Annotated in this window: 102 protein-coding genes and 2 pseudogenes (1 of these 104 only partly in view); 61 read left to right on the top strand and 43 right to left on the bottom strand. The window is 72.6% G+C overall.

The features are described from left to right. Both ACIQJT_RS25930 and ACIQJT_RS25925 read right to left on the bottom strand, forming a co-directional pair. Positions 1-108 carry the start of a CHASE3 domain-containing protein gene (locus tag ACIQJT_RS25930; RefSeq protein WP_402647261.1) on the bottom strand. Its footprint begins 1,503 nt before the window's first position, so only the first 108 of its 1,611 coding nucleotides appear in the window; its start codon is at positions 106-108; its stop codon lies off the left edge, out of view. A gap of 42 nt (positions 109-150) precedes the next feature. After that, positions 151-1,344: a PP2C family protein-serine/threonine phosphatase gene (locus ACIQJT_RS25925; protein WP_402647258.1), complete on the bottom strand. Its 1,194-nt coding sequence runs from the start codon at positions 1,342-1,344 to the stop codon at positions 151-153. Positions 1,345-1,898: 554 nt separating this feature from the next. Here ACIQJT_RS25925 and ACIQJT_RS25920 point away from each other — a divergent pair. Next, complete coding sequence (locus tag ACIQJT_RS25920) at positions 1,899-2,216, top strand: hypothetical protein (RefSeq protein WP_365460728.1); 318 nt, start codon at positions 1,899-1,901, stop codon at positions 2,214-2,216. A gap of 175 nt (positions 2,217-2,391) precedes the next feature. Next, entirely contained in the window at positions 2,392-3,300 is a 909-nt protein-coding gene (locus tag ACIQJT_RS25915) for a glycoside hydrolase family 16 protein (protein WP_402647255.1), read from the top strand. On the opposite strand, the gene ACIQJT_RS25910 is transcribed toward ACIQJT_RS25915, so the two are convergent. The 5 genes from ACIQJT_RS25910 to ACIQJT_RS25890 all read right to left on the bottom strand — a co-directional run bounded on the left by ACIQJT_RS25910 (position 3,263) and on the right by ACIQJT_RS25890 (position 6,993). After that, the gene (locus tag ACIQJT_RS25910; RefSeq protein ID WP_365460724.1) at positions 3,263-4,147 is read right to left on the bottom strand and encodes an LLM class flavin-dependent oxidoreductase; all 885 of its coding nucleotides are present in this window, start codon (positions 4,145-4,147) and stop codon (positions 3,263-3,265) included. The genes ACIQJT_RS25915 and ACIQJT_RS25910 overlap by 38 nt on opposite strands. Positions 4,148-4,656: 509 nt before the next feature. After that, positions 4,657-4,809, bottom strand: a complete 153-nt coding sequence (locus ACIQJT_RS25905) for a hypothetical protein (RefSeq protein WP_402647251.1) — start codon at positions 4,807-4,809, stop codon at positions 4,657-4,659. Positions 4,810-4,813: 4 nt separating this feature from the next. Further along, positions 4,814-5,833, bottom strand: coding sequence for an aldo/keto reductase (locus tag ACIQJT_RS25900; RefSeq protein ID WP_402647249.1), 1,020 nt, complete (start codon positions 5,831-5,833; stop codon positions 4,814-4,816). A 188-nt stretch (positions 5,834-6,021) separates the two neighbouring features. Then, positions 6,022-6,405: a tetratricopeptide repeat protein gene (locus ACIQJT_RS25895; protein WP_402647707.1), complete on the bottom strand. Its 384-nt coding sequence runs from the start codon at positions 6,403-6,405 to the stop codon at positions 6,022-6,024. Further along, positions 6,406-6,993: a hypothetical protein gene (locus ACIQJT_RS25890; RefSeq protein WP_402647246.1), complete on the bottom strand. Its 588-nt coding sequence runs from the start codon at positions 6,991-6,993 to the stop codon at positions 6,406-6,408. A 152-nt stretch (positions 6,994-7,145) separates the two neighbouring features. On the opposite strand from ACIQJT_RS25890, the gene ACIQJT_RS25885 reads away from it, so the two are divergent. From ACIQJT_RS25885 to ACIQJT_RS25875, 3 genes are all read left to right on the top strand, one after another. Next, positions 7,146-7,556 carry a carboxymuconolactone decarboxylase family protein gene (locus tag ACIQJT_RS25885; protein ID WP_402647243.1) on the top strand — a complete coding sequence of 137 codons (411 nt, stop codon included), beginning with the start codon at positions 7,146-7,148 and terminating at the stop codon, positions 7,554-7,556. 417 nt (positions 7,557-7,973) lie between these two features. After that, complete coding sequence (locus tag ACIQJT_RS25880) at positions 7,974-8,453, top strand: iron chaperone (RefSeq protein WP_402647240.1); 480 nt, start codon at positions 7,974-7,976, stop codon at positions 8,451-8,453. Positions 8,454-8,490: 37 nt separating this feature from the next. After that, positions 8,491-9,387, top strand: a complete 897-nt coding sequence (locus tag ACIQJT_RS25875; protein ID WP_402647237.1) for a PfkB family carbohydrate kinase — start codon at positions 8,491-8,493, stop codon at positions 9,385-9,387. An 86-nt stretch (positions 9,388-9,473) separates the two neighbouring features. On the opposite strand, the gene ACIQJT_RS25870 is transcribed toward ACIQJT_RS25875, so the two are convergent. Next, the gene (locus ACIQJT_RS25870) at positions 9,474-9,650 is read right to left on the bottom strand and encodes a hypothetical protein (RefSeq protein ID WP_086723861.1); all 177 of its coding nucleotides are present in this window, start codon (positions 9,648-9,650) and stop codon (positions 9,474-9,476) included. Between the two features lie 316 nt (positions 9,651-9,966). Here ACIQJT_RS25870 and ACIQJT_RS25865 point away from each other — a divergent pair, with 316 nt between their 5' ends. The 3 genes from ACIQJT_RS25865 to ACIQJT_RS25855 all read left to right on the top strand — a co-directional run bounded on the left by ACIQJT_RS25865 (position 9,967) and on the right by ACIQJT_RS25855 (position 18,288). Then, positions 9,967-15,165, top strand: coding sequence for a family 43 glycosylhydrolase (locus tag ACIQJT_RS25865; protein WP_402647234.1), 5,199 nt, complete (start codon positions 9,967-9,969; stop codon positions 15,163-15,165). Positions 15,166-15,373: 208 nt separating this feature from the next. Continuing rightward, positions 15,374-17,017, top strand: a complete 1,644-nt coding sequence (locus ACIQJT_RS25860) for a glycosyl hydrolase family 28-related protein (protein WP_402647231.1) — start codon at positions 15,374-15,376, stop codon at positions 17,015-17,017. Next, positions 17,014-18,288 carry an alginate lyase family protein gene (locus tag ACIQJT_RS25855; RefSeq protein ID WP_402647229.1) on the top strand — a complete coding sequence of 425 codons (1,275 nt, stop codon included), beginning with the start codon at positions 17,014-17,016 and terminating at the stop codon, positions 18,286-18,288. The genes ACIQJT_RS25860 and ACIQJT_RS25855 overlap by 4 nt, the downstream gene beginning before the upstream one ends. 9 nt (positions 18,289-18,297) lie before the next feature. Here the strand turns inward: ACIQJT_RS25855 and ACIQJT_RS25850 are convergent, their stop codons facing one another. Then, positions 18,298-19,515 carry a glycoside hydrolase family 88 protein gene (locus ACIQJT_RS25850; RefSeq protein WP_402647226.1) on the bottom strand — a complete coding sequence of 406 codons (1,218 nt, stop codon included), beginning with the start codon at positions 19,513-19,515 and terminating at the stop codon, positions 18,298-18,300. A 35-nt stretch (positions 19,516-19,550) separates the two neighbouring features. Here ACIQJT_RS25850 and ACIQJT_RS25845 point away from each other — a divergent pair, with 35 nt between their 5' ends. Next, complete coding sequence (locus ACIQJT_RS25845; protein WP_402647223.1) at positions 19,551-19,820, top strand: hypothetical protein; 270 nt, start codon at positions 19,551-19,553, stop codon at positions 19,818-19,820. 39 nt (positions 19,821-19,859) lie between these two features. On the opposite strand, the gene ACIQJT_RS25840 is transcribed toward ACIQJT_RS25845, so the two are convergent. Further along, a complete protein-coding gene (locus ACIQJT_RS25840) occupies positions 19,860-20,672 on the bottom strand; it encodes an SAM-dependent methyltransferase (protein ID WP_365460701.1) in 813 nt (270 codons plus the stop codon). 159 nt (positions 20,673-20,831) lie between these two features. Here ACIQJT_RS25840 and ACIQJT_RS25835 point away from each other — a divergent pair, with 159 nt between their 5' ends. After that, positions 20,832-22,139, top strand: coding sequence for a PP2C family protein-serine/threonine phosphatase (locus tag ACIQJT_RS25835; protein ID WP_402647219.1), 1,308 nt, complete (start codon positions 20,832-20,834; stop codon positions 22,137-22,139). A 1-nt stretch (position 22,140) separates the two neighbouring features. Here the strand turns inward: ACIQJT_RS25835 and ACIQJT_RS25830 are convergent, their stop codons facing one another. Beyond that, entirely contained in the window at positions 22,141-22,539 is a 399-nt protein-coding gene (locus ACIQJT_RS25830) for an ATP-binding protein (RefSeq protein ID WP_053848787.1), read from the bottom strand. A gap of 304 nt (positions 22,540-22,843) precedes the next feature. On the opposite strand from ACIQJT_RS25830, the gene ACIQJT_RS25825 reads away from it, so the two are divergent. The 3 genes from ACIQJT_RS25825 (at position 22,844) to ACIQJT_RS25815 (ending at position 24,861) form a co-directional block, all read left to right on the top strand. Beyond that, a complete protein-coding gene (locus ACIQJT_RS25825) occupies positions 22,844-23,719 on the top strand; it encodes a helix-turn-helix transcriptional regulator (RefSeq protein WP_365460697.1) in 876 nt (291 codons plus the stop codon). Continuing rightward, positions 23,716-23,967 (top strand): DUF397 domain-containing protein, encoded by a 252-nt coding sequence (locus tag ACIQJT_RS25820; RefSeq protein ID WP_020138266.1) that lies wholly within the window; start codon positions 23,716-23,718, stop codon positions 23,965-23,967. The genes ACIQJT_RS25825 and ACIQJT_RS25820 overlap by 4 nt, the downstream gene beginning before the upstream one ends. A 75-nt stretch (positions 23,968-24,042) precedes the next feature. Further along, on the top strand, positions 24,043-24,861 hold the full coding sequence (locus ACIQJT_RS25815; RefSeq protein ID WP_402647217.1) for an SAM-dependent methyltransferase: 819 nt from the start codon (positions 24,043-24,045) through the stop codon (positions 24,859-24,861). A 68-nt stretch (positions 24,862-24,929) separates the two neighbouring features. Here ACIQJT_RS25815 and ACIQJT_RS25810 read toward each other — a convergent pair whose 3' ends face one another. Further along, entirely contained in the window at positions 24,930-25,811 is an 882-nt protein-coding gene (locus ACIQJT_RS25810) for an NAD(P)-dependent oxidoreductase (RefSeq protein ID WP_402647214.1), read from the bottom strand. Positions 25,812-25,907: 96 nt separating this feature from the next. Here ACIQJT_RS25810 and ACIQJT_RS25805 point away from each other — a divergent pair, with 96 nt between their 5' ends. Then, the gene (locus ACIQJT_RS25805) at positions 25,908-26,243 is read left to right on the top strand and encodes a winged helix-turn-helix transcriptional regulator (RefSeq protein WP_402647211.1); all 336 of its coding nucleotides are present in this window, start codon (positions 25,908-25,910) and stop codon (positions 26,241-26,243) included. 43 nt (positions 26,244-26,286) lie between these two features. Then, the gene (locus tag ACIQJT_RS25800; protein WP_402647207.1) at positions 26,287-27,027 is read left to right on the top strand and encodes an SDR family NAD(P)-dependent oxidoreductase; all 741 of its coding nucleotides are present in this window, start codon (positions 26,287-26,289) and stop codon (positions 27,025-27,027) included. A gap of 51 nt (positions 27,028-27,078) precedes the next feature. On the opposite strand, the gene ACIQJT_RS25795 is transcribed toward ACIQJT_RS25800, so the two are convergent. The 3 genes from ACIQJT_RS25795 to ACIQJT_RS25785 are packed head-to-tail and all read right to left on the bottom strand — an operon-like array spanning position 27,079 to position 31,347. Further along, complete coding sequence (locus ACIQJT_RS25795) at positions 27,079-27,771, bottom strand: response regulator (protein ID WP_402647204.1); 693 nt, start codon at positions 27,769-27,771, stop codon at positions 27,079-27,081. After that, complete coding sequence (locus tag ACIQJT_RS25790) at positions 27,768-29,093, bottom strand: histidine kinase (RefSeq protein ID WP_365460685.1); 1,326 nt, start codon at positions 29,091-29,093, stop codon at positions 27,768-27,770. The genes ACIQJT_RS25795 and ACIQJT_RS25790 overlap by 4 nt, the downstream gene beginning before the upstream one ends. A 7-nt stretch (positions 29,094-29,100) precedes the next feature. Next, a complete protein-coding gene (locus ACIQJT_RS25785; protein WP_402647201.1) occupies positions 29,101-31,347 on the bottom strand; it encodes an MMPL family transporter in 2,247 nt (748 codons plus the stop codon). A 249-nt stretch (positions 31,348-31,596) separates the two neighbouring features. On the opposite strand from ACIQJT_RS25785, the gene ACIQJT_RS25780 reads away from it, so the two are divergent. The 4 genes from ACIQJT_RS25780 to ACIQJT_RS25765 all read left to right on the top strand — a co-directional run bounded on the left by ACIQJT_RS25780 (position 31,597) and on the right by ACIQJT_RS25765 (position 36,535). Further along, complete coding sequence (locus ACIQJT_RS25780; protein WP_402647199.1) at positions 31,597-32,298, top strand: GNAT family N-acetyltransferase; 702 nt, start codon at positions 31,597-31,599, stop codon at positions 32,296-32,298. Positions 32,299-32,480: 182 nt separating this feature from the next. After that, entirely contained in the window at positions 32,481-33,275 is a 795-nt protein-coding gene (locus ACIQJT_RS25775; protein ID WP_402647196.1) for a S1 family peptidase, read from the top strand. 581 nt (positions 33,276-33,856) lie between these two features. Beyond that, complete coding sequence (locus tag ACIQJT_RS25770) at positions 33,857-34,978, top strand: arabinogalactan endo-beta-1,4-galactanase (RefSeq protein ID WP_402647193.1); 1,122 nt, start codon at positions 33,857-33,859, stop codon at positions 34,976-34,978. 156 nt (positions 34,979-35,134) lie between these two features. After that, a complete protein-coding gene (locus ACIQJT_RS25765; protein WP_402647191.1) occupies positions 35,135-36,535 on the top strand; it encodes a cytochrome in 1,401 nt (466 codons plus the stop codon). A gap of 76 nt (positions 36,536-36,611) precedes the next feature. Here ACIQJT_RS25765 and ACIQJT_RS25760 read toward each other — a convergent pair whose 3' ends face one another. The 3 genes from ACIQJT_RS25760 to ACIQJT_RS25750 form a co-directional block, all read right to left on the bottom strand. Continuing rightward, a complete protein-coding gene (locus ACIQJT_RS25760) occupies positions 36,612-37,280 on the bottom strand; it encodes a YceI family protein (RefSeq protein ID WP_365465061.1) in 669 nt (222 codons plus the stop codon). Positions 37,281-37,388: 108 nt separating this feature from the next. Further along, the gene (locus ACIQJT_RS25755) at positions 37,389-38,981 is read right to left on the bottom strand and encodes a cation acetate symporter (protein WP_402647188.1); all 1,593 of its coding nucleotides are present in this window, start codon (positions 38,979-38,981) and stop codon (positions 37,389-37,391) included. Further along, on the bottom strand, positions 38,975-39,430 hold the full coding sequence (locus ACIQJT_RS25750; protein ID WP_402647186.1) for a DUF485 domain-containing protein: 456 nt from the start codon (positions 39,428-39,430) through the stop codon (positions 38,975-38,977). The genes ACIQJT_RS25755 and ACIQJT_RS25750 overlap by 7 nt, the downstream gene beginning before the upstream one ends. A 512-nt stretch (positions 39,431-39,942) precedes the next feature. Between ACIQJT_RS25750 and ACIQJT_RS25745 the strand changes: the two genes are divergently transcribed. The 6 genes from ACIQJT_RS25745 (at position 39,943) to ACIQJT_RS25720 (ending at position 50,184) form a co-directional block, all read left to right on the top strand. After that, a complete protein-coding gene (locus ACIQJT_RS25745; protein ID WP_402647183.1) occupies positions 39,943-41,484 on the top strand; it encodes an acyl-CoA carboxylase subunit beta in 1,542 nt (513 codons plus the stop codon). A 25-nt stretch (positions 41,485-41,509) separates the two neighbouring features. After that, positions 41,510-43,222, top strand: coding sequence for a fatty acyl-AMP ligase (locus tag ACIQJT_RS25740; RefSeq protein WP_402647181.1), 1,713 nt, complete (start codon positions 41,510-41,512; stop codon positions 43,220-43,222). After that, positions 43,219-47,166 (top strand): beta-ketoacyl synthase N-terminal-like domain-containing protein, encoded by a 3,948-nt coding sequence (locus ACIQJT_RS25735; RefSeq protein ID WP_402647179.1) that lies wholly within the window; start codon positions 43,219-43,221, stop codon positions 47,164-47,166. The genes ACIQJT_RS25740 and ACIQJT_RS25735 overlap by 4 nt, the downstream gene beginning before the upstream one ends. A 16-nt stretch (positions 47,167-47,182) precedes the next feature. Further along, on the top strand, positions 47,183-48,106 hold the full coding sequence (locus ACIQJT_RS25730; protein ID WP_402647176.1) for an alpha/beta hydrolase: 924 nt from the start codon (positions 47,183-47,185) through the stop codon (positions 48,104-48,106). A gap of 122 nt (positions 48,107-48,228) precedes the next feature. Further along, on the top strand, positions 48,229-49,461 hold the full coding sequence (locus tag ACIQJT_RS25725; protein ID WP_402647174.1) for a helix-turn-helix domain-containing protein: 1,233 nt from the start codon (positions 48,229-48,231) through the stop codon (positions 49,459-49,461). Between the two features lie 81 nt (positions 49,462-49,542). Continuing rightward, on the top strand, positions 49,543-50,184 hold the full coding sequence (locus ACIQJT_RS25720) for a cutinase family protein (protein WP_402647171.1): 642 nt from the start codon (positions 49,543-49,545) through the stop codon (positions 50,182-50,184). A gap of 64 nt (positions 50,185-50,248) precedes the next feature. Here ACIQJT_RS25720 and ACIQJT_RS25715 read toward each other — a convergent pair whose 3' ends face one another. Together ACIQJT_RS25715 and ACIQJT_RS25710 are read right to left on the bottom strand one after the other, a co-directional pair. Then, positions 50,249-51,961: a hypothetical protein gene (locus ACIQJT_RS25715; RefSeq protein ID WP_402647169.1), complete on the bottom strand. Its 1,713-nt coding sequence runs from the start codon at positions 51,959-51,961 to the stop codon at positions 50,249-50,251. Between the two features lie 95 nt (positions 51,962-52,056). After that, positions 52,057-53,016 (bottom strand): helix-turn-helix transcriptional regulator, encoded by a 960-nt coding sequence (locus ACIQJT_RS25710; RefSeq protein ID WP_402647166.1) that lies wholly within the window; start codon positions 53,014-53,016, stop codon positions 52,057-52,059. A gap of 205 nt (positions 53,017-53,221) precedes the next feature. Between ACIQJT_RS25710 and ACIQJT_RS25705 the strand changes: the two genes are divergently transcribed. Together ACIQJT_RS25705 and ACIQJT_RS25700 are read left to right on the top strand one after the other, a co-directional pair. Next, entirely contained in the window at positions 53,222-53,593 is a 372-nt protein-coding gene (locus ACIQJT_RS25705; RefSeq protein WP_402647164.1) for an ANTAR domain-containing protein, read from the top strand. A 207-nt stretch (positions 53,594-53,800) separates the two neighbouring features. Next, the gene (locus ACIQJT_RS25700) at positions 53,801-54,970 is read left to right on the top strand and encodes an alanine--tRNA ligase-related protein (RefSeq protein WP_402647162.1); all 1,170 of its coding nucleotides are present in this window, start codon (positions 53,801-53,803) and stop codon (positions 54,968-54,970) included. A 3-nt stretch (positions 54,971-54,973) separates the two neighbouring features. Here the strand turns inward: ACIQJT_RS25700 and ACIQJT_RS25695 are convergent, their stop codons facing one another. After that, positions 54,974-57,322 carry an FtsX-like permease family protein gene (locus ACIQJT_RS25695; RefSeq protein WP_402647159.1) on the bottom strand — a complete coding sequence of 783 codons (2,349 nt, stop codon included), beginning with the start codon at positions 57,320-57,322 and terminating at the stop codon, positions 54,974-54,976. After that, a complete protein-coding gene (locus tag ACIQJT_RS25690; RefSeq protein WP_402647156.1) occupies positions 57,319-58,011 on the bottom strand; it encodes an ABC transporter ATP-binding protein in 693 nt (230 codons plus the stop codon). Before ACIQJT_RS25690 ends, ACIQJT_RS25695 begins: the two co-directional genes overlap by 4 nt. A 218-nt stretch (positions 58,012-58,229) precedes the next feature. Here ACIQJT_RS25690 and ACIQJT_RS25685 point away from each other — a divergent pair, with 218 nt between their 5' ends. After that, on the top strand, positions 58,230-59,528 hold the full coding sequence (locus ACIQJT_RS25685; RefSeq protein ID WP_402647154.1) for a sensor histidine kinase: 1,299 nt from the start codon (positions 58,230-58,232) through the stop codon (positions 59,526-59,528). Continuing rightward, positions 59,513-60,229, top strand: a complete 717-nt coding sequence (locus tag ACIQJT_RS25680) for a response regulator (protein ID WP_402647151.1) — start codon at positions 59,513-59,515, stop codon at positions 60,227-60,229. The genes ACIQJT_RS25685 and ACIQJT_RS25680 overlap by 16 nt, the downstream gene beginning before the upstream one ends. Here ACIQJT_RS25680 and ACIQJT_RS25675 read toward each other — a convergent pair. Further along, positions 60,226-60,678: a flavodoxin family protein gene (locus ACIQJT_RS25675; protein WP_053849133.1), complete on the bottom strand. Its 453-nt coding sequence runs from the start codon at positions 60,676-60,678 to the stop codon at positions 60,226-60,228. The two genes, ACIQJT_RS25680 and ACIQJT_RS25675, sit on opposite strands and share 4 nt — an antisense overlap. A 99-nt stretch (positions 60,679-60,777) precedes the next feature. Between ACIQJT_RS25675 and ACIQJT_RS25670 the strand changes: the two genes are divergently transcribed. Further along, on the top strand, positions 60,778-61,419 hold the full coding sequence (locus ACIQJT_RS25670) for a class I SAM-dependent methyltransferase (RefSeq protein ID WP_402647147.1): 642 nt from the start codon (positions 60,778-60,780) through the stop codon (positions 61,417-61,419). A gap of 52 nt (positions 61,420-61,471) precedes the next feature. On the opposite strand, the gene ACIQJT_RS25665 is transcribed toward ACIQJT_RS25670, so the two are convergent. Together ACIQJT_RS25665 and ACIQJT_RS25660 are read right to left on the bottom strand one after the other, a co-directional pair. Then, the gene (locus ACIQJT_RS25665; protein WP_402647144.1) at positions 61,472-64,462 is read right to left on the bottom strand and encodes a glycosyl hydrolase; all 2,991 of its coding nucleotides are present in this window, start codon (positions 64,460-64,462) and stop codon (positions 61,472-61,474) included. 90 nt (positions 64,463-64,552) lie between these two features. Further along, positions 64,553-66,532 carry a BTAD domain-containing putative transcriptional regulator gene (locus ACIQJT_RS25660; protein WP_402647142.1) on the bottom strand — a complete coding sequence of 660 codons (1,980 nt, stop codon included), beginning with the start codon at positions 66,530-66,532 and terminating at the stop codon, positions 64,553-64,555. A 122-nt stretch (positions 66,533-66,654) separates the two neighbouring features. Here ACIQJT_RS25660 and ACIQJT_RS25655 point away from each other — a divergent pair, with 122 nt between their 5' ends. After that, entirely contained in the window at positions 66,655-67,539 is an 885-nt protein-coding gene (locus ACIQJT_RS25655; RefSeq protein WP_402647140.1) for an alpha/beta fold hydrolase, read from the top strand. A gap of 768 nt (positions 67,540-68,307) precedes the next feature. Here the strand turns inward: ACIQJT_RS25655 and ACIQJT_RS25650 are convergent. Continuing rightward, positions 68,308-68,889 carry a histidine phosphatase family protein gene (locus tag ACIQJT_RS25650; RefSeq protein ID WP_402647137.1) on the bottom strand — a complete coding sequence of 194 codons (582 nt, stop codon included), beginning with the start codon at positions 68,887-68,889 and terminating at the stop codon, positions 68,308-68,310. Between the two features lie 251 nt (positions 68,890-69,140). Here ACIQJT_RS25650 and ACIQJT_RS25645 point away from each other — a divergent pair, with 251 nt between their 5' ends. Then, positions 69,141-69,359 (top strand): CbtB-domain containing protein, encoded by a 219-nt coding sequence (locus ACIQJT_RS25645; protein ID WP_007379672.1) that lies wholly within the window; start codon positions 69,141-69,143, stop codon positions 69,357-69,359. Positions 69,360-69,375: 16 nt separating this feature from the next. After that, the gene (locus tag ACIQJT_RS25640; RefSeq protein WP_402647134.1) at positions 69,376-70,119 is read left to right on the top strand and encodes a CbtA family protein; all 744 of its coding nucleotides are present in this window, start codon (positions 69,376-69,378) and stop codon (positions 70,117-70,119) included. Positions 70,120-70,746: 627 nt separating this feature from the next. Here ACIQJT_RS25640 and ACIQJT_RS25635 read toward each other — a convergent pair. After that, entirely contained in the window at positions 70,747-70,983 is a 237-nt protein-coding gene (locus ACIQJT_RS25635; RefSeq protein ID WP_053849142.1) for a hypothetical protein, read from the bottom strand. Positions 70,984-71,232: 249 nt separating this feature from the next. Further along, complete coding sequence (locus ACIQJT_RS25630; RefSeq protein WP_402647131.1) at positions 71,233-72,816, bottom strand: helix-turn-helix domain-containing protein; 1,584 nt, start codon at positions 72,814-72,816, stop codon at positions 71,233-71,235. Between the two features lie 485 nt (positions 72,817-73,301). On the opposite strand from ACIQJT_RS25630, the gene ACIQJT_RS25625 reads away from it, so the two are divergent. From ACIQJT_RS25625 to ACIQJT_RS25610, 4 genes are all read left to right on the top strand, one after another. Further along, the gene (locus ACIQJT_RS25625; protein WP_365465137.1) at positions 73,302-73,922 is read left to right on the top strand and encodes an L-threonylcarbamoyladenylate synthase; all 621 of its coding nucleotides are present in this window, start codon (positions 73,302-73,304) and stop codon (positions 73,920-73,922) included. A 125-nt stretch (positions 73,923-74,047) separates the two neighbouring features. Further along, positions 74,048-74,803 carry a dienelactone hydrolase family protein gene (locus ACIQJT_RS25620; protein WP_402647126.1) on the top strand — a complete coding sequence of 252 codons (756 nt, stop codon included), beginning with the start codon at positions 74,048-74,050 and terminating at the stop codon, positions 74,801-74,803. 178 nt (positions 74,804-74,981) lie between these two features. Beyond that, complete coding sequence (locus ACIQJT_RS25615; RefSeq protein ID WP_402647124.1) at positions 74,982-76,361, top strand: DEAD/DEAH box helicase; 1,380 nt, start codon at positions 74,982-74,984, stop codon at positions 76,359-76,361. A 167-nt stretch (positions 76,362-76,528) separates the two neighbouring features. Continuing rightward, positions 76,529-77,344: an SAM-dependent methyltransferase gene (locus tag ACIQJT_RS25610; protein WP_402647121.1), complete on the top strand. Its 816-nt coding sequence runs from the start codon at positions 76,529-76,531 to the stop codon at positions 77,342-77,344. Positions 77,345-77,414: 70 nt separating this feature from the next. Here the strand turns inward: ACIQJT_RS25610 and ACIQJT_RS25605 are convergent, their stop codons facing one another. After that, positions 77,415-78,278, bottom strand: a complete 864-nt coding sequence (locus ACIQJT_RS25605; protein ID WP_365465148.1) for a helix-turn-helix transcriptional regulator — start codon at positions 78,276-78,278, stop codon at positions 77,415-77,417. Positions 78,279-78,417: 139 nt separating this feature from the next. Here ACIQJT_RS25605 and ACIQJT_RS25600 point away from each other — a divergent pair, with 139 nt between their 5' ends. The 6 genes from ACIQJT_RS25600 to ACIQJT_RS25575 all read left to right on the top strand — a co-directional run bounded on the left by ACIQJT_RS25600 (position 78,418) and on the right by ACIQJT_RS25575 (position 84,273). Continuing rightward, positions 78,418-78,633, top strand: a complete 216-nt coding sequence (locus ACIQJT_RS25600) for a 4-oxalocrotonate tautomerase family protein (protein ID WP_365465151.1) — start codon at positions 78,418-78,420, stop codon at positions 78,631-78,633. Between the two features lie 258 nt (positions 78,634-78,891). Continuing rightward, positions 78,892-79,584 carry a 2-phosphosulfolactate phosphatase gene (locus ACIQJT_RS25595; protein WP_365465154.1) on the top strand — a complete coding sequence of 231 codons (693 nt, stop codon included), beginning with the start codon at positions 78,892-78,894 and terminating at the stop codon, positions 79,582-79,584. Positions 79,585-79,651: 67 nt separating this feature from the next. Continuing rightward, entirely contained in the window at positions 79,652-80,422 is a 771-nt protein-coding gene (locus ACIQJT_RS25590) for an alpha/beta fold hydrolase (protein WP_402647117.1), read from the top strand. 257 nt (positions 80,423-80,679) lie between these two features. After that, a complete protein-coding gene (locus ACIQJT_RS25585; protein WP_402647115.1) occupies positions 80,680-81,588 on the top strand; it encodes an MHYT domain-containing protein in 909 nt (302 codons plus the stop codon). A 57-nt stretch (positions 81,589-81,645) separates the two neighbouring features. Beyond that, positions 81,646-83,190: a metallophosphoesterase family protein gene (locus ACIQJT_RS25580; RefSeq protein WP_402647112.1), complete on the top strand. Its 1,545-nt coding sequence runs from the start codon at positions 81,646-81,648 to the stop codon at positions 83,188-83,190. A gap of 54 nt (positions 83,191-83,244) precedes the next feature. Continuing rightward, positions 83,245-84,273, top strand: a complete 1,029-nt coding sequence (locus ACIQJT_RS25575; protein ID WP_365465166.1) for an LLM class flavin-dependent oxidoreductase — start codon at positions 83,245-83,247, stop codon at positions 84,271-84,273. A gap of 334 nt (positions 84,274-84,607) precedes the next feature. On the opposite strand, the gene ACIQJT_RS25570 is transcribed toward ACIQJT_RS25575, so the two are convergent. Continuing rightward, the gene (locus ACIQJT_RS25570) at positions 84,608-85,573 is read right to left on the bottom strand and encodes a TauD/TfdA dioxygenase family protein (protein WP_402647110.1); all 966 of its coding nucleotides are present in this window, start codon (positions 85,571-85,573) and stop codon (positions 84,608-84,610) included. 77 nt (positions 85,574-85,650) lie between these two features. On the opposite strand from ACIQJT_RS25570, the gene ACIQJT_RS25565 reads away from it, so the two are divergent. The 4 genes from ACIQJT_RS25565 (at position 85,651) to ACIQJT_RS25550 (ending at position 88,627) form a co-directional block, all read left to right on the top strand. Then, a complete protein-coding gene (locus tag ACIQJT_RS25565) occupies positions 85,651-86,277 on the top strand; it encodes a hypothetical protein (protein ID WP_402647107.1) in 627 nt (208 codons plus the stop codon). A 362-nt stretch (positions 86,278-86,639) separates the two neighbouring features. Continuing rightward, positions 86,640-87,470 (top strand): aldo/keto reductase, encoded by an 831-nt coding sequence (locus ACIQJT_RS25560; RefSeq protein WP_402647104.1) that lies wholly within the window; start codon positions 86,640-86,642, stop codon positions 87,468-87,470. Positions 87,471-87,511: 41 nt separating this feature from the next. After that, positions 87,512-88,093: a DNA polymerase ligase N-terminal domain-containing protein gene (locus ACIQJT_RS25555; protein ID WP_402647102.1), complete on the top strand. Its 582-nt coding sequence runs from the start codon at positions 87,512-87,514 to the stop codon at positions 88,091-88,093. A 99-nt stretch (positions 88,094-88,192) separates the two neighbouring features. Further along, the gene (locus tag ACIQJT_RS25550) at positions 88,193-88,627 is read left to right on the top strand and encodes a cupin domain-containing protein (RefSeq protein WP_365465182.1); all 435 of its coding nucleotides are present in this window, start codon (positions 88,193-88,195) and stop codon (positions 88,625-88,627) included. Positions 88,628-88,636: 9 nt separating this feature from the next. On the opposite strand, the gene ACIQJT_RS25545 is transcribed toward ACIQJT_RS25550, so the two are convergent. The 4 genes from ACIQJT_RS25545 to ACIQJT_RS25530 form a co-directional block, all read right to left on the bottom strand. Beyond that, positions 88,637-90,985: a SpoIIE family protein phosphatase gene (locus ACIQJT_RS25545; RefSeq protein ID WP_402647099.1), complete on the bottom strand. Its 2,349-nt coding sequence runs from the start codon at positions 90,983-90,985 to the stop codon at positions 88,637-88,639. A 64-nt stretch (positions 90,986-91,049) separates the two neighbouring features. After that, complete coding sequence (locus ACIQJT_RS25540) at positions 91,050-91,517, bottom strand: peroxiredoxin (protein ID WP_365465188.1); 468 nt, start codon at positions 91,515-91,517, stop codon at positions 91,050-91,052. Next, positions 91,514-91,891, bottom strand: coding sequence for a MauE/DoxX family redox-associated membrane protein (locus ACIQJT_RS25535; RefSeq protein WP_402647095.1), 378 nt, complete (start codon positions 91,889-91,891; stop codon positions 91,514-91,516). The genes ACIQJT_RS25540 and ACIQJT_RS25535 overlap by 4 nt, the downstream gene beginning before the upstream one ends. A 71-nt stretch (positions 91,892-91,962) precedes the next feature. Continuing rightward, on the bottom strand, positions 91,963-92,598 hold the full coding sequence (locus tag ACIQJT_RS25530; protein ID WP_402647092.1) for an AraC family ligand binding domain-containing protein: 636 nt from the start codon (positions 92,596-92,598) through the stop codon (positions 91,963-91,965). An 82-nt stretch (positions 92,599-92,680) separates the two neighbouring features. On the opposite strand from ACIQJT_RS25530, the gene ACIQJT_RS25525 reads away from it, so the two are divergent. Continuing rightward, positions 92,681-93,811: an MFS transporter gene (locus tag ACIQJT_RS25525; RefSeq protein WP_402647090.1), complete on the top strand. Its 1,131-nt coding sequence runs from the start codon at positions 92,681-92,683 to the stop codon at positions 93,809-93,811. Positions 93,812-93,852: 41 nt separating this feature from the next. Here ACIQJT_RS25525 and ACIQJT_RS25520 read toward each other — a convergent pair whose 3' ends face one another. After that, positions 93,853-94,506, bottom strand: a complete 654-nt coding sequence (locus tag ACIQJT_RS25520; protein WP_402647087.1) for a TetR/AcrR family transcriptional regulator — start codon at positions 94,504-94,506, stop codon at positions 93,853-93,855. Positions 94,507-94,732: 226 nt separating this feature from the next. Here ACIQJT_RS25520 and ACIQJT_RS25515 point away from each other — a divergent pair, with 226 nt between their 5' ends. Continuing rightward, entirely contained in the window at positions 94,733-96,214 is a 1,482-nt protein-coding gene (locus tag ACIQJT_RS25515) for an MFS transporter (protein ID WP_402647084.1), read from the top strand. A 451-nt stretch (positions 96,215-96,665) separates the two neighbouring features. Further along, positions 96,666-96,805, top strand: a pseudogene (locus tag ACIQJT_RS25510) (DNA-binding response regulator); the annotation flags it as partial. 69 nt (positions 96,806-96,874) lie between these two features. Here the strand turns inward: ACIQJT_RS25510 and ACIQJT_RS25505 are convergent. Then, positions 96,875-97,564: a TetR/AcrR family transcriptional regulator gene (locus ACIQJT_RS25505; RefSeq protein WP_402647082.1), complete on the bottom strand. Its 690-nt coding sequence runs from the start codon at positions 97,562-97,564 to the stop codon at positions 96,875-96,877. A 115-nt stretch (positions 97,565-97,679) separates the two neighbouring features. Between ACIQJT_RS25505 and ACIQJT_RS25500 the strand changes: the two genes are divergently transcribed. The 7 genes and pseudogenes from ACIQJT_RS25500 (at position 97,680) to hemC (ending at position 103,701) form a co-directional block, all read left to right on the top strand. Continuing rightward, entirely contained in the window at positions 97,680-98,429 is a 750-nt protein-coding gene (locus ACIQJT_RS25500; protein WP_402647079.1) for an SDR family oxidoreductase, read from the top strand. A 187-nt stretch (positions 98,430-98,616) separates the two neighbouring features. After that, a complete protein-coding gene (locus tag ACIQJT_RS25495; RefSeq protein ID WP_402647077.1) occupies positions 98,617-99,597 on the top strand; it encodes an ATP-dependent DNA ligase in 981 nt (326 codons plus the stop codon). Between the two features lie 186 nt (positions 99,598-99,783). Further along, positions 99,784-100,560 carry an NPP1 family protein gene (locus tag ACIQJT_RS25490; protein WP_365465212.1) on the top strand — a complete coding sequence of 259 codons (777 nt, stop codon included), beginning with the start codon at positions 99,784-99,786 and terminating at the stop codon, positions 100,558-100,560. Positions 100,561-100,661: 101 nt separating this feature from the next. Beyond that, positions 100,662-101,687, top strand: coding sequence for a questin oxidase family protein (locus ACIQJT_RS25485; protein ID WP_402647074.1), 1,026 nt, complete (start codon positions 100,662-100,664; stop codon positions 101,685-101,687). A gap of 55 nt (positions 101,688-101,742) precedes the next feature. Continuing rightward, positions 101,743-102,261: a hypothetical protein gene (locus tag ACIQJT_RS25480; protein ID WP_402647071.1), complete on the top strand. Its 519-nt coding sequence runs from the start codon at positions 101,743-101,745 to the stop codon at positions 102,259-102,261. Next, positions 102,258-102,724, top strand: a pseudogene (locus ACIQJT_RS25475) (GNAT family N-acetyltransferase). Before ACIQJT_RS25480 ends, ACIQJT_RS25475 begins: the two are co-directional and overlap by 4 nt. Before the next feature lie 41 nt (positions 102,725-102,765). Continuing rightward, the gene (hemC, locus tag ACIQJT_RS25470; RefSeq protein ID WP_402647068.1) at positions 102,766-103,701 is read left to right on the top strand and encodes a hydroxymethylbilane synthase; all 936 of its coding nucleotides are present in this window, start codon (positions 102,766-102,768) and stop codon (positions 103,699-103,701) included. Between the two features lie 12 nt (positions 103,702-103,713). On the opposite strand, the gene ACIQJT_RS25465 is transcribed toward hemC, so the two are convergent. From ACIQJT_RS25465 to ACIQJT_RS25450, 4 genes are all read right to left on the bottom strand, one after another. After that, on the bottom strand, positions 103,714-104,229 hold the full coding sequence (locus ACIQJT_RS25465) for a hypothetical protein (RefSeq protein WP_365465224.1): 516 nt from the start codon (positions 104,227-104,229) through the stop codon (positions 103,714-103,716). A 192-nt stretch (positions 104,230-104,421) separates the two neighbouring features. Then, positions 104,422-105,264 (bottom strand): ABC transporter permease, encoded by an 843-nt coding sequence (locus tag ACIQJT_RS25460; protein WP_365465227.1) that lies wholly within the window; start codon positions 105,262-105,264, stop codon positions 104,422-104,424. Next, positions 105,224-106,045, bottom strand: a complete 822-nt coding sequence (locus ACIQJT_RS25455) for an ABC transporter ATP-binding protein (protein WP_402647065.1) — start codon at positions 106,043-106,045, stop codon at positions 105,224-105,226. The genes ACIQJT_RS25460 and ACIQJT_RS25455 overlap by 41 nt, the downstream gene beginning before the upstream one ends. Further along, positions 106,042-106,497 carry a MarR family winged helix-turn-helix transcriptional regulator gene (locus ACIQJT_RS25450; protein WP_402647062.1) on the bottom strand — a complete coding sequence of 152 codons (456 nt, stop codon included), beginning with the start codon at positions 106,495-106,497 and terminating at the stop codon, positions 106,042-106,044. The genes ACIQJT_RS25455 and ACIQJT_RS25450 overlap by 4 nt, the downstream gene beginning before the upstream one ends. A 239-nt stretch (positions 106,498-106,736) precedes the next feature. Between ACIQJT_RS25450 and ACIQJT_RS25445 the strand changes: the two genes are divergently transcribed. Next, the gene (locus ACIQJT_RS25445) at positions 106,737-107,525 is read left to right on the top strand and encodes an RNA polymerase sigma factor SigF (protein ID WP_402647060.1); all 789 of its coding nucleotides are present in this window, start codon (positions 106,737-106,739) and stop codon (positions 107,523-107,525) included. Positions 107,526-107,541: 16 nt separating this feature from the next. On the opposite strand, the gene ACIQJT_RS25440 is transcribed toward ACIQJT_RS25445, so the two are convergent. Then, complete coding sequence (locus ACIQJT_RS25440) at positions 107,542-107,874, bottom strand: ANTAR domain-containing protein (protein WP_053848068.1); 333 nt, start codon at positions 107,872-107,874, stop codon at positions 107,542-107,544. A 169-nt stretch (positions 107,875-108,043) separates the two neighbouring features. Between ACIQJT_RS25440 and ACIQJT_RS25435 the strand changes: the two genes are divergently transcribed. Further along, positions 108,044-108,847 (top strand): VOC family protein, encoded by an 804-nt coding sequence (locus ACIQJT_RS25435; RefSeq protein WP_402647057.1) that lies wholly within the window; start codon positions 108,044-108,046, stop codon positions 108,845-108,847. A 183-nt stretch (positions 108,848-109,030) separates the two neighbouring features. Here the strand turns inward: ACIQJT_RS25435 and glgX are convergent, their stop codons facing one another. Then, positions 109,031-111,169: a glycogen debranching protein GlgX gene (glgX, locus tag ACIQJT_RS25430; protein WP_402647054.1), complete on the bottom strand. Its 2,139-nt coding sequence runs from the start codon at positions 111,167-111,169 to the stop codon at positions 109,031-109,033. A 2-nt stretch (positions 111,170-111,171) separates the two neighbouring features. Continuing rightward, entirely contained in the window at positions 111,172-111,666 is a 495-nt protein-coding gene (locus ACIQJT_RS25425) for a pep a2 (RefSeq protein ID WP_402647051.1), read from the bottom strand. Between the two features lie 297 nt (positions 111,667-111,963). Here ACIQJT_RS25425 and ACIQJT_RS25420 point away from each other — a divergent pair, with 297 nt between their 5' ends. Both ACIQJT_RS25420 and ACIQJT_RS25415 read left to right on the top strand, forming a co-directional pair. Continuing rightward, a complete protein-coding gene (locus tag ACIQJT_RS25420; protein ID WP_365465249.1) occupies positions 111,964-112,263 on the top strand; it encodes a DUF5133 domain-containing protein in 300 nt (99 codons plus the stop codon). Positions 112,264-112,338: 75 nt separating this feature from the next. Further along, the coding region (locus ACIQJT_RS25415; RefSeq protein WP_402647048.1) for a maltotransferase domain-containing protein at positions 112,339-112,962 on the top strand (624 nt) is incomplete at its 3' end.

The raw sequence follows: 112,962 nt of genomic DNA, 5'->3' as shown, positions 1-112,962 counted from the left end.
ACCGGCGCCGACCACGCTGCCGACCACCACCAGCAGCGTCATGACGGCCAGCAGCAGGTAGAACCACCCCTGCACCGTCAGCCGGCGCCCCCTGCGCACCGCGCCCATAACCCGTCTCACCTTGTGGTCCGACACCGTGCTCCCACTCACTCAGTTCCAGTTCAGGTGGACGACGGCCACATCGTCCGCCAGGCCGCCCCGCGCCTCGGCGAGGCTCTCGGCCCGCTCTATCAGCCGGTCCACGAAGGCCTCCGGCTCCAGGCCGGCCTCCTCCCGGGCGAGGGCCAGCAGGCCCTCCTCGCCGAGACGTTCCGTGCCACGGCTCACGTGCCCCTCGAAGAGGCCGTCGGTGAAGAGCACCACCGACGTGCCCGCCGGGACCGCCAGTTCCGCGGTCGGCCACCACGCGCCGCCGGGGACCATGCCCAGCGCCGGTCCGCCGGGCACCTCCACCCAGTCCACGTCCGTCCCGGTGCGCCGGAGCAGGCCGTGGTGCCCGGCGCGTACGACGTGGGCCCGCTGCTCCCCCGGGACGGCCGCCAGGCTCACCAGGGTCGCGAAGACCTCGTCGCGGGCCCGCTCGGCCATCAGCAGTTCCTCCAGGCGGGCCATCTGCTGGGCGCCGGTGATGCCGCTGAGGACGAGGGTGCGCCAGGCGATCCGCAGGGCGACTCCCAGGGCGGCTTCGTCCGGCCCGTGCCCGGAGACGTCCCCGATGAGGGCGTGGAGGGTGCCGTCGGCGCTCTGGACGATGTCGTAGAAGTCCCCGCCCAGCAGGGTCTGCGCGCGTCCGGGCCGGTAACGGGCCACGACCTGGACGCCTTCGGCGCGCAGGAGCGGGCGGGGCAGCAGGCCACGCTCCAGGCGGGCGTTCTCCTGTGCCTGGAGGGCGCCGGCCTGGAGGGCCACCGCCGCCCGCTCGGTCTGCTTGCGCTGGATCGCGTAGCGCACCGCCCGACCGAACAGCTCGGGCTCCACCCGGCCCTTGACCAAGTAGTCCTGTGCGCCGGCCGCGACCGCGGCGAGACCGGTCTGCTCCTCGGCGAGCCCGGTGAGGACCACGATGGCGACCTCTTCGGCCAGCCCCTTGACCAGGGAGACCGCCTCGAGTCCGTGGGCGTCCGGCAGGTGCAGGTCGAGCAGGACGCAGTCGGGGGTCTCGGTGGCGAGCACCTCGGCGGCCTCGGTCATCGACCGCACCCATCGCAGCCCCATCTTCACGGCGCCGTCGACGACGAGTTCCTCCACGAGCAACGCGTCACCGGGATCGTCCTCCACCAGGAGAACCGACGGCTCCCGGTGCTCCCACGCCGTCTCGGCACCGGCTGCCGTCGCCGACACCAATGCGGCAGCCTCAGTCCCCGAGATCACTCTCGTCCCGGCCTCCCCACTCCATGCATGTCGCCTGCCACCGGCCGTTGCCCAGGACAACGACGGGAACGCGGTCAGCGCGACGATCCGATCTTCACCCGCCGCCCACGGCCGTGGACTGCGCGTCCACCCGTGGGCCGGTGCTCAGGCGGTCCGGTGGCCGCCCCGGCAGTCCTGATCCTCGTGGCCGATGTCACTCCTCGGTCAGATCCTCGCGAGGTGCAGGGGGACGGGCGGGCGGGCGTCGGCACCACGCGGAGCGTGTCCGGGCCCGCTGCCGCCCCGTGCGGGGTCGGCCGCCTTCGGCCCTGCCGTAGCTGTGCCAGTCGTCACTGACGTCGTCATCGTCCGCCCATCCCGAGATTCCGGTGTTCTGGCCGCGCTTACCCCGGACCGGCGCGACCATGCCGGGAACGTTCCAGAAAACCACCCGGGACCACACGTCTCCTCCACAACCGGAGTCCTGCCGCCCCTCGGTTCCGATCGGTGTCACGGGGAACCGGGTAGGACGTCAGAAAGGAGTCCCCGTGACCACCTACGTCATCACCGTCCCCGGTACGTTCCTGCGGGAGGTGCCCGACAGCGTCCGCTCGGACATCGGACGGAGGCTGCGGCCTCAGGACCCCAGGAACACGGACCTCGGGGAGAGCGAGGAACTGAGCGTGCTGACCCTGGAGGACGACGGCATGTTCGCCGCCCGGGTCGAGGTGGAGGCCCCCGACCGCTTGCAGGCCGAGGCCGAAGCGGTACGGCTGGTCTCCCGGGCCCTGCGTGACAGCGGGCTGGCGGAGCAGGACGCCCCGTTGGGCCCCGCCGTCGTGACCGGCATCGACAGCGAGTTCTGAGGCCGGCGCCGAAGCGGGCCTTCCGGTTCGCGGCCCGTCCGGGGGATGGCGCCGTGGAAGGCGGCGGGCGAGGATGTTCCCTCGCGAAGTGCGGTCCGCTCCGCCGCGGTTCACGGCGTCTTCGGTGCCCGGCGCGGCAGGGCGGACGGCGTCCGCCGCCTGAAGGAGCCTCGGGATGGGTTCACACGCAGCGCCGCACCACCGCAAGCGCGTCCTGGTGACGGCCGCGAGCCTGCTGCTCGTCGGCGGCGGCCTCCTCGGCCTCCCCCGGGCCGACGGGGCCCCCGCCGCGGCCGACGCCTGCCGCAGCACTTCCACGCGCCTGCCCCGCGGTGACTGCGGGCCGTTCTGGCAGGTCCTCGCCGAGGACTTCAACGGCGACCGGGTGCCGCTGGGGTCGTTCAGCGACTGCGAGCACGACGTGGACACCTCCGCGGCCCACTGCGGCGGCCTGACGGGGAAGTACCGCGACAACTGGTGGGCATATCCCACGGGTTGGCCCGACACGGCCGTCAGCCGGGGGCGGGACGTGACGGGTGTCTACCACCCGGAGGACACCGTGAGCGTCGGCCCCGCAGCCGACGGTGACGGGCGGATGTCCATCCAGATGTGGCGGCCCGCGGACGGCGGCCCCGTGCACGCTGCCGCGCTGGTGCCGCGTGCGGTGATGGAGATGAAGTACGGCAAGTACAGCGCGCGCGTCAAGGTCACGAAAGTGGCTCCCGGCTACAAGTCCGCGTGGCTGCACTACGGCGGGGGCTGCGAGATGGACCACCCCGAGGGCGAGTGGACCGGCTCCCTCAGCTCCTTCCACCACCCCTGCGGCGGCGGTGAGCAGGGCTGGTTCCCGGGGAGCGACGACTGGACGCGATGGCACACGGTCTCCACCGAGTGGACGCCGGGTCACGTCCGGTTCTTCGTCGACGGCCGGCAGACCGGTCATGACACCCGTGGCGTGCCGGACCGGCCCCTGTCCTGGGTGCTCCAGAACGAGAGCGCCCTGGAGGGGCCGGGGGCGGCGCCGGGGAGCAGCGCGCAGCTCGACGTCACCTGGGTGGCGGCGTACGCGTACGGCTGGAAGTGACCGGTCGCAGCGAGGGGCCGACGAGTTCGTCGGCGACCCATTGGGCCACGTGGACGGGGTAGGGCGACGGCAGTCCGAGGACGATGTGGGTGAAGCCCGCGTCGGTCGCCTCCGTGATCGCCTCACGGGTGGCGCCCGGACGGTCGTAGGAGACCGGCAGGTGGATCGAGCGGGTGATCTCGGCGGGGTCGCGGCCGATCTCCGCGCAGTAGCGGTCCAGCAGGGCGCTGCGGCGGATCACGTCGTCGATGTCGCCGCCGGGGATGTTCCACAGGTCTGCGTGCCGGGCGACGATGCGCAGTGTCGCGGAGGAACGGCCTCCTATGAGGATCGGCGGGTGGGGGCGCTGGACGGGCTTGGGGTTGGCGAAGGCGCCCGAGAGGTGATGGTGGGTGCCGTGGTGGTCGAAGGGCCTCTCCTCGGTCCACAGGCGCCTGATGAGCCCGCAGGCCTCGGCGAGGCTCTCCACGGCGTGCGCGGAGTCGTGGAAGGGCAGGCCGTGGGCCTCGTACTCGCGCCTGGCCAGGGGATGGTCGGGTCGTGAGCCGACACCGATGCCGAAGTCGAGCCGGCCGCCGGAGACGATGTCGACGGTCGTGGCGATCTTGGCCAGCATCGCGGGCGGCCGGAAGCGGTTGCTGGTCACCATGACGCCAAGGCGCAGACGTCGGGTCTGGGCGGCCAGCGCGGAGAGCAGGGTCCACCCTTCGAGAGCCGGCCCGTCGGGGTCGCCGCCGATCGGCATGAGGTGGTCGAAGAGCCAGGCGTGCTCGATCACGGGCAGGGCGTCCGCCTCGCGCCAGACGCGCAGGACGTCGTGGTAGTCGACCTGCATGGGGGCGGTCATGATGCCGAAGGTGGGTGTGGATGCGGGTGGGGGGTGGGGTGACATGGGTGGTGGGTGCCTTTCAGGTCAGCGGCGGGGGTGGGAGGGCGTCGCGGTTTGCCGCGGTGCAGGTCGGTGCCAGGGAGTGCCTGGGACCTCGATCGCGTGGAGCACGGCTGTGACCAGCGGCGGGACGGCTTGCACGGGGGCCGTCCCCGGCGGAGCCGCCGAGGGGCCGGCCATGGAGGGATAGGTGAAGCGCGCTTCACCTGCGGGGATGGGAGAGGGCAGGGGGTGACCGGGTCGTCGAGGGCGGTCACGGTCACGACGGTGCCACGGGGGCGGGCAGGGGCGGTCCCTCCCAGCGGTCAGGGCAGGCGCAGCGGCGGGGCGAGGAGCGCTGGCGGGGTGTCGTGGATCTGCTGTCGGGCCGGTCGGGTCGGTGCCCGGGTTACCGGATCGTCGAACGCGTCGTGCACTGGCGCGACCGCAAGGTGTCCGGGGGCTTGGGGGCGCCCCTCCCCCAGCGGTCAGCGGCGGCGCAGGGACGGGTTCTGGAGCGCGGGCGGGGTGTCGTGGATCTCCTGTCGGGCCGGCCGGGTCAGTGCCCCGAGCTCGTCGATCGGGGCGAGCAGGGACACGGTGACGGCGGTGTCCGGAGGCCCCAGGGCCCCCTCCCCCAAGCCGTCAGCGGCGGCGCAGGGACGGGTCCAGAAGGGCGGGCGGAGTGTCGTGGTTCTCCTGCGGGGCCAAGTCGGTGCCAGGAGCGACGATCTCGTCGATCGCGTCCAGGACGTCGGCGCTCAGGACGGTGTCGGCTGCGGCGAGTTGAGCGTGCAGGTGGTCGAGCGTACGAGGGCCGACCAGGGCACTGGTGACACCGGGGTGTGCGGTCACGAAACCGAGCGCGAGCTGGATGAGGGTGAGGCCCGCCTCCTCGGCGACCACGTTCAGTCGCTCCACGGCGTCGAGCCTGACCCGGTTGGCCGGGACGGTCAGGTCGAACCGTTCGGGCAGGAACGCCGAGCGGTGGGTGGTGATGTCCCGGCCCGCGCGGACCGCGCCCGACAGCCAGCCCGAGGCGAGCGGGCTCCACACCAGCACGCCGAGGCCGTACTCCTGGGTGACGGGCAGGACATGGGCCTCGATGCCGCGCTGGAGAACGGAGTAGCTGGGCTGTTCGGTGACGTAGCGGCTCAACCGGTGCTCGCGGGCGGACCACTGGGCCTGCACGATGCGGTGGGCGGGGAGGGTGGAGGAGCCGAAGTAGCGGATCTTCCCGGCGCGTTGCAGGTCGGTCAGGGCCGACAGCGTCTCCTCGTCGCCGGTGTTCGGGTCCCAGCGGTGGATCTGGTACAGGTCGACGTGGTCGACGCCGAGCCGGCGCAGGCTCGCCTCCAGCTCGGTGACCAGCCAACGGCGCGAACTGCCACGGTGGTTGGGTTCGTCGCCCATGGGCAGGCCGGCCTTGGTGGCCAGCACGATGTCGTCGCGGCGACCCGCGATGGCCTTGCCGACCATCTCCTCCGACTCACCGTCGCCGTACATGTCGGCGGTGTCGATGACGTTGACGCCGGCCTCGAGAGCCGCGTCGACGATCGCGGTGGCCTCGTCCTGGGTGGTGCGTCCGATCCGGCCGAAGTTCATCGCGCCGAGCGCGAGGGAGCTGACCTGTACACCGGTGCGGCCCAAGGTGCGGTACTGCATGAGCGTCTTCCTCCAGGAGGTGGCGCCGTGTCTCGGGGCACGGCGGGGTTGCGGGGTCCGCTCCGTCGACAACGAAAAAACGGAACCTCGTTCCGTCAACAATACGGAACGCGGTTCCGCTTCTGCAAGGTGCGGTTCACCACGACGCCTCGCTGACGGCCCCCACGGCTCTCACGACTCCACGACTCTCACGGCTGAGGCCCGCCACGACCCTTCGGCGCCCCACGCCGGACGCCCGCCCAGGAGCCCGGCAGCACCGCCCGCCCCGCCGCCCGGTGCTCGTCCGCGGCCGTCGGGTCCGTGGCGTCTAGCACGGCCGCGATGCCCTCGTGGGCCTGGGCCTCCGCGTGGCGGTAGCCGAGCTTCGGGGCCAGCCCCAGGGCCTGGCGGTGGAGGCGCAGGGCCTGGTCGGGCAGGCCCGCGAGGCGGCAGGTCTCGCCGTAGGCGCTGAGGAAGTGGATCTTCCAGTGCTCCTCGAACAGCTCGTCCAGCAGCGCGAACGCCTGCTCGTGGCTCGCCAGCGCCTCCTCGTGGCGGCCCGTCTGGCGCAGGACGACGCCGAGGCAGTTCAGTCACCACGCCTCGTTGTGCTTGTGACCGTCCTCCCGGGCCAGCGCGAGCGCCCGGTGCAGGTGCGCCACGGCCGCGTCGGGGTCCTCGTGGGCGACGGCCACGCCCAGCGTGATCAGCGCCGTCAGGGTGGGCGGCCGCGTCCCGTCGGCATGCGGGATCTCCAGCGCCGTACGGGCCAACTGCGCGGCTTCGTCGCGGTGCCCGAGTTGCAGCAGCGCCCAGGCCTCGCACGCGGTCGCGTGTGCCGTGCCCATGGGGCAGTCGGCGTCCGCGTACAGCTTCCCGGCCAGCCGGAACAGGCCGAGCGGCTCCTCGACATGACCTTGGTCCCAGCTCAAGTACCCCCGCCGCATGGTCAGTTCGGCCTCCGCGCGCAGGTCACCCGCCCGCAGGACCAGCGGTGCCGCCGCCTCGTACGCGGCACCGGCCTCCGCCATGCGGCCCGCGTTGTACCGGGCGAAGCCCAAGTCGCTGTGAGCTTGCGCGAGTTGGAGGGGATCGTCGAGGCGTTGCGCGGCGGCCAGGGATCGTTCGAAGAGGCCGTTGAGCATGGTGGTGCCGCAGCGCCGCGCGAAGTACGCCCGCATGAAGCGCGGCAGTTCGCACAGATGGCGGTCGGCTCCGGCGTCCTCCGCCGCCTCGAACGCGGCCAGCAGGTTCAGGTACTCGGTGCCGAACCAGACGAGGGCCGCGATCTTGTCGTGGAATACAGAACCCCACCGTCGTACTGTCCGACGCGATGCAGCCCATCCAGCAGCTCATGAAGACCGTGCACTCCGGTGGGGTCGACGCGCAGACGCTGGAGCTGGTGCATCTGCGGGTCAGTCAGATCAACGGGTGCAGCGCGTGTGTCGACGGCGGTGCCCGGACGGCCCGCAAGACAGGGGTGAGCGAGGAGCGGCTGGCCACGGTCGCCGCGTGGCGGGAGGCCCCCTACTTTTCCGAGGAGGAGCGGGCGGCGCTCGCGCTGGCCGAGGCGGCGACCCGCCTCGCCGACCGTCCCGACGCGGTGGGCGACGAGGTGTGGGACACGGCCGCCACCTACTTCGACGAGAAGCAGCTCGCCGCGCTCGTCCTGATGGTGGGCGTCACGAACCTGTTCAACCGGCTCAACGCCACGACCCGGCAGATCGCCGGCGCCTGGGGGTGAACACCCCGGCCCGGGCCGCTTGCGCGAGACTGCGGACAGGGAGCAGGGGCGCGGGCCAATGGCCCGGGGGCCGGGGCCTAGTGGCCGGGGGCCAAGGGCCGGGGCAGCGGCAGGGAGCCAGGGGCCCGGGAGCCGGGGGGCCGGGGGGCCGGGGGGGCCGGGGCCGGGGAGCCGAGACCCGGGGCCAGGCACCAGGAGTCGGAGCCCGGGAGCCAAGGGTCGTAGCCCGGGAGCTAGGGGCCGGGGAGCCAAGGGTCGTACCCCGGGAGCCGGGGTACGGAGCCGGGAGCTAGGGGCCGGGGAGCCGGGGCCAGGAGCCGAGGCCCAGGGGCCAGGCCACAGGGGCCGATAACGCTGCCGCACCCCCACCACTCGATGAAGATGTATCCATCCGCTCGTGGACCAGGAGGAACCGTCATGAAGGACACCCAGAGGACCGCCCGGCGTGCGACCGCGGCCGCCAAGAGGACCGAGACGTTCACCGACGAGGAGCGCGCCGCGATGAAGGAGCGCGCCCAGGAGGTCAAGGCGTCGGCGCGGCGCGGCTCGCGTGCCGACAAGGCGGCGGAGGACGAGGCCGCCGTGGTCGCGAAGATCGCCGAGATGCAGGACACGGACCGGGTCATGGCCGAGCGGATCCACGCCGTCGTCAAGGCGAGCGCCCCGGACCTGGCGCCCAAGCTCTGGTACGGGATGCCCGCCTACGCCAAGGACGGCAAGGTCGTCTGCTTCTTCCAGAGTGCCCAGAAGTTCAACGCGCGGTACGCGACCTTCGGCTTCGACGACAAGGCGAACCTCGACGAGGGCACGATGTGGCCGACCGCCTTCGCGCTCACGAAGCTGACCGCGGCCGACGAGGAGCGGATCGGCGAGCTGCTGAAGAGGGCGGCGGGCTGAGACGCCGAGGGCCGCGAGCGGGAAGGGGTGACAGAGGGTGAAGCCGACGAACAGCCGACGTCCTGGAGGGCTGTTCGTCGGCCTGTGCACGCTCGACGTCGTCCAGCTCGTGGATCACGTACCGTGCGCCGACGGGAAGTTGACGGCTCGTCAGCAGGTGGTGGCGGCGGGCGGCCCGGCGGCGAACGCGGCCGTGACCTTCAGCCACCTGGGTGGCACGGCAAGGCTGCTGACCGGGATCGGCTCCCATCCGCTGGGAGTCGCAGCCGCGGCCGATCTGCGCGAACTGGGCGTGGAAATCTGGGACTTGGCGGCCGGCCGCGTCGCACCGCCCGCCGTGTCGTCCATCCTCGTCACCGAGTCGACCGGGGACCGTGCCGTCGCGTCGACCAACGCGAGCGGGCACCGGCTCACGCCACCGGACGACCTCGGCGCGCTGGTGGCCGCCTGCGACATCGTCGAGTTCGACGGCCACCACATGGAGCTGGCGACGGCGACCGCCGCCCTCGCCCGTGCCGCCGGCCGGCGGACCGTTCTGGACGGGGGCAGTTGGAAGGCCGGAACGGAGCGACTGCTGCCCCTGGTCGACGTGGCCGTCTGCTCGGACGCTTTCCGGCCGCCCGGCACCCGGACCCCGGCCGATGTCCTGCGGTTCCTCGCGGACCACGGGGTGGTGTGGTCGGCGGTCAGTCGCGGAGGGCAGCCCATCGAGTGGGCGGGCCCGGGCGGCGGAGGCTCCGTGGACGTACCCCCGGTCCGGGTCGCGGACACGCTGGGCGCGGGCGACGTGCTCCACGGGGCACTCGCCCATCACCTCGCCGCACAGGGGCCTTTGAGCCCTCGCTGCTTCGCGGAGGCCCTGCGCGCCGCGGCCGCGGTGGCCTCACGGGCGTGTGCCTCGTTCGGCACCCGGGCCTGGCTTAAGGGCCCGTGACACACATCCGGTTCCTCGGTCCGGTCGCGCCCGCACGCCGGAACGGGGCGGCCCCTCGCCGGAGGCCGCCCCGTTTCTGACAAGGCTCACGACCTGCGGCCCCGCACGTTCCACCCGCTGCCGATGCCGGCCAGGTGCAGCGCGAGCACCATCAGGCCGAGCAGCATGATGTTCGTCGACGTGAAGGTGTCATTGGTCGATATGTCCGCCGCGTTGATCAGAAAGGAGATGAAGAACAGGACCGCGGAGATGATGGCCAGCATGGGTGTCCATCCCTTCGGATGACTGTGGTCATTGACGCCCCGTGCCCCTCGAATGCCCCCAACTTGTCGGAGCATGCCGACCGTTGAGAAGGCGGAAGCCACGCGTTCGACTGGTCGGTCATCGTTCGAAACCTCTTGACGATGCCACGGGACCCGGCTGACACTCTCGCAACACGACGTCACACGGCCGAAACGGCAGGGTGCCCAAGGCCGAGGCCCCGCCACACCTCGCACCCCCCACGCTTCACGCCTCCACGCCTCCACGCCTCCACGCCTCCACGCCTCCACGCCTCCACGCCTCAGCAGGGAACCCCACATGACGTATCTCGCACGTCCGCGCGCCCGCGCGAGACGCCGGGCGGGCCGCTTCGCCGCTCTGACCACCGCGTCACTGCTCCTGGGCCTCGCCGCACCCCTGGTCCCCGCCCAGGCGGCGGGGACGGCCGACCTCACCGACGGACTGGCCCTCTGGTACAAGCTGGACGGCGCCTCCGGCACCACCGTCACCGACGCCTCCGGTCACGGCCGCGACGGCACGGTGAACGGCACCGCCGACTGGTCGGACCCCGCACGCGGGCTCGCCTTCAACGGCTCCGACACCTACATCGAGGTGCCGGACGACGTGATGAAGGGCATGGCCTCCATCACGGTCTCCACGGACGTGCTGATCGACTCCACCCAGAGCACGCCCTACTTCCTCTACGGCTTCGGCAACTCCAGCGGCGGCAACGGCAACGGATACCTCTTCGCCACCGGCAGCCCCCTGCGCACCTCGATCGCGAGCGGCAACTGGTCCACCGAGCAGACCACCAAGCCCTCCGACGCGCACAACCTCACGCGCGCGGTGTGGAAGCAGCTCACCTACACCCAGACCGGCACCACCGGTGTCCTGTACGAGGACGGCGTCGAGGTCGGCCGCAACACGGCGGTCACCCTCACACCCGGCTCCATCGGGTCCGGCACCACCACCGCCAACTACATCGGCAGGTCCGTGTACTCCGGCGACAAGCTCTTCAAGGGCCGCATCCGCGACTTCCGCGTATACGACCGGGCCCTCGCCGCCTCCGAGGTCGAGCAGCTCTCCCTCCCCGTCGCCGTCCAGGGCGTCGCCGACGACAGGGCCGCACTGAGCCTCGGCGACACCGGCGCGGTCACGGCCGATCTGGACCTGCCGAGGACCGGAGCGGCGGGCGGGTCCACCATCACCTGGGCCAGCGACAACACGGACGTGGTGAGCGGCGCCGGCAAGGTGACCCGCCCCGCCGCCGGTCAGCCGGAGGGCCACGCCACGCTCACGGCGACCCTCAAGAAGGGTCCGGTGACCGACACCAAGAGCTTCGAGGTCACGGTCCTGCCGGACTTCGACGACGAGTCGGCCGTCCGGCAGGCCGCCCGGGCGCTCGGCGTCCACAACCTCGACGACGTACGCGGCAATCTCACCCTCCCCACCGAGGGCGACCACGGCACCGCCGTCTCCTGGTCCTCCGCCGACGAGCAGGTCATCGGGGACGACGGCGTGGTCCACCGCCCCGCGCACGGTGCCGGCACCACCACCGTCGAGCTGACCGCCACGGTCACCAAGGGCGACGCGAAGGCCACCCGCGTCCTCACCGCGAAGGTCCCCGAACTCCCCGCGGACCAGGCCCTCAAGGGCTACATGTTCAGCTACTTCACCGGCGAGGGCACCTCGGACGGTGAGCAGCTCTACGCGGCGCTCAGCAAGGGCGACGACCCCCTGAAGTGGCGGGAGCTGAACGACGGCAAGCCAGTCCTGACCTCCACGCTCGGCGAGAAGGGCCTGCGGGACCCGTTCATCATCCGCTCCCCCGAGGGCGACAAGTTCTACCAGATCGCCACCGACCTGAGGATCTACGGCAACGGCGACTGGGACGCGTCCCAGCGCACCGGCAGCAAGTCCATCATGGTCTGGGAGTCCACCGACCTGGTGCACTGGACGAACCAGCGGCTGGTCAAGGTCTCCCCCGACAGCGCGGGCAACACCTGGGCGCCGGAAGCGTTCTACGACGCGGAACTGGGCGAGTACGTGGTCTTCTGGGCGTCGAAGCTGTACGACAACGACGCGCACTCGGGCGACACGTACAACCGCATGATGTACGCGACCACCCGCGACTTCTACACCTTCAGCGAGCCCAGGGTGTGGGTCGACCGCGGCTACTCGGTCATCGACTCCACGATGATCCAGCACGACGGCACCTACTACCGGCTGTCGAAGGACGAGCGGAACAACACCTCCTCCACGCCCAACAGCAAGTTCATCTTCGAGGAGAAGAGCGACTCGATCCTGGGATCGTGGACCCCGGTCGCCGAGGGCATCGGCAAGGGCGCGATGAGCGCCGCCGAGGGGCCGCTGGTCTTCAAGTCGAACACCGAGGACAAGTGGTACGCCTTCCTCGACGAGTTCGGCGGCCGCGGCTACCTCCCCTTCGAGACGACCGACCTCGACTCCGGCGACTGGACCCCGGTCGCCGACTACGACCTGCCGGCCAGGCCCCGCCACGGCACCGTGCTGCCGGTCACCCAGGCCGAGTACGACCGGCTGCTGCGGGCCTACCAGCCCGACCAACTCGTGCAGGGCGTCGAGGGCATCGAGGTGAAGACGCGGATCGGTCAGGCACCGGTTCTGCCGGCCACGGTGATCGCCACCTACGCCGACGGCATCAGGCGTCCCGTCGCCGTCACCTGGGAGGACGTCCCGGCGTCGCAGTACGCCCAGGCGGGCACCTTCCAGGTCACCGGCAGCCTGCCGGACGGCGCCGCGATCCCGGTCCGGGCCGAGGTCACGGTCTCCGAGGAGGGCCCCGACGTCCCGGTCGACCTGCTCTTGCACTACGGCTTCGACGAGTCGGGCGGCAGCATCGCGGTCGACTCCAGCGGCCACGGCCACCACGGCACCTATGCCGGTACGCCGGCCTTCGGCACCGGCGTGCGGGGCGGCTCCTTCGCGATGTCGGGAGACGCGACCGGATCGCCGTACGTCAGGATCCCGAACGGTGTGCTGAAGGGCGCCGACAGCGTGACGGTGTCGACCTTCGCCAAGTGGAAGGGCGGCAGCAGCTTCCAGTGGCTGTTCGGGCTCGGTCCGGACAGTGACAGGTATCTGTTCGCCACTCCCTCCAACGGCGGCAACAGCCTCTACTCGGCCATCACCAAGGCGAGTTGGTCGGCGGAGTCGAAGCTGACGGCCGGATCGCGGCTCACGCCCGGCGAGTGGCGGCACGTCACCGTCACCCTCGACGGGGCGACCGGCACGCTGGTCCTCTACGTCGACGGCGTCGAGGCGGCCCGTACGACGACCGGCGTCAAGCCGTCCGAGCTGTACGACGCGCACAAGGACTACAGCGGCTACATCGGCAGGTCCCTGTACTCGGCCGACCCGTACTTCGGCGGTGAGGTCGACGACTTCCGCGTCTACGGCCGGGCCCTCACGGCCGCGGAGGTCATGGAACTCAGCGGCAACACCGCGGGCATCGCCAAGGCCGCGCACCCGGAGCTGAAGGTCGACGCCCTCGTCGACAACGCGGCCGGCAAGGTCACTCTGCCGATGAAGGAGGGCACCGATCTCACCGCGCTGGCACCGGAGTTCACCCTCGCGCACGGGGCGGCGATCAGCCCCGCCTCCGGCAGCGTGCAGGACTTCAGCAAGCCGGTGACGTACGAGGTGACCGGGTCCGACGGCAAGAAGCGCACCTGGACGGTCTCGGCACTGATCATGAGGAGCCCGGTGCTGCCGGGCCTCAACGCCGACCCGAACATCGTGCGCTTCGGCGACACCTTCTACCTCTATCCGACGACCGACGGCTTCGAGGGCTGGAGCGGCACGCGGTTCACGGCGTACTCCTCCACCGACCTGGTCCACTGGAAGGACCACGGCGTCATCCTCGACCTCGGTCCCGACGTCTCGTGGGCGGACAGCAGGGCCTGGGCGCCGACGATCGCCGAGAAGGACGGGAAGTACTACTTCTACTTCTGCGCCGACGCCAACATCGGTGTCGCGGTGTCGGACTCGCCGACCGGTCCGTTCAAGGACGCGTTGGGTCAACCACTGGTGAAAGCGGGCCTGTTCAGCGGCCAGATGATCGACCCGGCCGTGTTCACCGACGACGACGGGCAGTCGTATCTCTACTGGGGCAACGGGCACGCGTACGTGGCACCCCTGAACGCCGACATGACCTCCGTCGACCTCACGAGGACGAAGGACATCACACCCAGCGGCTACAACGAGGGCTCGTTCGTCATCAAGCGGGCCGGCACCTACTACCTCATGTGGTCGGAGAACGACACCCGCGACGAGAACTACCGCGTCGCCTACGCCACCGGCCGCTCCCCCACCGGACCGTGGACCGAGCGGGGCGTGATCCTGGAGAAGGACCTCTCGCTCGGCATCAAGGGGACCGGGCACCACTCGGTCGTCCAGGTGCCGGACACCGACGACTGGTACATCGCCTACCACCGGTTCGCGGTCCCCGGCGGGGACGGCACCCACCGTGAAACCACCGTCGACAGGCTGGAGTTCGGCTCGGACGGTCTGATCAAGAAGGTCGTGCCCACCCTGACCGGCATCGACCCGGTGACCGTCGTCCGCGCCGGTCCGGACGGCAGCGGCAAGGAAGGCGACCCGATCGAGCTGAACGGCACGATCTCCGGTGCGGGCACGCCGAGTTGGACCGTCGAGGAGGGAGCGCCCTGCGCCTTCGCCGACGCCGGGGCCGCGAAGACCACGCTCACCTGCACCGACGACGGCACCTACACGGTCACCCTCACAGGGGGCCGCAGCAGGGACAGGGCGACGGTGACGGTGGCCAACGCGGCGCCCGCCCTGGTCTCGGCCGCGGGACCACGGTCCCCGCTGCCGGCAGGCGGGCGCGCGGTCGTCACCGCCGAGTTCACCGACCCGGGCGCGCGCGACACCCACACCTGCGTGGTCGACTGGAAGGACGGCAGCCCGCCGCGGTCCGGCACGGTCACCACCTCCGGCTGCCGCGCCGAGCACACCTACGCCGAGGCGGGCATCCGCCGTCCGGTGATCACGGTGACGGACGACGACGGCGCCTCGGACGGCAGGACGCTTCCCGAACTGATCGTCCACGACCGCTCCGCCGGTCCCGCGCTCGGTGCCGGTGTCCTCACCTCCCGGGCCGGCTCCTACCCCGCCGAGTCGGACCTGACGGGCAAGGCCGCGTTCTCCTTCGCCGCGGCCTACCTGCCCGGAGCGGTCGCGCCCGTCGGTCAGGTCTCCTTCGACTTCGGCAGGGCCGGGCTGAAGTTCCGTTCCACCGGCTCCGACTGGCTCGTGGTCAACGGCTCGCAGGCCGTGCACCAGGGCTCCGGCACGGTCAACGGCGGGAGCGGATACGGCTTCCGCCTCACCGCCACCGATGATCCGGACACCTTCCACCTCCGGATCTGGAAGAAGTCCGGCGGCGAGGTCGTCTACGACAACGCCACCGGCTCGAAGGTCACCGGGTTCATCTCCGTCGGCGGCAGCCGCCGCTAGTTCACCCCACCGGGCCCCGTCGACAAGCACCGTGTCGGCGGGGCTTCCCGTGTGCACTGTTTCAGGGACATCACCCAGCAATCCCTGCCCGACCTCTTTCGCGCGCCACGACCTCATGGCATTCTCACCGCTCGACGCACTCATGAACGATGTTCTCATCCATGAACACCCACGGGAAGGGTGATCCGCCATGAAGGACCCGAATGTCATGCGCATGAGTAGACGCTCCCTGCTGGGAGGCGCCGTCGCCGTCGCAGTGGGCGCCGGCCCGGCATCGGCGGTCGAGGCGGCACCGCTGTGGCGGGAGTTCCGCCGCACCCCCTTCACCCATCCGCAGATCCCGTACGTCGGCCGCGCCGGCTGCCACAGCGGAGCGGCACGCCTGCCACGCCGCCGAGTCGTCGCCGACGTACGCGACTTCGGAGCCGTGGCGGACGGGACGACCGACTCCGCCCCCGCGATCAACCGTGCCGTCGCCGCTGCCGGAAGGGCCGGCGGCGGCACGGTCACCATCCCGCCGGGCACGTTCCGCATCGACGACGTGATCCGCGTGGACCACTCGAACGTCGTCCTCAAGGGCGCCGGCAGCGGTCGTACGACCTTGTACGCGCCCAGGAACCTCACCGAGCTCATCGGGCCGTACGGCTCGCGCTACGGCGGGGACAAGTCGTCGTGGTCCTGGGCCGGCGGCCTCATCTGGCTTGCGCCCCGGGCCCGTTGGGAGTCGCTCGTCGCAGCGATCCGGACCAGGGCGTGGCCGTTCGAGGGGTGGACGGGCAACCGGCGCGACGAGTGGCGGCCGCTCACCGCGGTCGCCCCCGCACGGCAGGGCGCCTGGACGGTGACGGTCGCCGACGCCTCCTCGCTGCGTCCCGGCTCCCTGGTCCTCCTCCGCCTCTCGGACGACGCGGACCACACCCTCCTGGAGCACATGTGCGGCGGCGGTCCCGGGCCCGAGGCCTACTTCTGGGACGACAAGACGAAGCTGACGTCGTACGTGCCCTACGAGTGGCCCGTCCGCGTCACCCGCGTCCACGGCCGGAAGGTCACCCTGGAACGCCCCCTCCCGCTCGACCTGCGCCCCGAGTGGTCCCCGCAACTGACCACACACGTCCAGGAGTTGACCGGTTCGGGCGTCGAGGGCCTGACCCTGGAGGCGCCCGACGTCCCGCAGCAGCCGCACCTGCTCGACCGGGGCCACAACGGCGTCGTGCTCCAGTGCGCCTACGACTGCTGGGTGGACGACGTGACGGTCCGTCATGTCGACAACGGCTTCGGCCTGGTGGCCGCGTCCGCGTGCACCCTGCGCCGCACCCGCGTGGCGGGCCGCGGCTCCCACCACCCCTACTTCTGCCGCGAGGGCTCGCACGACAACCTCGTCGAGGACTTCACGATCGAGGAGCGCACCAGCCCCGCGCCCGCGGGCACCCAACTGCACGGCATCAACGTCGAGGGACTGTCGTCGTACAACGTCTGGTCGCGCGGCGACATGCGGATGGGCACCTTCGACAGCCACCGCGGCCTGCCCTTCGCCAACGTCCGCACCGACATCACCGTCGACAACAACGGCCGCCACGGCGGAGACGCCAGTGCGGGGCCCCTGTTCGGCGCCCGGTTCACCCACTGGAACATCCGCGTCACCAACGGCCGTGCGGGGCTGGTGCGGATCGACGGGCTGGCGCCGTACTCCGCGACCGTCGGGATCGACGAGGTCAGGGAGTTCGACCAGACCGACGTCCCGGACTTCACCGGCGACCTGCACACGCGCCTGGAGCTGTACGGCAGTCCGGGCGCGGTGCGCCCACGGAACCTGTACGAGGCCCAGCGCCGGCTGAACGGAGTGGACCGATGAGCGCGCGCCGCCGCCGGCCCCTCGTCCTGTTGACCGTTCTCGCCGCGTTTCTCGCCGCGTTCGCCACCGGGCTCAGCGCCCCTGCGTCGGCACGGACCGCGCCCCCGCACACCACCGTCCTGGACGGCATCCGGATGCAGCAGACAAAAGCCCGGCTCGATCGCGGTGACCGGCAACTCCGAGATGCTGTGCGGACGTTGACGGCCCGCGCCGACAAGTGGCTGGACCAGGGCCCCTGGACCGTCGTCGACAAGCCGCGCCCTGCTCCCGGCGGCGACGTCCACGACTACCTCAGCCAGGCCCCGTACTGGTGGCCCTCCCGGAGCCCCACCGCCGACAACCCGTGGGGCTGCCCGTACGTCCAGCGGGACGGCGAGCGCAACCCCGAGGTCGACTCCGGCACGGACCGCCAGGACGTCGAGAAGACCTTCGACTCCGCCTACGACCTCTCCCTCGCCTGGTACTACACCGGCGAGCAGCGGTACGCGCGCAAGGCCGGGCAGGTGCTGCGCACATGGTTCCTCGACCCGGCCACGCGCATGAACCCCAACCTGGACCACGCGCAGTTCATCCCGTGCAAGTACGACGGCCGGGCCATCGGCATCATCGACTTCTCCCAGTCGTACACCAGCGTCCTGGACGCGCTCGCCCTGCTGGACACCGGCGCTCCGGGATGGACCGGGAAGGACCGCACCGGCATGGCACGCTGGAACAGCGCCTTCCTCGACTGGCTCGTGGACAGCGACTTCGGCAAGCAGGAAAGCGCCGCCACCAACAACCACGGCACCTTCTACGACCTGTTGCTCGCCGGCCTGGCCCACGCGACCGGTGACCGGGCCCTGGCTCGCCGCACGGTCCTGGACGCCCGGAGCAGGCGCATCGCACCGCAGATCGCGGCCGACGGCAGCCAGCCCCAGGAGCTGACCCGCACCCGGAGCTGGCACTACTCCACCTTCGACCTGGTCGCCTACACCAGGCTCGCCGCCATCGGGCGACACGTCGGTGTCGATCTGTGGGCCTGGCAGGGGCCGGACGGGCAGAGCGTGTTCAAGGCCGTGGACTACCTGCTGCCCGCCGCGACCGGGGCGGCCGCGTGGCCGCATCCGGAGCTGGAGTTCCACCGGTACGCGGCGACCGACGTCGTGCACGCGGCCGCGGACGCGGGGGACGCGCAGGCGCGGAGGGCCGTTCCGTCGCTGGAGGCGCCGCCGGGTGGTGACCTGTGGGCGCTGCGTCCGGCGGCGGAACAGCTCGACTCCATCGCGGGGTGAGGGCCGCCGTCAGGGGGTCGTGGGCAGCATGGACAGGTCGATCGCCCGGTCGACGTCCTGCGGCAGCAGTACCCGCAGGATGCCCTCGAGCAGGTAGTAGTCGGCGTACGGCAGCGAGATCTCGATGCCGTCCTCGGCGGGCCGGTTACGGGTGCAGCGGGCGACGACCGCGTCCGCCCGGGCCGAGTTCCTGGTCAGGCAGGTCTCCGCCAGCGCGGTGAGCAGCCGTAGCGCCACGGTCCGGTACGCGCTCCTGCCACTGGCCGCGGCCAGGTCGAGCAGACCGCAGGCCAGGATGGCGCCGGCCGACGCGTCCTTGATGTCGTACGGCTGCTGCGGCGCCCGGTAGTCCCACACCGGGACGTGGTCCGGGCCGAGCGCCCGCACCGCGAAGTCGGCGAGTCTGCGGGCGGTGTCCAGGAACTGCGGGTCGCCGGTGCGCCGGTACATGGTGGTGAAGCCGTAGACGCCCCAGGCCTGGCCGCGCGACCAGCAGGAGGTGGGGCTGTAGCCCTGGACCGTGGCCGGGCCTACGGGGGCACCGCTGTCCGGGTCGAAGTCGTAGACGTGCGGGGTCGAGCCGTCGGGGCGCGGGAAGACCCGGCGGGCGGTCCTCGCGTGCTCCACGGCGATGTCCAGGTACGTGGACTCGCCCGTCTCGCGGCTCGCGAAGGCCAGCAGGTCGAGGTTCATCATCGTGTCGATGATGACGCGGCCCGCGTTGTTCGGATCGTCCAGCGCACCCCAGGCGCGCAGGAAGCGCCCGCGCGGGTTGTAGCGCCGGATGAGGGAGTCGGCCGCCTCCACGGCGCCCGCGCGCCAGCTGTCGTCCCCGGTCAGCCGCCAGGCGGTGACCCAGGACGGGTAGAAGAGGAAACCGAGGTCGTGGGTGCCGGTGTCGAAGCGGCGCGGGGCCAGCTTCCGCGCGGAGGCCAGAGCCAGGGTGCGGAAGTCGTCGTCCTTGCTGTACAGCCATGCCATCCACAGGGTGCCGGGCCAGAACCCGCCGACCCAGTCGCCGTTCTGCGAGTAGGTCCACTTCTCGAACTTCGTCCCGACGGGGAAGGCGGTCACGGTCGGCGCGACCGTGCGGAGCTTCTCGACGGCGTAGTCGGCGGCCTCGCGGAGGATGCGCAGGTTCGGTGCGGCCACGGCAGGGGCCGCGGCGCCGCCGGTCACCGCGACTCCGGTCGCCGTGGCCAACACGGTACGGCGGGAAACAGTCATGCTCGCGCCTCCAACTCGATTACAAGGCAAGGGAGTTGACCGAGCGTGACACAGCGGTGGCATGGCTGTACACCCACGTGAGCAATGTTCAAGAGTGTGAACAATGTGCGGCCGCAGGCGGCACCGGCAAACGCCTGGTCCTGCTCGACCGCTTCATCACGGACAACGGCGGCAGCCGACTGGACGCGGGCGAGATCAACACCCGCCGGTACATGCTGGATTGCGCCCACCGGGGTGGACGTGAGCGCGACCGTCCGGTCAGCTTCGTCGCCGTCGACCCCGCGACGATCGGGGACGTCCGCTGAACGTGCCGTCGGGACGCTGCCGTGCCGTCAGTGCCCCCGTCAGCCGCTCTTGCGGCCGACGCCCGCGTACACCCAGTACTCCGACGGGTTCTCCGGGACGTCCTCACCCTCGTCCGGGCGCCACAACGGGACGTGGACCAGGCCGGGTTCCGCCAGGTCGAACCCGGCGAACAGAGCCTGGATCTCGTCGTGGGTGCGGGCCGTGACGGGTGAGGTGGCCCGGGAGCGGTAGAGCTGGGTGACCGCGGCGGCCGTGTCGGGGCGGTGCTGGTTGGTGGCGTGGGACAGGGCCAGCCAGCTTCCCTCGGGCAGGGCGTCGCGGAAGGCGGCGACGATGCCGGCCGGGTTCTCCTCGGGTGTGACGAAGTGCAGGATCGCGACCATGAGCACGGCGACCGGCTGGTCGAAGTCGATCAGCTTGCGCACCTGCGGTGCGGACAGGACGTCGGCCGGCCGCCGGATGTCGGCGTCGACGATGTCGGCGCGCGGGTTGTCGGCGAGCAGGGTGGTGCTGTGGGCGACGGCCACCGGGTCCTTGTCGACGTAGACCACCCGGGACTCCGGATGCGCGGACTGGGCCACCTCGTGGACGTTGCCCTGCGTCGGGATCCCCGAGCCCAGGTCGATGAACTGGCGCACCCCGGCATCGGCCAGGAACCGGACGGCCCGGCCGAGGAAGGCGCGGTTGGCCCGGGCCAGCGCCCGCACCTGGGGGTCGATGGCCGTGACGGCCGCGACCGCCTCCCGGTCGATGGCGAAGTTGTGCTCCCCGCCCAGCAGGGCGTCGTACATCCGGGCTACGCTCGCCTTGTCCGGATCGGTCCCGGGCGGCAGAGCATCCCTGTCGGTCACCAGAACGTCCCTTCCCACCAAGCTACTTGACGCTCCATCATATAGTTGCCCTGCGAGCTTCGGCGATCCATCGCGCCGGGCGCCCGGACCCCCACCCGGAAAGGCATCACGACCCTGCGGAACAAACCGCACAGCCGCTCCGACGACACCCCCACCGTCATGCCCCAGCCCCGCCGCTCGGTCTTCTCCCCCGCCGCCGACGTCATCGGCTCCGAGCTCGACCTGGGACTGACCGGCAGCCATGTCGTGCACGCGCTGACGCCCGGCTTCTGCGACGCGGCGTCGCTGTACCTGCTGGAGCGGTGGCGCCGCGAGGAGACCACGTACGCCGGCGGGGACCCCGCCCAGGTCGAGGCGCGCCGGCTGGCCCTGCGCGTGGGCACGGACGCGCCCGAGTCGTGGGAACGCACCCTGCCGGTCGGCGAGGTGCTCGTCTTTCCCCGCGAGACGCCGTACGCCCGCGCGCTGGTCGACGGGCACGCCCAGTTGCTGGACGCGGTCGACGACCACACCGCCGAGCGGCTCGCCGCCTCCGCCGACGAGGACGCGCGCATCGGCGAACTCCTCAAGACCCGCTCCTTCCTCGTGGTGCCGCTGCGGCTGCGGGGCGGGGCGATCGGCTTCGTGGCCTGCTCCCGCGGACCGGACCGCGGGCCGTTCCTGACCGCCGAGGTCGCGGCGGTGGAGTCGCTGGCCGCGCGGGCCTCGGTCGCCCTGGACAACGCACGCCGCTACGAGCACGAGCGGCGCACCGCCCTGGCCATCCGCAACAGCCTGCTGCCGGGCACGATCCAGGAGGGCGCGGGCTGCCGCATCGCCCACGGCTCGCTGCCCGCCGGACAGGGCTCGATCATCGGCGGTGACTGGTTCGACGTGCTGAGACGGCCGGACGACCGGGTCAGCCTGATCGTCGGGGACGCCATGGGGCACGGCCCGGAGTCCGCCGTGGCGATGATCCAGCTGCGTACCGCCGTCCGCACGCTGGCCGGCCTCGACATCCCGGCGGCCGATCTCGTACGACGGCTCGACGCGCTCGCCAGCGACACCCCGGGCGCCTCCTTCGCGACCTGCATCTACGCCGAGTGGGACCCCCGGCACCGCACCTGCACCCTGGTGGGCGCCGGACATCCGCCCCCGCTGCTGCGCGGGCCGGACGGGCGCACCGCTCCGGTGACGCTGGCCGGTGCGGGCCTGCCGCTCGGCCTCGCCGCGGGCACCTACGAGCCGACCGTGCTGCACATCGACGACCCGGCGCTGCTCGTGCTCTACAGCGACGGCCTGGTCGAGTCCCGGGACGCCGACATAGACCACGAGATCGCCCGTCTCGCCCAGGCCCTCGACACGGCGGCCGTCGACCACGATCCGCTCCCCTCCCTGTGCCGGCGGCTGCTGCACGCCCCCTCCGATCCGGCCGGCGCGGACGACCGGACCCTTCTGCTCGCCGAACTCACTCCGTACAAGGACTAGTTCAGGCCATCAGGTTCGCCCAGACGGCGTTGCCGCCGGTGAGTCTCGACCGGTCCACCCCCCAGGTGTCGGCGAGTTCCTCCACCAGGAACAGTCCGCGTCCGCCCTCGTCGTCGAGGCCCGCCCGGCAGCGGCGGAGTGTGGGACCCGAACGGTCGTGGTCGTGCACCTCCAGCCGCAGGATGCCGTCGGTGACCAGTCCGATGCCGCACAGGATGCGGGCGCTGAGGGTGTGGCACACGGCGTTGGTGGCCAGTTCGGACAGCAGCAGGACGGCGTCCGAGCGCAGTTCGCCCGGCAGGCTCCAGGACTTGAGCCGGTTTCCGACGGAGCGGCGGGCGACCCCGACGCTGGAGCGGTGCGCGGGGAGTTCGATCCAGTGGGTTCGTTCCTGGTCCACGGCGTCTAACAACTGAGGGGACGAGGTCGTGTGGGGGGACACGGTGTTGGCCTTCCGTGGGGGCGGCGGCGCGGCCGGGCGAGACGCTTCGGGGGCAAGGGCTTGCCAACCTGCCCGAGGATAGGGGCGGTTGACGTCACTGTGCGCGCGTTCGGCGGCACGGTTCACACAAGTAACTATGCTCGCACCCAAGTTCAACCTGCAACCAGCTCCCTGATAATTTCAGAAAGCCGATATCCAACTGGTCGCGTCAGCAAGTCGCTGTCAGACTCGTGGCGGTGACAGCCCCTCAGGAGGTCAGGACGTGAGCGAAGGCCGTACGGGCACCGGTGGCACCAGTGCCCCCACCGTGCTGCGCATGATCCTGGGCCGGCGGTTGCAGGAGCGCCGGCAGGGCGCGGGGGCCTCGCTGGAGGACGCCGCCAAGGCGCTCCGGGTGACGTCCCTGACCATCCGCCGCCTGGAGAAGGCCGAGGTCGCCCTCAAGCCGCTCTATGTGGAGAAGCTGCTGGAGACCTACGGGGCCGACCGGCAGGAGATCGACGAGTTCGTCGTCCTCGCCGAGCGGGCCAACGAGCCCGGCTGGTGGCACACCTACCGGGACGTCCTGCCGAACTGGTTCAGCGCCTACGTCAGCCTGGAGGCCGGCGCCAGGACCTTGCGCACCTACGAACCCCACTACGTCACGGGGCTGTTGCAGACCCACGCCTACGCCCGCGGAGTCCTGCGCGGCGGTTTCCCCCACGAGGCCGACGAGGACCTCTCCCGGCGGGTGGACCTGCGGCTGCGCCGCCAGAGCCTGCTGGAGAGACCCGACGCGCCCACGCTGTGGGTGGTGATGGAAGAGGCCGTACTGCACCGGGTGGTCGGCGGCCCCGAGGTCATGCGGGAGCAGATCGAACGGCTCCTGGAGGTCTCGGAGCTGGAGCACGTCAGCGTCGACGTCGTGCCGTTCACGGCAGGCGCCCACGTGGGCGCGTGCGCCCCGTTCACCTACTTCCGCTTCGAGGAGCCGGAGCTGCCGGACATCGTCTACACCGAGGTCCTCTCCGGCGCGATGTACCTGGACCAGCGCTCCGACGTGGCGGCGCACCTGGAGGCGCACAACCGCATGTCCCTGCTGACCTCGGACGCGGACAGCAAGACACTCCTGAACCGCATGCGCAAGGAGTACTCATGACCAGCACCGACTGTCACGTCTACAACGGGATGCCGGCCGCCGAACTCGGCGAGCAGGGCTGGGAGTCCCCGTGGAGCGGACCCAACGGCGGCCAGTGCGTGCAGACCAAGCTCCTGGCCGACGGCCGGGTGGCGCTGCGGCAGTCGACCGACCCGGCCGGGCCCGCGCTGATCTACACCCCGCAGGAGATCGCCGCGTTCGTTGCGGGCGTCAAGCGGGGTCTCGCCGACCACCTCACGGCCGGCTGAACCACGACCCGAGCCGGACCTGCCCCGGCAGCGACCTGCCCGACACCCCCACGCACACCACCTGAAAGGGACAGGATGACCAACTCCCACGCCGCGCGGGAGATCGACACCAGCCGGCCGCACTCCGCCCGCATGTACGACTACTACCTCGGCGGCAAGGACCACTTCGACGTCGACAAGCAGGCGGCCGAGACCGTCGCGTCCACCTACCCCGGCATCTTCACGTGCGCCCGTGAGATCCGCTCCTTCATGCACCGGGCCACCCGGGTCCTGGCGCGGGAGTACGGCGTCCGCCAGTGGCTGGACATCGGCACCGGCATCCCCACCGAGCCGAACCTGCACCAGGTCGCGCAGTCCGTGGCGCCCGAGGCCCGGGTGGTCTACGCCGACAACGACCCCCTGGTGCTCAAGTACGCCGAGCGCCTGATGCGCAACACGCCCGAGGGCCGCACGGCGTACGTCCAGGGCGACTTCACCGACCCCGAGGCGATCCTCAGCTCCCCCGAACTGGCCAGGACCCTCGACCTGGACCGGCCCGTGGCCCTGTCTCTCAACGCCATCCTGCACTTCGTGCCGGACGACTGGGACCCGTACGGCATCGTCTCCCGCCTCATGGACGCCCTGCCGTCGGGCAGCGCGCTGGCCGTGAGCCACTGCACGGGCGACTTCGCCCCGGAGCTGTGGGAGAAGCTCGTCGGCATCTACGCCGCCGCCGGCACCCGGGCCCAGGTCCGCAGCCAGACGGAGGTCGCCCGCTTCTTCAAAGGGCTCGACCTGCTCGAGCCCGGCATCTCCCTGACCCACCGCTGGCGCCCCGACGACCCCCAGGGCACGGGCCCGGAGCTCACCGACGCCGAGGTCAGCGCGTGGGCCGGGGTGGGCATCAAGCCGTGACGCGGCGCCGGCCGCGCGGGAGCCGGGGTGCACCCGCACGGCCGGACGGCCCGGGCGGTCGGCGGCCGTCAGCGGATCAGCAGGTCGATCACACCCGTCAGGTCCTCCTCCCCGCTGCCCTCGGCCAGCCGACGGCGCATCAACGCGAAGTAGGGGCTGAGGAGTTCCGGGCTGACGCCCTGCTGCTCGGCGGTGCTCAGGAAGGTCGGCGTCCCGGCCACCTGCATGGCGAGGCTGGAGACGACACCCTGGGTGTAGTCGCCGCTCCGGAGCTGGTCGGCGGTCCGGTGCACGGCCGGGGTCATCGCGGCGAGCCAGTCGGCCAGCAGCGGGGCGAAGGACGCGGGGTCGATGTCCTCCTTGCGGATCAGGGCGAAGGCGTGTGCGGCTCCGGCGAACATGCCGTACATGGCGCTGAGCAGGGCCACGTCGTGCAGCGCCGCGAAGCCCGCGTCCCGGCCGACGTACACGGTGCCGGCCGGCACCCCCAGCGTCTCCCGGTGCCGGTCGAACAGGTCCTGGGAGCCGCTGTAGAGGACGTAGCCGCCCGCCTCCGGGACTCCGATCATCGGCGGGACGGCCATGATCCCGCCGTCCAGGTAGCGGGCGCCGCGCTCCTCGGCCCACGCCGCGCGGGCGCGGGCCTGGGCGGGGGTGCCCGTGGTGAGATTGACCAGGTCCCGGCCGGCCAGGTCGGTACCGGCCAGCGCCTCCTCGACCGAGGCGTCGTCCAACAGACAGACGACGACCAGGGAGTTCGCGGCGACGGCTTCGGCGGCGCTGTCCGCGACCTTCGCGCCCTCGTCGGCAAGTGGCGTGCTGCGGGCCGGAGTTCGGTTCCAGACGGTGAGGGGATGGCCGGCGGCCAGCCAGGCACGGGCCAGTGCGGTGCCCATCGCGCCGAGGCCCAGCAGGGAGGCGGAGGTCTTCTCGAGGGTGTTCTGTGTCATGCCGATCAGGCTGGTCACAGCCGGGTGGGTGATCAAGTACGCACTTCGGAGTGGGTGGTTACCCCGGGGTGAGCGAGCAGGTCGGAGGGGTGGGGCATGGCGACGCTGAACCGGCCCGGTGCGCCGGACGGACACATCTGCGGGATCGACACCGCGATGGAGGTGATCGGCGGCAAGTGGAAGGTGCTGATCCTCTGGGCGCTGCACGAGCAACCTTGCCGCCGCTTCGGCGAGCTGCGCCGGCTGCTTCCGGGGATCACCGAGAAGGTGCTCGCCTCCCATCTGCGCGAGCTGGAGTCGGACGGCGTGGTGCACCGCGTCTCCTACGACGAGGTGCCGCCCCGCGTCGAGTACTCGCTGACCGAGGACGGCGAACGCCTCAACGACGCGCTCCAGCCGCTGGCCGCCTGGGGACGCGGACGGTCGGCCTGACCCCAGGACGGTCCACGGGCGGGTCGTGACACGATCCACTGTCATGAACATCGAAGCGGGAGACCGGCCCGTCGCCCTGGTCACCGGGTCCACGTCGGGGATCGGCGAGGCCGTCGCACGGCGGCTCGCGGCGGACGGGACCCGGGTCGTCGTGCACTCGCGGCGCAGCGCGGAGGCCGGACGGGCGCTGGCGGAGGAGCTCGGCGGCCACTATCTCCAGGCGGATCTCGGCGTCGAGGAGGAGGCCCGGGAACTGGTCGGAAGGGCACTGGACCACTTCGGGCGGCTGGACGTGCTGGTGAACAACGCGGGCATCAGCTGGCCGATCCCGCACGCGGACCTCGCCGCGGCCACCGCGGAGGACTGGCGGCGGCTGCTGGAGGTCAACCTCATCGCGCCCTGGGTGCTGTGCACGGCGGCCCTCCCGGCGCTGCGGCGGTCCCCGGGAGGCGGCTGCATCGTCAACATCACCAGCCACGCCGGCGTACGGCCCAAGGGGTCCTCGGTGCCGTACGCGGCGAGCAAGGCGGCGCTGAACCACGTGACCCGGCTGCTCGCGGCCGCGCTCGGGCCCGATGTCCGGGTGAACGCGGTGGCCCCCGGCCTCGTTGACACGCCGATGACGAAGGACTGGGCGCAGGCGCACGAACTGTGGCGGGACCGCGCGCCGATGCGCCGCCCGGCCCGGCCCGCCGACGTGGCCGACCTGGTGGCGTCGGTGATCGGCAGCGGCTATCTGACCGGCGAGGTGATCGTGCTCGACGGTGGCCTGAACCTGACCTGAGCACCTGCTCGCGGGGTCACGCGATCCAGCCCGGTCAGGCAGCGTGCGGTACTACGGCCGGTGGTCGGTGCCGCCGCCGGGAGCGGCCTGGACCAGGCCCGTGCGGTAGGCGATGACGACGAGTTGGGCCCGGTCACGGGCGTCGAGTTTCGTCATGGCGCGCTGCACGTGGGCGCGGACGGTGAAGGGGCTGAGGAACATCCGCTCGGCGATCTCCTGGTTGGACAGGCCGGTCGCGACCAGGGCCACCATCTCGCGTTCGCGCGGGGTGAGCACGGCGAGCCGTTCCGGGTGGTGCGAGGGGACGTCCTCGGGTGTGGCGAGGAAGCGGGCGACCAGGGAGCGGGTCGCTGCGGGCGACAGCAGGGTGTCGCCGTCGGCGATCGTCCGTACGGCGGTGAGCAGGTCCTCGGCGCCGATGCCCTTGCCGATGAAGCCGCCGGCCCCGGCGCGAAGGGCTTGGGCGACGTACTCGTCGGTCTCGTACGTGGTCAGGATCAGGATGCGGCTGGCCCGCAGTTCGGGGTCCGCGCAGATCTGTGACGTGGCGGTGAGGCCGTCCACCTCGGGCATGCGGATGTCCATGACCACCACGTCCGGGCGCAGTTCCCGGGTGAGCCGCACCGCCTCCCGTCCGTCGGCGGCCTCACCGACCACGGTGATGTCGTCGGCGGAGTCGAGAAGCATCCGGAAGGCGCTGCGCAGCAGCGCCTGGTCGTCGGCGAGCAGCACCCTGAGCGTCACCGCGCCTCCTCCGTCCTTCCGTCGTCGCTGACCTCGTGGGGCGTCCGCCCCTGGACGGCCGTTGCCGCTTCTTCCGTGGGCGGGGTGTCCTTGGCGGGCGGGAGGGGCAGCCGGGCGGAGACGAGGAAGCCGCCTTCCGGGCGCCTGCCCGCGGAGAGGTGTCCCCCGACCGCGGTGGCGCGTTCCCGCATCCCGATCAGACCGTAGCCGGGCGACCGGTCGGCCACCGTGGACCCGGTCCGGCCGGCAGCCGCAGTGGACGCCGCCCCCGTCGTGCGGGCGCCTCCTCCGTCGTCGGCGACGGTGATCGTCAGCCAGTCATGGCTCCAGACGAGGCCCACCCGCGCGGTGCCGGTCCCTGCATGCTTGGTCACGTTGGTCAGGGCCTCCTGGAGGATGCGGTAGGCGGTGAGGTCCGCACCCGGCGGCAGCGGCCTGGCCGTGCCCTCCTCACCGACCGACACCTCCAGACCCGCACGGCGGAAGGATTCCAGGAGGGTGGGCAGCCGGGACAGCCCGGGCGCCGGTTCGGCGGGCGCGGCCGTGTCCCCGGACTGGCGGAGCAGCCCGACGGTGGCCCGCAGGTCGTCGAGGGCGTCGCTGGTGGTCGCGACGAGTTCGTGGAGGCTCTTGCGGGTCTGCTCCGGGCGGGTGTCGAAGAGGTGGGCGGCGACCGTGGCCTGCGCGTTGGCCAGGGTGATCTGATGGGCCACCAGGTCGTGCAGTTCCCGGGCGATGCGCACCCGTTCCTCGGCCACCCTGCGACGCGCCTCGCTGTCCCGGCTCTGCTCCGCCCGCAGGGCCCGCTCCTCCATGGCCGCCAGGTAGGCCCGCCGGTTCTGCACCGAGCGCCCCAGTACGCCGGCCACCAGAGGGAACGCCGCCACCGCACCCACCCTGCTCGCGTCCCGCCACGACAGGGCCCCGAACAAGGGGGTCGAGGCGGCCAGCAGCGCCGCGGAGATGAGCGCCACCGCGGTCACCGCGCGCCGTTCGGTGCGCGCGGTGAGCGAGTAGGAGTAGGCGGTGATCACGGCGGGGGCCGCGATGAGGGGGCTGAGCAGCAGGCCGAGGAACGGCCCCAGTACGGCGCTCCCGGTGGTGACCGCCATGGCCGTGCGGGGCGCCCGGTGCCGTACCGGAAGCACGGCACAGGACACCACGGCGACGAGATAGGCGGCGGCGGACGGCGGTGACAGCGTGCTGCCGTCTTCCTGCACGACTCCCCCGAACAGACAGATCGCGAACGCCGCCGCCGTGACCGCTCCCTCCCGCCACCGCCTGCCGCGTGGTCGCGGGCCACCGCCACCCGTGTGCGTCATGGCCGGCTCAGTCCCGGCCGACGGGAAGTCGCCGTACCCCGCCCTCGGGTCCGGCCGCTGAGGCCGCGGGGGCCGGGACGCGCCCGCTCAGTGCCTCACCCTCGATGTCCACGTTCGGCAGCACGCGGTTCAGGATACGGGGCAGCCACCAGGCCCGGCGGCCGAGCAGGGCCAGGACCGCGGGGGCGATCGCCATCCGGACCACGAAGGCGTCGAAGGCGACGGCGGCGGCCAGGCCGACTCCCATGGTCTGGATGGTCGGGTTGTGCATCCCGATGAACCCGGCGAACACGCTCACCATGATGATCGCCGCCGCTGCCACCACCCGTCCGCTGTGCCGGAACCCGTGGACGATGGCTTCGCCGGAGGACGCGCCGTGCACGTAGGCCTCCCGCACGCGGGTGAACAGGAAGACCTCGTAGTCCATGGCGAGGCCGAACACGATGCCGATGATGAGGATCGGCATCAGGGACATGACGGGTCCGGTCTGTTCGATGCCGATCAGGTCCGCCGCCCAGCCCCACTGGAAGACGGCGACGAGGACGCCGAAGGCCGCGCCCACCGACAGCAGGAAGCCGAGGGCCGCCTTGACCGGGACCAGGAACGAACGGAAGACCACCGTCAGCAGGAGCACCGCGAGACCGATGACCACGCTCAGATAGGGGACGAGGGCGTCGGACATGGCCTCGGAGATGTCGATGTTCAGCGCGGTGGTGCCGGTCACGAAGACGGCCGCGCCCGTGGTGGCCTCGACGCCCGGGACCGCGCCCCTGATCGCGTGCACCAGGTCCTTCGTCTCAGCGCTGTTCGGCGCGGTCCGCGGGACGGCGGTGAGTACGGCGGTGTCCTTCGCCCGGTCGAGCACCGGCTCGCCGACGGACGCCACCCCGTCCACCGACCCTACGGTCCGGGTGACCAGGTCCGTGGTGGACCGGGGGTCCTTGGCCTTCGACATGTCGACGACCACGGTCAACGGGCCGTTGAAGCCGGGGCCGAACCCTTCCGACAGCAGGTCGTAGGCGCGGCGCTGGGTGGTCTCCACCGACTTGGACTCGTCTCCGGGCAGCCCGAGTTCGAGGCTCAGCGCCGGCAGGGCCACCGCGCCGAGTCCGAGCCCGGCGACCATCAGCACGGCCACCGGCCGGCGCAGCACGAACCGCGCCCAGCGGGTGCCGAGCCCGGCCCGAGCGGTCGTGTCGGGCACCGGGGGCGTACCGCCGCGCCGACCCGCCTTCCGGACCGTGCGGGAGAGCACCCTGCGGCCGAAGAAGCCGAACAGCGCGGGGACCAGGGTCAGGGCGACGAGTACGGCGAGGGCCACGGCACCGGCGCCGCCCAGGCCCATCTTGGTGAGCTCGGGGATGCCGACGACCCCCAGGCCGACCAGGGCGATGACGACGGTCGCGCCGGCGAAGACCACCGCCGATCCGGCCGTGCCCACCGCCCGGCCGGCGGCCTCCTCCGGTTCGCTGCCCCGGGCCCGCTCGTCACGGAAGCGGGAGGTGATGAAGAGCGCGTAGTCGATGCCGACCGCCAGCCCCAGCATCAGGGTCAGGATGGCGACCGTGGACGTCAGGCCCAGCGGCACGGTCAGCGCGGAGACCAGGCCGAAGGCGATGGCCACGCCCACGAACGCGGTCAGCAGCGAGAGCCCGGCGGCGACCAGCGAGCCGAGGGCGAGGACCAGCACCACGGCCGCCACCGAAACGCCGATGAGCTCGGTCGTCCCGCCCAGCTCCTCCTCCGCGTCCAGGGCGGAGCCGCCGATCTCCACGGTCAGCCCCGCGTCCCGGGCCCGGTCGGCGGCGTCCTCGAGGGCGCTCTTCGTGGGCGCGGTCAGATCGACGGCGTCCGCGGTGTAGGTGATCGTGGAGTAGGCGATGGTGCCGTCCTCGCTGACGGCACCGGTCGTGTAGGGATCGGTGGCCGACTCCACCTGCCGGCCCTGGTCGAGCGTGTCCACGGCGTCCTCCACGGCCGCCTTGTTCGCCTCGGCCGTCACCCGCTGTCCGGCCGGGGCCCGGAACACCAGGCGGGCTTCGGCGCCTTGGGCGTTGCTCTGCGGGAAGCGCTCGTCCAGCAGGTCGAACGCCTGCTGCGACTCGGTACCGGGCATGGCGAGGTCCTCGTCCTCGCCGGCCGGCGCCAGGGCGGCCGCGGCGACGGCCAGCAGCAGGGCACCGAGCCACAGACCGCCCACGAGCCGGCGTCGCCGGAAGGCCCACCGTCCGATCCGGTAGAGATAAGTAGCCACCTGTCGATCACTCCAGACGCCGCTAGGCAAGGGAAACGTGCGGGATCCGCACGTCTGCAACCCTTCCTTCCGGCGCCCCGCCGGACATCGTCCTGCGTCGCCGACCCGCCCTGGTTCCCCCGGACCAGCCGCCCACGGGTCCTGGTGCGTACGCACCAGACGGCGCCGCGAGCCCGCGGGCGCGGCGAGTTCCAAGGGCGGCATAGCATTTCCGCGTAGCCGGCGTCGCTCCGAGAAAGGCACAGCACGATGACGAGCGGGGATGCGGCCGTACTCGACGATCCGGTGGGGTCGTCCCTGCGGGGGCGGCATACGGGCCTGGCCCGCCGGCACGGTCGTGCCGCCGCCTATCTGCCGGACGTCGCGACCTTCGCCGCCGTGTCCCCCGTTCCGCAGGCGGCGGACTGGGACGACCTGGCACGGCTGCTGGGCCCGGGTGCCTTCGCCGACCTGTTCAGCGGCGAGGGCACCCCGCCGCCGGACTGGGCGCCGGTTTTCACCCTCGAAGGACGTCAGATGATCCGGTCCGGCACCGGCCTCTTGGGCCTCTCCGACCCCGCCCGCACCGGTGTGGTGGAACTGGGCGAAGCCGACGTGCCCGAGATGCTCGACCTCGTCGAGCGGACCCGGCCGGGGCCGTTCCTGCCGCGCACCCATGAACTCGGCACCTACCTGGGCATCCGCGCCGGCGGCAGGCTCGTCGCCATGGCGGGCGAACGGCTCCGGCCGCCCGGCTGGGCCGAGATCAGCGCCGTCTGCACGGCCCCCGAGGCACGCGGACAGGGCCACGCCGCCCGCCTGCTGAACGTGCTCACCGCACGCATCCTGGCCCGCGGCGAACGCCCCTTCCTGCACGTGGCCGAGGAGAACACCGCCGCGATCGCGCTCTACGGACGGCTCGGCTTCGAGACCCGCAGGCATGTGACCTTCCGCGGCTTCCGCACGCCCTGAGGCTCACCGGGCTGACGGCCAGGGGCCCGTACACGGTCGTCCCCGCGCCGCCCCGGGCCTGCACCCGAAACGGATCACGGCGTCCCCGGCAACCGTTTCACCCTCACGGCTCGTCCTTCCCACCGACCTCATCACGCGGGCCGGTGCACGCCCCGCGCCGAGCACTTCAGGGGGAAACCACCATGCCGATCCGCGCTGCCAGAAAATTCCGTTCCGGAAGGCGCACGGCGGCCGTCGCCACCACCGCCGTGCTCGCCGCGGCCGCGCTCTGGTCCACCGCCGCGCCCGCCTCAGCCGTCAAGGGCGGCCGCCCGGCCACCACGGCGGCCCGGCCGTACGCCATGCTGATCGAGTTCGAGGGCAGCCAGTTCTGCGGCGGCACGCTCATCGCGCCCACCGAGGTGCTCACGGCCGCCCATTGCGTGCAGACCGCCGGCGACGTGTCCACGCTGACGGTCATCGGCGGCCGCACCCGGGTGGACGGCACCGACGGGACGGAGCGGCAGGTCACCTCGGCCCGGCTGGACTCGCGGTACGGCGGGCCCGGTACCGCCTACGACGCCGCGGTCCTGACCCTGGACGGGCCGATGCCGTACCGGACGATCCCGGTGGCCGGCCCCCGGGACGGCAAGCTGGTGGCCGACGGCCGCAGGGCCACCGTGCTCGGCTGGGGACGCACCGGGCCAGGCGTCAAGGGGACCGTTCTCAAGCAGACGAAGCTCGTCCTCTCACCCCTCCCCGACTGCCGGCCGTACACCGAGCCCGACACCGACCCCGCCGCGATGCTGTGCGGCATGCCGCGCCCCGGCACCACCGACAGCATCTGCCCCGGCGACTCCGGCGGACCGCTGATCAGCGGCGGCAAAGTGGTCGGCATCGTGTCGTCCGGCAACAAGTACTGCGACGAGCAGTACCCGGTGTCGGTGTTCGTCCGCGCGGACTCGGTCGCCGGGGATCTCGGCATCCCCACCCGCTGACGGCGACGTCGTCGCCCGCGGCCACGCCCGTACGACGCGGCCCCACTGACGGACGTTCAGGGTGCCTTGCTCCACGGCCCGTTGACGGGGACGGGGCACCCGGCTCCCGCCACGGCGGCGGCGATCGGGTCCGGGGTGCCGGCCGCCTGTACCCGGCGGCCGACGGGTACGACCTTCACCTCGCGCGGGGCCGCCCTCGTGGGCTGGGGCCTCGGCGAGGTCTCGCCGGTTCCGCAGTCCGCGGGGTCCAGCTGCTGGGGGAAGCCCTCGACCTGGTGACGGGCCGGGCGACCGCACAGGGCGCAGGGGCGCGGCTCGGACAGCGCGTCCTCGTCGAGGCCGGTCCCCTCCTAGGCGGCCGGCTTGGTCAGTGCCCCCTCCAGGAAGTACGCGTACTTCTCCCGCACTCGCCGCGTCCCGAGGGGAGGGCTGTGTACGTACACAGACGAACCCGCTCAGGAAGCACGGCTTCCACCTCACGAAATGCTGCGGACACATGTATTTACAGCTCTGAACTCACTCCCTACTGTGAACGTTCACGGAGTCTTATCCACATGGTCATGTCAGACAAGGAGGTCGGGATGACCGTCAAAGGTCCGCGTCGCCTGATGAGGGCCGCCATGCTCCTGGTGGCCCTCGCCCTGCCCGCATCCCTGCTCACCACGTCCACCAGCGCCTCCGCGGCCGGGACGCTCACCATGCGCGGCGCCGACGTGTCGACCGCCCAGCGCGCCCTCGACCTCGGTGCCAAGTACTACGACGCGAGCGGCACCGCCCGGGACCCGCTGGACATCCTCAAGGGCCTCGGCGTCAACTACGTCCGCCTGCGGGTCTGGAACAACCCGGCCAGCGGCTACAACAACAAGGCCAAGGTGCTGTCGTACGCGAAGCAGGTGAAGGCCAAGGGGCTGCAACTGCTGGTCGACTTCCACTACTCCGACACCTGGGCGGACCCGGGCAACCAGAACAAGCCCGCGGCGTGGGCCGGGCACACCATCAGCCAGTTGCAGACCGACGTCTACAACTACACGTACGACGTCTGCAACAGCCTCAAGTCGCAGGGCACCACCCCGGACAGCGTGCAGATCGGCAACGAGATCAACGTCGGCATGCTGTGGAACGAGGGCAAGGTCGTCAACAACGACTTCACCAACCTCAGTCTGCTGCTCAAGTCGGGCTACAACGCGACCAAGGCGTGCAACAGCGGCACCCGGGTCGTCATCCACACCGCGGACGCCGACAGCGACGCCAACGCCCGCTGGTTCTACGACGGCATCAAGGCCAAGGGCGTCAACTGGGACATCACCGGGCTGTCCTACTACTGCCCGTGGCACGGCACGATCGCCAACATGGGCAGCGTCGTGGCCGACATGAAGTCCCGGTACGGCAAGGACGTCGTCATCGCCGAGACGGCCTACCCGTTCACCTCGGCCGACGCCGACGGCACCGCCAACTCCATCACGACCGGCTGCTCGGGCTACCCGCTCACCTGGCAGGGCCAGGCGGACAACTTCACCGCCGTGCAGAACGCGGCCCGCAGCAACGGCGCGATCGGGGTCTTCTACTGGGAGCCCACCTGGTACGCGGTGACCGGCAACGGCTGGGACCCGGCCGACATCGCCAACAGCGGCAACGGCTGGGACAACATGGCCGTCTTCAACTGGACCGGCAAGGTGAACCCGAACGTCAAGTGGACCCCGTAGCAGCCGACTTGGGGCAGCGGCGGCACCGTCCCCGGGCGGTGCCGTTCGCCGTTGGCCGGCTTCCCGGAGCGCCGGGTCGGTAATCACCCCCCGCCATGGAGGCAGCGCGGGGGGTCACATTACCCTGGCGTAGCGCCTGAGCGAGGAAAGGAAGCCATGGGGGTTCAACTGAACAGTGGATCGGCGGCCGGCCACGAGTCGCTGGAGTCGATGAGCCTCGAACCGCTCATGACCCGCGACTACGAACGGGATCCGGCGATCGTGTACGAGCGGCTGCGCCGGGCGCACGGTCCGGTCGCGCCGGTCGACCTGCTGGGGGTCCCCGTCTGGCTCGTGCTGGGCTACGAGGAGGCGTACGAGGTCCTCCGCGACGACCACGCCTGGCCGAAGGGGCTGGAGAACTGGCGGGCGCGGCGGGAGGGGCGGCTGCCCGAGGACTGGCCGCTCGCGCCGTCGCTGGACGTCAACCATGTCCTGATCCAGGGCGGTGAGGGCTACCGCGGGCTGAAGGTGGCCTGGGACACCGCGCTACGGCCCTTCCAGGACCCCCGGCATCCGGTGGCCAAGCGGCTGAAGGCCCAGATCACCAGGGACGCCGACGAACTGATCTCACTGTTCACCCAGGGCGGCCGCACCGGCTGGGCGGACCTGTCCGCGCAGTTCTCCCGGCCGCTGCCGCTCATGGTCGCCAGTCATCTGCTCGGCTTCCCGGGCTCCCAGCACGACGACGCGCTGATGGACATGTGGCGGGTGCTGGACGCCGGACCGGACGCGGGGCCGGCCCTGGAGCGGCTGCTGGCCACGCTGTCGGAGCTCGGCGCCTCGAAGATGAAGGAGCCCGGCGACGACTTCCCCTCCTATCTGCTCGCCTCCCATCCCGGCCTGAGCGTCGAGGAGTTGTCGCGCGAGCTGATGATGCTGCTCGGGATGACCTCGGACCACGTCGGCATCCTGATCTCCAACACGGTCGTCGAGGTCATCACCGGGAACCTCCCCGCGAGCGCCAGCCTGTCGGCGGGTCTGATCAGGGAGACCATGAACCGGGTGGTGATGCAGAAGCCGCCGCTGATCAACTTCGTGCCCCGCTTCCCGGTGAAGGACATGCGGCTCGGCGACTACACCATCACGGCGGGCGATCCGGTGTGGGTGTCGGTCGGTGCCGCGCACGCCGACCCGGCCTTCGCGGGGAAGGTGTGCCCCGAGTCGACCATCAGCACGCGGGCCCATCTGTCCTGGGGCGCCGGTCCGCGGCAGTGCCCGGCCCGGGAGCTGGCCGGGGGCGCGGCGGCGATCGGAGTGAGCAGGCTCTTCGAGCGGCTGTCCGGGCTGGAGTTGTCGCTGCCGGTCGACCAACTGCCCTGGCGTTCCTCGCCGTTCATGCGCGGGCTGCGGTCGCTTCCGGTGCGGTACACGCTCTCGGGCACGCCCGCCCAGCCGGTGCCCCCGCTCCCGCCGCTGCCCGCCGCGGCCGGGGCCGGTCCGGCCGACGAGGCCGGCACCGTACGGCCGCGCTCCTCCCTGTGGCGTTATCTGGCCGGGCTGGTGCGCGGACGCTGACACCCCGCGCAACGGTGGAGCGGGCCACGGACTCGGATAAGTCCGTGGCCCGCTCCACGTGCGTGGCGGGTGCCGGTCAGCCGACCGGAGGGGTGCGGATCGCGGCGATGTCGAACTGGAGGCGTACCTTCTCGCTGACCATGGCACCGCCCTCGGCGAGCTTCGTGCTGTAGGTCAGGCCCCACTCGGAGCGGTTGATGGTGGTGGTCCCGTCGAACCCGGCCCGCTGGTAGCCGAAGGGGTCGGTGACATGGCCGATGTAGGTGAGTTCCAGGACCACCGGGCGGGTGGTCGCCTTGATGGTGAGGTCGCCGGTCATCCGGTACACGTCCGGACCGACGGGCTCCACGGCGGTGCTGACGAACCGCATGCGCGGGTAGGTCGAGGCGTCCAGGAAGTCCCTTCCCACCAGGTGGCCGTCGCGCTGCTCCACCCCGGTGTCGACGCTGCCGGTGGAGATGATGATCTCCGCCTTCGAACGGGACGGGTCGCGGCCGTCGAAGTACAGGCGGCTCTGGTACTCCGTGAACGCCCCGCGCACGGTGGTCACCATGGCGTGGCGTACGGAGAAGCCGATCCTGCTGTGTGCGGGGTCGATGGCCCATTCCCCGGTCAGGGCCGCCAGTCGCGGGTCGGAAAGGACGGCTGTGGCAGTGGCCGACGACCCGGTGGGGGGCTGGGAATCGTCGGCGGCTTCCGCGCGGTCCGTGCGACGGAACATGGTGCCACGGTTGAACAAGTTCATACATCACCTAATTACTGCACGGGAGTTGTCGCCGCAAGCCGTGCTCCGCTGTCGACGAAATATCCACGTGTTCGCCACACGGTTCCCCGAAAAGTCGGCGGAAATCGGCTAGTCGGCTCCGACGAGGGTGTGCACTTCGAAGTCCTCGTATGTCTCCTTTGCTTCGGGACGACTGAGCACCGAACCCAGCCAACCGAGGAGGAAGCCGGCCGGGATGGAGACGATTCCGGGATTCTGCAAGGGAAACCAGGCGAAATCGGCGTCCGGGTAGAGCGAGGCGGGGACGGAGGAGACGACCGGGGAGAAGACGACCAGGAGCACCGAGGTGAGCAGCCCCCCGCACAGACTCAGCAGAGCTCCCTGCGCGGTGAAGCGGTGCCAGAAGAGGGTGAAGACGAGGGTCGGCAGGAGGGCGGACGCGGCGATGGCGAAGGCGAGGAAGGCGAGGGTCGCGGAGTTGGCGCCCCAGGAGATCAGCGCGAGCAGCATGCCGAGCACGCCGATGACGGCCGCCGCGAGCCGGGCCACGGCCAGTTCCTCCGTCTGCGTGGCCCGGCCCTTGCGGATCACCTCCCCGTAGAGGTCGTGGGCGAGCGAGGAGGCGGCGGCCAGGGTGAGGCCCGCGGCGACCGCGAGGAGGGTGACGAAGGCGAGGCAGGACAGCAGGGCGGTCAGGACGGCGCCGCCGAGTTCGTGGGCCAGCAGCAGGACGGCCGCGTTCCCCGTGCGGTCGTTCTCCTCGATGGTGTCGCCGGTCAGCACCGCGGTGGCGCCGAGGCCGAGGACGCCGGCCGCCAGGCAGACGAAGCTGACCAGGCCCATAGCCCACACCACCGAGGTGCGCAGCACGTCGGCCGACTTCGGGGCGAGCAGGCGCATCATGACGTGCGGGAGGGCGGCGAGGCCGAGCACGATGGCCAACTGGAGGCTGAAGAAGTCGAGTTTGCTGGTGGTGCTGGCGCCGTAGCGCAGTCCGGGTTCCAGGAACCGCTCGCCCTGCCCGCTGTTGTCCGCGGCCGCGGCGAGCAGGTTCTCGAAGTTCCAGTCGAAGCGGTGCAGCACCATCACCACGGTCACGCTGACCCCGCAGATGAGCATGACCGCCTTGACGACCTGGATGAAGGTGGCGCCGGGCATGCCCCCGATGGCGGCGTAGACGATGACGACGGTGCCGATGACGACGACGCACAGGGTGCGGGTGGCCGTGCTGGGCTCACCCGTGAACTGAGTCAACAGGGCTACGCTGCCGACGAGTTGGGCCACCAGATAGAGGGTGGCGATGGCCAGCGTGCACAGGGCCAGGGCGAGGCGGACCGGTCGCTGCATGCGGGACAGGCGCAGCGCCAGGGTGTCGCCGAGGGTGAACCTGCCGGTGTTGCGCAGGGGTTCGGCGATCAGCAGCAGGACCATCATCCAGGCGACCGCGGTGCCGCACAGGTAGAGCAGTCCGTCGTAGCCGGTCAGGGCGACCAGTCCGGTGCTGCCGAGGAGGGTTGCGGCCGACAGATAGTCGCCGCACATGGCCAGCCCGTTGCGCAGCGGGGACATGGCCCGGTTGCCCAGGTAGAACTCCCCGATCTCGTCGCGCTGGGGTGCGGTCAGCAACGCGGTGAACAGGGTCACGACGACCACGGACAGGAAGAGCACGAGCGTCAGTTGGAGGCTGAGGCGGTCCACGACGGAGGCGCCGGTCGTCACCATGGGCGGAACTCCTCCTCACGGGGGGCCGTGCGCGCCTCGAAGGCCGCCCGTTCGCGTTCCGCGCTCGCCTGGTGGCGGACCAGACCGCGCAGCCCGCGGACCACGGGGGTGACGCGGGTGCGCATGTGCACGAGGTAGCGCCACACGATCAGGCCCATCAGCGCGAACTGGCCGAGGCCCAGCGCCAGTCCGACCGTGAGGTGGCCGCTGGCGGGGGTGTTCATCAGGCCGGGCGCGAAGCTGGACAGCAGGACGTACAGCAGGAAACCGCCGACGGCGACAGCTGTGGCCCGGACGCCGAAGCGCCGGTGGCGGCGGCGCAGCGACTGGTAGGCGGGCTGGCGGGACACCGAGGACCGGTGGGACACCGAGGGCCGCCGGGCCGGTCCGGGGCCCGCTTCGAAGGGGTTCGGCGGCCCGCCGAGCCCCGGGGTGGAGTGCCGTGACACATGCACCTTCTTTACTGCCGCGCCGGTCGTCGCTTCGAAGGCACGCCGGAGTCATGCATTGTGCGGACTGTGGGGGAATGGTGAATCTGGAATTCACGCGCTTCGAATTGCGCGCTTTACGACAAGCCTTGTCAGGCGGTCGGGCCGGGGAGTCGGGGGGTGGCGACGAGGCCAGGACCGGGATTGTTGCAGCGCCCCCGTTGAACTATCAACCGGGAGGTCGAACCGAATCGGAAAACTGACTCATTCACGTGGTTCGATTCACGCACACGGCTTCTCACGGCCTGCGAAAAGGCGGACCTCCGGAATAGGTCTGCACCTTCCCGCCGACCAGGTTGTCTCAAATGCAGCGCACAGGGCGTGCCCTCGCCGTGCACCTGCCCTTGTCACCGACGGAGCAAGGCCGGCCTCCCGGGACTCACCTCGCGCAAACAGAACGGCCCGGGGCTCGGCCCGCGCCGGGGGCGCTGCCATATTCGAAGGCCACTTCGGAGGTGGCTGTGACACTAGAGGTGACGACGACACGTCTGCCCGACCGCACCGCCGACCGCGTCCTCGCGCTCGAAGCCCGCCGGGCGCAGGCCGTGGCCGGGAACAGGCCGAGAAGACGCGGCAAGTTCGGCGCCCGGGAGCGGATCGACCTGCTGCTGGATTCCGGCTCGTTCACCGAGACCGGTCTGTTCGTGCGGGCCCGGCCCACCGGGGACGACGCCGACCGCCCGTACGGGGACGGTGTGATCACCGGCTACGGCACGGTCGACGGGCGGCCCGTCTGCGTCTTCTCGCAGGACTCCACGGTCTTCGGCGGCAGCATGGGCGAGGCCTTCGGCGAGAAGACCGTGGCGCTGATGGACCTCGCCCTCAGGACCGGCTGCCCGGTCATCGGCCTCAACGACGGCGGCGGCGCCCGCATCCAGGAAGGCGTCGTCTCCCTCGCCCTCTACGCCGAGCTGGTGCGCCGCAACGTCCAGGCGTCCGGGGTCGTCCCGCAGATCTCCGTCGTCCTCGGCCCGTGCGCCGGCGGGGCCGCCTACTCCCCCGCCATCACCGACTTCACCGTGATGGTGGACGGCGCCTCGCACATGTTCGTCACCGGGCCCGACGTCATCGAGGCGGTCACCGGGGAGCGCACCAGCGCCGAGGAACTGGGCGGCGCCCGCACCAGCAACTCCCTGAGCGGCAACGCCCACTTCCTCGCGGCCGACGAGATCGAGGCCCTGGACACCGTACGGGAGCTGCTGTCGTACCTGCCCGTCAACAACCTGGAGCGGCCGCCGCAGTACGCCCCGCTGCCGCCCCCCGCCGACGTGCCGCTCGACGAGATCGTGCCGGACCGGCTCGGGCAGGCCTACGACATGCGGGACATCCTGCGGGCGGTCGTCGACGACGGTGAACTCCTGGAGGTCCAGGAGCTGTTCGCGCCGAACATCATCTGTGCGCTGGCCCTCGTCGAGGGCACGTCCGTCGGTGTCGTCGCCAATCAGCCGCTGCACGCGGCCGGGGTGCTGGACATCGACGCCTCCGAGAAGGCCGCGCGGTTCGTGCGGTTCTGCGACGCGTTCGGCATTCCGCTGCTGACCTTCGCCGATGTGCCGGGCTATCTCTCCGGGGTGCGGCAGGAGCAGGCCGGGATCATCCGGCGCGGCGCCAAACTGCTGTACGCGTACGCCGAGGCGACCGTGCCGAAGGTGACGGTGGTGGTGCGCAAGGCGTACGGCGGCGGATACGCGGTGATGGGTTCCAAGCACCTGGGCGCCGACGTCAACCTAGCCTGGCCCACCGCCCGGATCGCGGTGATGGGCGCCGAGGGCGCGGTGGGCGTCCTGCACCGGCGTGAACTGGCCGCCTCCGACGAGCCCGAGGCGTTGCGGGCCCGTCTCGTGGACGCGTACGAGAACACCCACGGGACGCCCTATCCGGCCGCCGAGCGCGGCTACGTCGACGCCGTCATCGCCCCGCGCGACACCCGCGCCCACATCTGCCGTGCCCTGCGTGCGCTGCGCGGCAAGCGCGCCCCGATGCCGGAACGCCGGCACGGCAACATCCCGCTCTGACCTGCCCCGCGAGGAGACCTGCCCGATGGACATCCGCCGTCCCCCGCTCGCCCCCGCGTTCCGGAGTCTGCCGGAGTACGTGCACCACTGGGCCCGCACCACCCCGGACCGCCGGGCGTTCACCTTCGTCGACCACCCCGCCCCGCACTCCCGTGGTGTCCACCGCACCCTGACCTGGCGCCGGCTCGACGTGCGCGTACGGGCGGTGGCCGCCCGGCTCGCCGAGGAGGCCGAGCCGGGGGCACGGGTCGCGGTGCTGTGCCCCCAGGGTCTGGAGTACGTCACCGGGTTCCTCGGAGCGCTCGCGGCCGGCATGGTCGCCGTACCGATGTATCCGCCCGGCCTGCCCGGCCACGGTGACCGGCTGGCGGCCGTCCTGGCCGACGCGAGCCCCGCAGTGGTGCTGACGACAGGTCAGGTCCAGCAGGCGGCGCGGGACCTGTGCGAGGGAACGACCGCCCGGGTCGTCGCCGTGGACGGGGTGCCGGACGCCGCCGCGCGGGAACTCCCGCCCCCCGAAGGGGAGATCGCCTACCTCCAGTACACCTCCGGGTCGACGCGCACCCCGGCCGGGGTGGAGATCGGCCACGCCAACGTCGTCGCCAACGCCCGGCAGGCACTGGGCGCTTACGGGGCCGACGCCCAGCAGGTGACCTTTGTGGGCTGGCTGCCGCTCTACCACGACATGGGGCTCGTCCTCAGTGTCGCCGCCCCGGTCGTGCGCGGGCTGCTGTCGGTGCTCATGGACCCGGTCGCCTTCCTGCACGAACCCGCGCGCTGGCTGCGGCTGTTGTCCGCCCACCCGAGGGCGTTGAGCGCGGCGCCCAACTTCGCCTACGACTACTGCGCCTCGACGGTGACCGAGGACCAGAAGGCGGACCTGCGGCTGGACGGGGTCGTCGCGCTGATCAACGGCAGCGAACCGGTCCGGCCCACCACGGCCGAGCGGTTCCGGGCCGCGTTCGCCGGACAGGGGCTCTCGGCCACGACGCACTGCCCGTCGTACGGGCTCGCCGAGGCGACCGTCTTCGTCAGCGCCGCCCGGCCCGGGGAGCCGGTGCGGCGGTTCGCCCTCGACCGGGACGCGCTCGCCGAGGGCAAGGCGCTGCCCGCGCGGCCCGACGATCCCCGCGCCGTGCTGCTGGCGGGCTGCGGGACCCCGGTGGGCCAGGAGGTCTCCGTCGTCGACCCGGTCTCCGGCGCCCCTCTGTCCGAGGGCGAGGTCGGCGAGATACAGGTGCGCGGACCCAACGTGGGCCGCGGCTACTGGAACCGGGAGGAGCAGACCCGGCGCGTCTTCGGCACGGACGGCCGGCTGCGCACCGGTGACCTGGGGACGGTCCTGGAGGGGCAGTTGATCGTCACCGGCCGGCTGAAGGACCTCATCGTCGTCGACGGGCGCAACCACTATCCGCAGGACCTGGAGGCCACCGTCCAGGAGACGCACCCGGCGGTACGGCGCGACCGGCTCGCCGCGTTCGGGGTGGCCGGAGCCTGCGGTGAACGGGTCGTCGTGGTGGCCGAGCACGCGCGGACCACGAGCCTCGCGGAGATCGACGTACCCGCTCTGGTCCGGGACGTGCGGGCGGCCGTGTCCGGGCGGCACGGCGTGCGGCTCGCCGAGGTGCTGGTCGTCCCGCCGGGGACGGTGCCGCGGACGTCGAGCGGCAAGGTGTCGCGGGCGCTGACACGTGAGCGGTACCTGGCGGGTGCCTACGGGGCGGGCGGCGCCGCGTGAGGGCCGTGGACGCGGACGCGGTGCGCCGGCTGGTCGCGGAGCGGGTCGCCGGGTGGACCGGCACGGCCGTCGCGGACGTTCCGATGGACCGGCCGCTGGCGGACCTCGGCATGTCCTCGCGGGAGGCGGTCGTGCTGGCCGGGGACCTCTCCCGGGTCACCGGAGGGGAACTCCCGCCGACGCTGCTGTGGGAGGCGCCCACCGGGGAGGCGCTGGTGGCGCACCTGTGCCGTACACCGTCGGAGATCCCACCGCCCGTCCCGGCCACGGCGGCTCCCGCCGCGGAGCCCGTCGCCGTCGTCGGCCTCGGCTGCCGTCTGCCCGGCGGGGTGCACGGCCCCGTGGACTACTGGCGGCTGCTGACCGACGGCGTGGACGCGATCAGACGGGTCCCGGCGGACCGCTGGCGCGACTTCACCCCCTTTCCGCCCGAGGACGCGCCCCCGTACGGCGGTTACCTCGACGACATCGCCGGGTTCGACGCGGCCTTCTTCGGCATCACCCCGCGCGAAGCCGCCGTCATGGATCCGCAGCAGCGCATCCTGCTGGAGGTCGTCCACGAGACCCTCGCCCACGCCGCCGTCCCGGCCGCCTCCCTCGCGGGCACCGCGACCGGCGTCTTCGTCGGGGTCTCCGCCCCCGAGTACGGCTCCCTCACCGGCGCCGACCCGGCGGCCGTCGACCCCTGGGCCCCGGCGGGCGGCGCATTGAGCGTGACCGCGGGACGGCTGGCGTACGTGCTGGACACCCGTGGGCCGAGCATGGCCGTGGACACCGCCTGCTCCTCCTCGCTGGTCGCCGTGCACCACGCCTGCGTGAGCCTGCGCACCGGCGAGAGCGACACGGCGATCGCCGCGGGCGTCAACCTGCTGCTGTCCCCCGCCGTCTCCGTGGCGTTCCGGCGGGCGGGTGCCCTCGCCCCGGACGGACGGTGCAAACCGTTCGCGCCGGACGCCGACGGCATCGGACGCGGTGAGGGCTGCGCGGCCGTGCTCCTGAAGCGGCTGTCCGACGCCGAGCGGGACGGCGACCGGGTGCTCGCCGTCATCCGCGCCACGGCCGTCAACTCCGACGGCCGCTCCAACGGCCTCCTCGCCCCCAACCCGGCCGCCCAGCAGTCCCTGTTGGCCACCGCGTACACCCGGGCAGGACTCGCCCCCGCCCAGGTCGACCACGTGGAGGCGCACGGCACCGGCACCCCCCTCGGCGACCCCATCGAGGCGGGCGCGCTCGGCGCGGTGCTCGGCGCGGGCCGCGACCCCGACCAGCCGCTGCTGCTCGGCTCCGTGAAGTCGAACCTGGGACACCTGGAGGCCGCCGCGGGCATCGCCGGGCTGGTCAAGACCGTGCTGGCGCTGCACCACGACGTCGTCCCGCCGTCCCTGCACTGCGCCGAGGGCAGCGCCCTGGACGACGAACGGCTGCGCGTGGTCACCGAGGGCGAGCCCTGGCCGCGCTACGGCGGTACGGCCGTCGCCGGGGTCTCCGGGTTCGGGTTCGGCGGCACCAACGCGCATGCCGTGCTGGAGGAATGGCGGCCCGGCGTCCTGCCGCCGCGCCCGGCCGGGGAACCCGGCGCCCGTCTCCACGTCCTGTCCGACGTGGACGAGGAGCGGCTGCGGGACACCGCGGCCCGGCTCGCCGACTGGGTCCGGACCGCGGCCGCGCACCCGGCCGACGTGGCCCGCACCCTGGCGGGCAGGGCGGGTCGCGGCGCAGTGCGCGCGGCGGTCGTCGCCCGGGACCGGGACGAACTCGCGGACGGGCTGCGCGCGTTGGCACAGGGCCGCCCGCACGGCCGGGTGGTGACCGGTGAGCGCGATCTCGTAGGGCCCGGCCCGGTGTGGGTCTTCTCCGGGTACGGCAGCCAATGGGCCGGCATGGGACGCCGGTTGCTGGCCGAGGAGCCCGCCTTCGCCGCCGCCGTGGAGAAGCTCGACGCGGAGTGCGGACTGTCCCTGTCCGACCGGCTCGCGTCCGGGAGCGGGCTGGACCGGCTGGAGGTGGCCCAGCCGGTGCTGTTCGGTCTCCAGGTGGCGCTCGCCGAGCTGTGGCGCTCCTACGGCGTCGAACCCGCAGCCGTCATCGGCCACTCGCTGGGCGAGGTGGCCGCGGCGGTCTGCGCGGGCGCCCTGGACCCCGCGGAGGGCGCCCGGATCGTCTCCGTCAGGGCGGCGCTGCTCGGCCGGCTGAGGGGCGGGGCGATGGCGGTCGTCGACCTTGCCGACGGTGAACTCGACGTGATGGCACGGGACTTCCCCGGTGTACATGTCGCCGTCCACTCCTCGCCCGGGCAGAAGGTCGTCACCGGCGAGGAACCGGCGGTGGCGGGTCTGGTGCGGTGGCTGGAGGGGCAGGGGCGCACCGCACGGTCCATGCGGGTCGTCGGTGCGGGTCATTCGCCCCAAGTGGAGCCACTGCTAGGCGAGTTGACCGAGGCATTGGCCGACGTGGGCGGCAGGGCGCCCCGGGTGCCCGTGTACTCCACCGTCCTGGACGACCCGCGCGGCGACTGCGTCTTCGACGCCGCGCACTGGGCCGCGAACCTGCGTAGGCCCGTACGGCTGGACCGGGCCGTCGCCGCGGCCGCCGCCGACGGCCACACCGCCTTCGTGGAGATCTCCCCGCACCCGGTCCTGAGCCGTGCCGTCACCGAGAACGCGCCCGGCGCCCTCGCGATCGGCACACTGCGGCGGGACGCCGACGGATGCGCCGACTTCCTCACGCAGGTGGGCGCCCTGTACTGCGCGGGCGCGCGGCTGCCCCTGCCCGCCGGGCGGGTCGTCGACCTGCCCCTGCCGCGCTGGAGGCACGTGCGGCACTGGTGGACGGACGGACGCGGCGCCTCACCGGCCCGCACGCCCGCCTTGCCGCAGGCACCGGCCGAGGAGGCGCCGGCCGGGCAGGACACCTCCGTCGCCGCTCGCCTGTGCCACCACATCGCGGCCGTCACCGGGCACCCCGCCGGCCGGATCACCCCCGCCACCGAGCTGGCCGGTCTCGGGCTGGACTCGCTGATGGCGGTCCGCGTCCGCACCGCCCTGGAGCGGGAGTTCGGCGTCGGACTGCCGCTGCGCGACCTGCTGGGTGCCACCACGGTCCAGGAGGCGGCCGACCGGATCCGGACCGGCCCGGTGCGCCCGCTGCGCCTCACCGGCACCCGGCCGCCGCTCTTCCTCGTGCACGCGGCCGGCGGAACGACCGACGTCTACCGGACCCTCGCCGCACGCCTGGGCGACGACCGGCCCGTGTACGGACTCGAACGCCTGGAGGACGCCCTCACGGTGACCGGGAAGGCCCGCCGCTACGCCGAAGCCGTCATGGCCCTGAACCCCGACGGGCCCTGCCTGCTGGGCGGTTGGTCCTTCGGCGGGTTCGTCGCCCAGGAGACCGCACGGCACCTCACCGCCGCGGGCCGGGAGGTGGATCTCGTGGTCCTCATCGACTCCGTACGGCCCCTGTCCCGGCCCGGCCGCACGCCCGCCGACCGGCTCCGCGCCCACTTCGAGGGCTTCGCCCGTCACGTCCGGGACACCTACGGGGTCGCGCTGGACCTGCCGTACGACGACCTCGTCGCCATGGACGACGACGGCGAGCGCATCGACACCGTGCTGGATGTCCTGCGCGCGGCCGCCGACGTACCGCCCGCCGTCCTGGAGCACCAGCGCTCCTCCTACCTGGACCTGAGGATCGGCGAGGCCCACGCGCCGGGCCGCCACGACGGGCCGGTGGTCCTGTACCGGGCCACCGAACCCGCTCCGCACACCGTGCGCGACCCCGCCTACGAGCGCGACGACCCGGCCCTGGGCTGGGACGAGGTGTGCCCGCGCCTGACCGTCGTACCGGTCACGGGACACCATCTGTCGCTGCTCGACCCGCCGCACGTCGACGAGATCGCCGCCCATCTGGGGCGCGAGCTCGCCGCAGGGACCCGCCGAACGTGACCCGAGGAGAACCGCCATGCACCGACGCACCACCGGAGTGTCCCGACGCACCGTCACCAAGGCCGCGGCCGGCGCCGGTCTGGCCGCCCTGTTCGGCGCCGGGACCGCCTCCGCGCTCGGGTCACGCACCAGGGACGTGTCCGTGCCCTCCGCCGCCCTGGGCCGCAGCGCCCCGGTGCGGCTGATCCTGCCGTCCGGGTTCGAGGCGCAGCCCACCCGCACCTACCCGGTGCTGTACCTGCTGCACGGCGCCCACGACGACTACACGTCCTGGACCCGGGAGACGGACATCGAGGCGTTCACCGAGGGCCGGGACCTGATCGTGGCCATGCCCGACGCGGGCCCCACGGGCATCCCCACCGCCTGGCGCGGCGGGCCCGACTACGAGACCTTCCAGCTCAAGGAGGTCCATGCGCTGCTCACCCGCGACTACCGGGCCTCCGGAACACGGGTCGTCGCGGGGGTGTCCACCGGCGGCTACGGCGCGATGGCGCACGCGGCCCGCCACCCGGGCACCTTCACCGCCGCGGCCTCCTACAGCGGCATCCTCGACACCATGGCGCCGGGTGTGCCCGCCCTCGTGGACGCCATCGTGGCCCGCGAGAACCTGGCGCCCGCGTCCCTGTGGGGCAACCCCTTCCTGAACCTGCTCACCTGGCGCGACTTCAACCCGCGGGACAGGGCGACAGGGCTGCGCGGCACCGCCCTGTACGTCTCCTGCGGCAGCGGGCTCGCGGGCGGCACGGGCGACTGGCTGCCCGAGGCTCTGGAGAGCGCCCTGTGGCCGTCCGCGCACGGCTTCACCGACAAGCTGGCGCTGCTGCGCATCCCGGTCACCACGCACTTCTACGCGGGAGGCGGACATGACTGGGCCTACTGGAAGCGGGAGTTCACCGCCTCGTGGCCGATGCTCGCCCGTGGGCTGGGGGTGCCGGAGTGAAGTCGCTGCCGTCGGGGCACGGAACGCAACGCGGGGGCCGTCCGTCCAACACAGGACTCACCCCCCGCCCCACGGGCAACAGTCCGCGGGTGAGCCGCTTCCGGGTGAAAGGAGGGCCCGCCTTGGCCACCCCCGTGCCGCACGGTGCTCCGGAGAACCTCGGTGCCGCCCCGGTACCGCCCGATCTCGCCGACCTGCTGCGCTCCCGGCTGGAGGACGTCGCCGACGAGGTCGAGGAGGCGGTCCGCCGGCAAGTGCCGGAGTACGCGCGCCCGGCCGACGGGACCTACCGGGAGAACCTCAGAGCCGGTGTGGTGCAGGCGCTGACCCTGTTCGTCGACCACATCGCCGACCCGCGCGGCCGCGGGGACGCGATCGCGGCGACGTACTACGAACTCGGGCGCGGCGAGGCCCTGGAGGGGCGCAGTCTGGACGCCCTGCAGTGCGCGCTGCGGGTCGGGGGGCTGCACGCCTGGCGGCTGATGGGCCGTACGGCGGAGGAACTCGGCCTCGACTCCGCCGTGGTCACCACCCTGGGCGAGCTCGCCTTCCGCACGGTCCACGAGGTCGCGGAGGCGGCGGCGGCCGGGTACTCCGAGACCCGCGCGCACAACACCGACGAGCTGGAACGGCGGCGCAGACGCCTGCTGGGCCTGCTGCTCGACGAGGGGCCGGTCGCCGCGGCGGCGGTGCAGGACCTGGCGCACGGCGCCCGGTGGCCGGTGCCGAGGCAGGTCGCGGTCGTCGCGCTCGCGGCCACCCCGGACCAGCGGGAGGAGGACCGGCCGCTGGCCGCGGCGGGGGCGCTGGTGGACATGGAGTCGCGGCCGCCGCGGATGCTGATCCCCGACCCGGACGGCTCCGGGCGTTTCGGCGGGCGGGCCTTCAGCCTCGCACTGCGCGGGAGGCCGGCCGCGATCGGGCCCACGGTGCCGCTCGCCGAGGCCGCGCAGTCACTGCGCTGGGCCACCCGGGCGCTGGGGCTGATGGGTCGCGGGATCCTTCCCCGGCAGGGCGTGGTGCGCTGTGCGGACCACCTGTCGACCCTGCTGCTGCACAGCGACGAACCGATGCTCGACCAGCTCCGGGGGCGGGTCCTCGCTCCGCTCGGCACGGTGTCGGAGGGGCAACGGGAGCGGCTCGCCGAGACGCTGCTGGCCTGGCTGCTCAGCGGCAGCAATGTGCCCGACGTCGCCGCCCGCCTCCATGTGCATCCGCAGACCGTGCGTTATCGGCTGCGTCAGCTGGAGAAGGTTTTCGGGGACGCGCTGCACGATCCCGGTTCGCGTCTCGATCTCATCTTGGCACTCACCACCGCACAAAAAGACGAGGAATTCCTGAATTCCCGTCCATAACACCGGAGATGGTCCAGCGAATACGTTCGGGACATCCTTTCCACAGGCGTTTCACACGCCCCACCCTCAAAGGATCCCCCCATGCGTATTCGCTTGTGTCTGGCCGCGCTCTCGCTGGTCGGCGGGGCCTGCGTGGCCACCCTCCCGGCATCGCCGGCGGCTGCCGCGGCCTGCTCGGACATCGACGTCGTGGCCGCTCGCGGCACGTTCGAGCCCGGCGGCCTCGGACTGATCGTCGGCGACCCGGTCTACTCCGCACTGCAACGGAAAATCAGCGGCCGCAGCCTGAGCAGCTACAAGGTGAACTATCCCGCGGACCTCTCCCTCACCTCGGCCGCGCAGGGCAACGCGGATCTGGTGAACCACGTGACCAGCCAGGCGGCCGCCTGTCCGAACCAGCGCTTCGTTCTGGTCGGCTATTCGCAGGGCGCGAACGTCGTCGACAACTCCATCGGCATCAGCAGCGCGGGCGCGGTGGTCGGAAGTCCCATCGTGGCCACCATTCCCGCCGCACTGGAGTCACGGGTGGCCGCGGTGCTGCTGTTCGGCAACCCGATCCGGGCGATCGGCAAGAGCGTCACCGGCACGTACCAGAGCCGCACCGTCGATTTCTGTGCCAAGGGCGACCCCGTCTGCGAGGCGGGCGGGAACGACACGCTCGCCCACCTCGGCTACACGGCGAACGCCGACGCGGCGGCGACCTTCGCCGCGGGCAAGGTCTGAGCGGGTCGACCGCGCGGAGGGGCCCGGGAGGACAACTCCTCCCGGGCCCTTCCACGTGCGGAGGTCAGCGGGGCGAACGGGCGAACTCCGTCAGCGCGGTGGACACCGGCTCGGGCCGGCCGTTGTTCTGCACCGGCGCGGCCGTCAGCACGTCGAGGTGCTGGTAGCCGTCCGCGACCACGGGGTGCAGGCCGGCGGGGACCCGGCCGGCGAGCAGTCCGTCGCCGGCGAGGACCGTGAGCGTCGGGTTGGCGGTGAGCCCGTCCGGGTGCACGACGAGCCGCTTCACCTGCGGTGAGGTGGACAGTTCGAGGTCGGTGACGAGCTTGGTCGGGAAGTACTGCTCGGTGAAGTCCAGCGGTTGCGCGGCCATGCTGCGGGCCAGCTCCTGGATGTCGGTGACCTCCTTGCCGACGTCGGTGAACGGCGTCCCGTCCGACGACAGGTACCCGGGGTCGTCCGGATCGCCGACACGGTCGTAGGTGCGCCAGGTGTAGAGCGGACCGTGGGGCACGGCGGGAATGGCCTTGTACTCGGTGCCGAAGAGGCCGGGCTGCGACGAACTCCCGTTGGCCGCAGGGAAGTTCTTGTCGGTGACCGGTCCGCCGTCGAAGAAGCCGACGCTGCTCTGGAGGAAGGCGAGCGGTACGGACTGGTCGTCCATGAGGGCGCCCAGCACGGCTTGGGTGGTGAGCCGGAAGTCCTTCACGCCGGGTGAGCCGGTGAGGAAGGCGGCGATGTCCTTGGAGAACAGGAAGCGGTTGGTGGCCTCGATGTTGGTATTGGCGGGCAGATAGGACGGCAGGTCGGCCTCGCCGCCGGGGTCCTGCAGGGCGCCCACGCCCGCGATGGTGAGCAGGGTCATGGTCTCGGGGTTGAGCAGGACGGGCGCGGACAGCGAGCGCGGGAACAGTCCGCTGTCGAGTCCGGCCTGCACGACGCCGTAACCGAGGCCCACGTCGGGCAGGTCGGCGTCGTCCGGGATGCTGCCGCTCAGATCGCCGAGCGAGGTGGAGACGGTGGTGTCGAGGGCGAACCAGCCGGCGCACTGGTTGTGTCCGGCGTCGGCGGTGGTGGCCCGGTCGCCGTCGAAGTCGGCGGTGGCGAAGTAGCCGGTGACGACTCCGCCGAGGGAGTGGCCGCCGCACAGCACCTTGTCCTGGCGGACGCCCGGGTCGGGCAGTTCGGCGGTGAGCAGGTCGTACTCGTCGCGCACGGTCTGCTCGATGCCGAGCCTCGCCATCCATCCGAGCTCGTCGTTGCCGGCGAACCCGGCGAAGGTGCGGCCCTGGACCTGTTTGCCGCGGTAGTAGTAGTCGACGGCGGTGTGCTGGTCGCCGGAGGCGATGCCGGTGCGGTCCTCCAGGCAGTTGGAGCGCCGGTCCAGGGCCCAGAACTCGATGTGCCGGCCCTGCTCGGCGGCGCGGGCCACGGTGTTGCGGGCGACGCTGTCGAAGGCTCCCGCACCCTCCAGGATGCCCGGCTGGGCGATCAGGACCCGGTCGGCGGCGGCCGGTGCCGCGGGGCCGTCGGCGGACCGGTAGCGCAGGTACGACAGCCAGTCGCACGCCGCGGGCCGGGCGCCGAAGGACGCGGGCAGCGGGAGCTTCACCCGCACCAGGGTCTCGGTGACGCCGCCGCTCGTGGCCACGGCCGTCTCGGTTCTCGCGCTGTCTCCCTGGGCGGTCGGCGACGACACGGTGAACGCCCCGGTGGTCAGCAGCACCGCCAGCGCTGCGGTGCGCCACCTGTTTCCTCTGCTGCGACTCGTGTTCATGCGGGGACCGTAGGGCGGCGCGGGCCGCACCCTCCGGAGTTGCTCACAAGAACGCAGGAGCCGGTGGACGCTTTGTCACCAGCGGCGGAGAGGTCTCAGTCCTCGCGCAGGGTAAGGCGCGGTGAGCGGTCGTAGGTGTCCCGGTACAGGGTGGCGAAGCGGCCCGGGTGGTAGAAGCCCCAGCGGGCGGCGATGCCGGTGACCGTGGACCCGTTCTCGGGGTCGGCCGCCGCCAGCTCGTCGTGGGCGTGGGCCAGGCGGACCTGGCGGAGGTACGCGAGCGGGGTGGTGTCCAGGTGCCGGCGGAAGGCGTACTGGAGCGCGCGGACGCTGATGTGGGCCGCCTCGGCGATCTGGACGACCGTGAGGGGCCGGTCGGCGTGGTCGTCGATGTAGGCGAGGGCGCGGCGCAGGGCGGCGGGACGGGCGTCCTGGCGGTCGGGGCCGGTGGGGTCGGTGACCGCGGTGTTGGGGAAGGTGGCCAGGACGGCCGCGGCCAGATGCTGGGCGGCGGTGGAGGCCACCAGCGGCTGGTCGGCGACCGCGGCGTCCGCCAGGACGTGGTCCTGCACATAGCGGATGGTCGCCCGCAGCCGCTCGCCCGCGGCGGGGGTGAGCGGCCGGTGCCCGGTCAGCCGGACCGGTTCCGTACGCCGGGGGTCGGCGGTGGCCGCGACCTGGCCGAGCAGGTCCGGGTCCAGCATGGTGATGTTGTAGCGGGCCGCGTGGATGCGGCCGGCGTAGGACAGCTCCGGCGGGGCGAAGGACACCACGTCGCCGGGGCCGAAGGAGTCCGAGACCCCCTGGTACACGTGGTCCTCGATAGTGCCCTCGTGGACCACGCACAGGCAGATCCGGCCCAATGGCGTGACCGCGTAGCTCATGTCGAAGTCCAGGTCGAGCTCGTCGACGCTGACCGAGTCGATGGCGTTGCGGTGGATCCGCGCCCGGCTGCTGTCCGGGCTGCCGTTGCCGATGCGCATCTTCGCGTACGCCTGGCTGAGGAACTCCTCGGTACGGTCCAGATCGTCGCTGTCGAACGTCAGCGTCTCCATCGCGGCGACGGCCTCCTCTTGTCTTCTCCTCACTCGCACATACCCGCGAACGTCGCGAAGCTGCGGACCGGTTTCGTTTTCTGTCCTGGCAGGTCACAAGGTGTGCGTCCGCTGGCTCGTCACCTTTGGCACGGGCGGGCAGGCTGGACGGGGCGGCGACCGTCGGAGTCGCCGGGCGACAGGGGGAGAGGGCGACAGGCAGGGCATGACGCAACACGAAGAGCTGGCCGCGAAGGTCGAGGAACTACAGACGGAAGTCGCCCAGCTCCGGCAGGCCCTCGTCTCGCACGCCGTGGTCGACCAGGCCATCGGGGTCGTCGTCGCCCTCAGCGGTCTCCGCCCCGAGCACGGGTGGGAGGTCCTGAAGACCGTCTCCCAGCGCACCAACACCAAGCTGCGGGACGTGGCCCGGCATGTCGTGCGCTGGCCCGACGCGGGCAGCCTGCCCGCGGACATCCGCCGGGCGCTGCGGGTCGCGCTGCTCGAGGCGCACGCGGCGCACGGGGGCCGGCCGCTGGTGCGGCCGCCGCAGCGGCGCAGGGGCTACGACGGCGCCTTCTCCGGGAAAACCGAGTGACGGGCGGGGACGGCCGTGCGTACCGTTGAACGCATGGAGACCGTCAGCCGTACCACCCTCGCAGCCGCGCGAGCGACCAGCTCGCCGGCTGCCGACGCCTGACCTCCCCCTCTCCCCCGGCGGCCGGAAACGGACCGCCGGTGCGGGACTTTCCGTCGCGCTGTTCCCGTGGTCGTTTCCGGTCCCACGAGACCGAAGGACCACACCATGGACACCGACCGCACCCTCCGCGTCTTCACCGACTTCTACCGTGAGCGCGGGCACCACCTGATCACGGGCAGCACGCTGCTCCCCCCGCCCGGCGACCCGGTGCTGTTCACCACCTCGGGCATGCATCCGCTCACCCCTTACCTGGAGGGCCGCCCGCATCCGGGGGGCCGCCGCCTCGTCAACGTGCAGCGCTGTCTGCGGACGACCGATCTCGACGAGGTCGGCGACTCCACGCACCTGACGGTGTTCGAGATGCTCGGCTCGTGGTCGCTCGGCGACTACGGCCACCCGCAGAGCCTTCGTTGGGGCTACGAACTGCTCCGCGACGGTTTCGGCATCCCCCGCGACCGGCTCCACGTCACCGTCTTCGGCGGCGACGGGCAGGTGGGCCCCGACCTCGACTCCCTGCGCACCTGGGAGGAGCTGGAGATCCCCGTGGAGCTCACCGGGGAGGACAACTGGTGGTCCAACGGCCCGGTCGGCCCGTGCGGCCCGGACTCGGAGATCTTCGTGTGGACCGGCCGCACCCCGCCCCGGGGGACCCCCACCACCGATCCGCGCTGGGTGGAGATCTGGAACCACGTCGGCATGCGCTACCGGCGCCACCGGGACGGCTCGCTCCAGCCGCTGGAGCGCCCCGGCATCGACACCGGCATGGGCCTGGAACGCCTGGTCACCGTCCTCCAGGGCCGCGACTCGGTGTACGAGACCGATCTGTTCGAGCCCTGGACGCGGCTGCTGCCGCCCCTGTGGCCGCTCGACGTGCCGTCGCTGCGGCTGGTCTGCGACCACCTGCGCTCCGCCGTCGTCGTGATCGGCGACGGGGTGCGGCCGTCCCACACCGGCCGCGGATACGTCCTGCGCCGCCTGGTGCGCCGGCTGCTCACCACCCTGCGGCGCGACGATCCGTCCCGCACCCTCTCCGACCTGCCGGCCGAGCTCCTCCAGCACACGCTGGACCACTTCCGCACGGACCCGGGGACGGGTCCGGTGCGGGACGTGCTGCTGGAGGAGGAACGCCGGTTCGACAGGTTGTTGGAGCGCGGCCGGCGGCTGCTGTCCGGGCCGCGGTACCGGGGGCCGCTGAGCGAGGAGGACTACGACTACCTCCACGACACCCACGGCCTGCCCCGCGACGTGGTGCTGAGCCTGCGTGGGGAGGGGTGACGGCTACTCCGTGCGCAGTGCCGTCGCCGTCCGGGACCCCGCCGCCCACACCGCCGGGAGCAGTGCGCCGAGCAGGGCGATGACGAGTCCGGCCAGGCCCAGCAGGACCAGTTGGGGGGTGTCGTAGACATCGAGGACGGACCTGGGCAGTTCGGTGCCCGCCGCGTGTCCCATCACCGGGAGCACGAAACCGTGCAGCGCGTAGCCGGCGGGGACGCCGACGAGCCCGCCGAGCACGCCGATGCCGGCCACCGAGGCGAGGACGAGGCTCACGGTCTGCCGGGGCGACATGCCGAGCGCCTTGAACACGCCCAGGTCGTGGACGCGCTCGCGGGTGTCCAGGACGACGGAGTTGAGGACGCCCAGGCCCGCGACACAGACGAGCATCAGGGTCAGCAGGACGGCCATCGTGTTCAGGATGAACACGAAGTTGTCCTGCCGGGAAGGGGAGTTGACCCGGGCGTCGGCGCCGAGGGGCTCGACCCGCTCGGCGAGTTCCTCGGCGTACGCGGCCGCGGTGACACCCGGTTCCAGGTCGACGAGGAAGACCTGGGGCTTCGTCGCGGGGAAGTCGGCCTGGTCCACCTGGATCTCCAAGGGGTCGTCCGAGGTGCCGAAGGCCTCCCCGACGATCCTCAGGGCGACCGTCTCCTTGCCGACGGTCACGCGCACGGTGTCGCCGATCTCGGTGCCGGTGCTGTCGAGGAACCGGCCGGGCACCACGACCTGGCCGGCGCCGGTGAGCCAGTGCCCGGAGATCATGGCGTAGCCGCCACGCGCGGAGTCGCCCTGGTACAGGCGGGCCCGGACGGTTCCGGACACCCCGGCCACGGTGGCGTCCTGCTGGCCGAGCCCGTAGGAGGAGGCGGTGCCCGGCTGCGCCTTGATGGCGGCGCTCACCTTCGCCGGGTCGGCCGGCTCGGGCTCCGGGGTGCCCGGCGCCGGGACGTGCTCGCCGCCGGCGACGCCCGGACCGCCGGTGAACACGGTGACCGCGGAACGGTCCTCGGGGTCCTGCACCGCGCTGACCTCGTTCAGTGAGGAGGTGAGTCCGACGGCGAAGGTCGCCGCGATCGTGCCGAAGGCCACGGCGAGGAGCATGGCGAGGGCGCGGACCGGATGCGCGAAGGGACCGGCGAGGCCGTAGGTCACCGCTCGGGGCAGCGGCAGCCGGCCCGCCGCGCGGTACGCCCTCTGGCCTCGTCCGGTGCGTGGGGCCCTGCCGACGGCGATGGCCTCGACCGTGCGCAGCCTCCCGGCGCGCAGCGCGGGGACGAAGGCGGCGAGCCCGACGACCAGGAGCGCCCCGGCGGGGACCACGACGTCCACCCACCAGGCGACGGACAGGGAGGCGGTGCCGTACGCCTGCTCGGTGTCGTCGAGGAGCGGTACGGCCAGCAGGTTGCCGAGGACGACTCCGAGCGCGATGCCCGCGGTCGCCGGGACGAGGGCCTGGGCCAGGTAGGCGCGGACCACTTCGCGCGGGGTGAAGCCGATGGCCTTGAGGATCCCGATCCTGCGCAGGCCGGTGCCGACCGCGCCGCTGATCACGCTGCCGACGATGATCACCGACATGACGATGCCGAGGACCCCGAAGGCGACGAGGAACGGGATGGTGGGGGCGGCCCCCTGGTCGGCGGCACGCTTGGTGTCGAGGTAGGACTGGGTGCCGAGGAGCGCCCCGGACGGCACGGCGGCGAGGAGCTTCCTGCGGTCCGCGGCGATCTCGTCCTTCGAGCCCGCCGAGTCGAAGCGGTAGAGCATCTGGCTGCTGACCGGACCGTCCTTCGCGGCGAGTGCCCGCACCTGTGCGGGAGTCGCCCACGCGTCGGCGGTCCTGCTGGCGGACGTGGCGAAGCCGACGACTGTGAGCGTGGTGCCGGAGGCGGTCAGGGTGTCGCCCACCTGGAACGCGGGCCCCTGGTAGGCGGAGCCGAGGACGACTTCGCCCGTTCTTCTCGCCCACCGGCCGGCCGTGAGGTCGAGGTCGTCCACGGCGGCCCGCGGGCCGGTGCGGCCGACCAGGGTCATGGCCGGGGGCTGCCGGCCCGCGGAGTCGGCCGCCCGCAGGATCGTGGTGGGGTACGGTCCCGCGCTCGCCGTGACACCGGCCAGCTTCCCGGTGGCCGCGATCCGCGCGGCGCCGGCCTTGTCCGGGTCGAACTCGGCGGTGAGGTGGGCGCCGTTCTGCGCGGCGAAGGCGTGGTCGAAGGGCGCGTTCGAGACGACCATGAGGGAACCGGCGACCACGGCCGCCGCCACGGCCATCATCGTGGCGACGGCGACGGCGACGGTCTGCACCCGGCGCCGGCCCACCCCGGCGCGTACGACGCGGACGAGGGGGCCGGTCATCGCACGGCCTCCGTACGGGAGTCGAGGGCGACATGGCCGTCGACGAGGTGGACCGTGCGGCTCGCGCAGGCCTCGGCCAGGGCCGGGTCGTGCGTGACCAGCACGATGGTCTGTCCGCCGCGGTGCAGGTCGACGAGGAGTTCCCGGACGTCCTGGCCGGAGGCGCTGTCGAGGGCGCCGGTCGGTTCGTCGGCGAGCAGCAGCGCGGGCCGGTTCACCAACGCCCGTGCGACGGCGACGCGTTGGCGTTCGCCGCCGGAGAGTCGGCCGGGGTGGGCGCGGGCGTGCTTCTCGATGCCCAGGACCGCCATGAGCTCCTGGGCCCGTGCCTCGGTCCTGCGCCGGGAGGTCCCGGTGAGCTGGGCGGGAAGCCGGATGTTGTCGAGGACGGTGAGGTCGTCCAGGAGGTTGAAGAACTGGAAGACCATGCCGATCCGTTCACGGCGGAACCGGGCCAGGGCGTGCTCGCCGAGCCGGTCGACCCGCTGCCCGGCGACGGTCACGGTGCCCTCGGTCGGCTTGTCGAGGCCCGCGACGAGGTTCAGCAGCGTGGACTTGCCGCTGCCGGAAGGGCCGGTCACGGCGAGGGCCTCGCCCTCGGCGACGGAGAGGTCGAGCGGTCCGAGCGCGGGTGCGCCGGCCTGGTCGTAGCGCTTGGCCACGCCCTTCAGTTCGATCACTGCGGTCATGGGAGGTGCCCGTCCTGTCGGTCGTCGAGTCGTGTCCTTGCCGGCCTGGTGAAGGTAGGGAGGAACGGGCCCCGGGCGCGTCGGCCGCGGCACCGAGACGGGCCCCTCCGTGCGGAGGACCGGCGGGCGGGGTCATCCCTGCGAAGTACGCCCGGCGGAGGGGGCGTTGGTCGCGCGGGCGGACGCGCCGGGGCGCCGGGGGCGGCGAGAATGGGCGCATGGAGACGGAGTACCTGCGGGGATGGCGTCGGCAGGTGCGTCTCGCGCTGCGGCCGGAGGCGAGGGGCGCCGCGCTGTCACGGCGGTCGGTGTGGTTCGACGTGCTGCTGGCCGTGCTGCTGACGGTGGTCGCGCTGGTGGTGGCGTCGCGCTATCCCGGCGACGGGCCGGTGCGGATGTCGAGGTTCGAGAACGGCGTGCCGGTGCCGCCCGTGCCTCCCGAGATCCCGGGCGCGGGGATCGAGGACCCGGCCGCCGCACCGCCCTGGGTCCTGGTGGTGCTGTCGGCGCTGCCGCTGGCCGCGCGTCGGCGGTTTCCGCTGACCGTGTTCGCGGTGGTGCTCTGCGCGGGGCTGGCCATCGGCGACGACGCCTCCTGGATCAACGTCCTGACCTGCGTCATCGGCACGTACAGCGCGGTGATGCACAGCCGGCACCGGGTGGGGGCGATGGCCGGGCTGGTCGTCGCCGCCGTCCTCGCCGGTGTGGCCTTCCGGTCGACGCAGCCGGTGCTGCCGGGCTGGTCGAGTCCCGGGGTGGTGCTGCTGGTGGCGGGGGTGCTGGCCAGCGTGGTCCGCCTCGGGCGGCGGCGCCTCGCGACGAGCCGGGACCGGTTCGCCGCGCTGGAGCGGACGCACCAGGAGGCGACCCGCCGGGCCGTGGAGGAGGAACGGGCCCGGATCGCCGCGGAGTTGCACGACGTCGTGACCCACAATGTGAGCGTGATGGTCATCCAGGCGGGCGCCGCCCGCAAGGTCATGGACGTGGCTCCCGAGCGGTCCAAGGAGGCGCTGCTCGCGGTCGAGGCCGGGGGCCGGGCCGCGATGGCCGAACTCCGCCACGTGATGGGCCTGTTGGCCGCGCCGGACACCGGACGTGCGGACTCCCCCGCCGACGGCCTCGAACCGCAGCCGGGACTGGGGCGGTTGGACGCCCTGGTCGACCGGGTGCGGGCCGCCGGGACACCGGTCGGCGTGGCGGTCTCGCTGCCCCCTGAGCCGCTGCCGCCCGGTGTGGACCTCACGGCGTACCGGGTGGTCCAGGAGGCGCTGACCAACACCCTCAAGCACGCTCCCGGTGCCGAGGCCGTCGTCACCGTCGGCTGGTCGGACGACATGCTGGAGATCGAGGTCGTGGACACCGGCGCCGTCCGCGAGGGGGCGCCCGCGGACGGGAACGGCCGCGGGCTGATCGGCCTGCGCGAGCGTCTCGCGGTCTACGGCGGCGAGCTGACGGCGGGTCCGACCCCGGCCGGCGGTTTCCGCATCAGAGCGGAGGTGCCGTGGCGAACGGTGTGAACGAGGTGGGCGGCGACCGGCTGCGGGCCGTCATCGCCGACGACCAGGCCCTCGTACGGACGGGGTTCGGGATGATCCTCACCGCGGACGGCATCGAGGTGACGGCGGAGGCGGCGGACGGGGCGGAGGCGGTCGCCGCCGTCCGGCGGACCCGCCCCGACGTCGTCCTCATGGACATCCGGATGCCGGGCATGGACGGCATCGAGGCCACCCGGCGCGTCCTCGCCGAGGACACCGCGGGCGAGGTCCGCGTGATCATCCTGACCACGTACGACCTCGATCACTACGTCTACGCCGCGCTCACCGCCGGGGCCAGCGGTTTCCTCCTCAAGGACGTCACGCCCGAGCACCTGGTGGCCGCCGTACGGCTGGTGCGGTCGGGAGACGCCCTGCTGGCACCCGCGATCACCCGCCGGCTGATCGAGCGCTTCGCCCAGCGGGAGGAGGCGACTCCTTCGGCCGGCCTGCACCGGGACCTGTCCGGGCTCACCCCGCGCGAGCTGGAGGTGCTGCGGCTGCTGGCGACGGGGCTCAGCAACGCCGAGCTCGCGGAGCGGCTGTTCCTCAGCCCGACGACGGTGAAGACGCACATCGGGCGGATCCTGTCGAAGCTGGACCTGCGCGACCGCGTCCAGGCGGTCGTCCTGGCCTACGAGAGCGGCCTCGTCACCCCGGGCGGCGGCGCGGAGACCGCCCTCTAGGACATCAGCCCGGCCGCGACGGTGGCCCCCAGCTCCCAGCACGCCTCGATGTCGGCCTTGCCCGGCTCTCCGGTGACAGTCACCGGATCGGTGGCACGCCGCCAGCCGAGCCCCGTGGTGATCGACTCGATGCCGCGCAGGGCACCGGTGACGTCGTTGCCTCCGTGCACGTAGGCGCCGAACGGGCGGCCGCGCGTCTCGTCGAGGCACGGGTAGTAGACCTGGTCGAAGAAGTGCTTGAGGGCGCCGGACATGTAGCCGAGGTTGGCCGGGGTGCCGAGCAGGTAGCCGTCCGCCTCCAGCACGTCCGAAGCGGTGGCGGACAGGGCCGCGCGGCGCACCACGCGGACGTCCTCGATCTCCGGTGCCGTGGCCCCGGAGACGACGGCTTCGAACATCGCCTGGCAGTTGGGCGAGGGGGTGTGATGCACGATCAGCAAGGTGGCCACGGTCGAACCCTGCCCTGCCCCGGCTTTCGTCCGCAAGCCGGGGCAGGGCAGGGTGCCGCCGGGCTACGATGCCGGGAACCGCGAGGGGGGAGCTGAGTCGTGGCCGACCGAGGACAGCCGGCAGCCGTGGTCTTCGACGCACTGGGCCTGGAGTACGAGAAGGCGTTCGCCCGTTCCGAGGCCCACCTGGAGTCGTTGCAGTGGCTGCTCGGGAGGCTGGCTCCCGGGAGCCGGGTGCTGGACGTCGGCAGCGGCACCGGCCGGCCCACCGCGTCGACACTGGCCGCGGCGGGCCACGAGGTGCTGGGGGTGGACGTCTCCCCGGTCATGGTCGAGCTCGCCGCGCGGCAGGTGCCCGAGGCCACCTTCCGCCAGGCAGACATCCGCGAACTGCCACTGGTCCAGGGTTCGTTCGACGCGGTGTGCGTGTACTTCTCGCTGCTCCAGATGACCCGCGCCGAGCAGTCGGAGGTGCTGGGGCGGCTGGCGCGGGCCCTGCGGCCCGGTGGCTCCCTGGTCCTCGCGACCGTGCCGGCCGACGTGGAGGACCTGCCGATCGAGTTCATGGGCCAGGCCGTCCGGGCGACCAGCTTCGCCGCGCAGGACGTGGTGGCCGTAGCGCGCGCCGCGGGTCTGACGGTGGAGTCGGAGCGGCTCGTGGAGTTCACCCCGGACCACCCCGAGGGCGCCGCCGAACCGCACCTGTTCCTGTACTGCGCTCTTCCCCGGGGAGACGCCTGACTCGTCCCGGCCGGCACGGGACGAGTCGGCGCCCGCGACCTGCGCGGGCCGGTCAGCCCACGGCCACCTGCGCGTACGGCACCAGTCGCACCGGCCCCACGAGACCGTGGTCCTGGCGGGCGACCCCGCCGAACACGGCGGGCTGCTCGACCCTGAGCCGGTTGACGAGCGGGGTCGCCACCTCGACCTCGATGGTGTTGTCACCGCGCCGCAGGCAGGAGCCGAGGTCGACGACGGGGTGGAGCCGGTCGGCCGCGGGCAGCCGCCGCCCGTTGACGCTCACCCGGAACGTGTCGCTGACCTGCCCGAGCTCCAGCACGGCGCCGTGGGACGACGTCCAGTCGGCCGGCAGGGTGACCGTGGTGCGGTAGCGCCCGACGCCCGCCGAGTCGGCCAGTTCGGGGATCTGCGACCAGGGCCTGAGCGTGTCGAGCGTGAGGCTGCGCCGGACGTGCCCGGTGCGGGTGGCGTCCGGGCCCGGGTACCAGTCGTCGACCTCCAGTTCCCACCGGTCCGGGGTGATCGGCGCGGGCACGGCGGGCGTCCTGGTGGTGACGGTGCGGCCCTGGGACAGGCGGGTGGTCCAGGTACCGGCCGTGCGGGCGCGCACGGTCAGCCCGCGCTCGGTGAACAGCACCGCGTCGGCGTCGGTCGTCTCGGCGTGCGGGCTGCTGCCGTACCGGTCGCCGAACAGACCCGGCCGTCCCAGGGCGACGATCATCGTCTGGCCGGGCTGGAGGGTGACCCGCAGGGTGAAGTCGTCCCCGTCCTCGGTGTAGCGCGCGAGCCGGGTCGCCTCGCCCGTCCAGGGATCGAGGAGATACGGCACCGTCCGGCCGCCGCGGGTGCGGCGCAGGGTGACGTCGTGGTCGATCGCGGCCACGGGCGGCTTGACCGTCTCGGCGTGCTTGCCGTTGCAGAGGTAGTAGAAGTCCGCGTCGGCGGTGACCCGGTGGGCGTTGAGAAGCGTGGACGAGGTCGCGTACCGCACGTCTGCGCGCACGCCGAGCCCGGCGAGGGCGTCGCCGATCGCGGCCTTGTCGGTGACCCGGACGACATGGGGAAGGGCGAGCAGCCGGGCGACGAGGTCGCGCAGCCGGTCCGTCTCGCCCTGGTCCGGGACGCCGGGAGTGAGGGCCTGGTCGAAGGCGCCGAACAGGACCACGGGCAGCCCCGCCTCGGCGAGGGCGAGGATCTTGCGGGCGTCCTCGACGGCGAGGGTCGGGGTGGAGCCGTAGAAGAAGTCGCCCTCGACGAACAGTGCCTTGTAGGCGGGGCCGTCGGGGGCGAGCCGGCCGCCGGAGACCTTGGCGGAGGGCAGGTCGAGGAGGGGGCCGCTGAGGAACTGGTGGCTCCAGCCGAGCGGGACGCCGGTCGCCGTGAACCAGGAGGCGCCGATGCCGGTGGCGGTGTAGCCGGTCTGCCGGAACACGGCGACGTCCGCTCGCGCGGTACCGCTCTGGAGCACCTGGTGGACCCGGCCCAGATAGCCGGAGATGTCCTCGGCGTGCCGCCAGGTGGGCTGCCGCGGGCCCCAGGACTCGCCGTAACCGGCGGTGCCGTTGTACGGACTGAAGGCCGCGAAGCCGGGCCAGGCGACCCCGGGGGCGGTGGCGTAGGAGAAGCCGTGCACGACGGTCTGGTTGACGCCGGCCGCGTAGGCGCCGCCCATGGTGCGCAGGAAGCGGTCCCAAGTGGTGCTGTACGCGGAACCGTTGTAGGCGCCCGCCTCGCAGGACAGGACGGTCCGCCCGGCCATGTCCCGGCCGCCGGCCAGGCAGCGGTAGTCGTCCAGGTTCTTGAAGCCGAGCGACTCGCCCTCGGGGATGTCGAGGATCGCCGCCGAGGCGATGGCGTCCGTCTGGAGACCGTAGGGCTGCGAGCGCAGGGTCATGCCGAGGGTGTGCGCCCAGTCCCGCAGGGCCGTCAGGTGGTTGCGGTTGAACAGGCCGGAGACGGTCTCCCAGAAGTCGTGCCGGATCTGCCGGGTCAGCTGGGCCTCGAAGGCGAAGACCTGGTTGCCGTTGTCCAGGACGAGAGCGGGCAGGTACGGCAGCAGGGGCCGTCCGGTGTGCTTCTCGAAGGCCTCGGGCAGCAGGGGCGTCCAGGTCAGGCCGTCGGTCTCCAGCTCGACGGAGTCCTCGAAGAAGGAGCCGCCCGCGGCCCGCAGCAGGCTCCGCAGGGACGGGGGGAGGATGTGGTCCTGCCAGTAGGAGGTGACCGCGTCGGTGCCCTTGGGGCTGAAGTGGTCGACGGCGTAGGCGGCCGGGGCGGAGTGGGGGCCCGACTCGGGCTGCTGGCCGGAGCCGCGCGCCCAGTAGGAGACGATCACCCAGTCGCCGCCCGCGGGGGCCGTCCAGGTCAGTGTGGAGTCGGTGACGGTCGCGGTGAGGTCCTGGACGCTCGCGAGGTCGAGGCCGGTCTCCTTGCGGGTGGAGTAGGCGGGTTCGACGCGGGCGGCCTGCACGGCGAGGAGCCGCTGGCGGGTGACCCCTGAGGCCGGGGCGTGGACGGGCGGCGGGACGGGGCCCTGGTAGGTGCTTCCGCCGGTCACCGCGGCGCGGCCGTGGGCGAGTTCCTGGGCGGCGGCCTCGTCGTCGGGCGTGAGACCGGGGACGGCGACGGGCCAGCTGGGGCCCAGGGTGATGTCGACGGTGAGCCCTCTTCGCACCGCGCGGCGCAGCGCGGCCTCGACACCGTCCCGCCAGGGTCTGCTCCCCCAGCCGTGGTGCGCGGTGTCCAGGACCGACTTGTCCTTGATGCTGTGGTGGACGGCCGCGATCTCCACGCCGCCGAAGCCCGCGTCCGCGATCTGGTCGATCTCCCGGGCGATCTCGTCCGGGTCGACGAGGCCGTCCGGCCACCACCAGCGGAACCGCGGCCGCACGGACTTCACGGGAGCGGCGAACCAGTTGTCCGTCGTCGTCCCCGAGGCGGCGGCCGGGACCGCCGCTCCGAGCGCCGCGACGGCGCCTGCGGTCAGTCCGGCGGCCAGGACCGCGCGCCGGGACATTCCGCCGCGCTGCGGGATGGCTTCATGCATGGGGTGCCCCAAGGTGCTCTTGAACCAGTGCCATTGAATCGTTTCAATCGCTGTGAACGCCCGAACGCTAAGCCGGTGGTTCGACCGAGGTCAAGATGCGTGCACGGTGAAAGCGGCTGCCAGTGCGTCCAGATGGCCCGCCACAGGGCCCGCGGTGAGCACTCCGCTCGCGGCGCCCGCGAGTTCACCCCGGGCCGGTTCGAGCGCACTTCGGGCGCGCCGCATCAGCGCACGGTCGCCCACCTGGATCGCCGCACGGGCGAGCAGGCTCCACAGGGCCTCGTACAGCAGGTCACCGGGCGGTTCGGGAACACCGGCCAACAGGCGTACGGCGTCCCGGTCCTGCCCTTCGGCGAGCAGCAACAGAGGCCGCACGAACGGTTCGTAGGGACCCCAGTCGGTGTGCGGGTCGGCGGTGACGGGAAGCCCGTGGTGCAGCCGCAGGCACAGCAGGGCCAGGGGCAGCAGTCCGCGTTCCAGACCGGGCATGCCCGCGCCCGTCAGGGACTTGGCGGCCTGACGGTACGCGGCCTCCCCGCGGTGCGGGGGCTCCGTCGCCGCGGTGCGCAGCGCGCGGTACCACGTGGTGAAGACGGCGACCAGGGGCAGTTCGTGGCGTTCGGCGAGCGCGTCGGCGGCGGCCGCGTGCTCGTCGGCGGCCGCGAAGTCGGCGGTGGCGCTGTGGGCCTGCATCCGGATCAGCCGGCCGAGTACCTCGTAGGTGAACAGGCCGTGCCGGGCGGCGACTTCGGCGATCTCCGCGCCGATCCCGTCCCGCCGGGCGGAGAGTCCGGCCCGCTCGAAGGACTGCATGAACAGGCCGTTGAGGGCGAAGACGAGCAGGTTGGCGTCTTCGAGCCGCCGGGCGCTCGCCACGGCCTGGTGGGCGGCCTGGAGGGCGCGCGTCCCGTCCGGGAGGGTGCCGCGGGACTCCACCGCCACGGTGGCCAGGAGCCGTGTCCTCGCCGCCTCGTGCCCGCCCGGCGGCAGCAGGCGCAGGGTGCGTTCCGCCGCGCCCACCAGCCGGTCGGCCTGGTCCGGGTCGTCGGAGCGGGTCCAGACGGCGGGCACGTCGTAGACGCCGATGACCCGGGCCGTCAGCTGCGGGTCGCCGAGCTGCTCGGCCGCCGCCACGGCCGCGGCCCGGTGCCGCCGTGCCGCCTCCAGCCCGCCGCCCCCGGTGACGGCGAGGTCGCGCATGAGCACCGCGGTCGACTCCAGCCGGGTGCGGGCCCGCAGGGGCACCATGCTCTCGTACGACGCCGACGCCTCCGCCCAGACCTGTGCGGCCGCATCGGTGGGGCCCGGGTCCAGGTGGCCGGCGTGCCGCAGGATGTCCTGTTCGGTGCGGCTCAGCCGGGGGCCCGGCTCCACCCCGAGGTGCTCGCGCAGCAGCTCCCGGGCGCGCCGCAGGACGGACAGGGCGTCCGCCTGGCGGCCCGAGCGGTACAGGGCGACGGCGAGCAGCTGCCAGCCGTCCTCCCGCCAGGGGTGTTCGGCCACATGGGCGTCGAGGTCCGCGGCCGCGTCGGCGGCGGCACCGAGGGCGAGCTGGGCCTCGGCCCGGCGTTCCACGGCGGTCAGCCGGAGCCCGGCGAGCCGCGAGCGCTCCGCCCGGGCCCAGGTCTCCTCGGCGAAGTCGGCGTAGGCGGGGCCGCGCCACAGCTCCAGTGCCTCGGTAAGCCGGGGCGCCGCCTGTGCGGGAGGCAGGTCGGCCGCCGCGGCGACGGTGTGCTCGAACCGCCAGGCGTCGACGTGGGCGGGTTCGGTGCGCAGGGCGTAGCCGGGGCCCTCGGTGACGAGGAGGCGGGACGGGGTCCGGCGGGGCCGCTCGGGTTCCAGCGCGCGCCGCAGTCCGGCCACGAAGGTCCGGACGGCGCCGACCGCGTCCGCCGGCGGCTCCCCCGCCCACAGGTCCTCCACCAGACGGGAGACGGGGACGACCTTGCGGCGGGCGACGAGGAGGCGGGCCAGCACGGCACGGTGCCTCGGTCCCCGCAGGGCGATCGGCTCACCGCTCCCGTCCCAGGCGGCCACGGCCCCCAGGACCCCGAACTCGACCACGCGCACACACCTCAACGTACACGCGTTCATCCGTTGCTCATTCGCTCCCCGGACGCTGGGGGCATCGGCACCACCGACCCTTATGCCGATGCCGCCCCACCCGCCGCACCACCGAGGAGAGCCCCGCCGTGAAGCCCACCATCGCCGGATTCGAGTACCAGCGCGTCCCCGTCGCCGACGACGTGTCCCTTCAGGTGGCCGTGGGAGGGACCGGCACGCCCGTCGTCCTGCTGCACGGCTTCCCGCAGACCCACCTGATGTGGCGCCATGTCGCCGCGGACCTGGCCGCCGACCACACCGTGATCTGCCCCGACCTGCGCGGTTACGGCGACAGCGACAAGCCGCGCGAGGACGGCCCCGGCACCTACTCCAAGCGGACCATGGCCGACGACGTCGTCACCCTCGCGCGCGAACTGGGGCACCCCCGGTTCGCGCTGGCCGGGCACGACCGAGGCGCGCTGGTGGCCTTCCGCGCGGGCCTCGACCACCCGGACGCGGTCTCCCACCTGGCCTGTCTGGACGTCCTGCCGACGCTCGACATGTGGGACGCCCTGCACGGCACGTCGGCCGCGGTCGCCTTCCACCTCTACCTGATGGCCCAGCCGCCCGGTCTTCCCGAGCGGATGATCGCCGCGAGCGCGGACGCGTTCTTCGGGCACTTCCTCGACGTGTGGGCGAACCGGCCCGACGCGATCCCGCCGCGGGTCCGGGCCGAGTACCTGCGTGCCTGCCGCGAGGCGGTGCCGTCGATCGTCGCCGACTACCGCGCCTCCGCGGGCATCGACGTCGAGCACGACCGGGCAGACCGGGCCGCGGGGCACAGGCTGGGCATGCCGGTGACCGTGCTCCAGCAGGACTGGGGCGCCGCGCTCGGCTTCGAGGCCACCGCGCTGTGGGGTGCCTGGGCCGAGGACCTTCACCACACGACCGTCTCGTGCGGTCACTTCATGGCGGAGGAGGCCCCGGCGGACGTGGCGAAGGCCCTGCGGGAGCTCGTCCTGCGGCCCGCCTGATCCGCCCGTGGCTCGACGACCCCCTTGCCATGCCAGGTCGCTGTCCAAGTCCCTCGTCACGCTCACCGCACCGGCGGCGGTGAGCGGCGCCGCGGCGACACGGGACGAGCCGATCGCCGCGCACCGGGAGGATCACGGCGTCCGCGGCGAGGAGCACGCCACCGTGCGCCAGGCCCTCCCCCACCGGGCGGTCCCGCGGCGCATCCCGCCGAGGCCTCGGGGCTCGACCCAGCGACGGGCTGCTGGGGGCCGCCGCCGGGACGACTCTGGGCGAGCGGTTCCACGAGGTGCGGCCCGTGCCCGGTCTCGACGGCTGGTCCGGGGGGTGGGCGACTCGCCGGACCGGGTCGCCGACCGGCACGACCGGCGTTGGAGGTACCCGGCGGCGCTCCGGACACCGCCCGGACCAACTCCCGTACTTTCTGCGGTCGGTGTTCGGGGTGACCACCTTCCGGACGACGGCGAGTTCGACGGCGGGTTTCTCCTCCTGGCTCACCGATGAGCACGGGCCGGTGCGCAAACTCCTGGGACCCGCGCCGCACGCCGAGCTCCTCGCCTCCCATGTCACCGGGCCACGACGCGGCCTTCAACTCCCGCCTCACCTGGACGCCGGGCTTCGTACGCGACCGGGGAAAGATCGCCAGGGGCGGGATAGGCGGTGCCGTGGCCCGGTGGTCGCTGCACCACGGGCACGCCTCGCCTGTCCCGCCCGCCGGCTGGACGACCGCGCCCGGGCCGCTCGGGATCGCCGCGGCCCTCGGGTACGACTCACCGTGGTGGGCGTGGGCTAAGCGGCAGCTCGGCCATCCGGAGGTTCCAGCGCCCGGCGCGGCCCGTGAGCTCCACGGTGGACAGGGGCGGAACGTCGATCCGCCAGAACGCCTGCGGCGGTGCGCCCAGCGCGTGCACCACTGCGGCCCGCGCCACCGCCTGTTCGACCACCGCGAGCACCCGTCCCGCGTCGGACGGCAGCGCGTCCAGCCAGGCGGCCACCCGGTCGCAGAGCTGCGCCACGCTCTCGCCGCCGTGCGGCACCGCCTGCGGGTCCGTGAGCCAGCCGGCCAGCCCCGCCGGGTCGGCCGCCGCGACCTCGTCGAGGGTGCGGCCGTACCAGGAGCCCATGTCCAGGTCCCGCAGCGCCGGTTGGGGTGTGAAGGGCTCCCATCCGAGGGTCCGGGCCGTCTCGGTGCAGCGCCGCGAGGGTGCCGAACAGCGGGTGGCGGCACGCGGGAAGGCTCCGGCGAGCGCCCGCACCCGGTGCAGTGCCCGCTCGTCGAGGGGGGCGTCGGCGAAGCGGACGTCGCGTTCCGTGCGGGCGGCGGCGCACAGCAGGGTGAGCCGGACGGTCATGCGAGCCCTTTCGTCGAGTCGCCAAGGGTGGTTCATCGTAGGTGGCGTACGCCATGTTGGCCGAGGCCCGCATTGCCCCTACGATCTGGGACGACAAGGACGACGGCGCCACGGAAGTCCGGTGCAAGCCCGGCACGGTCGCGCCACTGTGTGCCGCCCCTCGGCCGACGAGATGGCGGTGAGTCAGACCCAACGCCGTCGTCGAGTGCTCCACACGATGCGGGACGCGTTGTTCCCGAGGAGGTCTCGCCATGGCGCAGTCCACTGCCGCCCCCACGCCCACCACCCCTGCCCTCACCCCGTTGCCGGTGCGGGCGCTCGTCCCCTGGGCCGTCTTCTTCGGCGTCCTGATGCTGGTCCTGCTGTACTTCGTCGGCGCCGAACAGGGCGCCACCGCACTCGTCTCCGGCGAGGGCGTCCACGAGTGGGTGCACGACGCACGCCACCTGCTCGGCTTCCCCTGCCACTGAGGCGGGGACCGTCATCATGAACTCCACAGTCGTACGCGCCCTGTTGGCGCGCGGCATGCTCGCCGGACTCGGCGCCGGCGTCCTGGCCTTCGTCTTCGCCTACCTGGTCGGGGAGGGTCCGGTGGACGCGGCCATCGCCTTCGAGGAGGCGGGCTCCCACCAGCACGGCGAGGAACTCGTCAGCCGTTCCGTGCAGTCGACGGCCGGACTCGCCACCGGCGTCCTCGTCTTCGGGGTCGCCATCGGCGGCATCATGGCGCTGGCGTTCTGCTTCGCGCTGGGCCGGGTAGGCCGGATCGGCGTACGGGCGACGGCGGGGCTCGCGGCGCTCGGCGGGTTCCTCACCGTCTACCTCGTGCCGACCCTCAAGTACCCGGCGAACCCGCCCGCGGTGGGTGACCCGGACAGCATCGACCAGCGCACCGCCCTGTTCGTCCTGATGATCGCGCTCAGCGTGCTCCTCGGGATCGGCGCGGTCCTGCTGGGCCGCAGGCTCGCTCCGGGCTGGGGCAACTGGAACGCCTCCACCGCGGCCGCCGTGGCCTTCGTCGCCGCGGTGGCGGTGGCGATGGTCGTCCTGCCCGCCGGGGACAACACCCCGAAGGGCTTCCCGGCCACCGACCTGTGGGAGTTCCGTCTGGCCTCCCTCGGCGTCCAGGCCGTGCTGTGGGCGGCGTTCGGGCTGCTGTTCGGCTTCCTGGCCGAGCGGGTCCTCGAACCGGGGCGGACCCGGAACAAGGTCTCCGCGCTCGTCGCCTGACGTGGTGGGTTCCGCCGGGGGCGCGCCCGGCGGAACCCACCACGTGGTCCTTCGACGGTTGCGGGACGTCGTGGTGCCGTGATGAGCTGCGGCCTTTTAGCCGACAGATGCGGGCGCCGGAGCCGTGCACCCGCACGAACCCGGCGTCCACCGGTCGTACGGGCCGCGCGTCCCGTGTGTCGGACCGGCCCGTCCGTCCCGAACCAGGCCGCCGTCGGCCCGTTCGGCGTTCCCTCCTCCGGCGCGCCCAACTCCCGCATGGACCAAGGCGGATCGCTGTAGATGTGCGAACACGCCGACGCCCACGAAGTCTTAGGCCGCGTCGCGATCATGGCGGGCTCGAAGTCGAAGAGCCCGCTCAGGCGCCACCCGACGGGGTCGACGAGGAGGTGCTGCCGCATCACCTCGGTGTGCAGCAGGGTCCGCCGCGGAGCGTGTCTCCTCGCGACAGTCCAGGAAGGCACCTCAGTCACCGGGTCCGAGGACGTCTTCGAGCGGGGCCGGGTCGAGTGGGTGCCGTGCGTCGAACGTCGGGACGGTAAGGCACCCGCGCCCCGGCGGCAACGCGTCTCCGGCACGACGGAAGGGCCGGACACCCGTCTGTCCGGCCCTTCCGCACCTACCGGGTCAGCCGCCGTTCAGGCGGGCGCGCAGGAGCTTCTTGCCGAGCTCGGCACCCTTTCGGCTGTCCGCCTGGGCCTTGCGGAACAGGTCGGCGACCTCCGTGTCCTTGGCGCGCTCCGCGTCCTGGATGTAGCTCTCCAGCCGCAGCGCGTTGCTCAGGCACGCCTCCACATACCAGATCAGGTTGTAGTCCTTGTCCGGCGTGCCGGTCGCGCCGCCGGTCTCCGTGCTGCTGGTCATTCCGGCCTCCTCCAGCGGTAGTCGTTCCGGAGCCGGACGAGTACCCGCCCTCCGCAGGTCAGTCCACCCGGGGACGAAAACACGCCAGCGGGCCGTCCCCTTGGGCCCCGGCCGGCTCGACAGCTGAGGAACGTCACGGGGGGCGCGACCGGTCCCCCGTTCCGGTCGTTCCCCCCGCGGTGGCTCGAACCTACGTGACCTGCGCACCCCTGTGAATCGCGTCGATGCCCGCTGTGCGCGGCACAGGGCTCACCCGTGCACAGGTGCGCCCGAATCGCCAGGATGGCCTGGATCGCCGGGATGATCAGGATGATCCGGATAACCCTGCTCGTCGCGGGGCAGGTCGGGGTGTGCGAGTTCGCCCGTCGCGAGATGTGCCAGGACGACCTCGTACAGGTCGCCGCCGGAGGCGAGCAGCCGGCGTTCGAGGACCGGCTCGGCGCTGCGGACGTGGTCGCGCACGGTCTGCGCGTGGACGGCCAGTGCCCGCGCGGCACGTTCCGCGTTGCCCCCCGCGGCGATCCAGCTCCGCAGGGTGCGGCGCAGGTCGCGGGCGTCGCTGTCCAGTCGCCCCAGCAGCTCCCGTGCCCAGGTCTCCAGCGCGGGTCCGGCCAGCAGGTCGTCCAGACGGGCGCGGGGCTGCCTGGTGCCGCCGTTCTCGTCCTGGCCGTCCGCGAGGCTGACCTGGGTGCTCAGGGCCAGATGGACGGTCGCGCGCACGGCCAGGTCGGTGAAGTCGGTGCGCAGCAGGGACTCGACGCGTTCCATCCGGGCGCGGACGGTGTTGCGGCTGACACCGAGGACCTTGGCGGCGCTCACAGCCGTGAACTCCAGGCCGAGGCGGGTGGTGGCGAGCAGCTCGGCGCGGGTGTGGTGCGGCAGCGCGTCCAGCGGGCGCAGCAGCCGGGCGGTCCACGCTCGCAGCGCGGCGGGGTCCATCAGTCGCTCGGGACGGTTGCGTTCGGCGTACAGAGCCGCCTTGTCCGGCCGAACGCGTGCCACGGCCAGAGCACTGACCGCCTGTCCGTAGGCGGTGGCGGTCCGGGCGAGGCTCTGCCGGGCGCTGCCGCCGAGCAGGGTGCCGGGAGTGCGGTCGACCAGCGAGCGCAGGGCCGCGCCCGCCGCCTCCCCGGTGGTCACGATGATCACGTGCCCGTCCATGGCCGGGCAGCGCACCACCAGGGCACGGTCGCCGGTCACGCCGAGGCACTCCTCGGCGAGCCGGTCGCGTTCCGCCGCGTCGCCCTCGAGGACGTAGACGCACGCCGTGTCGGTGTCGAGCAGACCGGGCCACAGTCCCGCCGCGACCCGGCGCGCCGAGACGGTGTCCTCGACCATGAGCAACTGGAGTATGGCCAGGCGCAGATCGGACGTGGCCCGCTTCAGGCGCCGCCCGGCCTCGGTCGTCTCGCGGGCGCGCAGCAGGAGTTCGAGGACCTGGACGGTGTGCGTGAGGATGTCGGAGGTGCGCCGGTCGAAGGGTTCCGGGCGGGCCACCGCGAGCACTCCCGCTCCGGCGGACGCCGGGTCCGGGTGCTCCACCCTGACCAGCCGCAGGTGGCTGCCCCCTTCCTCGGTGGCCGCCGAGGCGAGGCGTCCGGTGAGGATGCCGGCGACGAGGCTCTCGTCCAGTGGCATCGGGGTTCCGGCGACGAGGGTGCCGCTGTCGTCCTGGAGGACGGCCGTGCCGTGCACGGTCTCCGCGAGCCAGGCGACGACCTTGCGGACGTCCCGTCCCGTGGGCCGCAGATGGTCGAGGAGTTCCCGCGCCCATGTCGGGGTCTCGGCGTCCGCCGCCCGACCGCCACCGCGTCCGCCCCGCTGACCTGCCACGTCACCCTTCTCCTGGCCCTGCGCGTCCCCTGACGACACCGCTCGGGACGTTACCTCACGAGCGGCGGAAGGGCGCTTGTCGGTTGCGGTCGGGTGGGAGGGGCGGGCAGTGACGGAGAGGGTGGCCGGGCGGCGTCGTGGGGCTGCACGGAGACCCACGGGCGGTCGAGGGCCGACGACGGCCGGCCAGGTCCGCACCGTTGGGCTCTGCTGCTGCGGCGGGATGGTGCGCGGCCGTGCCGAGGAGTCGCCCGGGGAGGCGGGAGGCGGGGGCCATGTCGTGGGCCGTGACCGCGTGCCGCGTGCGTGGCCGATTCGCCGAGCCGCCACGGAGTGACTGCGTCGCGAGTGACCGTACGGCGAGTGACTGCACGGTGAGGTATCGGCCGGCGGGGTGCTCCACGCGACCGCGAGGCGGCGGGCCCGGCAGTCGACGTCACCCCCGCCTGCGGCACCGCCGTACGCCGACCGCATAAGCTCGACGGATGGCGAAGTACTTCGACGTGCACCCCGACAACCCGCAGCCCCGCACCATCTCCCAGATCGCCGAGAGCATCCGCTCGGACGCGCTGATCGCGTATCCGACGGACTCCTGCTACGCGCTCGGGTGCCGGCTGGGCAGCCGTGACGGCATCGACCGGATCCGGACCATCCGTCATCTGGACGACCGGCACCACTTCACCCTGGTCTGCCAGGACTTCGCGCAGCTCGGACAGTTCGTACGGGTCGACAAGGACGTGTTCCGCGCGATCAAGGCGTCGACGCCCGGCAGTTACACCTTCATCCTCCCGGCGACGAAGGAGGTGCCGCGCATGCTCCAGCACCCGAAGAAGAAGACGGTCGGCGTGCGCATCCCCGACCACGTCGTGACCCAGGCACTGCTCGCCGAGCTCGGGGAACCGCTGCTGTCGAGCACCCTGCTGCTGCCGGACGAGGAGGAGCCGATGACCCAGGGCTGGGAGATCAAGGACCGTCTGGACCATGTGCTGGACGGGGTCGTCGACTCCGGGGACTGCGGCACCGAGCCGACGACGGTGATCGACTTCTCCGGCGGCGAGGCGGAGATCGTGCGCTACGGCGCGGGTGACGCCAGCCGGTTCGAGTAAAGCGGCGCCCAAGTGGCGGGGGCCGCGACGGGCAAGTGGATGGTACGTGCAACCATGTGCTCCGGCCCGGTCCCGCCGGGCCGGCGACCTGCTCGCCGTCGCACGCGCAGAGAGGCACTCCCCCCATGACCTCCGTACAGGGAACCGCCGTCGACATCCCCACCGCGGACGGCGTCGCCGACGCCTATCTCGCCCACCCGGGCGACGGTGCGCCCCGGCCGGCCGTCCTGCTCTTCCAGGACGCGTTCGGGCTGCGCCCCCACCTCAGGTCGATGGCCGACCGGCTGGCCGGGGCGGGATACGCGGTCCTCGTACCCAACGTCTTCTACCGGCAGGGACGCGCGCCGGTCGTCGAGCTGCCCGAGTTCATCGACCCCGACGCGCGGCCGGAGATCTTCGACGCGGTCACTCCGCTCGTGCGGGCCCTGACACCGGAGCTCGCGATGCGGGACGCCGGGGCGTATCTGCGCTGGCTGGCCGACCGCCCCGAGGCGGCCGACGGTCCCGTAGCCCTCACCGGCTACTGCATGGGCGCACGGCTGTCGCTGCTGACCGCCGGCACCTATCCGGACCGGGTGGCCGCGGCGGCCGGCTTCCACGGCGGGCGCCTGGCGACCGACGCTCCGGACAGCCCGCACCTGGTGGCCGGGAACATCACCGCCGAGCTGTACTTCGGTCACGCCGACGACGACCCGTCGCTGCCCCCGGAGCAGATCGAGCGGCTTGCCGCCGTGCTCACCGAGGCCGGGGTCCGGCACCGCTGCGAGGTCTACGACGGTGCCCCGCACGGTTTCACCCAGGCCGACACCGCCTCGTACCACCCCGAGGCCGACGAGCGGCACTGGACGGCACTGCTGGACCTGCTCAAGCGCACGTTCTAGGCGGAGCCCGGTGAGGGTGGTGCGGCTCGGCGTGCAAGCGGTGCCGGGGCGGGACCGCGGCCCCCGGGCAAGCCGTCGAGACCAGGCCCTCCATCACTTTGTGTTACCGTCTAACCTTTGCGCGCTCATGACTTCCTGCCGGGCCTCCTCGGTACGTCCCTCTGCGGAAGGCTCTTTCATGAACCACCCCGACCAGCCCGGCCACCACGGCCCGGAGTCCCCCGCCTCGTTCGCCGATCTGGCGCTCCCGGCCGAGGTGCTGCGGACCCTCACCGAGCACGGGGTGCGCGAGCCCTTCCCGATCCAGGCGGCCACAGTGCCCGACGCCCTCGCGGGACGCGACGTCCTGGGGCGCGGGCGCACCGGATCGGGCAAGACGCTCGCGTTCGGTCTCCCGCTGCTGGTCCGGACGGCCGGGCGGCGCGCGGAGGCGAAGCAGCCCCTGGCACTGGTCCTGGTGCCCACCCGGGAGCTCGCACAGCAGGTCACCGAGGCCCTGGCACCGTACGCCGAGGCACTCCGGCTGCGGATGGCGGCGGTCGTCGGCGGGATGTCGATCGGCCGGCAGATCGCCGCACTGCGGGAGGGCGCCGAGGTCGTCGTCGCCACCCCCGGCCGGCTGCACGACCTCGTCGAGCGCAAGGCGTGCCGTCTGGGCCGGGTGCGGATCACCGTCCTCGACGAGGCCGACCAGATGTGCGACATGGGCTTCCTGCCGCAGGTCACGCAGGTGCTCGACCAGGTGGGGCCCGAGGGCCAGCGGATGCTGTTCTCGGCCACCCTGGACCGGGACGTCGACCACCTGGTCAGCAGCTACCTCCACGACCCCGTCGTCCACTCGGTGGACCCGTCCGCGGGTGCCGTCACGACGATGGACCACCACGTCCTGGTCGTCCACGGCCCCGACCGGTACGCCGTCACCACGGAGATCGCCGCCCGTGACGGCCGTGTGCTGCTGTTCCTGGACACCAAGCACGGTGTCGACCAGCTCACCCGGCACCTGCGGGCCGGCGGGGTGCAGGCCGCGGCCCTGCACAGCGGCAAGTCCCAGCCGCAGCGCACCCGCACCCTCGCCCAGTTCAAGGACGGGCAGGTCACCGCCCTGGTCGCCACCAACGTCGCGGCCCGTGGCCTGCACGTCGACGACCTGGACCTGGTGGTCAACGTGGACCCGCCCACCGACGCCAAGGACTATCTGCACCGCGCGGGCCGCACCGCGCGGGCGGGAGAGTCCGGCAGGGTCGTCACCCTGGTGCTGTCGGGCCAGCGCCGTGAGACGAGCCGTGTGCTGGCCGAGGCCGGTATCGAGCCGACGGTCACCAAGGTGCGCTCGGGCGAGGCGGAACTGAGCCGGATCACCGGCGCCAGGGCTCCGTCCGGTACGCCGCTCGACGGCGGGCCCGCCGCGTCCCGGCCCAAGAACACCAACGTTCCCTTCCGTGGGCTGGGCACCAGCAAGGACGCCTCCCGCGGCCCCGGCGGCAGGTCCCGGAAGGCCGGTGAGGCCCGCAAACTCGCCGAGGCCCGCCGGGCGGCCCAGGTGCGACGCGGCGGCTGAGCACCGCTGCCCGGCGTCGACGAGAGCCGTCCCGGCCGGCTCCGGTCCCGAACCGGCAAGCGGGCGAAGGACGGCTCCGGTCCCCGAACAGGCAGGCGCACGAAGGACGTTGGCGCATAGGTTGTGGCGTGACCGATCGACGCCAGGCCGAAGGACGGACCCGCCTCATGACCGATCCGGTGACGACGCCCGAGCCCACGGAACACCCGGAGATCGACACCTCGGTGCCGCACTCCGCGCGCATCTGGAACTACTGGCTCGGCGGCAGCGACAACCACCCCGTCGACAGGGCGGCCGGCGACGCCTACACCGCCGTCTTCCCCGGCATCGTCACGATCGCCCGCGGCAGCCGGGCCTTCCTGAGCCGCGCGATCACGTATCTGGTCGCCGAGGCGGGCATCCGGCAGTTCCTGGACGTCGGCACCGGCCTTCCCACCGCGCAGAACACCCACGAGGTCGCGCAGCGGCTCGCGCCCGACGCCCGGATCGTCCACGTCGACAACGACCCGATGGTCCTGGCCCACGCCCGCGCCCTGCTCACGTCCACCCCCGAGGGGGCCACCGCGTACCTCGACGCCGACGCGACGGACCCGGACCGGATCCTCGCGGGCGCCGCCCGCACCCTCGACCTGGGCCGGCCGGTCGCGGTCGTCCTCAGCAACATCCTCGGGCACATCGCCGACCACGAGCAGGCCCGCTCGATCGTCACCCACCTGATGGGCGCCCTCCCGCCGGGCAGTCACCTCTGCGTCAACGACGGCTCGCTCGGCGTCGACCCGGTCTTCGAACGGGCCCAGGCCAGCTACAACGACAGCGGCGCCGTCCCGTACGTACTGCGCACCGTCGAAGAGATCACCCGCTTCTTCGACGGGCTGGAACTGGTCGAACCCGGCGTCGTACCGGTCACGCGATGGCGTCCGGACCCCGGTTCGCCCGTCCCGGAGGTCGTCGCCGAGCACGGCGGGCTGGCTTGGAAGCCGTAGCGGCGAGCGCGGCGCCCGGAGCACGCGACCCCACGCGGAAGGTACCGGGGTCGTGCGCGGACCGCGCTGCCTAACGCAACGTGTTCTCGTCGTCCGTGGACATGTCCTGGGTGCCGATGACCGAGAGCAGTTCCAGCTGGGCGGCGGCCTCGGTGCCGGGCGGGGCGCTGAACCAGAGCAGACGCTGGCGTCCGTCCTCGCTGAACAGGGTGTGGCAGTCGACTGCGACGACTCCCAGCGCCGGGTGGACGATCCGCTTGTGGTCGACGCGCCGCAGCGCCACGTCGTGGGTGTCCCACAGGGCGCTGAACTCCGGGCTGCGCCGTTGCAGGTCGGCCACCATCGCGGCGACTTCCGTGTCGCGGCCGCGCCGGGCGGCGACGGCCCGCAGGTCGGCGACGAAGGCCCTGGAGTGCTGGGGATGGTCCTCGGCGGGATAGACGCCGCGGGAGGCGGGGTCGGTGAACCACCGGTGGACGAAGCTCCCGGCCGTGCCGCGGCGGGTGGGGGCGCGGCCGATCAGCGCGGCGGCCAGTTCGTTCTGCACGAGGGTCTCGTGCAGGTCGGTGATGATCTGCGCGGGTGTCGTGGTGAGCCGGTCCAGCAGACCGAGCAGGGCGGGCTGGGCATGGGCGTTCGGGCCCCGGGCCACCGTGGGGACGGGCCGGTCGGCGAGGTGGAACAGGTGGTCGCGCTCGTCGCCGCCCAGACGCAGCGCCCGGGCGAGCGCGGCCAGCACCTGCGCGGAGGGCTGGACGTCCCCTCCGCGTTCGAGTTCGGTGTAGTAGTCGGCCGACAGGCCGGCCAGTTGTGCGACCTCCTCGCGCCGCAGGCCAGGGACCCGGCGCCGCGGCCCCGTGGGCAGCCCGACGTCGGAGGGCCGTACGCGATCGCGCCGGGACCTCAGGAACGCGGCGAGCTCGGCAAGGTTCATCCCGCCATCATCACGCGGCACGCGGCGGCGGAGCCAGGGGACGCCGACCCCAGGGTGCGCGCAGCCCTGGCTGTGCCTGCCGCACCGGACGACCGTGGTGTGCGCACCGTTCACCCACCCCGCAGATGGAGCAGCACCCATGCCGTTCGCGAACTTCAAGGTCCCCGCCGGCACCCTCACCGAGGAGCAGAAGCAGCAGATCGTCACCCGCGCCACCGAGCTCTACGTCGACATCTACGGCGAGCGCGCCCGCGCCACCACCCTCGTCCTCGTCGAGGAGGTCACCGACGGCGGCTGGGGCATCGGCGGCCACGTACTCACCCTCGCCGAGCTCGAACGGACCGAGGGGAGTTGACTGCTCGACGGTGAGGGGATCGGTGGCCCGGCGAGGCCGGGTCCGCCCCACGGCGGAGACCTGACCGAGGCCGGCCACGGTCGGCTCCAGGGTCGTGGCGCCCGGGCGGCGACGCTCCCCCTGCGGCCCCGGTGGGAGACGGCCGCCGCACGGGCAGCGGTCCTGCACCGCGTGCGCGCCGGAGCGCCACCGGCTGCCTCGGCCCCGCCTCACCGTGCAGCCCTCCCCGGCACGGCTGGGCTGCTGCAATATGGGCCGATGCGCTCTCACTTCCTCGGGATTCCGGAGTTGACGGGGACTCCCGCCGTCGCCGTCGTCATCGACGTCCTCCGTGCGTTCACGGTGGCCGCCCACGCTTTCGCCGGTGGTGCCGAGAAGATCGTCCTGGCCTCCTCGGAGGACGAGGCCCTGGAGCTGAAGGCCCGGCAGCCGGGCTGGCTGGCCCTCAAGGACGGCGCGCCCGTGCCCGGGTTCGACGCGTACAACTCCCCGGCCCTGCTGGCGGATCACGACCTCGACGGCCGCACCGTCGTGCAGAAGACGACCTCGGGCACGGTCGGCGCCCTGGCGGTGGCCGACGCCGGGCTGCTGCTGTGCGCGAGTTTCGTCGTGGCCGGCGCCACCGCGCGGCTGCTGCGGGCACGCGGAGCGCGGGAGGTGACGTTCGTCGTCACCGGCGAGGAGGGACGCGCCGAGGAGGATCGCGCCTGCGCCGAGTACGTGGCGCGGCGCGTGGAGTCCGCCGAGGTGGACGCGGGACCGTATCTCCGTCGTGCGCGGGACTCGCGCTGGGCGGCCTCGCTGGAGCGGGGTGCGCGGGAGGGGCTGCCGGGTGTCCACCCGGACGACGTCCGCCTGTGCCTGGAGGCCGACCGGTTTCCGTTCGCCATGGCCGCGGCCCGCGAAGGCGCCCTCATGGTGCTGCGTCCGGTGCCCGCCCCACCCGGGTGACACCGCACCGATGACTTCCGCGGCCGCGCCGGGTCTCCCCCGCACCCGACTGCGCAGAACGGATGTGATGACCGTGCCGAACGGTTCCGCCCACGCCAAGGTCAACGGCCTGGAGATGTACTACGAGACCCATGGCACCGCCCCGGACGGAACCCGCCCGCTGGTGCTGCTGCACGGCGGTGGCCTCACCGTCGATCTGACCTTCTCCGCCTTACTCCCCGCCCTGGCCGCCGACCGGCGGGTCGTAGCCCCCGAACTGCAAGGACACGGCCGCACCGCCGACACCGGCCGTGCGCTGACGGTCCCGGGTCTGGCCTCGGACGTGGTGGCGCTGCTCGACGAACTCGGCATCGGACAGGCCGACTTACTCGGGTTCAGCCTCGGCGGGCTGACCGCGCTGGAGATCGCGGTGCGGCATCCGGAGCGCGTCGGACGGCTCGCGCTCGCCGCCACCATGTACACCCAGGAAGGGGTCCACGACGACGTCCGCGTCCCGGACTACGGCTCGCCCCGGCTGCCCAGCCAGGACGACTTCCGGCGCATGGCCGACGCCTACGCGGCCGTCGCGCCCCGCCCCGAGCACTTCCAGGACTTTCTCGCCAAGGTCTCGGCGGCCGCCCATGCCCCGCTGCCCTGGACCGCCGACGACCTGCGCGGGCTGCGGGCGCCCACCCTGCTGCTCCTCGGCGACAACGACTTCGTACGGGTGGAGCACGCGGCCGAGATGCAACGGCTGATCCCCGATGCGCGATTGGCCGTCCTGCCGGCCACCACGCACATGGCCCTCATGCAGCGGAGCTCCCTGCTGCTGCCGCTGCTGGGCGAGTTCTTCGCGTGACGCGGCTGCCGGCACCGGCGCCGGACCTTTCCCCGTCGAACGGCATCACCGATACCAGGGGATGCTGAAAAAGGGTCAACTTTCGCAGAACCGCGCCGCACTGGAGACCGCATGGCCGAAACTCGCCGCCATGTGACCAAAGTTCAACAGGGCGCCGCGGGAGTCCCGTGCTTACTTGAGGTAAGGCCTTGCTCAACCGGATCCCGAGCCGTAACCCTTCCTCCACAACCAGCCATGGCTCTGGGGGGAGTTGGCTTATGGAAGGCACGGTCGACGGGTTCCGCTACGGCGCGGTGACCCCGGTCGCCGCCTATCTCATGGCGTGCCTGGGAGGGGCTCTGGGGCTGCGCTGCATCGTGCGCACCCTGCTCAGCACCCAGTCGTGGAAGGCCGGCTGGCTGGCGCTCGGCGCCGCCTCGATCGGCTGCGGCATCTGGACGATGCACTTCATCGCCATGATGGGCTTCCGGGTGGTGGAGACCCGGGTCCGCTACGACGCCGGGCTCACGGTCCTCAGTCTCGCCGTGGCCATCGTCGTCGTGGGCGTCGGCGTCGGCGTCTTCATCGTCGGCTACCGGGGTGCCAGCACCCTCACCCTGTCCTTCGCGGGCGTGATCACCGGGCTCGGCGTGGCGGCCATGCACTACCTCGGCATGGCGGCACTGCACCTCGACGGGACGGTCCGGTACGACGCCGCCGTCGTCGCGCTGTCCGTGGTCATCGCGATCGTCGCCGCGACCGCCGCCCTGTGGGCGGCCGTCACGATCCGGGGCTTCCTGACCAGCCTCGGAGCCAGCCTGATCATGGGCATCGCCGTGACGGGGATGCACTACACGGGCATGTCGGCGGTCAGCGTCCATGTGCACGGCACGACCGGCGGCTCGTGGGCGGGAGACTCGCCCACCTCATTGCTGCTGCCCATGCTCCTGGGACCGGCGATCTTTCTGCTGCTGGCCGGAGTCGTGGTCATGTTCGACCCCCTCCTGGTGCTCGGCGAGGGCGACTGGAACCGCTCGTCCGCCTCGGCCTCGCGCACCGGGGCGTCGTCCCGCTCACTCCCGGACGACCGGGACGACGAGGACGGGAAGGACCAGGACGCCAGGGTGGTCCACGCCCGCGCACCGCAGGATCCGCAATGGGCCGCACCGCACAGCAGGCCCAGGTGAGACCCGATCCGGCACTCCCCTTCCCTGCCGGTCCTAGATCGTTGTTACGGTGCACCGGTGTCTGACTCCTCACGCGATACCGCCGAAGGCGCCGGCTGGGGCTCCGCCCAACTCGGCGAGTACAGGCGGTTGATGCCGCCCAAGGTCGAGAAGATCTCCTGGCTGGACCCGAAAACGCTGTGGGCGGCCCGCAACGGCGTGGTCGCCTCCTGGTTCGGGGACCCCACCGGCCGTACCCGGAGCCGCTGGGTGGCCCAGCGCGCGGCGGCCGGCGCACCCGCCGACAAGGTGATCCGGCGGGCGGACCCGGACCGGTTCTCGTTCATGGTGATCGGCGACACCGGCGAGGGCGACGACCCTCAGTACGCCGTCGTACCAGGCTTTCTGCGGATCAGTCAGGACACCCGGTTCGCGGTCGTCGCCAGTGATGTGATCTACCCGGTGGGCAGCGCGGACGACTACGCCACGAAGTTCTTCCGGCCCTACCGGGACTATCCGGCGCCGATCTACGCGATACCCGGCAACCACGACTGGTACGAGGACCTCGGCGCCTTCATGCGCGTCTTCTGCGACGACGCCCCGCCCCTGGACCCCGAGCCCGCGCCCCGCCCCCTGACCCGGGCCTGGCTGCGTTCCCTGCTGTGGCACCGGCCGCGCGCGAACGACGGCCAACTCCTGGACGAGGCACGCCGGTTGCGTGCGGCCCCGGCCCAGCGGGCCGTCCAACCGGGCCCGTACTGGGCGGTCGACGCCGGCCAAGTGCGGATCATCGGCATAGACACCGGGCTGCTCGGCACCCTCGACGCCGAACAGGGCGCCTGGCTGCGCGAGGTCTCCCGAGGCCCGCGTCCGAAGATCCTCATCACTGGTTCCCCGTTGTACGTGGACGGCGAGCACCACCCGTGCGCCATCGAGGGCGGCGGCACGGTCGACGACATCGTGCGCGATCCCGAGCACCACTACGTCGCGGCGATAGGCGGCGACATCCACAACTACCAGCGCTATCCGGTGGACGTGGACGGCCGGACCATCCAGTACGTCGTCTCGGGCGGCGGCGGCGCCTTCATGCACGCCACGCACACCATCCCGCACGTCTCCGTCGCGAACGTCACCGAGGAGGACTTCCGCTGCTACCCCCTGCGCGGCGACTCGCTGGCCTTCTACAGCAGGCTCTACGGACGCCGGCTGCGGCTGCGCCGCTTCTTCACCCTCACCGAGGCCGAGGCCACCGCGGTGATCGCCGAGCGGCTCGGCATCCCGCCCACCCGTCTGCCGGGCAAGCCGGCCCGCGTCACCCTGCGCACCCGCCTGGTGGCGAGCCTCCTCGGCGCGGGCGGCCGGCCCGACCGCACCTCGCGCTTCCGGCTCCCGGTGCGCAAGATCTACACGCAGCTGTTCTCGCCGAGTTCGGCGACGTACAGCCCGCCGTTCTTCAAGTGCTTCCTGCGGCTGGACGTCACCCCGGAGGAGGTGCGCCTGCGCTGCTTCGCGGCCACCGGCAACCTCGCCCAGGAGATCGACCCGCCGGTCGAGGACGAGGTGACCATTCCGCTGTCCCGCGCCACGCCCGAGGGATCCGACGACCGGGAACATCACGCGTGACAGCCGGGTTGGCACTGCTTGGTACTTGATACATCAAACAACCCGGAGGAGCCCGTGCCGCCGACCCCCCGCCCCCTGCGCCGACTGGGCTTCCTGACCATCGGCCTGTTCGACGAGACGGATCCGCGGCGCGGGCACGAGTCCACGCTGGAGATCATCGAGCTGGGTGAGCGGCTCGGCTTCGACAGCGCGTGGCTGCGCCACCGCCACCTCCAGTACGGCATCTCGTCCCCCGTCGCCGTCATGGCGGCGGCCTCCCAGCGCACCAGCCGCATCGAGCTGGGTACGGCCGTGATCCCGCTCGGCTGGGAGAACCCGCTGCGGCTGGCGGAGGACCTGGCGACCGTGGACATCCTGTCCGGGGGGCGGGTCAACCCCGGTGTGAGCGTGGGCCCGCCGATGCACTTCGACGACGTCAAGGAGGCGCTGTACCCGGACACCGCCGACGCCGAGGACTTCTCCTACGAGCGGGTGCGACGGCTCCTCGACTTCGTGCGCGGCGCACCGGCCAGCGACTTCAGCGGGGTGCGGGGGTTCGAGGTGTTCTCGGACCGGGTCCAGCCGCACTCCCCGGGTCTCGGCCGGCGTCTGTGGTACGGCGGCGGCAGTCTGAGCTCGGCGCGCTGGGCCGGTGAGCACGGCATGAACTTCCTGACCAGCAGCGTCGTCAAGGCGGAGGCTCCCGAGGGGCCGTACGACTTCGCGGAGATCCAGTTGTCGCACATCCGCGCCTTCCGCGCCGCGCATCCGGACGGGGAGGCGGCCCGGGTGTCCCAGGGCCTCGTCGTGATCCCGACCGACTCGGCGTCGGCCGAGCAGCGGGCGCGGTACGAGGAGTACGCGGCGAAGCGCACCCCTCGCACCGCCGTGCCGCAGGGTCCGGCGCGGCTCATGTTCGCGCCGGACATCGTCGGCACGTCGGAGCAGATCGCCGAACGCCTGCACGCGCACGCCGCGTTCCGCGAGGTGGACGAGGTGGCGTTCGCGCTGCCCTTCACCTTCGAGCACGAGGACTATGTGCAGATCCTCACCGACATGGCCACCAGGTTGGGCCCGGCGCTGGGGTGGACACCGGGCGCATAGGCGCCGGGGTTCACCGCCGGGTGCGAGGGCCGGGGTCGCGGCGGACAGCGGCGGCGGCGAGGCGGGGCCCCGGTCATCGCGATCACCGTCGCCGGAGACGGCCCCGACCCGAGGCCCGACTCCGTGACGGACTGCGCGGCGGCAGGGGGCCGCGGACGTGAATCCCTAGGTCTCCGAGCCCCGACGGCGCGGGCGGGCCGCCCGCGCCGGCCCCGACGACACGGCGGCCCTAGGCGCACCCGGCACGGACCGCACCCGCACCCGCACCCGCACCCGCACCCGCACCCGCACTAGAGCGAACCGCGTCACCGAACCCCCGGCCCGCCCCGCCCCCTCACCAGCGCCCCACCGCGCTCCCCGTGATCGCCTCCGACGGCTTGCCGTCCACCCCCACCGGCACGTCTCCCGCCAGCATCACCCGGTGCATGGTGCGGGGAAAGTCGAGGTGGGCGTTGTCGGCGGGGGCCAGGTGGATGGTGGCCCGGTTGTCCCAGAAGGCGACGCTTCCCGGCTCCCAGCGGAAGCGGACGGTGTACTCCGGCCGGACCGCCTGTTCGAGGAGCATGTCGAGGATCGCCCGGCTCTCGGCGCGGGAGAGGTCGGCGATCTGCTCGACGTAGTAGCCGTTGACGTAGAGGATCCGCTCCCCCGTCTCGGGGTGGACCCGCACGAGCGGGTGCAGGGAGGCGACCTGGTGGTCCAGCAGGTGCCGGACGTAGGCGTCGTCGCCCGGGCGGGGCTGGTAGCCGACGCCGAGCCGGTGCTCCGCCCGCAGTCCGTCGACGAACTCCCGCACCGGGCCGGAGAGCCCGGCGTAGGCGGCGGCGAGGTTGGACCACTGCGTGTCGCCCCCGTACGGCGGAACCGTCTCGGCGCGCAGGATCGTCGCCGCGGGCGGGTCGATCCGGGCCCCGTGGTCGCAGTGCCAGCCGCGCAGCAGGGTGTGCCGGCGGCGCCGCAGCCACTCCTCGTGCTCCATCCCGAACTTCCCGCCCAGCTCCAGCCGGTCGGCGGTCGTCTCGACCTCCGGGAAGTCCGCGGGTGAGGCGCTGCCCCGCTTGCGCAGCACGACGGGCTCGCCGAACCTCCGGGCGAAGGCGACGTGCCCGGGGTGGTCGAGCTTCTGTCCCCGGAAGAAGACCACCTTCCACCGCAGCACCGCGGCCCTGATCGCGGCGACCACCGTGTCGTTGAGGTCGTCCGACAGGTCGACGCCCGTGATCTCGGCACCGATGTGCCCGGCCACCGGGTTCACCTCGATGCCCGCGTCCCGTTCCGCCGTGCCCTTGTCCGTCGTCATGCGTGCTCCGTTGATCGCCGGCATCTGTCCGAGATCCGTGCCCCTCAGGACACGTCACCCATGGTTGACTGCCCAGCGTGGACACGCCCGCAACTCCCCAGGAGCCCGGTGCCTTCCTGCGGCGGCTGCCGACGGGCGAACGGCTGCCCCTGCCCGCCGACTCGGTGACCGCCTGGGACACCTTCCCCTTCGAAGGGGACTTCCGGGTCAAGCGGCTGCGGCCCCCCGTCCTGCCCGAGCCGGACCGGGCCGGCGAGGGCGGCCCCGAGGAGTGCCGCACCTGTCTCAAGCCGGTGACGCAGGCCCTGTGGGCCGACGACCACTGGCGCCTCGACGAGGTCGGCACCGAGTCCCGGCTCCCGGCCGTCGTGATGCTGCAACCGCGCGGCCACCACGACCTGTCCGACCTCCCGGCGGAGCGGGCGGCCGAGCTCGGCCCCCTCCTCCAACGGGTGGAGCGGGCGGTCCTCGCCCTCGACGGCGTCGCCCGCGTCCACGTCAACCGCTGGGGCGACGGCGCCGCCCACCTGCACTTCTGGCTCCTCGCCCGGCCCGCGGGGCTGGTGCAGCTGCGCGGCTCCTTCCTGCCGGTGTGGGAGGAACTCCTGCCGCCCGTGCCCGAGGAGGAGCGCCGCGAGGCCCACCGGCGGATCGCCTCCGCCCTGGCCGCGGACGGCGGCACCGCCCACGCCCTCTCACGCTGAACGCCCGTGTCACCACGCCCTCGACCGACGTGCGGTCCACGAGGATCGGCGGCCTCACCCGCACCCGCCGGTCGAGCAGCTCCGCGACCGCCGCGTCCTGCCTGGCCCCGCTCCCACCGCAGTCGGCAGTGAGGACGAGGTGGTCACCGCCCCGGGCCGTCTCCATGGCGCCGCGCGACAGCCGGCCGGCGAGGGGCGAGGAGACGATCCCGTCGTCGACCTGGGACGCCCGGGTCACGCCGACCGCTTCTCGTCCATGCCGTCCATGCCGTCCGCCGGCCTCGTCCCCGCCCGTCCGGTTGATCATTGCTCACCCCATCCGTGAGGCTGGGAGGACGACACACTCAAGGGAAGGTCCGGACGTGATCAGCATCCCGACACACACGCTCAACGACGGTACGGGGATCCCCGCCCTCGGCCTGGGCACCTGGCCGATGGACGACACCGAGGCGGAGCGGGCCGTCGCCGCCGCCCTGGAGAGCGGCTACCGGCTCGTCGACACCGCGACGAACTACCGCAACGAGACCGGGGTCGGCCGTGGTGTGGCCGCCTCCGGGGTGCCGCGCGAGGAGGTCCTCGTGACGACGAAGCTGCCCGGCCGGCACCACGGCTACGAGGAGACCCTGGCCTCCTTCGAGGAGTCCCGCGCCCGCCTCGGCCTGGAGTACGTGGACCTGTACCTGATCCACTGGCCGCTCCCCCGGGTCGACAAGTACGTCGACTCGTGGAAGGCCATGGTCAAACTCCGCGAGGACGGCCTCGTACGGTCCATCGGGGTCTCCAACTTCACCCCCGCCCACATCGAGCGGCTGGAGAAGGAGACCGGGATCCTGCCGTCCGTCAACCAGATCGAGCTGCACCCCTTGCTCCCGCAGGACGAGCTGCGCGCCTTCCACGCGGGCAAGGGCATCGTCACCGAGAGCTGGAGTCCGCTGGGCCGCGGCTCGGACCTCCTGGACGACCCGGCCGTCGCGGCCGCCGCCGAGGCGCACGGTGTCACGCCCGGCCAGGTGATCCTGCGCTGGCACGTCCAGCTCGGCGCTCTGCCGATCCCGAAGTCCGGCGACCCCGAGCGGCAGCGCACGAACCTCGACGTGTTCGGCTTCGAGCTCGGCGAGGCCGAGATGGCGGCGATCGGCGACCGTGAGCACCGGCGCCTGGGCGGGGACCCGGAGGTGCACGAGGAGTTCTGAGCAGCGGGCGGGGTACCCGGGACCGCCGGAAGGAGCCGCAGGTGAGCGATCGACTCAGGGACTACCACGGCAAGCGGGACTTCGGACGGACCCGGGAGCCGGCGGGGCGGCGGACCCGCACGGGTGCCGCGCCCCGGTTCGTCGTGCAGATCCATGACGCGAGCACGATGCACTTCGACTTCCGGCTCCAGGTCGGCGACGTGCTGAAGTCCTGGTCGGTCCCGAAGGGCCCCTCCGGCGTGCCCGAGGACAAGCGTCTCGCGCTGCCGACGGAGGACCATCCGCTGGAGTACGAGGACTTCGAGGGCGTGATCCCCGCGAGCGAGTACGGCGGCGGCACGGTGATCGTGTGGGACCGCGGCACGTACGAGCCGCTGAGCCACGACCGCAAGGGGCGTCCCGTCGATTTCGCGGAGTCCCTGGAGCGCGGGCACGCCACCTTCCGGCTGCACGGGGCGAAGCTGCGCGGCGCGTACGCGCTGACCCGCTTCCGTGCGGACAACTGGCTCCTGGTGAAGACCACCGAGGGAGGGGCGCGCGGCCACGGCACACCGGATCCGCGCCGGGCACGCTCGGTGCGGACCGGCCGGACGCTGGCTCAGGTCGCCGACGAGGAGACCTGAACCGGCGGATCCGCCGAACACCGCCCGACAGGCCTGTCCCGGCTCTATGTTCACAACGACACGTGATCGCTGAAGCACACGAGCCAGGAGGCCCTCCGTATGCGCATCGCGCTCCGTACCGCCCTGTCCGGCGCGGTCGTCGCCGCCACCGTCCTCACCGGCGGCACCGCACAGGCGACCCCGCCCGGCCCCGGAGTGACCGGCACGCTGATCGCCCAGAAGACCGTGGGCGGCACCGACTACGTGCTCCGGGAGATCACCGTCCCGCCGGGCCAGGCGACCGGCTGGCACTACCACGACGGCCTCGTCGTCGGGTACGTCAAGCAGGGCACCCTCAGCCACTACCACTCCGACTGCGCCAGTGACGGCACCTATCCGCAGGGCACCGTGGTCCGCGAGCCGGGCGGCCCCGGCGACGTCCACCTCGGCCGCAACGAGGGGGACGTCCCCCTGGTCCTGGAGGTGCTGTACGTCCTCCCGCACGGCTCGCCGTACTCGGAGGACGTGCCGAACCCCGGCTGCTCCTTCGAGTGACCGCGCCGCTCAGAACTCGGGTGCTTCCAGGGACTGTTCGGCCCAGATCGTCTTCCCGCTGCCGGTCTGCCTGCTCCCCCAGCGCAGGGTGAGCTGGGCGACCAGCAGCAGCCCGCGGCCGCCCTCGTCGAAGGCGTGGGCGCGCCGCAGGTGCGGGGAGGTGGAACTGCCGTCGGAGACCTCGCAGATGAGGGTGCGGTCCCGGATCAGCCGCAGCTGGATGGGCGGTTCGCCGTAGCGGATGGCGTTGGTGACCAGTTCGCTGACGACGAGTTCGGTGACGAAGGACGTCTCCTCCAGTCCCCAGGCGGCCAGTTGGTCGGTAGCGGCCTGCCGGGTCGCGGCCACGTGCGCGGGGTCGGGTTCGACGTCCCAGGTGGCGACCCGGTCCGCGCCGAGGGCCCGGGTGCGCGCGAGCAGCAGGGCCACGTCGTCGCCGGGTTCCTCGGGCAGCACGGCCTTCAGGACTGTGTCGCACAGGTCGTCGAGGGTGTCGGTCCTCGCGGTGAGCGCACGGCACAGTTCCTCGGTGGCGTGGTCGACGTCCCGGTCCCGGTCCTCCACGAGGCCGTCGGTGTAGAGGGCGACGACGGACCCCTCGGGCAGTTCGGTCTCCGTGGCCTCGAAGGGCAGTCCGCCGACGCCGAGCGGGGGCCCGGCGCTCAGCGGGACCAGGCGCGCGGTCCCGTCGGGCAGGACGACGGCGGGCGGCGGGTGGCCGGCGGCGGCCGTGGTGAGGCGGCGCGAGACCGGGTCGTAGACGGCGTAGAGGCAGGTGGCGCCGAGCTCGGCGACCTCCTCGTCGCGGTCGCCGGAGGCGAGGTGGGTGACCAGGTCGTCGAGGTGGGTGAGGAGTTCGTCGGGGGCCAGGTCGACGTCGGCGAGGGTGCGCACCGCCGTGCACAGACGGCCCATGGTCGCCGAGGACGGGATGCCGTGGCCGACGACGTCGCCGACGACGAGGGCGACGCGGCTGCCGGAGAGCGGGATGACGTCGAACCAGTCGCCGCCGATGCCGGCCAGGGAGCCGGAGGGCAGGTAGCGGTGGGCGACCTCGACGGCGGCCTGTCCGGGCAGGCCGCGCGGCAGGAGGCTGTTCTGGAGGGCCAGTGCGGTGGTGCGCTCCCGGGCGAAACGGCGGGCGTTGTCGATGCAGACGGCGGCCCGGCTGGCGACCTCCTCGCCGAGGACGGCGTCGTCGGCGCCGAAGTCGTCGGGATGGGCGATGCGGACGGCGACCGCGACGCCCAGGGTGGTGCCGCGGGCCTTGAGCGGCACGGCGAGCAGGGAGTGGGCTCCCTTGCGGTAGGAGCGGCCCGCGGGGGCGCGGGCGTTGCGTTCGGCGACCCAGCGCATGAAGTCGGGTTCGCCGGCCTGGCTGAGGGCGGCCCGGCCCTCCTTCACCGCTCGCGCGGGCGGCGAGGAGGCCAGGTAGATGTCCGTCTCGCCCAGGCGGACGGCGGCCTCGGGGGTGCCCTCGTGGGCGGAGCCGTGGGCGACGCGGCGCAGCACGATGTCGCCCTCCAGGACGGTGGGTGGTTCGTCCGCGCCGAGGACCCATTCGAGGAGGTCGACGCTGGCGAAGTCGGCGTAGCGCGGCACGAGGAGTTCGACGAGTTCCTCGGCGGTGCGCACCACGTCGAGGGTGGTGCCGATGGTGGCCGCGGCCTCGTTGAGCAGAGCCAGTCGCTGCCGGGCCCAGTACTGGTCGCTGCTGTCGAAGGCGGCCAGGGCGACGCCGGTCGGTTCGGTGGAGCCGTCCTCGTGCAGGGGCCACATCTCGCAGGTCCAGGCGTGCTCGTGGTTGAGGGCGGGCGCGCCGGTGAAGCTCTCGTAGCGGGCGGGTCTGCCGGTCTCGGCGACCTGGCGCAGGTTGGCGAGGAAGCCGCGGCTGTGCTCGGCCTCCTCGACGGTGTCCGGGAAGAAGCGGCCGATCAGGGCTTCCTCGGGGACTCCCATGACCCGGCAGGCCACGTCGTTGAGGCGCAGGTAGTGCTGGCGGGTGTCGAAGACCGACATCGACATCGAGGCCTGCTGGAAGGCCTGCCCGGCCAGGGTCGGCTCGGCGGTACCGGGGCGCCGGGCCGTGATCACGTATCCGGTCGGCGTGCCGTCGCCGCCCAGCACGGGGCAGGCGTCGAGGACGAGGGTGAGGAGGGAACCGTCGCGGTGCCGCAGTACGACGGTCCCCGTCAGCGCTGTCACGGCCGATCGCGGCGGGTCCTCGGCGAGCAGGTCCCGCGCGGCGCGCCCTACGACCTCCTCGGCCGTGTGTCCCGTCAGCCGCCGGGCATCCTCGCTCCACCCCGTCACGACGCCCGCGGCATCGGTGACCGCCGTAGCGGAGACGTGCTCCATATCGTCCAGGATGGTCCCATTGTCAGACCGCATCAACCGAAACGGGGCAACCGTGCCCCCTCCGTCACGTGCGGTGGGCGCGCAGGGCTTCGAGGGCGCGGTCGGCGTGGGTGTTCATGCGCAGTTCGCTGCGGACGACCTCCAGCACGGTGCGGTCCTCGGCGATGACGAAGGTGACGCGCTTGGTGGGTGCCAGGGAGAAGCCGCGCTTGACGCCGAACAGCTCGCGTATCGTGCCGTCGACGTCGGACAGGAGGGGCATGCCGAGGGTGTGGCGCCCGGCGAACTCCTGCTGGCGTTCGACGGTGTCTCCGCTGATGCCGACCGGCTGGGCGCCGACGGCGGCGAACTCCGCGGCCAGGTCGCGGAAGTGACACGCCTCCGCGGTGCAGCCGGCGGTCAGGGCGGCGGGGTAGAAGAAGAGGACGACCGGGCCGTCGGCGAGCAGGTCCGACAGCTTGCGGCGGGTGCCCGTCTCGTCCGGGAGCTCGAAGTCCTCGACGGTGTCGCCGGTCTCCAGCGCCTTGCTCATGCCCGGCCCCCGTTCTTGGCGATGCCACGTGCCCACAGGACGAGCGGCACCTGCAGCGGCAGCCGTCCGAGGGCCGCCGCCTTCTGGGGGGCGGGGCGGTGGCGCCAGTCGACGGCCATCTGGACGTTGGCGGGGAACACCCCGACGAAGAAGGCGGTGGCGGCGAGCGCGGCGGTCTGCCGGGTCTTCGGCACCGCCAGACCGGCGGCGAGCGCGAGTTCGACGGCGCCGCTCGCGTAGGTCCAGGTCCGGGGCTTGCCGGGCAGGGCCTTCGGGATGATCGCGTCGAACTGGCGCGGCGCGGCGAAGTGGGCGGCGCCCGCGGTGGCCAGCAGGCCGGCGAGCAGCAGGGGCGAACGTGAAGACCGTGGCACGGTTCCTCCTCCGGGGGGCTGCCGCGCACATTACTGGACGGTAGCGGCACCGCGTGCGGCGGCCTCCGTCCTCATGGGGAGCGGCGGTTGTGGGTGCCCGGGGTGTAGCCGAAGGAGCGGCGGAAGACGTCGATGAACGCGCTCGCGGAGGACCAGCCGCAGCGGCTGAGCGTGCGTTCCGAGGTGCCGGTCGCGGCGCCGAGGGCGGCGAGGGTGCGGGGGTCGGCGGGGTCGGTGTGGACGAGCGCGCAGACCGCGGCGAGCCGGGGATCGGTCGGCGTCGGCAGGCGCAGGGGCTGCCTCGGCGAGGCGCGCAGCTGGTCGCGGAGAACGGCGAGGAGGCGGTGGCGCTCGGGGCTGTCGTCGGCGGGGTCGCGGGTGTAGGCGCGGATCAGCTCGCGCAGGAGGGGACCCACGGCGAGCACGGTCGGGGCGTCCAGGCCGAGCGGGTTGTCGTCGGCGGGCAGACCGACCAGATGCAGGTCGAGGTGTCCGTGGGCGCGGTGGGAGTGGACGGTGCCGGCGGGGACCCAGATGGCGCGGGTGCCGGGTGCGAACCAGGTGCCGGTGTCGGTGGTGACCGCGAGGACGCCGGAGCCCGCGTAGACGATCTGGTGGTCGTCGTGCCGGTGGGCGTCGATGCGTGCGCCCGCGGCGAGGTGCTGGGCGCGGGTGGGCGCCGTCGGGGTGTGGCGGATGTTCGGCACAACTGGGCAGATTATCGGAAGCGGGCCGGCAGGCTGCCGCGCGAGGCTCGGTGCCGCGCCCAAGAACCGTTCCCTCGCGCTGATGTCGCTCGGTCACGCCTGTGTGGACGTGTATCAGGGGGCCGTGGCCGCCCTGGTGCCGTTCTTCGTCGCCGAGCGGGCCTGGTCCTACGCCGCCGCTTCGGGTGTCGTGCTGGCCGCCTCCTTGCTGTCGTCCGTGGTGCAGCCGTTGTTCGGCGCGCTCACCGACCGCCGGGCGATGCCGTGGCTGCTTCCGATGAGCGCGCTGACGGCGGGGGCGGGGGTCGCGCTGAGCGGGGTCATGGGCTCCTATCCGCTCACCCTGGCGGCGGTCGCCGTGTCCGGCGCCGGGGTCGCGGCCTATCACCCGGAGGCCGCCAGGGTGGCGCGGGCCGTCGCGTCCGGCGGCAACAGGGGGATGGGCTGGTTCTCGCTCGGCGGGAACGTCGGCTTCGCGCTGGCCCCGCCGCTGGTCGCCGCCGTGATCGCCGCCGGAGGCCTGGCCGCCTCTCCCCTGCTGGCCGTTCCGGCCGTGCTGGGCGCGGCACTGTGCGCGACGGCGGTGCGCGCGGCGCGGTCGCTGCCGGTGGCGGGAGCGGTCGGCGGTGGTGGCGGACGGGACGACTGGCCGTCGTTCCTGCGGCTCTCGGGCGCGGTGGTCTGCCGGTCGGTCGTGTTCGTCGGGCTGAGCGCGTTCGTGTCGCTGTACGTCCGCGAGCATGTCGGCGGCGGGGACGTGGCCGGTACGGCGGCGCTGGGCGTGCTGTACGCGGGCGGTGCCGTGGGCACGGTCCTCGGGGGCCGGCTCGCCGACCGGTACGGGCGCCTCGCGGTGGTGCGCGGGGCGTACGTCCTGACGGTGCTCGCCGTGGCCGGGGTGGTGCTCGTCCCGGGTCCGGCGGTGTTCGCTTTCGTCGCCCTGACCTCGGCCGGCCTGTACGTGCCGTTCTCCCTGCACGTCACCCTCGGCCAGGACTACCTGCCCGGGCGGGTGGGCACGGCGAGCGGCGTCACGCTGGGCCTGACGGTGAGCGTCGGCGGGCTGGCCGCCCCGGTGCTGGGCGCGCTGGCCGACGCCACGTCGCTGCGGACCGCGCTGGTGCCGTTGATCGTCCTGCCCGCGCTGGGCGCTCTGCTGCTGCGCGGCCTGCGCGAACCCATGCCCACCGAGCCGCTGGTCCCGGCGCGCTGAGCCTGGGCCGGGCCGGAATCCGGAAGCTGACGGGATCCTCTTCAGGGGCTGGTGGGAGTGACCGGGGCCGTCCACAGGGCGACCACGGCGTCCCCGAGGCCGGTCGCGGCGTCGTGCCAGTTGGCGCGGGGGGTCGGGGTGTTCTCGGCGAGGGCCCGCTCGCGGTCCGCGGCCATGTGCACGATCAGATGGCGGGCCATCTCGGCGCGCTCGGCCCGTACCTCGGCGGGCAGCTCGGGCAGACATCGGTACAGGCCCTCGACGATCTCCCGCAGCGAGGGCGACGCCATGGACTCCTCGACCATGATCTGCTGGAGCACCGGGTCGGTCATGACCTGGGCGCAGAACCGCGCGAACCAGGTGGGGCTGCCCAGCTCCGCGAGATGTTCGGGCACGGGCCGGACCAGGCAGTCCACCCAGTCGCGTACGTCGGTGGAGCCGCGGGCCCCGGCGAGCAGCCGGGCGCGGATCGCCTCGATGCGGACGTGGTGCTTGCGGGCGATCGCCCGGACCAGGTCGGCCTTGGTTCCGAAGTGGTAGCCGACCGCGGTGTTGTTGCCCTGCCCCGCGGCCTCGCCGACCTGCCGGTTGGACACCGCGAGGACACCACGCTCGGCGAAGAGCCGCTCGGCCGCGGTCAGGATCAGCTCCCGGGTCGCGTGGACCTGCTCCTCGCGCACCGTCCTGCCCGCCATGCTCACCACCGCACCGGGACTTGGCCGCCTCCCTCCGACGGCCAGCCCCTCGAGCCGCCGAGGCCCGCCTACACCGCGACGGGTTCCAGTGCCGGAAGCCTACGCAACGCTCGCCCGGCTCCCGCAGCCGACGTACGGCCAGGACAGGCCGACCGTTAAGCTAAGTCAGTCACCTGACTTAAATCGGCCGGGTCCGGCCCGTTCCCCTGCTCTGGAGGCCCTTTTCATGTCCGACGCTCTCGCCGGAACCGCCGACGCGGGTGCCGTGGCCCCGCCGCGGCCGAACACCGTGGTGGCGGTGCTGGCCTTTGCCGGAATCGTCGTCTCGCTGATGCAGACCCTGGTCATCCCGATCGTGCCGGAGCTGCCCAGGCTGCTCGACGCCCCGGCCTCGGACACCGCGTGGGCGGTCACTGCCACCCTGCTCGCGGCGGCGGTCGCCACCCCGGTCGTCGGGCGGCTCGGCGACATGTTCGGCAAGCGCCGGATGCTGCTGGTCAGCGTGGTGATGCTGGTGGCCGGGTCGGTGGTCTGCGCACTCAGCGACGCCCTCGTCCCGATGATCGTCGGCCGCGCCCTGCAGGGCCTGTCCTCCGGGGTGATCCCGCTCGGCATCAGCATCATGCGCGACGAACTGCCCGCCGAGCGCCTCTCCGGGGCGACCGCGCTGATGAGCGCCTCCCTCGGCGTGGGCGGCGCGCTGGGACTGCCGACGGCCGCGCTGATCGCGGACAACTTCGACTGGCACGTCCTGTTCTGGGCCTCGGCCGCGATGGGAGCCCTCGCCCTCGTCCTGGTCCTGGCGCTCGTGCCCGAGTCCCGAGTGCGCACCGGCGGCCACTTCGACGCGGTCGGCGCGGTCGGCATGGCCGCCGGCCTGGTCTGTCTGCTGCTGGCCGTCTCCAAGGGCGCCGACTGGGGCTGGGCGAGCGGCACCACGCTCGGTCTGTTCGCCGCGGCCCTGATCATCCTGCCGGCCTGGGGCTTGTTCGAACTGCGCAGCGCTCAGCCGCTGGTCGACCTGCGTACCACCGCCCGCCGCCAGGTGCTGTTCACCAACCTCGCCTCGATCGCGATCGGCTTCTCGATGTTCGCGATGTCGCTGGTGCTGCCGCAGCTCCTCCAGCTCCCCGCCTCGACGGGCTACGGCCTGGACAGGTCCCTGCTGACCGCCGGCCTGGTCATGGCGCCGTCCGGTCTGGTGATGATGGCCCTGGCGCCGGTCTCCGCGGCCGTCTCCAAGGCGAAGGGCCCCAAGGTCACGTTGATGACCGGCGCGCTGATCGTCGCCGCGGGCTACGGGCTGAACATCGTGCTGATGTCCGAGGTCTGGCACCTGGTGCTGGTGTCCTGCGTGATCGGCGCCGGCATCGGGTTCACGTACGGCTCGATGCCGGCCCTCATCATGGGCGCCGTGCCCGCCTCGGAGACGGCGGCAGCCAACAGCCTCAACACCCTGATGCGGTCCGTCGGCACGTCGACGGCGAGCGCCATCGCCGGTGTCGTACTGGCCCGGATGACGATCGACCTGGGCGGCTACGCGCTGCCGTCCGAGAACGGTTTCAAGACCGTCATGGCGATCGGCGCGGGTGCCGCGCTCCTCGCGTTCGCTCTCGCCTCCTTCATCCCGCGCCCGCGGGCCGCTGCTCCGGCGGGGATCCCCGCACCGGCCGCGCAGACGTCGGCCGGAACCGCCTCCGGACACTGACGTCCCGCCTGACGGCCGTCCCGTCCTGCCCGGGAAGGATGCACCCCTGGTGCGTACTGCGTTCTCAGTAGGCGCGATCACCGGCCGTGGTACGACGACGGGCGCACCGGAGTCGGGAAGACTGGCGGTCGGACCGTGGACAGGGCACGGGACACGGGCCGCAGCGCGGACGGGTGGACGACGGATCGCCCGTACGCCGGCCGGGTCGTGGCGGTCGAGACCCGCGGGCCTCGGCCATCATGGTTCCACGACGACCGGAGAGCCCATGAGCATCCCCTTGCGGCGCTACGCCGACGACCACGTCCGTACGGTCGTCGCCATGACGGCCGGGCTGCGGCTGCCCGGGCTCACGTACGGCGAGGACCGCCCCGGCCCCGACGGGCCGGTCCCGGAGGGGCACCCCGGACTCCCCCTCCGACCCGCCGCCCCGGAACGCCAGGAACGGACCAGCATCCGCACGGTGCCGGCCGGTGACTCCCTGCTCTCCCCGGCGCCACCCGCACCCTGATCACCCGCTTCCTCGCGGCACCGGGACTCGGCACCCGGCTGGCGGCCGCCGACGACCTGACCGGCCTCACCACCCGGGACCGCGCCCAGCCGTGGTGATGGCCTACCAGCCGGGCGTGGTGCAGCCGCTGCCGCCCGAGGAACGCCGACCCCTCAGCTCCCGGAGAGTTCCTCCAGCCACTGCTGGAGCAGGGCCGACTCCGCCGTCGTGAGCGTCGGCGGCAGGTCGGCACGCAGCCGGGCCGCGAGGGTCGCGGCCGCGACGGGCACCGAGCCGTCCTCCCGCGCCGCCTCGGTGTCGGCGGGCCGGGTCACCGAGTCCAGCACCGCGTCGCGCAGCCGAGGCGAGAACCTCGGGTCCGCGTACTGCTCGGGTCTGGTCAGCATCGACAGGGCGGCCCCGACATTGGCGGACATGATCATCTGCGTGGCCAGCGCGGGAGACACCGTCAGCCGCCCCTGGGCCGCGCAGCGTTCGAGGATGCCGTGCAGCAGGTCGTGCGCCTCCTGGGCCGCCGCCGGGGGCACGGTCAGCTCGGGCGAGTACATCAGGCGGTAGTGGCTGGGATGCTCCAGGGCGAAGCGCATGTGGTTGTCCCACCCGCGCTTCAGGTCCTCGACCGGATCCGCGCTCGGCCGGGCCGCCCGCTTGGACGCCAGGTACTGCTCGAAGCCCCGGTCGACGACGGCGGCCAGCAGGCCGGCCTTGTCGCCGAAGAGCCGGTAGAGCATCGGCGCGCCCACCCCGGCCTTCTCGCACACCGCGCGCGTGGAGACATCGGCGGCCGACGCCCCGGCCAGCAGCTCGGTGGCCGCCTCCAGGATCTTTTCCCTCGCATCCATGTCCCCACGGTACGCCATTCGTAGCATTGATACGAATCGGGAGTTACCGTTGCTACGCTTCAGTGGTATCGTCGATACGAGTCAGTCGTAGCATCGCTAACAGAGGACGGCAGTCATGACCACTCAGCCCCGGACGGAACAGCGCGTCGCGATCGTCACCGGCGGTTCGCGCGGCATCGGACGGCAGATCGCCGAGCAGCTCGCCGCCGACGGCTTCGCGGTCGTCGTCGGGTACGCGGGCAACCAGGCCGCCGCCGACGAGGCCGTGCGCGCCATCGGGGAAGCCGGCGGCACCGCCTACGCCGCCCGCGCCGACGTCGCCGACGAGACCGAGGTCGCCGCCCTGTTCGACCAGGCGGAGGCCACGTACGGCGGTGTCGACGCGGTGGTCCACTCCGCGGGCAGGATGCCCCTGTCCCCGGTCGCGGAGCTCGACCTCGGCGAGCTCGACTCCCTGTACCGCACCAACATCCGGGGCACCTTCGTCGTCGACCAGCAGGCCGCACGCCGGCTGCGGCCCGGCGGCGCGCTCGTCAACCTCTCCAGCTCGGTCGTCGGCCTCGCCTTCCCCGGGTACGGCGCCTATGCGGCCAGCAAGGGCGCCGTCGAGGCGGTGACCCTGATCCTCGCCCGCGAGCTCCGCGGCCGTGACGTGACCGTCAACGCCGTGGCCCCCGGCCCGACGGCGACCGACCTCTTCCTCGACGGCAAGGACGAGGAGACCGTCGCCCGCCTCGCCGCACAGCCTCCGCTGGAGCGCCTCGGGACGCCGGAGGACATCGCCCACGTCGTGTCGTTCCTGGTGAGCCCGGCGGGCCACTGGGTCAACGGCCAGGTGCTGCGCGCCAACGGCGGCATCATCTGACCGCGAGCGTGGAGCTTCACCCCGGAGGTTCCGGCTCACCGTTGCGGACGCACGCCAGGTCCGACCGGCGGCCCGGGGCGCCGAGACCCGCACCGGCAGGGCCGGGAGGACCCCGGGGCGGCGCCCGTTCAGGGGAAACCGGTCCGCGGGACGCGTGGCGGCCGGTGCCCGCGTCGACAACTCACCCGTGACCCTGCCGCTGATCCCGCCCATGCTCGCCACCCCCGGCACCCTGCCGCCCCCCGCGCAGGACGCGCGCTGGGCGTACGAGACCAAGCAGGACGGCCAGCGGGCGGTCGTCTACCTCCCGGGGAACGGCGACCTGGTGCTGCGCGCCCGGTCCGGGGAGGACATCACCGGCGCCTATCCCGAACTGCGGCCGCTGGGCGCCGCGCTCGGCGCCACACCCGCGGTGCTGGACGGGGAGATCCTGGCACTGGACGAACAGGGCCGCGCGGACTTCCAGTTGCTGCAACCGCGCATGCAGTTGGCCCACGCCCCCGGCCGAGCCGCACGCCGGGCGGCCGAAGCCCCCGTACACCTCGTGATCTTCGACCTGATGCATCTGGGGCGGCGCTCCCTCGTCACCCTCCCCTACACGCGACGCCGGGCGCGACTGGACGAACTGGGGCTCGCCGGACCCCACTGGTCCACCCCCTCCGCCCTCGTCGGCCACGGCGAACAGGCCCTGCGCGCCACCCGTGAACACGGCCTGGAGGGCCTGGTCTGCAAGCGGCTCGACTCGCTGTACGAACCGGGGGTGCGCTCCCGCGCCTGGATCAAGATCCGCAACATGCGCAGCGAGGACGTCGTCGTGGGCGGCTGGCTGCCCGGCAAGGGCCGGCTCACGGGCCTGCCGGGCGCGGTGCTGGTCGGACAACGGGGCGCGGGACGGCTGCGGTACGTCGGCAGTGTGGGCACCGGGTGGAGCGAGACGGAACGCACGGAGCTCGCCGCGCTGTTGGCCGCCGCGGCGACGGACGCGTGCCCCTTCGATCCCGTGCCGCGCGTCCCGGGCGCGCGCTGGGTGCTGCCCCGGCTGGTGGGCGAGGTCCGCTACAGCACCCGTACCCGGGCGGGGTTGCTGCGTCAGCCGTCCTGGCTGCGGCTGCGGCCTGACCTGGCGCCGGAGGACTCCTCGGCCGACCTCCCCGACCCGCCCGCCTGATCAGGGACGTCGGGCTCACCCGGGACGTCGGGCTCACCCAGGATGTCGGGCTCACCCAGGATGTTGGGTTCACCGTAACCGGAGCGACGCCTTCAGCCTCTTGGCGCGGACATGAAAAGCCGGGAAGCTGAACTCCCCAGTAACCCCACAGCCGTTGGGCTGCGCCCGGACCACGAGGAGGACGCAGTGGCGTCACCGTCGTTCAAGAAGCACCGCACGAGATGGCTCACCGGCCTGGCCGGCGCCGCCGCACTCGTCGTCGCCTTCCCCTCCGCCGCCTTCGCCGCTCCGCCCAAGGCACTGCCCGCCAACGCCGAGAGCGCCGAGTACACCTACCAGCCGGCCTTCGACTACGACACGGACGGCTGCTACCCGACACCGGCCATCGGCCCCGACGGCACCGTCAACGGCGGCCTCAAGCCGACGGGTTCGCTCAGCGGCGACTGCCATGACGCCGCCGATCTGGACAACACCAACACGTACTCTCGCTACAAGTGCAACAACGGCTGGTGCGCCTACCTGTACGGCCTGTACTTCGAGAAGGACCAGGCGCTGGCGAACAGCAGCATCGGCGGCCACCGGCACGACTGGGAACACGTCGTGATCTGGGTGCAGAACGGCTCGGTCCAGTACGTCTCGACGTCCAACCACGGCTCGTTCACCGTCAGTGCCGCCTCCGGGGTCCGCTTCGACGGCACGCACGCGAAGATCGTCTACCACAAGGACGGCATCAGCACCCACTGCTTCCGGCTGGCCAACTCGAACGACGAGCCGCCGGAGAACGCCAAGGGCACCTGGCAGTACCCGCCGCTGGTCGGCTGGAACGGCTACCCGTCGGGGCTGCGCGACAAGCTGAGCGCGTACGACTTCGGCAGCGCCAACTTCGGCCTCAAGGACGCCAACTTCGCCGCGCACCTGTCGTCGGCGAAGCCGTCGGGGATCCCCTTCGACCCCAACGCCTGACCCGGTGACACGATCGGGCGCGGGACCTAGGTCCCCCGCGCCCGCGGATTCCGCCCCGCGCCCGATCCCCGCCGCCCCACCCCCCGCATAGCGTCCTGTCCATGGACACGACCGACACGAGCGACACGAGCGGGCACCTCGAAGAGGCCCTGGACCGCGTCCACGCGGCCGGCCCGGAGCGGGAGGGCTGGCTGAGCAACCACGCCCCCATGGTGGTCGAGGCGCTCGCCGCGCACGGACAGGCCGGCTCGGTGCACCGGTGGCTGGACCTGTACCGGGACAAGCTGGAGGACTTCCCCGACCGCACCGCTCCCGTCACGGACGACAACTGGCCTTCGGCACTGGGCGATCCGCGTCGGATCGCGGACTGGACCGACTACTTCGCCCGCAGGCTCGCCGAGCGCCCCTGGACGGACGTCCTCGCCGAGTGGTGGCCGCGCCTGCTGCCGGGCATGTACGGCGGCGCCACGCACACCGTCATCCGGGCCGGCCACGCCGTCCGCGCCCTGCGGGCCCACGAGAACGCGCCCCGGCTCACCGAACTCGCGCACGCGCTGGGGTACTGGGCGGCACGGCACCAGCCCGTGCCCGGGCTCGCGGAGCTGCCGGGCACCACGGCCGCCGCGGACGCCCTGGACGCCGTACCCGCCATCGAACCGGGTCACCTGGGGTTCCGCGACCGTCTGGCCGCCGTACGCCGGCTGCCCGTGTGGGCGCGCGACGTCACCGACCCGGACACCGCGAAGGAGCGGCTCACCGAGCTCGTGCGCGCCGCGACCCACCGCTACGCCACCCACGGCCACGGTGAGCCGACCATGCTCGTGCACGCGGCCACGGCCCCCAACGCCGTGCTGCGGACCCTGGACTCCCTCCCCCGCGACCAGTGGGTGCCGAGCCTGCACGCGGCCTGGACCGCGTCGGCGGCGGTCACGGCGATGTACGCGCCGGCGGCACCCGTCGTCTACTCCCCTCCCGCGCGCCTGACCGCCGAGGAGGTCGTGGAACGCGCCCTCGCCCACGGCGACGAACACGTCATCAAGCTCACCGACACGGCCCTGGACTTCGGCGACGAACAGGCCCTCGGGGCCGCCCTGCGCTCGGCCGAACTCAGCGAACCGCTCGTCTGAGGCCGGCCCGGCCATCGTGTCGCGCCGGACCGGCTCCGCACCGGATGATGACCGGATGGATCTTCACGAGGAACTGCCCGCCGCCGTCGCCGCCGAGGCCCTGCTCGCCCTCGCCGACGGCCACCACGTCCGTGCCGTAAGGCCGTTGGGCACCAGGGAGGCCGCCGGGCACCTGGTGAAGGTGTACGGGCTGGAGGCGCCCGGCCGTACGGTGACCGACGTGGACGCCGAGGCCGGGCTGCGGATCGCCGCCCGTCATCTCGGACTCGGCCCGCTGCGGGGCTCCCTCGGGCTCGCCGTCCTGATCGTGCACGCGGGCGGCGACGGCGACTACGTCCTGGTCCAGAGCTGGATCGAGGGGCACATGGCGGACCTGGCGATCTTCAACGGCCCGGCGGGCGAGCCCGAAGCGCTGCGGCCCGGCCGGGCGGGACTGGCGCCCTGCGTGTGGGAGGCCGCCGTCCTCGCGCACGAGCGGGACGCGTACTCCCGGCACGTCCTCGACGGCACCGGGTCGCTCGCCGGGCGGCTCACGGCCTGGGCCGCGGACACGGCCGCGGGTGACGTCCGATGAGCGACACCCCCCTCGTCCGGCACGCCGAGCGCGCCGACCTGCCCGCGGTCGCCGAACTCGCCGCCCGGCACGCGGAGTACGAGCGCGCGGCGCCGCCCCCGCGGGACCTGCCCGACCGGCTGGCCGCGCTCCTCTTCGGCACACCCGCGCCCCGCCTGCGCTGCCTGGTGGCCGCACTCCCGACGGGGAACTCGCCGGCTACGCCACCTGCGCTCCCGAACTGTCCACCTGGCGGGGCCGCGAGTACCTGCACATGGACTGTCTGTTCCTGCTCCCCGGGCACCGCGGAACGGGACTCGGCGTGCTGCTCATGGACGCGGTGACCGCCGAGGCCCGCGCGCTGGGGCTCGACGAGGTGCAGTGGCAGACACCGGCCTGGAACGACGGGGCGATGCGGTTCTACGACCGGTTGGGCGCCCGCGCCGGGCAGAAGATCCGGTACTCACTACCCGTCAACCCCTGAGCGTCAAACACGGAACCGCCGCAGGGTCTATCGTGTCCCGCATGTCCCTCCCGGAACTTGTCCGTGTCGTCTCCCGTGACTCGCCGATGGCGCTGGCCCAAGTGGAGCGTGTCAGAAACGAGTTGGCAGCCCTCTACCCCGGCGTGCGCACCGAGGTCGTGCCGGTGAAGACCACCGGTGACAAGTGGATGGGCGACCTGTCCAAGGTCGAGGGCAAGGGCGCCTTCACCAAGGAGGTCGACGCCGCGCTGCTGGCCGGCGAGGCGGATCTCGCGGTGCACTGCGTGAAGGACGTGCCCGCCGACCGGCCGCTTCCCGCGGGCACCACGTTCGCGGCGTTCCTCAAGCGCGACGACATCCGCGACGCCCTGATCCACCCGGGCGGCCTGACCCTGGACGAACTTCCCGAGGGAACCCGCATCGGCACCTCCTCGGTGCGCCGCGTGGCCCAGCTCGCCGCCACCCACCCGCACCTGCAGTGCGTGCCGTTCCGCGGCAACGCCAACCGGCGGCTGGCCAAGCTGGAGGCGGGCGAGGCGGACGCGCTGCTGCTCGCGGTCTCCGGCCTGGAGCGCATCGGCCGCGAGGACGTGATCAGCGAGATCCTCTCCCCCGAGACGATGATGCCGCCGATCGGCGCGGGCATCCTCGCCCTCCAGTGCAGGGAGGGCGACACCGAGCTGATCGACGCGGTCAGCGCGCTCGGTGATCCGAACACGTTCCGGGAGGCGACCGCCGAGCGGATGTTCCTGCACGTCCTCCAGGGCCACTGCAACAGCCCGATCGCGGGGTACGCGCGCGTGGACCACGGCGGCGAACTGTCCCTGCGGGCCTGTGTGTTCACCGCGGACGGCAAGACGCGCCTGAACGCCCACGAGTGGGCGGGCAGGCTGGATCCGGCCACGCTGGGCACCTCGGTCGCCGTGGCACTGCTGCGTCAGGGTGCCCGCGAGATCATCGACGGCATCCCGCACTGAACCCGCGCGGGATCAGGCGGTGCCCTCCTCGGCCTGGTCCCGCAGGAAGTTGCTGACCTGGCAGGCCAGGCCCTCGCGGCCCGCGCCCACGTGCGCGGCGCCCTCGTCGAGTCCGATGCCGCCCGCCCACAGCCGGCGGTCGGCCCACTCGTCGTCGACCCGCAACTGGATCTGCACGTCGATCTGGCCGAGGCTCGCCTCGGGGCCGGCCGCGAACAGCACTGCGGTGGCGCGGCGCAGCGGGTAGACGTCGAAGCCCTCGATGAACTGCGAGTTGCGCCAGTCGATGAAGGCGCTCTCGCCGTCGGGCCCGATCCGCACGTCGATCTGACCGTCTTCCAGGTGGACGGTCGGATGCCGGTCGCCACGGTTCTCGACGGTCACCCGGACGCTGAAATACGTGAGCCCTTCGGCGGCGTCGTCGCGTCCGCGCGGCGGCTCGGCCGCCTCCAGACGGTGGACGCGGACACGCAGACCGGCATGCTCGTCGTACTCCTGCCAGTCCCCGACCACGTTCGGCTCGTACACAGTGCACCTCTTCGACCTCAGAGAGCTGCTTCCTATCTGTGTGCTCAATGCACTGTCAAATGAGCAGAATGCGCTGTGGCCAGGGAATTCACCCCCTTTGATCACTGATCAAGCCGTGCGCAGGAAGAATCCGCCGATCGGCCGGAAAAACCCTTCCGCGGGCGTGCCGCACATCACGTTGCCCGTCCATGATCAACGGGCCAGGCGGCCGAGGAGCGAGGAGGCCGCGGTGATGCCGAGTACGGCGGCCACGGCCAGCACCCCGAAGTCGAGCGCGAGACGGGCGGGCGTGCCGAGGAGGAGGCCGCGCAGGGCGTCGACCTCGTAGCTGAGCGGGTTGACCTTGCTGACGGCCTGGAGCCAGCCCGGCATGACGGACAGCGGGTACAGGGCGTTGGAGCCGAAGAAGAGCGGCATGGTGATGGCCTGCCCGATGCCCATGAGCCGGTCCCGGCTGAGGACGATGCCTGCGATGGTCATCGACAGGCAGGAGAAGAACGCCGAGCCGAGGACCACGATCGCGCCGACGCCGAGGAGCCTGAGCGGGTTCCAGGTCAGGGACACCCCGAGCAGGGCGGCGATGACGATGACGACGACGGCCTGGATCAGCGACTTCACCCCGGCCGCGAAAGCCTTGCCGGTGGTCAGCGCCGAGCGCGGGGTGGGGGTGACCAGGAGTTTGTTGAGGATGCCCGCGTCCCGCTCCCAGATGATCTGGATGCCGTAGAAGATCGCGATGAACATGGCCGACTGGGCGATGATGCCGGGGGCCAGGTAGTCGATGTAGGGGATGCCCCGGGTGGGGATCGCCTTGATGCGGGTGAAGGTCTGGCCGAAGATCAGCAGCCACAGGGCGGGCTGAACGGCGCGGGTGTAGAGCTCGGTGCGGTCGTGGCGGAGTTTCTGGATCTCGACGGCGCACATCGCCACGACCCGGGCGGGCAGCAGCCGCCAGCCCGCGCGGGGCTCCGGCGGCTTCAGCAGCAGACCGATGTCAGCCGACGCGGTTCGCGGTGCGGCGGGTGCTTCGGACATCGCGGAAATCGCCTCCCTCGTCCTCGAGTCCGCTGCCGGCGACGTCACGGAAGACGTCCTCCAGGGTCGGCAGGGTGTCGGTGCCCCGCTTCTCGGCCAGTGACCGCCTGAGTTCGGCGGGGGTGCCGAGGGCGCGGACGCGGCCACGGTGCATGAGACCGACCCGGTCGCAGTACTGGTCGGCCTCGTCCATGTAGTGGGTGGTCACGAGGACGGTCATGCCGGTCGCCTCGCGTACGGCGCTGATGTGCTCCCAGACGCCGGTGCGGGCGATCGGGTCGAGGCCGATGGTCGGCTCGTCGAGGATCAGCAGCCGGGGCGCGCTGACCAGGGCCTGGGCGAGCTCCAGCCGTCGGACCATGCCGCCGGAGTAGGTGCCGGCGAGCCGGTCGGCGGCGTCGGTGAGGTCGACGGCGGCCAGGGCCTGGGCGACCCGCTCGGAGCGTTCCTTTCGGGCCACGTCGAAGACACGGGCGAAGAGGGTGACGTTCTCGCGGCCGGTCAGGTTGGCGTCCGCCGACAGCTGCTGGGGGACGTAGCCGAGCAGCCGGCGTACGGCCATCGGCTCGTCCGCGGTGTCGCGGCCGAAGACGTGGACCATGCCGGCGGGCACGGGCAGCAGGGTGGTGACGCAGCGGATGGCGGTGGTCTTGCCGGCTCCGTTGGGCCCGAGGAGTCCGAAGACCTCGCCCTCCTCGACGGTCAGATCCAGCCCGTCCACGGCTCTGGTGTCACCGAAGGCGTAGGTCAGCCCGGTGCAGTCGACAGCTCCGGATGTCATGTCCGCTCGGCCTCCTCGTGCAGATCGACGGCGAGCGCGCGCAGGGCCGGGAGCGCGGCGCGCAGGGCCTCCTGGTCGGCCGCGTCCAGCCGGGCGACGTGCCGGGTCACGAGCGCGACCCGCCGCTGCTTCCAGTCCCTGAGCCGCGTCTCGGCCTTCTCGGTGAGCAGCAGCCGGACCGCGCGCCGGTCGGCGGGGTCGGTCTCGCGGACCAGATGGCCCTCCTTGACCAACTGGTTGACCAGGGTCGAGACGGAGTTCCCGGCCAGGAACAGTTCCTTGGCCGCGTCGGAGACCCGGATGCCGGGCCGCGACTCGACCAGGCGGAGCAGTTCGACCTCGGCGCCGCGCAATCGCGGCACGGTCAGCCCGGCGCGCAGCCTGCGTCGGAGCAGTCGCTGGACGCCGACGAGCGCGTCGGCCAGCTCCTCGGGGAAGGTCTCTTCGTCCACCCGGGCGACATTACCTCTGAGTCAGAGCCATCTCGCCCAAGAGCTGGTCAAGGCATACGGGATGATTGGCGTTTTTGTTTCATTTCACCCCCGAGCGGGAATCCACTCAGCAGTGCTTCGGACAGGAGGCACGTCCGTGGGTGTCCCGTCGAGCGGGCCCCGGATGTCTTTCCCAGTGTCCGAGCGCGTGGCTCCCACGGTGTCTGTCCACCCAGCACCCGCTCAGGGAGGTGCGCGGCATGTCCGTCGCCACCAGAACGAAGCCGCATCCGCACGACGACGCCCCCGACACCTACGAGGCGTTCGAGCGCCTGTCCCGCCTGCCCGAGGGCCCGGAGCGCAAGGCCCTCCGGGACGAGCTCGTGGAACTGTGGCTGCCCATGGCCGAGCGGATCGCCGTCCGCTTCCGGGGCCGCGGGGAGTCCCTCGAGGACCTCTACCAGGTGGCCGCCCTCGGGCTCGTCAAGGCCGTCGACCACTACGACCCGGCACGCGGCAGCGCCTTCGAGGCGTACGCGGTGCCGACGGTGACCGGCGAGATCAAGCGGCACTTCCGCGACCACATGTGGACGCTGCACGTGCCGCGCCGGGTGCAGGACCTGCGCAACCGGGTCCGGCAGGCGTCGAAGGAGCTCGCGCAGACCCCCGGCCGGGCGCCCACCGTCGCCGAGATCGCCGCGCAGGCGCATCTGACCGAGGACGAGGTGCGCACGGGTGCGGAGGCGCTGGAGTGCTTCTCGGCGCTGTCACTGGAGGCGGAGATGCCCGGCACGGACGGCTACGCCCTGGGCGACGCGCTCGGCGGCCCCGACCCCGGCTACGACGTGGTCGTCGACCGCGTGGCCGTCGGGCCCCGCCTCAAGGCGCTGCCGGAGCGCGAGCGGACCATCCTCTACCTGCGCTTCTTCCGGGGCATGACCCAGAGCGGCATAGCCGAGGAACTCGGCATCTCGCAGATGCACGTCTCCCGGCTGCTCAGCACGTGCTTCGCGCAGCTGCGCGAGGAGGTCCTGGCCGACGACCGCTGAGCCCCCGGGGGCGGGGTCACTCGGGCGACGCCCCCGGAATCTGCGTCGGACCGTACCGGTCGAGAGCCTCCTCCAGCTCCACGCGGATCTCCCGGGGGATCTCACCGGACCGCCCCCAGATGAGGATCAGCTCCGCGACGTTGCGCAGCTTGATGTTGGTGTGCTGGGAGACGTCCTTCAGTACGGCCCAGCCCTCGTCCGGGGTGATCCTGCCGAGCGCGACGACCATGCCGATGGCCTGGTCCACGACCGCGTGGGAGGCGACCGCCTCCTTGAGCTGGCCGATCTCCTCCTGGAGGGCGAAGATCCGGTCGGACTCGTCGGCTGGTTCGTTCGGTACGACTGGCACGTGTCCATCCTGTCACTCGGAGGGGTCCGCGCCACCGGGCACGGGCGAACGGGCCACCGTTTCGGCGGCGCCCCCGGGGTACTCGGCAGGCGCCCGGAGCGGTTCCGGACGGACACTGGAGGAAGACCGCCCGGTGGCCGCCGGCCGACGAGAGCAGGACGCGACTGCCATGAACCACGATCCGAGACACCCCACCGCGACCGCGGACGTCGTCTCCACCCACCATGTCTTCGGGGCGCCCTGCTGGGTCAGCCTGACCAGTCGCGACCAGCAGACCACGGAGGACTTCTACGGGGCCGTCCTCGGCTGGGAGTGGAAGCCCGCGAAGCTCGGTGAGCGCTTCCGGGTCGCGCTGGCGGACGGCACGCCGGTCGCCGGGATCGCGGCGGTGGCGTCGATGTGGCAGATGGCGGTGGCCTGGACGCCGTACTTCGCGGTGCCCAGCGCGGACGAGGCGGCGGCGCGCGTACAGGAACGCGGCGGCACGCTGGCGGTCGGCCCGCTGTCCTTCCCGCCCGGCCGGGCGGCCCTGCTCTCCGACCGCGACGGAGCGACCTTCGGCGTCTGGGAGGGAGACCTCGTCTCGAACTGGGAGGTGTGGCGACGGGCCCAGCCGGCCTTCGTCCGGCTCCACACCCGCGACGCGTTCGACGCGGCCATCTTCTACGGCGAGGTCCTCGACTGGGCGACCGAGCGCCCCGACTGCTGCGAGGTCCGCTACGAGGGGGAGGAGGTGGTGCTGCGCAGCGGCGGCGACGTGGTGGCGCGCATCGAGTCGGGGGCGCTGGGCTCGGCACCCGATCCCGCGATCCGGCCGCACTGGCAGGTGCACTTCGCGGTCGAGGACGTGGCGGCCTGCGCCAAGGCGGCCGAGGTCCACGGCGGCAGCGTCCTCTCCCGCGTCCCCACCGAGGCCGTGCTGCGCGACCCGGACGGCGCCCAGTTCACGGTCACGACCCGCCGGACCCGCTGAGACCGAGGAGCGCCGGGCCCCAGGGCTTCCCCGGCCCGCTTTCCGACGCCCCGACGGTCGTCTCACGCGGGTGAGGTCCCCAGCCACGAGCCACCCGCACGACCGTCTCCCACCACACGCACGGAGGGCGAGGCTTTCGAGCCTCGCCCTCCGTTCACGCCCCGGGCCTCACAGCGTCACCCTTCACGAACCCCCGCGGGACGGCCGCGACAGCAGAACCAGGCTGCGGGCCTCCACCGTCATCCGGGTGCCCGCCTTATGTTCGGCCTCGTCGGCGCCCTGGGGCTCGGACGTGTCGAGCACCGTCGTCCAGCGTTCGCCGTAGGCGGGGTCAGGAAGACGGAAGTCGACGGGCTCCCAGTGACCGTTCAGGAGCAGCAGGAAGGAGTCGTCGACCACCCGGTTCCCCCGTGGGTCGGGCTCGGCGATGGCGTCGCCGTTGAGGAACACACCGACGGCGTGCGCGTCGGAGCGCTGCCAGTCCTCCTCGGCCATCTCGCGGGCGTCCGGCAGCAGCCAGACCAGGTCGGGCAGCGGCTGCCCGGCGTGCGTCACGGTCTCGCCGCGGAAGAAGCGGCGCCTGCGCAGGACGGGGTGCGCCGCGCGCAGGCCGATCACGTACCGGGTGAAGTCGGCGAGCTCGCGCTGCTCCTCGGTCAGCTCCCAGTCGATCCAGGAGATCTCGTTGTCCTGGCAGTAGGCGTTGTTGTTGCCCCGCTGCGTACGGCCGAGTTCGTCGCCGTGGCAGAGCATCGGGATGCCCTGCGAGAGCAGCAGGGTGGCGAGGAAGTTCCGCTGCTGGCGAGCCCGCAGTTCCAGGATCGCCGGGTCGTCGGTCTCGCCCTCGGCCCCGCAGTTCCAGGACCGGTTGGCGTTCTCCCCGTCCTGGCCGTCCTCGCCGTTGGCCTCGTTGTGCTTGTCGTTGTACGAGACGAGGTCGCGCAGGGTGAAACCGTCGTGCGCGGTCACGAAGTTGACGCTGGCACGAGGGCGCCGCCGGCTGTGCTGGTACAGGTCGGAGGAGCCGGTCAGCCGGGAGGCGAACTCCCCGAGCGTGTGCGGCTCGCCCCGCCAGAAGTCCCGTACGGCGTCCCGGTACTTGCCGTTCCACTCCGACCACAGCGGCGGGAAGTTGCCGACCTGGTAGCCGCCCTCCCCCACGTCCCAGGGCTCGGCGATCAGCTTGACGCGGCTGATCACCGGGTCCTGCTGGATGAGGTCGAAGAACGCCGACAGCCGGTCCACCTCGTGGAACTGCCGGGCCAGGGTGGCCGCGAGGTCGAAGCGGAAGCCGTCGACGTGCATCTCGGTCACCCAGTACCGGAGCGAGTCCATGATGAGCTGGAGCACGTACGGGTGCCGCATGAGCAGGCTGTTCCCGGTGCCGGTGGTGTCGTAGTAGTGCTCCCAGTCGCCGTCCACCAGCCGGTAGTACGAGGCGTTGTCGATGCCCCGGAAGGAGAGCGTGGGCCCCTTCTCGTTGCCCTCGGCGGTGTGGTTGTAGACCACGTCGAGGATGACCTCGAGTCCGGCCGCGTGCAGCGCCTTCACCATCGCCTTGAACTCGGTGACCTGCTGCCCGCGGGTGCCGTGGGCGGCGTAGGCGTTGTGGGGCGCGAAGAAGCCGATCGTGTTGTAGCCCCAGTAGTTGGCCAGGCCCCGGTCCTGGAGCACCCCGTCCTGCACGAACTGGTGCACCGGCATGAGCTCGACGGCGGTGACGCCGAGCGAGGTCAGGTGGTCGATCACCGCGGGGTGCGCCAGACCGGCGTAGGTGCCGCGCAGCTCCGGCGGGACGTCCGGATGGGTGCGGGAGAGCCCGCGGACATGGGCCTCGTAGATCACGCTGTCGGCGTAGGGCCGGCGGGGCGGCCGGTCGTCGCCCCAGTCGAAGGCCGGATCGGTGACCACGCCGAGCATGGTGTGCCCGGCGCTGTCGGCCTCGGGGGTGTGCAGCGAGGGGTGGGTGTCCACCTGCCCGTCCACCGCTTTGGCGTACGGGTCGAGGAGCAGTTTCGACGGATCGCACCGGTGGCCGAACGAGGGCTGCCAGGGTCCGTGCACCCGATAGCCGTAACGCTGGCCCGGTCCTACGCCCGGCACGAAGCCGTGCCAGACGAATCCGTCGACCTCGGTCAGCGGGACGCCGGTGTGGGCGCCCCGCTCGTCCACCAAGACGAGTTCGACACGCTCGGCGACCTCGCTGAACAGGGCGAAGTTGGTGCCCTCTCCGTCGAACGAGGCGCCCAGCGGGTAGGGGTGCCCGCTCCAGGCCGGCACCCGCTTCCCGTTCCCGTCCGGCTTCTTCCTGGACGACGCCATGCTCAGCACCCGCCGTCGGCGGCCGCGGCGGCCAGGGCCGCGACCGGCATCTCGCGCGGCACCTGGAGCACCTCCCGCAGGCTCGGGGCGGGGGCCGTCGGCACGAGCGGGACGCGCTCACCGGCGCGGGCCCGCTGCGAGAACCAGATGACCTTGCTGCCGGTGTCGGTGGCGCAGCAGCCCCAGCCGTCGCTCATCGCGGCGATCCGTTCCAGGCAGGCGCGCAGATCCAGGTCAGGGCGCAGGTCGCAGTCGTTCTCGGCGACGGCGGTGATGAGGTGCTGGCCGTTCCACCACAGCTCGATGGAGGTGTTCTTGTCCGTCGCGTGCTCGTCGATGGCCTTGAGCAGCAGTTCGGCGCCGCGGCAGACGGGCTCGACCAGGGTCTCCAGGTCCCAGAGCCGTAGATGGGCGGCCAGGATGCGCCTGACCTGCCCGACCCGTTCCGGGCTGACCTCCACGTCGAGGTGGTAGTAGCAGGGCACTGCGGTCTTCATCGTCACTCCTCACCGGCGAAGCTCCCGCTCCCTCCCGGCCCCCGCGGGACCGGGCCCCGTGACACGGAGCGTGAGCGCTGATCGCTTCAGAGTCACTCCAGAGTGGGAGTGCTACGCCATTCGTGCAACACGAGCGACCGGCGAGGTAGTTGAAGAACCAACAAGACGCTGAGTCGTCGCGCGTGCACCATGAGTGAAGATCTTCTTGAATCCCGGATCTTCCTGAGCCCTGGATCTTCCCGAGCCCGGACCCTTCCGCGCCCTGGAGCTTCCCGAGTCCGAAAGGTGAACGGCGCCATGCTGCTACCGGCCAAAGCCGAAGTCGCCCGGCAACTGCGGCGCTATCGCGCCTGGGAGCGCGTCATGCTCGCCTCCCCCGCCGACCGCGACGTCCGGGCCACCTTCGAGGACTCGGGCTACACGCTGTGCGTGCTGATGGGCAAGCGCTGCGCACGTGAGGCGGCCGACGCCGCCGAGCGCTACCTCAGCAGCAGCGTGGTGGCCTACCTCCAGGAGCAGAGCGACCTCCCCCGGGCGGGTGCCGTCGCACGACGTGGTCCGCCGAGGGCAGCGGAACGTTCCCCCGCGGGGAGGTAACACCCTTCCGGCGCAGCTTGGACCCCCGGCCGGGCGCAGTCAGCGCCCGGCCTCGAGCACGGCGGAGGCGAGAGCATGAGTACCACCCCGGTCATCGGCCGCATCCCGGTTCGGGACGTCCGCCCTGCCGTCGACTCCGGCAGGCGCCCGGCGAAGGCGGTCGTGGGAGAGACCTTCGAGGTCACCGCGACGGTGTTCCGCGAGGGCCATGACGCGGTCGCCGCGAACGTCGTCCTGACCGACCCGGAAGGGCGGCACGGCCCCTGGACGCCGATGCGGGAACTGTCGCCCGGCAGCGACCGCTGGGGGGCGGAGGTCACCCCGGACGTCGAGGGCCGCTGGACGTACCGCGTCGAGGCCTGGAGCGATCCGATCGGCACCTGGCGCCGCGTCGCCCGCATAAAGGTTCCTGCCGGTCTCGACACCGGGCTGGTCCTGGAGGAGGGCGCCGAGCTCTACGCCCGTGCGGCCGCGGGCGTCCCGGAGGGGCCGCAGCACGCGGTGCTGCTGGCCGCGGCGGAGACGCTCGCGGACGACTCCCTGCCGGTCGCCACCCGATTGGCCGCAGCGCTGACTCCGGATGTGGACGCGGTCCTCGCCCGTCATCCGCTGCGTGAGTTGATCACGGCGTCGGAGTCGTTGCCGCTGCTGGTGGAGCGGGAGCGGGCGTTGTTCGGGTCGTGGTACGAGTTCTTCCCG

Origin of the sequence: Streptomyces sp. NPDC091972, assembly GCF_044756385.1 — a bacterium.
GTDB lineage: Bacteria > Actinomycetota > Actinomycetes > Streptomycetales > Streptomycetaceae > Streptomyces.
Note: the sequence above shows the minus strand (reverse complement) of the source record. Positions and strands in the feature narration are given on the sequence as shown.

What these genes read in the sequence shown, in the direction of transcription:
- ACIQJT_RS25915 (WP_402647255.1), top strand. Translation starts at nt 2,392, where the DNA reads ATGGGTTCACACGCAGCGCCGCACCACCGCAAGCGCGTCCTGGTGACG.
- ACIQJT_RS25910 (WP_365460724.1), bottom strand. Translation starts at nt 4,147, where the DNA reads ATGACCGCCCCCATGCAGGTCGACTACCACGACGTCCTGCGCGTCTGG.
- ACIQJT_RS25900 (WP_402647249.1), bottom strand. Translation starts at nt 5,833, where the DNA reads ATGCAGTACCGCACCTTGGGCCGCACCGGTGTACAGGTCAGCTCCCTC.
- ACIQJT_RS25890 (WP_402647246.1), bottom strand. Translation starts at nt 6,993, where the DNA reads ATGCGGGCGTACTTCGCGCGGCGCTGCGGCACCACCATGCTCAACGGC.
- ACIQJT_RS25885 (WP_402647243.1), top strand. Translation starts at nt 7,146, where the DNA reads ATGCAGCCCATCCAGCAGCTCATGAAGACCGTGCACTCCGGTGGGGTC.
- ACIQJT_RS25880 (WP_402647240.1), top strand. Translation starts at nt 7,974, where the DNA reads ATGAAGGACACCCAGAGGACCGCCCGGCGTGCGACCGCGGCCGCCAAG.
- ACIQJT_RS25870 (WP_086723861.1), bottom strand. Translation starts at nt 9,650, where the DNA reads ATGCTGGCCATCATCTCCGCGGTCCTGTTCTTCATCTCCTTTCTGATC.
- ACIQJT_RS25865 (WP_402647234.1), top strand. Translation starts at nt 9,967, where the DNA reads ATGACGTATCTCGCACGTCCGCGCGCCCGCGCGAGACGCCGGGCGGGC.
- ACIQJT_RS25860 (WP_402647231.1), top strand. Translation starts at nt 15,374, where the DNA reads ATGCGCATGAGTAGACGCTCCCTGCTGGGAGGCGCCGTCGCCGTCGCA.
- ACIQJT_RS25855 (WP_402647229.1), top strand. Translation starts at nt 17,014, where the DNA reads ATGAGCGCGCGCCGCCGCCGGCCCCTCGTCCTGTTGACCGTTCTCGCC.
- ACIQJT_RS25850 (WP_402647226.1), bottom strand. Translation starts at nt 19,515, where the DNA reads ATGACTGTTTCCCGCCGTACCGTGTTGGCCACGGCGACCGGAGTCGCG.
- ACIQJT_RS25835 (WP_402647219.1), top strand. Translation starts at nt 20,832, where the DNA reads ATGCCCCAGCCCCGCCGCTCGGTCTTCTCCCCCGCCGCCGACGTCATC.
- ACIQJT_RS25820 (WP_020138266.1), top strand. Translation starts at nt 23,716, where the DNA reads ATGACCAGCACCGACTGTCACGTCTACAACGGGATGCCGGCCGCCGAA.
- ACIQJT_RS25815 (WP_402647217.1), top strand. Translation starts at nt 24,043, where the DNA reads ATGACCAACTCCCACGCCGCGCGGGAGATCGACACCAGCCGGCCGCAC.
- ACIQJT_RS25810 (WP_402647214.1), bottom strand. Translation starts at nt 25,811, where the DNA reads ATGACACAGAACACCCTCGAGAAGACCTCCGCCTCCCTGCTGGGCCTC.
- ACIQJT_RS25805 (WP_402647211.1), top strand. Translation starts at nt 25,908, where the DNA reads ATGGCGACGCTGAACCGGCCCGGTGCGCCGGACGGACACATCTGCGGG.
- ACIQJT_RS25800 (WP_402647207.1), top strand. Translation starts at nt 26,287, where the DNA reads ATGAACATCGAAGCGGGAGACCGGCCCGTCGCCCTGGTCACCGGGTCC.
- ACIQJT_RS25790 (WP_365460685.1), bottom strand. Translation starts at nt 29,093, where the DNA reads ATGACGCACACGGGTGGCGGTGGCCCGCGACCACGCGGCAGGCGGTGG.
- ACIQJT_RS25780 (WP_402647199.1), top strand. Translation starts at nt 31,597, where the DNA reads ATGACGAGCGGGGATGCGGCCGTACTCGACGATCCGGTGGGGTCGTCC.
- ACIQJT_RS25775 (WP_402647196.1), top strand. Translation starts at nt 32,481, where the DNA reads ATGCCGATCCGCGCTGCCAGAAAATTCCGTTCCGGAAGGCGCACGGCG.
- ACIQJT_RS25770 (WP_402647193.1), top strand. Translation starts at nt 33,857, where the DNA reads ATGACCGTCAAAGGTCCGCGTCGCCTGATGAGGGCCGCCATGCTCCTG.
- ACIQJT_RS25765 (WP_402647191.1), top strand. Translation starts at nt 35,135, where the DNA reads ATGGGGGTTCAACTGAACAGTGGATCGGCGGCCGGCCACGAGTCGCTG.
- ACIQJT_RS25760 (WP_365465061.1), bottom strand. Translation starts at nt 37,280, where the DNA reads ATGAACTTGTTCAACCGTGGCACCATGTTCCGTCGCACGGACCGCGCG.
- ACIQJT_RS25755 (WP_402647188.1), bottom strand. Translation starts at nt 38,981, where the DNA reads ATGGTGACGACCGGCGCCTCCGTCGTGGACCGCCTCAGCCTCCAACTG.
- ACIQJT_RS25740 (WP_402647181.1), top strand. Translation starts at nt 41,510, where the DNA reads ATGGACATCCGCCGTCCCCCGCTCGCCCCCGCGTTCCGGAGTCTGCCG.
- ACIQJT_RS25730 (WP_402647176.1), top strand. Translation starts at nt 47,183, where the DNA reads ATGCACCGACGCACCACCGGAGTGTCCCGACGCACCGTCACCAAGGCC.
- ACIQJT_RS25720 (WP_402647171.1), top strand. Translation starts at nt 49,543, where the DNA reads ATGCGTATTCGCTTGTGTCTGGCCGCGCTCTCGCTGGTCGGCGGGGCC.
- ACIQJT_RS25715 (WP_402647169.1), bottom strand. Translation starts at nt 51,961, where the DNA reads ATGAACACGAGTCGCAGCAGAGGAAACAGGTGGCGCACCGCAGCGCTG.
- ACIQJT_RS25710 (WP_402647166.1), bottom strand. Translation starts at nt 53,016, where the DNA reads ATGGAGACGCTGACGTTCGACAGCGACGATCTGGACCGTACCGAGGAG.
- ACIQJT_RS25705 (WP_402647164.1), top strand. Translation starts at nt 53,222, where the DNA reads ATGACGCAACACGAAGAGCTGGCCGCGAAGGTCGAGGAACTACAGACG.
- ACIQJT_RS25700 (WP_402647162.1), top strand. Translation starts at nt 53,801, where the DNA reads ATGGACACCGACCGCACCCTCCGCGTCTTCACCGACTTCTACCGTGAG.
- ACIQJT_RS25695 (WP_402647159.1), bottom strand. Translation starts at nt 57,322, where the DNA reads ATGACCGGCCCCCTCGTCCGCGTCGTACGCGCCGGGGTGGGCCGGCGC.
- ACIQJT_RS25690 (WP_402647156.1), bottom strand. Translation starts at nt 58,011, where the DNA reads ATGACCGCAGTGATCGAACTGAAGGGCGTGGCCAAGCGCTACGACCAG.
- ACIQJT_RS25685 (WP_402647154.1), top strand. Translation starts at nt 58,230, where the DNA reads ATGGAGACGGAGTACCTGCGGGGATGGCGTCGGCAGGTGCGTCTCGCG.
- ACIQJT_RS25665 (WP_402647144.1), bottom strand. Translation starts at nt 64,462, where the DNA reads ATGCATGAAGCCATCCCGCAGCGCGGCGGAATGTCCCGGCGCGCGGTC.
- ACIQJT_RS25650 (WP_402647137.1), bottom strand. Translation starts at nt 68,889, where the DNA reads ATGACCGTCCGGCTCACCCTGCTGTGCGCCGCCGCCCGCACGGAACGC.
- ACIQJT_RS25645 (WP_007379672.1), top strand. Translation starts at nt 69,141, where the DNA reads ATGGCGCAGTCCACTGCCGCCCCCACGCCCACCACCCCTGCCCTCACC.
- ACIQJT_RS25640 (WP_402647134.1), top strand. Translation starts at nt 69,376, where the DNA reads ATGAACTCCACAGTCGTACGCGCCCTGTTGGCGCGCGGCATGCTCGCC.
- ACIQJT_RS25635 (WP_053849142.1), bottom strand. Translation starts at nt 70,983, where the DNA reads ATGACCAGCAGCACGGAGACCGGCGGCGCGACCGGCACGCCGGACAAG.
- ACIQJT_RS25625 (WP_365465137.1), top strand. Translation starts at nt 73,302, where the DNA reads ATGGCGAAGTACTTCGACGTGCACCCCGACAACCCGCAGCCCCGCACC.
- ACIQJT_RS25620 (WP_402647126.1), top strand. Translation starts at nt 74,048, where the DNA reads ATGACCTCCGTACAGGGAACCGCCGTCGACATCCCCACCGCGGACGGC.
- ACIQJT_RS25615 (WP_402647124.1), top strand. Translation starts at nt 74,982, where the DNA reads ATGAACCACCCCGACCAGCCCGGCCACCACGGCCCGGAGTCCCCCGCC.
- ACIQJT_RS25610 (WP_402647121.1), top strand. Translation starts at nt 76,529, where the DNA reads ATGACCGATCCGGTGACGACGCCCGAGCCCACGGAACACCCGGAGATC.
- ACIQJT_RS25605 (WP_365465148.1), bottom strand. Translation starts at nt 78,278, where the DNA reads ATGAACCTTGCCGAGCTCGCCGCGTTCCTGAGGTCCCGGCGCGATCGC.
- ACIQJT_RS25600 (WP_365465151.1), top strand. Translation starts at nt 78,418, where the DNA reads ATGCCGTTCGCGAACTTCAAGGTCCCCGCCGGCACCCTCACCGAGGAG.
- ACIQJT_RS25595 (WP_365465154.1), top strand. Translation starts at nt 78,892, where the DNA reads ATGCGCTCTCACTTCCTCGGGATTCCGGAGTTGACGGGGACTCCCGCC.
- ACIQJT_RS25590 (WP_402647117.1), top strand. Translation starts at nt 79,652, where the DNA reads ATGACCGTGCCGAACGGTTCCGCCCACGCCAAGGTCAACGGCCTGGAG.
- ACIQJT_RS25585 (WP_402647115.1), top strand. Translation starts at nt 80,680, where the DNA reads ATGGAAGGCACGGTCGACGGGTTCCGCTACGGCGCGGTGACCCCGGTC.
- ACIQJT_RS25570 (WP_402647110.1), bottom strand. Translation starts at nt 85,573, where the DNA reads ATGACGACGGACAAGGGCACGGCGGAACGGGACGCGGGCATCGAGGTG.
- ACIQJT_RS25550 (WP_365465182.1), top strand. Translation starts at nt 88,193, where the DNA reads ATGCGCATCGCGCTCCGTACCGCCCTGTCCGGCGCGGTCGTCGCCGCC.
- ACIQJT_RS25545 (WP_402647099.1), bottom strand. Translation starts at nt 90,985, where the DNA reads ATGGAGCACGTCTCCGCTACGGCGGTCACCGATGCCGCGGGCGTCGTG.
- ACIQJT_RS25540 (WP_365465188.1), bottom strand. Translation starts at nt 91,517, where the DNA reads ATGAGCAAGGCGCTGGAGACCGGCGACACCGTCGAGGACTTCGAGCTC.
- ACIQJT_RS25525 (WP_402647090.1), top strand. Translation starts at nt 92,681, where the DNA reads ATGTCGCTCGGTCACGCCTGTGTGGACGTGTATCAGGGGGCCGTGGCC.
- ACIQJT_RS25520 (WP_402647087.1), bottom strand. Translation starts at nt 94,506, where the DNA reads ATGGCGGGCAGGACGGTGCGCGAGGAGCAGGTCCACGCGACCCGGGAG.
- ACIQJT_RS25515 (WP_402647084.1), top strand. Translation starts at nt 94,733, where the DNA reads ATGTCCGACGCTCTCGCCGGAACCGCCGACGCGGGTGCCGTGGCCCCG.
- ACIQJT_RS25505 (WP_402647082.1), bottom strand. Translation starts at nt 97,564, where the DNA reads ATGGATGCGAGGGAAAAGATCCTGGAGGCGGCCACCGAGCTGCTGGCC.
- ACIQJT_RS25500 (WP_402647079.1), top strand. Translation starts at nt 97,680, where the DNA reads ATGACCACTCAGCCCCGGACGGAACAGCGCGTCGCGATCGTCACCGGC.
- ACIQJT_RS25485 (WP_402647074.1), top strand. Translation starts at nt 100,662, where the DNA reads ATGGACACGACCGACACGAGCGACACGAGCGGGCACCTCGAAGAGGCC.
- ACIQJT_RS25480 (WP_402647071.1), top strand. Translation starts at nt 101,743, where the DNA reads ATGGATCTTCACGAGGAACTGCCCGCCGCCGTCGCCGCCGAGGCCCTG.
- hemC (WP_402647068.1), top strand. Translation starts at nt 102,766, where the DNA reads ATGTCCCTCCCGGAACTTGTCCGTGTCGTCTCCCGTGACTCGCCGATG.
- ACIQJT_RS25460 (WP_365465227.1), bottom strand. Translation starts at nt 105,264, where the DNA reads ATGTCCGAAGCACCCGCCGCACCGCGAACCGCGTCGGCTGACATCGGT.
- ACIQJT_RS25455 (WP_402647065.1), bottom strand. Translation starts at nt 106,045, where the DNA reads ATGACATCCGGAGCTGTCGACTGCACCGGGCTGACCTACGCCTTCGGT.
- ACIQJT_RS25445 (WP_402647060.1), top strand. Translation starts at nt 106,737, where the DNA reads ATGTCCGTCGCCACCAGAACGAAGCCGCATCCGCACGACGACGCCCCC.
- ACIQJT_RS25435 (WP_402647057.1), top strand. Translation starts at nt 108,044, where the DNA reads ATGAACCACGATCCGAGACACCCCACCGCGACCGCGGACGTCGTCTCC.
- glgX (WP_402647054.1), bottom strand. Translation starts at nt 111,169, where the DNA reads ATGGCGTCGTCCAGGAAGAAGCCGGACGGGAACGGGAAGCGGGTGCCG.
- ACIQJT_RS25425 (WP_402647051.1), bottom strand. Translation starts at nt 111,666, where the DNA reads ATGAAGACCGCAGTGCCCTGCTACTACCACCTCGACGTGGAGGTCAGC.
- ACIQJT_RS25420 (WP_365465249.1), top strand. Translation starts at nt 111,964, where the DNA reads ATGCTGCTACCGGCCAAAGCCGAAGTCGCCCGGCAACTGCGGCGCTAT.